The organism is Rhodococcus sp. NBC_00294 (genome assembly GCF_036163995.1).
Lineage (GTDB): Bacteria > Actinomycetota > Actinomycetes > Mycobacteriales > Mycobacteriaceae > Rhodococcoides.
On record NZ_CP108043.1, the window covers coordinates 1,951,551 to 2,065,300 of the forward strand.

The following is a 113,750-nucleotide window of genomic DNA, read 5'->3' on the forward strand; positions in this document are numbered from 1 at the left end:
CGGTGGCCTGGCGCAGGAGGGCTATCAGCTCTTCATCGCCCGCGCCGGACAGGGCGTCTTCGCCGCCCTGCTCGCCCCCGCTGCGCTTGCCATCCTGACCACCACGTTCACCGACGAGAAGGAACGAGCCAAGGCGTTCGGTGTCTTCGGTGCCATCGCCGGTGGCGGCGCTGCCGTAGGCCTGCTGCTCGGCGGCGTGCTCACCGAGTACGCCAACTGGCGCTGGTGCCTGTTGGTCAATGTTCCCGTCGCGATCTTCGCGGCCGCCGCCGCTATCCCTTTGGTCAAGGAGAGCAAGGCTGAGGGCGACACGCGGTACGACGTTCCCGGCGCGATTCTGGTCGCCCTTGGGCTCGGCTCACTCGTCTACGGGTTCACCGAGGCTGAAGACGGCTGGTCCAACGTCTCAACCCTCAGCTTCATCGCGCTGGGCATCGTTCTACTGGCCGCGTTCGTCGTCGTCGAGTCCCGGTCTGCCAATCCGCTTCTGCCGCTGGGCGTTCTGCTGGATCGAGACCGTGGGTCCGCCTACCTCGGTTCGGCCATCATCGGCGCCGCCCTTCTCGGTGGCACCTTGTACCTGACCTTCTACTTCCAGATCGTGCTCGGATTCAGCCCCGTCGTCGCCGGAGTCGCCTCGCTCCCCATGACCGGCGGCATCATGATCACCGCCGCCGCAGCGTCCGCATTGATGCCTCGCGTGGGACCGAAGCCGTTGATGGCTGCCGGCCCCGTCATCTCGGCCATCGGTCTGGTCCTGCTCACTCAGATCGGCGTCGACACCTCGTACTGGACGCACGTGCTTCCCGGAGTGATGCTCCTCGGGCTAGGGCTGGGTCTGCTCATGGTGCCGATGCAGAACGTGGCCCTCATCGGGGTCGCCGATCACGACGCCGGCGCTGCTAGCGCACTCGTCAACGCGGCCTTGCAGATCGGTGGCGCCTTGGGAACCGCCGTCTTCACCACGATCTACACGTCCGCCAAGTCGTCCTACCTGTCGTCGAACGTAGCGCCCGTGCCACCCGCCGGAGTGCCCCCGGAGGCCCTGGCGTCGCAGACCCTGCCGTCCGATTCCCAGCTCGCTGCCCTGCCGGAACCGATCCGCAACTTCATCAACTCCACGATCGACTACATGTTCTCCGCGGAGGTCTCCGGATACGCGCACGCGTTCGCGGCAGCGGCGATCATGGTCATCCTGATAACGCCGATCGTGCTGGTGTTGGTTCGTGCCCGCAAGACCGACCTGCCGGCCGGCGACACCCCGGTTCACATGGGCTGACTCGAGCCGTTCCTACTGTCGAGGTACGACCGCTGTTCGCGGCGCATAGAAGCCGCGCACGGCGTGATGACGCCGGTTAGGGTGCTGCGTGCGCACTCTCGTTCCGTGGGGCGCCCTTGCGGGCGTCGTGATCGGCTTGGTTTTCCTGGGTGTCGAAGGCTTCGCACTTTATCGTGATCAGAGCGAGGTGATCTACGACGGCGCCTACGCGCCGTTGCGTGGCGTCGAGATGACGAAGAGCTACTCGACCACCCTGACGCTCGATCACGCCGGCTCTGGATGGTGGAACGCGCTTCCGGTTCCCTGGTGGAGTTATCCGGTGATCGGAGGAGCAGCCGGGGCCGTGGCGTCCGCTGCGGCTGGGTGGCGGGGACTGCGCATCACAGGACGTGGATGACGGTCGCCGTAGCGACAGGATCTCGCGACAACCACGTTTCCCCCTCTGAGAACTCCTCTAACGGAGCCTGGCTCCGCGCACCTGTTCGAACCACGTGACCCCGAGCGCGATGTGATCGCAGGACGTCATGCCTGCCCGGGTAGCTCGTCCGCGAAGTCGAACGAACACCCGAGCCGATCGGCCGCCTCCACTCCACCGGCATCACGCACCCACGCGACGCACGCGCCGGCCGCGAGGGCTAGATCGCGGCTGAACAGGTACCCGTCGGTGCAGTCGTCGAAGTGCGCGTCGTGGTGCCATCGGTCGAGAACCAGTTCCTGCACGGAATGGTCCGCGAACCGGAGCGTGTGCAGAATGCGGCGCGACCGGCGCACCATCACCACCCCGTCGTTGAGGCGGTGCAGCTGCGCGGTGATGAGCTCGATGTCGTCGAGCTCATCGTTTGGGATGTCCGTGTTGGGTCCGAGATCGATGACGAGCCCGGCGGGTTCGTCCTGAATCGACTCGACGAGCCACGCGGTCATAGCGTCCCACTGGTCGACCTCGAGCAGGATGCCCGTCGGCGTTTCGAGACTGATCAGCAAAGCTGCGGCATCGATGACGGCGGCCCACACTTGTGTCGGCCCGTCGTCGTGAAAGAACACCCGACCGGTGTCGTCGATCAGAGCCCGGTGCCGGGTGAACTCAGAGGTGTCGGGAGTGCCGTCGACATGGTGGGTGTGGATGGACCAGCCGCGCATGTCCTCGTCGGTGACCACGACATAGCGCGTGAGGAGGTCGTCCGAGGCGAACTGCCAGCGGGGGAGTGCCGGAGTGGTGTCCATCGACGCTCAGGCGTCGCCCAGTGCGTCCGCGAGCATGTGCATCGCGACGGTGACCGAGAGCGCCCGGACACTCGCACGATCACCGGGTAGCCGCAGCGTCCGCGTGACGGTCGGTCGGCCCGTGACAGCGATGCCGAAACACACCGTGCCGACGGGCTTGCTCTCCGTGCCACCACCCGGCCCCGCGACACCGCTGGTCGAGACGGCGACATCGGCGCCGACGCGATGCAGTGCTCCTTCGGCCATGCGGGCTGCCACAGGTTCGCTGACGGCGCCGTGCTCCTCGATCATGGCGGCTGGGACGTCGAGGGAACCGATCTTCACCTCGTTGGCGTACGACACCACGCCGCCGACCACGTAGGCCGACGAGCCCGCCCGATCGGTGAGCCGTGCGGCGATCATGCCGCCGGTGCATGATTCCGCCGTCGCGATGCGGCGGCCACCGGATCGAGTCGCCACGATGTCGTCGATGGTGGATCCGTTGGTCGAGAAGATCTGCGCGCCATGGTGTTTCTCGATGAGTGCCAGCACGTCGGCGTACGCGGCGGCCGCGGACTCCTCGTAGCGGGTGACCATCTCGAGTTCGCCGCGCGACAGGCAGGTGGTGATCGCCAGATCGCCGAACCCAGTTATCGAACTCTCTGCGGTGCGCAAGGTCGCGGCGAGGTCGGCCTCGGACAATCCGTAGGCCCGGATGGTGTCCTCGGTGACCGACGTCCTCCGCGCGAGCACTGCGGCGACGGGTGCACTCTCGATCGCGTCCGGCCACATCGACTGCAGTTCAGAGGGCGGGCCAGGAAGGATGAGGACCGTGGGGAGGGTGCCCGAGTCATCGGACATCGCCACGCCCGGTGCCGTGCCCGTCGGCGAGATGGACTGCGCCCCGGCGGGAACCATCGCCTGCTTGCGTACGCCGGCTCGCAGTGGTTCGGAGTCGGCGACGCTGCCGAGCCGACTGCGCCAGCGTTCGACGATGGCCGTGATGCGGCCTTCGAGTTGGACGTCGAGGTGCAGCTTCCGGCCGTACAGCGCGGCGACGGTCTCGACGGTGAGGTCGTCCGCAGTCGGGCCGAGACCTCCGGTGGTGATGATGAGGTCGACGTGCTGGTCGGCGAGGAACTGGACCTGTGCCGTCAGATCGGCCGGCCGGTCACCGCACACCGTCAGGTGGGCGACGTCGACTCCCATCTGCAGGAGTTCCCGAGCCACCCAGGGACCGTTGCGGTCGCTGACCCGCCCGGCCAGAACTTCGCTACCCGTGACCACCACACCCGCGCGCACTGCCATGGTTCGACACTACGGCGGCCGCGGTCAGGTCTGATCGGGGGCCACGACGCCCGACTCGCCCAACTGCACGGGCCCGATGCCTCTCTTCAGCGCCCAGAGCAGGAGCGCGCATCCCAGCCCGGACAGGACGAGGCCCGTCCCGAACATGGCGGCGTAACCGAAGGCCTGGCCCACCGCGCCCGCCGCGAGTCCGGCGATGCCCTGGGAGAAGACGACGGCACACGCGAGCAGGGTGTAATCGGTTCCCGCGTAGACACGTTCGGAGGCATCCATCATGAGGGCGAACAGCACGACAGTCGCGGCGCCGCCGAAGACGTGCTCGCTGACGCTGGCAGTCACCACGAGGGCAATCCCGCCGATGTCGAGTGCCGCGGCGACGTAGAAGCCGAGCGCCAGGGTTTGCGTGATGCCGGCGACGAGCAGGGCACGTCGTCGGCCGAAGCGCGTCGCGTACCAAGCACCCAGTACGGCACCGGCGAGCGCGGAGCCCGAGGCGACTCCGCCTTCGAGAAGCGCGATCTGTCCGAGGGAGAGCCCGACGTCGGAGAGGAACGGTCCGACGAGGGCCGACCCCATCGAGTTGCCGAACTTGTAGGCGGCGATCAGGCCGATGAAGGCCAGGACACCCGGTCGGCGCAGGCGAACCCACCACGTCCCGGCGAGGCGGACGGCGGTCGTCGACTCCGCGGGTCGCACATCCGCCCTGTCGAGTTGAGTCCGGAGCAGGAGGACCGGGATCGTGGACGCCACGATCAACGCGGCCATCGCGACGAACAGTGCTCGCCATCCCGCGAACGAGAACAACCACAGCAGAACGCCGCCGCCGACGATCATGCCGATGCGGTACGCCCCGAGTTGGATCCCGTTGCCCACGCCTCGGTCGCGTGCGTCGAGTAGCCGGACGGCGAGACCGTCTGTGACGACGTCCTGCGTCGCGGACAGAACGTTCACGACGGCGATGCCGACGAACAGCCACTGCAGGCCGGACGTGAGGTCGAGGCAGGCCAGTACCAACGCAACCGCTGCCGCGCCGAGTTGGAGCGAGAGCAGCCACCGTCGTCGACTCCCGTACCTGTCGACATAGGGCGCCCAGAGGAACTTCAGGGCCCACGGCGCGAACAGCACTCCGCTCGCGCTGATCGCGACCAGGGAGTAGCCGGACCGCCGCAACACCACGGGCAGTGCCTGGGTGAAGAAGCCGAAGGGCAACCCCTGCGCGAAGTAGAGGGCGCCGAGCAAGGCGAACGTGCCTCCGACGATGCCGGAACGGGGGACGCGTGCTCTGTCGGTCGTCGACACGGTGGAAGTCTGGCGTATCCGTCGACGTCCCGCTTCTTAAGCGGACCGTAGCCGTGGTGGGTCTCACCAGCCCCCACCTCTCGACCGTCTCTGCGGCACAAGCCGCCACGCGATGCGGGGCGAAAGAAGGCGGGCGGTGATATCAACGATGAGTAACGCCAACGTAAGTCAACTAGCAGCAATGTCTCACGGGCTGGGCGGATAATAATTTTATCTATTCGAGAATTAGCAACATTGGACTCGGTGGGGGCGCCGACTACCCGGCCTACCTGATGTAGCAGGTCCATTCGTTGCCAACTGAAGCCGACCCACTCTTGTTCCGTATATTCGAAACAAGGCGGGATGGTCGCCTTCGGTGCCAACGGACCGCGATCGTGCGAGACATCTGAGAAGAGACGAGGACTTGAGCCTGCTCACTGGGCCGTCAACGGGGTGGTCGGCTGCTAGGCCTTAGACAGTTTATCGGGCGCTAGCCAACTTCTCGTGTAACCTGCAGGGTAGGTCTCAAATAGGGACTAGGCCCCAGACCTATTCGTGGTGCTGTTCTGGCCACAAGCTGTAACGAGCGGTTCGCTGCGAGGCGAGTCGCTGTGTGGTGCATAGTTTGCCCGGTCTGAAGCCGTACAAGGGATCTGGGCTCGCAGAGCTCAGATCCCTTGTATCCTTGCTGGATGTGGGGAGATCTGGAATCTGAACTTGAGGCCGCGTCGAAGCGTAGAATATCCAAGCACGAGCGCTACGCGCGCTGGATCTCGGACGAGAACAAACGAAGACAGCGTCGAAGCGCTGCGCCCGTGAACGCCCTCAAGGTTGGCACCCCTGACTACTGGTCGCTCGATCCGCGCCATGACCCGTACCATGTGCGTGCGAGACGGAAATCGATCGCTCATTCGATGAGTAAGTCTATGCGTGAAGGTACGTATAAGCCTGATAGGCCGGCGGGATACAAGATTGAGAAGGTCGGCGGCGGCGAGCGGCTAGTGAGTGCATTCACAATTCCGGATGAAGTAATCTCTCGACGAGTTTTTGCCTCTCTAATGTCAAAGAATGCTGCCAAGTTGAGTGCCCGAGCCTACGCGTATCGGCGTGATCTGAGCCCGCACGACGCCATCGATTACATTTCGACAGAATTTATGCAAAGTAAACGACTATTCGTTGCCGAGTTCGATTTTAGCAAGTTTTTTGATACCGTTACACACGATCATATAAACAAAACTCTGCGTGATCTCAAAATTCGGATGACCGATCTAGAACGAAAAATTATCGATGAGTTCCTGCGTTGCCCGCCCGCGTACACAAATGCCGAAGAAAAGTTGGAGGCCGTTGGGGCCAGAAAAGTAGGTTTCGCGCAGGGTACGTCGTTAAGCCTGTTCCTAGCGAATATAGCGGTGGCGCCTTTGGACCGAGCGCTAGAAAAAATGGGGGTGAGTTTCGTGCGGTACGCCGATGACACGTTAATTTGGAGCAAAGACTATTCGCAATTGTGCTCAGCAGTGGACCGACTGCATGCGGAATCGAAGTTCATTGGTTCGGACATAAACGAAGCGAAGAGCGAAGGCATCAGGCTTCTAGTGCCGGAGGGTCAAAGCAATGCCGAGATGGAAAGAACTTCATCGGTGGTGTTCCTTGGTCACAAAATATCGCAAGGATCTGTGCGAATGAAGGCGACGGCTATCGAAAAAATCCAAACTCGAGTCAATCACCTGCTATATACCAACTTGTTGATGGAACCAATTGGGGGGAGTCAGGAGCTAGGTCGGATCGGGGATTTGGACTCCGACTATATTACGTATTTATGGCAATTGCGTCGGTACTTGTATGGGAATTTGTCAGAGAACGATCTGTCCAAGTATATGAAGCACTCAGTTGCAACTATAAAGTTCAAGGGCGCAATGTCGTACTTCCCGTTGGTGACGCATCAAGGAGACCTTGAGTCGCTTGATTCTTGGATTGCTACTAGAACATGGCTAGCGTTGCGCAAACGAGCATCGATGCTAAAGCCTCTAGTTACTTCATGCCCCGATATGTGGGATCTAGGGCGCGATTCACTTGTCGCGTATGAGTACTATTCCACATCGGCGGGCGAAGCCATTGATCTTCGACTGCCTAGCGTGCGAAGGATTAGCAAGGTTATCGAGAAGGCCGTTCAAACGCATGGAATTTCCATTATGGGACCAAAGGGCAAGGTGTACAATTATATTTCATGAAAAGTATTTAGCGATTGGGTCAAAGTAATTTGACCCGTAAACATCCCATCCTGGTGTCAAATATAACAACACGCTACCGTGAGGCAGGCGAGGCCTCATTCAGTAAACCGGCGATTGTGCTCGTTCGGCAATGCAGGTAGGGCGACATGTCGAGTTATCGCTTTGTACCGATATTGAGGCGATAGAGTCAGAATTGAGATGTTTGTGCATTACCGGTTGAGCCAGACTTTGTCTCGCCGGCCAGCAGCAGGTCAGTCGACGACTCGACGTCTACCGCCCTCGAAGTCGAGCGGGGCAGCCTGCAGATGCCGACCCCTCGGCGTCCCGTCGACCAGCTCCCCGTCCCAGACGATGATGGTTCCTCCGACGAGCACAGTGACGGGCTTCCCTCGAAGAGTCATCCCCTGATAAGGCGTGTAATCCGTGGCCATATGGAGCGCGTCGACGTCGACGGTCCATTCGACTTCCGGATCCCATAGTGCGATGTCCGCGTCGGCGCCGGGCATCAGCGTCCCCTTGCGAGGGAAGAGTCCGTTGGTCTTGGCGGGATTCGTCGATGTGAGCTCGACGAACCTGCTGGCGGTCAGGTTCGAGTCACGCACGTAGCGCGAGAAGATGACCGGCAGCCTGGTCTCCACTCCCGGTAGCCCGTTGGGCATGTGGCGGACATCGTGGCTGTGGACCTCCTTCTGCGCTGTGTCGTAGCAGCAGTGGTCGGATCCGATCGTGGTGATGTGGCCGGTGAACAGGTGCTGCCCCAGTTCCTCGACTGCGTCGGCCGACCTGAGCGGTGGGCAGCACACGAACCGTTCGGGGTTCTCGCCGCCGTAGGCGCTGTCGTCCAGGGTCAGGTGGTGCGCGACCGACTCCGTGAAGGCGACGAGCCCGCGTGTGCGCGCATCCGCCACCAGCTCGACTGCCGCCGCCGTGGACTGGTGCACGAAGTAGACGGGCGCGTCCTGAGACTCCGCGATCGCCAGAATGGCAGCAACGGCTGCCGTCTCGGCGATCTCGGGTCGCGTCATCGACATGTGGGCCGCGTCGATGCCCGCGGTGGCGGCCGCCGTCGTCTGCGAATCGGTGACGATGGCGTCCGACTCGCAGTGGATGATGACCATTCCACCCAGATCGCGAGTGGTCTGCATGGTCTTGAGAATGGTGTGCTCGTTCGCCATGGTCTCGCCGGCGTAGGTCGTGAACATCTTCACGGTGCGAATGCCGTCCTGCGCCATAGTGGCCAGCTGGTCCGCGGTCGTGTCGTCCCAGTCGACGACGCACGCGTGCAGGGCCGAGTCGCACAGGCCGTCGGTTGCCTTCTGCCGCTGCTGCTCCGCGGCATCGAGCGGAGACTGACCGGGCCGGGGGATCGCGAAATCGACGATCGTCGTGGTGCCGCCGAACACGGCCGCCGTCGTGCACTCGCGGTACGAGTCCAGCGACGTGAACTCGCCCGACGTGAAACCGACGTGGCAATGCGGGTCGACGCCTCCGGGCATCACCAGCATCCCGCTGGCGTCGACGACCTCCGCTGCTGGGTCTACCTCGGCGCCGGGAGTGAGAACGGCGACGACCGTGCCGTCGTCGATCAGGAGATCGGCCGGCCCGTGCCAGTTCGACTCGACGAGGGTTCCTCCTCTGATCACCTTCATCGCAGCGTCGCCCGGTATGCGAGCCACCCGCCGAGCTCACTGATGTCGGTGACATCGGAGCGGTCGAGCGCCTCACGTCGCATGCGCATCGAGAGGGATCCACCCCCGTCGGCGAGCTCGATGACGCCGAGTTCCAGCTCCTCGGGTTCGCGAGGAAGGAGTTCTTCTCGGAGAACGTCGTACTCCACCTCGTACAGCTCACCGGGTACGGCGTGGCCACCGGCGGACACGGGGTGCAGCCCGGGGAATTCGTCTCGGACGGAGAAGAACTGGTACCTCGGTGCGGTGACTGCCGGGCCGAGCAGTCGCGCCCGGTGAAGGGCGTCGTTGAGCGTTCCTCCGGACATCGCCTGTCCGTTGACGAACATCGTGACCAGTGCCATGGGTGCCTACCTTCCGTGTTGCGCGAACGAGGTGAGTCGAGCCGGTGAGAATTCGCTGACGTCGATGTCCGGCACTCGTCCGTGCACCATCGAGGTGAGGAGTTGCGCCCAGAGCGGCGCGAACGTGAACGAGTAGGTGCCGCCGGCGACGTAGAACCCCGGTGCGCCGTCGACGGCACCGATGACCGGCATCTCGTCAGGCGTCGTCAGTACGGGGCCGGTCCACGTGTCGACGAGGGGGAGCGCCGCGAGGGAGGGGAGCAGTCGCTCGACCTGTGCGAGATTTCCGGTGGTGCTCTCGGGCAGGGACGATGCAGCGTCCGTGTCGTGGAACGCGCCGGCCGGCCACCCACCGCCGAGCACGAGGCGACCCCGCCTGTCCTGCTTGATCGACACGCCTTCCCCGACGTGCTGCACGAGGACGTCGAGGGTGTGCGGGGGTGCGGCGAGTGCGTGCATCTGCAAGGACGTCGGCCGAAGGTCCAACGAGATGCCGACCATCGACGCGATGCCGGCCATCCACGGACCGGCGACGTCGATCACGGTGGGTGCGACCCACGTGGCGTCGGGAGTGGTCACCGTCCACAGGTCGCCGACTCGTTCCACACCCGTGACGGGAAAGTGTGACCGCAGGACGGCACCCTCGGCCTCCGCCTGACGCAGTGTCGCGGGCCCTGCGAGGTCAGGTTCCGCGAATCCGTCGAGGGGACACCAGGTCGCGGCCTCGATGCTGGGTCCCAGAGCCGGCAGCGCCCGGCGTGCCTCGGATCCGGTCAGCACCTCCGTGGGAATTCCCACCGTGCGTTCCCAGTCGTGTTTGGTCTCGAGTGCCTGTACATGGTCGTCCGTCTCGGCGACCATGTATCCACCGCAGCGGTTGAGGCCGAGACCGGGAACGCTGTCGGCAAGGTCGTTCCACAGCGAGCTGGTGCGGTGCTGCAGCGGGAGGAGACGTCGGACGTCCACGGCCGCACCCTGGCCGGGACGTCGAGTGTGAATCGTCTGGATGTGGAGGTTGCCCGCGGTTGTCCCGGAGCCACCGGTGTTGGGTGCAGATCGGTCGAGCACGACGACGCGAGCGCCGGACCTCGTTAGTGACAGGGCGGTCGCAGCGCCGACGATGCCGGCTCCGACGACGACCACGTCGAAGTCAGACTGCACTGCCCACTCCTGCCGTCCGGGATGCCTCGGCAATTCCGGAGTCCTCGACGATCCGCGCCAGGTGGTCCAGCGTCGTCGGGTCCGTCACGGGCAACAGCGGTTCGCGCACGCTGCCGCCGGGCTGTCCGAGCACGTTCATGACGGCCTTGAGCTGAGGAATCGGAGAGGCGTACACGCCGCTGTAGTCGGGATTGATCAGACGTCCCGACAGCGCGCGGTACTTGTCGGCCCAGGACCGCGCGGCGGCCGCGTCGCGCGCAGCGACGGCACGGTAGAACGGCACGGCGAAGGGTGCGCCTACCCCGCCGCCGTCGATGTTCCCGTCGCCACCCAGATCCAGCAACGCTGCGAGTCCGCGGTGGTGAAGGAAACTGCCGAAGACTCGGACCGTGTCGGCCACCGCCTCGACGGTGTCGAGCATGGAGAGCCAGTTGCCGGTGCTGTCCTTGACGGCCACCACGTTGTCGAGCGCTGCGAGCTCGGTGAACAGGCCGGGGAGAGTGCCCATGTCGACAGCGACGCCACGCGGCCAGTTGTAGACCATGAACGGCAATGCCGTTGCGGTGCTGACGGATCGGTAGAAGGCGAGCAGTTCGTCCTTCGACGGATGAACGTAGGGCGGAGGTGTGGCCAGCACGCCGTCGGCGCCTGACGACTCGGCATGCCGCGCGAGTGCTGCGGAGTCGCGTGCGGTGTAGGCGCTGACGCCGATGACGACGGGAAAGCGTCCGCGCACCGCGTCGATGGCGACCTCGGCGACGGTGCGCCGCTCGGAGTCACTCTGGCTGAACCACTCGCCGGTGCTGCCGTTGACGAGAACGCCGTCGACCTCGTGGTCGGCGTACAGGTTCATGAGGGAGGCCAGGGCATCCGTGTCGACCGCGCCGCCGGCGGTGAACGGGGTGGGTGCTGCGGGCCAGTAGCCGGACCAGGCGACGTCATCGCGGTTCATGAATACCTTTCGTGCGGCGTGGAAGCCGGACTGGGTCGATTCGATGGGATCGATTGCATAGACTGCCGTCGGTGAAGACACATCGTCAAGCCGGAAACGCACTTGTAACGAGCGAGGCTCGGCGTGGGAGAGTCTGTGCACGATCGGCGACGAGGGGAGAGGAGGGTCGATGACGGTCACTCTGGCTGACGTGGCTGCTGCCGCGGGAGTCTCGCGCAGCACGGCGTCCCGGGCGTTGAGCGGGTCGACGCTGATCTCGGCCGATACCCGACGGACCGTCGAGGAGGCGGCCCGAACGCTGGGGTACCGGCCCAACAGGGCCGCGAGTGCGCTGCGCTCCAACAAGTCGCATCTGGTCGGTCTCGTGATGAACAACCTGCTCAACGCGACGTTTCACACCGTGGCCGAGGTCGTCCACAAGAGATGCTCCGACAACGGCTTTCAGGTTCTGTTGTGCATCACCGATGCGGACCCGGCCCGCGAGCGAGACGTGCTCGCGATGCTCGGAGACCACGGAGTCGATGGGACCATTGTCATCGGGAGTGGTCGCAGCGCAGTCGAATCCAATGCTCTGCTGGCCCAGGGCCGGGCCGTGGTGAACGTGATCAGGTCGGTTCGAGGGAGCGCCGCACCCACCGTCCTCGCCGACGACTTGGACGGTGCACGCGATGCGACCGCGCATCTCCTCGACCTCGGTCACCGACGCATCGGCTACATCGGCGGTCTCGAAGACGCCACCTCCGGCCGGGAGCGGTTCGAGGGCTACCGCTCGGCACTGGCGGACCACGGCATCGAGGTCGACCCGTCGCTGATCCGGAAAGGGCCGTTCACCACGGAATTCGGTGTCGCAGCGGTCGATTCGCTGCTCGACGAACCGTCCGGCATGACTGCGCTCTATGCCGCGAACCACGAGGCCGTGTTCGGGATTCTGCCGACACTCGTCGGACGAGGGGTGTCGGTGCCCAGCGACCTGTCGCTGATCTGCCACGAGGACATGCCGTGGCTCTCGTTGTGGCACCCGGCCGTGACCGTCGTCGACAACGGTGCCTCACAGCTCGCCAACGTCGCGATGGATCTGCTGTTTCAGCAGATGAGCGAGCCGTCGAAGCCGGACGGCCGCACGTACCGGATCGGCGCCCGATTGGTCGAGCGCGCGTCGTGTGCGCCCGTCACGAACTCGTGATTCACGAGGGCCGACGTTAACTTTCGTTGAAACACGTGTCGTCCGTGTTAACCACGTTGACGTGTTCGCAGGAATTCTGCGATGGTTCATGCAATCGATCCCATCGAGGTCGACCATCCCCGATCCAGACAGTCGCTGCAGACCGCAGTCGACACCGAAAGGTCTCTCCTATGCGCACGCTCATCGGAATTGCCGCTGCCGGCGTCCTGACCCTCGGCCTCGTCGGGTGCGGCTCCTCGTCGGAGCAGGATGCCGCGCCGACGGACTGCACGCCGACTCTCGGCGCAGCCGATCTCGCCGAGGAGGGCTCGCTGACCATGGCCACGAATGCCACCCTCCCGCCCATGCAGTACGTCGACGCCGACGGAGAGGTGATCGGCATGCGGGTCGACCTGGGCAAGGAGATCGCCAAGCGACTCTGCCTGACGCCGAAGTTCGTCAACATCGAGTTCGAGGCCCAGATCCCCGGTGTGCAGAGTGGTCGGTGGGACATGATCGACACCGGCATGTTCTACACACCCGAGCGGGCCGAAACCATCGATCTGGTGCCGTACGAGGTTCAGGCCGTGTCGATCTCGGTTCCGTCGGGCAATCCCGAGGGCATCAGCACGGTCGACGACCTTGCCGGCAAGACGGTCGGCGTGGAAGCGCCGGGATACGAGTTCGACACTCTGACGGCGCTGTCCGAGCAGTTCGCGACGGAGGGCAAGGCGCCGCTGACCGTGCAGACGTTCAAAACGAATGCCGATGCCTACCAGGCGCTCTCGGCAGGACAGCTCGACGGAACGTCGATCGTCGAGTCGGTCACCTCGTTCTACCAGGAGGACGGTCGCTTCGAGACCGCCATCGGCGGCATCAACGAGGCGCCCCTCGCCATGGGCTTCGCGAAGGGCAGCAAGTCCGCCGGTGAGGTCGCTCGCGTCCTGTCCGAAATGCGCGACGACGGCTACCTGCCGGACCTGTTCGAGCAGTACGACGTCAGCGGGTACGCGGGTGACATCGCCGTCAGCACCGGCCCGCTCGAGAGCTGAGAGGCTCCGACATGTGGTCGTGGGACGCGTTCTTCTCCATCCTCACCAGTACGCAGCTGCTGGAGGGCGCCTGGGTGACCATTTGGCTCACCGTGGTGAGCTTGATTCTGGGGCTCGTGCTGGCGGTGGTCGTCGCGGTCGCCCGGTCGTCGAAGTTCCTGCCGTTCCGCGCGGTATCGGGGTTCTATGTCTGGCTGATGCGAGGGACCCCGCTGCTCGTGCAGCTCGTCATCATCTACACCGGGCTGCCCCAGGTCGGTATCAAGCTCGGCGTCATCGAGGCGGCGCTGCTCGGACTGGTGCTGAACGAGGCCGCTTACCTGTCCGAGATCGTGCGATCCGGACTGCTGTCCGTCCCGACGGGGCAGACGGAAGCGGCACGAGCGCTGGGGATGTCGCCGACCAAGGTGTTCCGCGTCGTCGTGCTGCCTCAGGCGCTGCGCGTCATGATCCCTCCGCTCGGCAACAGCTTCAACGGCCTGCTGAAGACGACGACGCTGGTCTCGGTGATCTCCGTCCAGGAGCTGTTGCGCCGCACGCAGTTCCTGGTCCAGGTGAACTTCAGGGTGCTCGAGGGGCTGTGCGCAGCAGCGCTCTACTTCCTCCTGCTCACCACGCTCTGGGGTCTGATCCAGAAGCGCCTGGAAGCACGAGCTGGACGTGGATACGACAGGAACTACCGTCGCAAAGGGAGAACCGACATGGCTGCGCTCGACGACAGTGTCATCGACGCGGAGGCGGTGAACCGATGACCGACCAGGCGATCGCGAACCTGACGATGATCGACGTTCAGGACATGACGAAGGCGTTCAACGATCTCGTGGTGCTCGACGGCATCGACTTCCGCGTGGCCAAGGGCGAGGTGGTGCTTCTCCTCGGGCCGTCGGGAAGCGGGAAGAGCACGTTGCTCCGCACGCTCAACTGCCTCGAGACCATCGAGTCGGGGACGGTCCGGGTGTGTGGGGAACTGATGGGGTTCTCCGACGACGGCAAGCGGACACCGCTGTCCGAGGCGAACATCGCCCGGCAGCGCCATTACACGGGGATGGTGTTCCAGAACTTCAACCTGTTCCCGATGATGACGGCGCTCGACAACGTGGCCGCCGGCCCACGGCACGTGCTCGGAACGCCCAAGGACAAGGCGCGAGCGCAGGCTCAGGAGCTGCTCACGCTCGTCGGCCTCGGTGACAAGAGTGAGAACTACCCGTCGCAGCTCTCCGGCGGTCAACAGCAGCGGGTGGCCATCGCGCGAGCGCTCGCGATGAAGCCCGAGGTCATGCTGTTCGACGAGCCGACCTCGGCGCTGGATCCCGAGATGGTGAAGGAGGTTCTCGACGTCATGCTGCGACTGCGCGACGAGGGGATGACCATGGTCGTGGTGAGTCACGAGATGGGGTTCGCGCGAGCGGCCGCCGATCGCGTGGTGTTCATGAGCGACGGGCGCATCGTCGAGGAAGCGGCGCCGAGTGAGTTCTTCGACAATCCGCGTAACGAACGCACGAAGCAGTTCCTCAGTCGAATGCTGTGAGTCACCGGCGCCCGACCTCCGCCGCCGGTCACGGCAGGTTACTCACCGGTAGCCTCTCGGATCGCCGCTGGAAGATCGTCGGCGCAGGTCAGGTTATGTCTCGAGACACATCGAGCCCGCTGGACCGGGGTCGCCACAACACAGCCCTGCACGACTAAAGTTGTCTCCGAGCCCACAAGGACAGACGACGTCGAGCAGACGGAAAACGAGGCAAGACCTGCAATGACTGAGAAAAAGCCGACCATCATCTACACCCTGACCGACGAGGCGCCCATGCTGGCGACTCACGCGTTCCTGCCGGTCATCCGCACTTTCGCCAGCGCAGCCGGGATCGAGGTGGAGTCGAGCGACATCTCCGTTGCCAGTCGCATCCTCGCCGAGTTCCCCGATTACCTGGACGAGGACCAGCGGGTGCCGGACAACTTGGCCGAGCTGGGCAAGCTGACCCAGCTGCCCGACACGAACATCATCAAGCTCCCCAACATCAGCGCCTCGGTACCGCAGCTGCATGCCGCGATCAAGGAACTGCAGGACAAGGGCTACAAGATCCCCGACTTCCCGGGCAACCCGAAGACGGACGAGGAGCGGGAGATCCGCGACCGCTACACCAAGTGCCTCGGTAGCGCCGTCAACCCCGTCCTCCGTGAGGGCAACTCCGACCGCCGCGCGCCGAAGGCCGTCAAGGAGTACGCGCGCAAGCACCCGCACAGCATGACCGAGTGGTCGCCGGCGTCGCGCACACATGTCGCGCACATGCGCGAGGGCGATTTCTACCACGGTGAGAAGTCGATGACCGTCCAGGGCGACCGCGAGGTCAAGATGGAGCTCGAGACGACGAGCGGCAAGACCGTCGTCCTCAAGCCGAAGGTCTCGCTGACCGACGGCGACGTCATCGACAGCATGTTCATGAGCGCGAAGGCGCTGGACAAGTTCTACGAAGAGCAGATGCAGGACGCGTACGAGACCGGCGTCATGTTCTCCCTACACGTCAAGGCCACGATGATGCGGGTCTCGCACCCCATCGTCTTCGGTCACGCGGTGCGCGTCTTCTACAAGGACGCTTTCGCCAAGCACAATGAGCTGTTCGAAGAGCTCGGAGTCAACGTCAACAACGGCCTCTCCGATCTCTACAGCAAGATCGACACCCTCCCGGCGTCGAAGCGCGACGAGATCGTCGAAGATCTGCACAAGTGCCACGAGCATCGTCCCGAGCTGGCCATGGTCGACTCGGCGCGCGGCATCTCGAACTTCCACTCGCCCAGCGACGTCATCGTCGACGCCTCCATGCCCGCGATGATTCGCGCGGGCGGCAAGATGTGGGGAGCCGACGGCCGTCCCAAGGACACCAAGGCCGTCAACCCGGAGTCGACCTTCTCCCGCATCTACCAGGAGATGGTGAACTTCTGTAAGACGAACGGCCAGTTCGACCCGACAACTATGGGCACCGTTCCCAACGTCGGCCTCATGGCGCAGAAGGCCGAGGAGTACGGCTCGCACGACAAGACCTTCGAGATCGAAGAGGACGCCGTCGCGAACATCGTCGACGTGGCGACCGGCGAGGTCATGCTCACGCAGAACGTGGAGAAGGGCGACATCTGGCGCCTCTGCATCGTCAAGGACGCGCCGATCCAGGACTGGGTCAAGCTCGCCGTAAACCGTGCGCGTGACTCGGGAATGCCGGTGCTCTTCTGGCTCGACCCGTACCGCCCCCACGAGAACGAGCTGATCAAGAAGGTGCGCACGTACCTGAAGGATCACGACACCGAGGGCCTCGACATCCAGATCATGTCGCAGGTCCGCGCGATGCGGTACACGCTCGAGCGCGTCGTCCGTGGCCTGGACACGATCTCCGCGACCGGCAACATCCTCCGCGACTACCTCACGGACCTGTTCCCGATTCTCGAACTCGGCACCAGCGCCAAGATGTTGTCCATCGTTCCCCTGATGGCCGGCGGCGGACTGTACGAGACGGGCGCCGGCGGTTCCGCGCCGAAGCACGTCAAGCAGCTCATCGAGGAGAACCACCTCCGCTGGGACTCGCTCGGCGAGTTCCTCGCGCTGGCCGTGAGCCTCGAGGACCTGGGCAAGAAGACCGGTGGCAAGGCGAACGTTCTGGGCAAGGCCCTCGACGCCGCGACCGGCAAGCTGCTCGAGGAGAACAAGGGCCCGTCGCGCACCACCGGCGAGCTGGACAACCGCGGCAGCCAGTTCTACCTCGCCAAGTTCTGGGCGCAGGAGCTCGCGAACCAGACCGAGGACGAGGAGCTGGCGAAGCACTTCGCGCCGCTCGCCAAGACGCTGGCCGATCAGGAAGAGGCCATCGTCAAGGAGCTCGGCGACGCGCAGGGTGAGCCCGTCGACATCGGCGGGTACTACTACCCGGATCCCGAGAAGGCGACGTCGATCATGCGTCCGAGCAAGACGTTCAACGATGCGTTGGAGTCTGCGACCACGTAGTTCTCGACCATCTGGCCCATGCACGCGCGTCGTGCATGGGCCAGAGTTGTCTGTGGACTTTGGGCCCCGGAATCCGGGGTCTGAAGTCCACGATCAGGATCGACGCTCGAGATCCGCCGGCGTCGACGTGTCGAGACGACGACGATCGAGCGCCTCGATGAGTGCCGGCGCGTGAGAGTCCGGAACACAGAACTGTCCGTTCACCGGGACGATCAGTCCGAGGTCGACCATGGTTGCCAGTCGCACGAACACCCACGCGCTGACTTTCTCGATGTCGGTGTCGATGCCCGCGTCGAAAGCTTCGCCGTCATGGGCTGGGTCGTCGACCAGGGAGCGGACGAGGATGAACCACAGCGCCGCGCAGGCTGCGGCTATCTCCCGCTGCGGCGAGGCGTTCAGTGCGACAACGGGTTCCAAGCACGCGATGTAAGCCTCGACGAGACTTCTGCGTCGCCACTCCTCGCTCGGTGCCGAGAGCCAGTGATCGAATGCGTCTCCTGCTCGAAGTGTTCGATCCTCGTTGCGCAGGACGCCCACTCCCAACGCGGTCGCGATAACCACCTGGTACGTCACCGTCGACAGCAGTTCGCTGATGGTATCGCCTTCACCGGTCGGGCCGAGGGCGTCTCGAAGCTGCCTGCTCGAGCGCGGGTGTGCGAAGCAGGGGTCGGGAACGCTGCCGTTGTCTTCGCACCAGGCAGCAACCCGCCGGACGTGAGACGTCAGGGTGGTCGGACCGAGGGGTGCCGAGCGACGTCGCGGGACCGGTGCCATGCGTGGCGAGGAAACCCCGACCATCTCCGCGAGGTCGTTTGTCTGTGTCGGCGAAACACGTTCTTCGGCAATTAATCTCGCGAAGAGATCGAGCGCATCGACAGTGTCGTCGGGTGACCACGGTGTGTGTCCGCAGTCGTCGGCGTACACGTCTGTCTCGAACAACTCCAGTGGTATGTCGAATCCCGCGACCAGGATGTCGTGTTCGCGCCTAGTTCGGTCGACTGCCATCGCCGTCGAATATGCCGCCAACGGGTCTGTGGTGCAGCCTGACCGCACCAACCATTCGGCGAAACGTTTCAGCAAATCGTGCCAGCACCATGCCGGCCGTCTTTGCGCCGTGCGCTTTTCGGCCTTGGCCCTACGTTGGCTCTTACTCATCAGGTCCCCCCCAGGATCGTGTGCTCGGAGAGTACGGCCGGCGTACGACAGGACCTGATAGTGGAAATCTGGCCCCGGAAACCGGGGTTCATAGTCCACGATCATGAGGTGGGAGACATGACGATGGAGCACGTGATCGGTCTGGAGAAGGCACTACTCGATCCGGCGACGCGCTCATCGCAGACTGAACTCGACCGACTGCTCGACCCGTCGTTCGAGGAGATCGGCGCGTCGGGTCGGCTGTGGACGCGGCGGGAGATAGTTGCAGCGCTGATCGACGCGCCCGAGTCCGAGCCCATCGAGAGCGCGAACTTCAACGGCCGGAGGATCGCCGACGACATGGTTCACCTGACGTACGAGACCAGGCATGGAGGTCGGCACGCGCGCCGAAGCTCGTTGTGGCGTCGGGCGGACGATGGATGGAAGCTGCTGTTTCACCAGGGAACTCCAATCCAAGCGGTCGCCCGCAAGCGGTCGGCAGACATCAAGGCTCGGTAACAGTCACGAAACGATCGGTCTTTTTCCGCCTGACGGTGTCAGAGTGATGACCATGCGACAGACAACGCGTCGAGCGGCAGTGGCCTTGGCACTCGCGATCCCGGTGTTCCTGGGGGTGGGCGCGGGGACGGCATCCGCTGCGCCCCAGACGTCGATCTTGCAGGTGCCCGTCGTGACGGGGCTGGAGATCGGCCCGGTCAGCGTGCCCGGCGGGCTTATTCAAACCACGCCGATCGAGGTGACGGTGGGGGAGAGGCCGGGCTCGGTCCGGTTCTCCGCCGCCGACATCAAGCCGTACTATTACCAGTACAACTACCGGTGGATGACGGTGCAGTGGCGCAATCTTTCGACAGGAGCGGCCGGCGCCGTCGACTTCCGCCACTGGGCCTCCGAGGATCTCTCGGCCGTCGACCCGAACGCCGGCGCCCGAGGGCTCCCACTCGATGTCGTAGCAGATACCGGACCGGGTCAGGTAGCCATGGTGGTGACGCAGAGCCGCCAGTTCCCCGCGCCGTTCTCCGAGACATTGTTTCCGGGACTCGGTCTTCTGACGGTCCCGTGAGGTTGACCGTCACTCGTTGTGAACCATCCCAAGCGCAGTGACTTGCTGGGTACTACTGTCACGCTGAGTCCGGTTCGTGGCGGAGCCGGCCCTGTCGAGGAGCGTGGTGGCGTGGCGTCGGTGTTCGCTCAGCGCGCCAGCTACCAACGGCAGGGCATCCGGTTTGTCGGCGGACCGTTGCCGTTGTCGTCGGAGCGGAGGGTGTCCGACGCGTTCGGCAGGAAGTTGTCGCGCGACTACCTTTTCGTCGACGATCGAGAGTCCGACTTCATCGGTACCTGGCGTGGGAGTCGAGTGCAGCTGTACGCGGTGTCGCGCCGGGCCATCGAAGCGATCGTCAACCCGAAGATCGCCGGTGTGCACATCGATCGTGACACCGCCGCGCAGTATTCGTTCGGTCAACTGAGTCCCGAAGCGCTGACCTTCTCCTCTGCGCAACAGCCCCGTTTCCGCGACCGCAAACGCAACATGATCGTGGCGACGAGCGCCGGATCCGCCCGTGCAGCGATGACGCGCGCATTGCCGGCTCATGTTCGTGCGGACGACGACAGCATCGACCTGCGGCCGATCGTCACCGAGTGCGTACGCACTGCTGTGGCGGAGGCAGTGTGGGGTGACGCGGCGACGACAGTGATCGACTACGTCGACGAGAGCGGCGCCCATGAGGCGCTGCCGTTCGCAGATGCGATGTACGACAACTTCTTACGCCTTCGACGCTGTGCGAACGCCTATGCCATGAGAGTCGAGCCACGGCTGCAACGGTGGACGTTTTCGCGGGAGCAGCGGTGGATGCGAATCAACACTCGGACGCTGGTGCGGCACGCTTCGGTTCTGGCGGATATGCCGCTCGACGACACCATTGCCGGCCACATCAGGCGGTTGCACGGCATCTCGGGGTTCTCGTCGAACATGGTCCGTGACGACACCACGACGTCCTTCATCGCCGGCGTCGACACGAACCGCACGGCCATTCTCGCCACGCTGAAGCATCTGCTCGATCCCGCCAACACGCAGTGGAAGGACGCCTTCTCAGCTGCGCCCGTCGAGTCGCTGGGTGATTCTGCAGTGGTTCGTGCGTGCGTGATGGAAGCGTTGCGCATCGACACCCCCGGGTCCGTGTTCAACGGGCGGGTGATCGAAGACTGCCGCATCGCGCTCGGTGACGGCAGTGTCGATCTGCACCGTAATACGCTGGTGATGCCGAACATTCATGCCGCGCACGCGGTTCACGGTCCGACATTCGATCCGAACCGGATACTGAACGCCCACGCGACGGATCACGTCGCCCCGCTGGTAATCCCCTTCGGCAAGGGTCCGAGATCGTGCCCTGGCAAGTCGTTCGCGTCGTCGATGATCGCGGTGTTCGTGCACGACTTCCTTCAGGCGCACCCGGACGCCGCGGTGGACACGACGCACCCGGACAACGCCTATCCGATCCACACGGCATCCGAGCATGGTCTGCACGTGTCGCTGCGTGGCTGAGGTGTCAGGTCATCAGTGCGGCGGGAGCCCACGACGGCCATGACGGGTCCCCAACCAGTCGACCATGGTCGTAACGAGCGATAACGCGAAAGGGGTTGCTTGCGTTGGTATTGTCGTAGACGCGGGCATTTTCGACGACATCGATCGCGGATCGAACCAAGGGCCACAGGCGCACGTATCGCTCACGGACCTTTGCCTCGGGCACGGAATGACCGCCGATCTCGACGCGGTTGACGACGCGGGCTACGGCCAGGTCGACCGGAATGGCGACGATATGAAGTGTGACGAGGTACCCGGCCTCGTTCGCCGTCTCGATCAGATCGAGCTTCGACGGATGCGAGAAGACTGTCTCGGTGACGAACGACGCGGCCTGTGCGAGTAAGGCCACCCGCTGTTCGGCGGCCAACCTCGATGCGTCGTACGCGTGCGCTTGTTCGTCACCGGGCCAGTTCTCGGTAGCGATCTCGTCGGCGTTGACGAAGGGAAGATGAGTGACGGGCGCCAGCACCCGAGCAAAGAAGGTGCTCTTGCCGGCGCCGTTCGGGCCGGCAAGCAGGTGCAGGACCGGGTCGCGGGTCATTCCGTCAGGGACGATGCTCGATCACAGCGCCGTCTTCGTCGCATTCGACGAAGGCCCGTCCTTCTGCCTCGAATTCGCTGCGCAGATCCAGGCCTTCTGACATCGCGTCGATTCGCTCGGACCATTCCGCGCGTACGACTGCCTGCTCTCGCGGGGTGAGCGCGTCGTAGTTCTGCCGACCTGCCAATACCCCGGCGATGTCGCGTGAGGCTATGTGATGTGAGGCCTCGATCTCACGCCCGACCAGTGCCCAGTGTGCAATTTGTTGGGCTGCGCTCCGGCTCGACGCACTGCCGACCAGCTTCGCCGATGCATACAGTTCATCGTCGACCCGTAGCGATGACGTCGTACCCATGAGCTGCTCCGTTCGTTGTCGTGCACCCAGTGTAGCAATCTGCCACAGCTATGTACTGCCGGATGATGACTAGCTGTCAGCAGTAACCCGAGCCGCCAGGAACGCTTCCGGATCGATCAGATCGGCCTGACCGACGATCGATCCCAGGTCGGCGATTCGCTCCACTCCGGTCAGCACCATCTCCTCCTCGACGGTCCCCTCGGCGTAGCCGTAGTAGCAGGTGGACGTCGTGTGGTTGTGGTCCTTGTCGATGCGGTTGGCGCGGCCCTCGATCTGGCGGATGTCGATGGGTGTCCACCGAGGGTCGTGGATCAGCGTCACCCGGGGCGCGAGGGTGGACGCCGTGCCTTCGGGCAGCAGCATCTCGTTGGTGTGCAGATTGATGGCGCTCGTGGTGGTGGACACGATGACGGTGGCGTCCCCTGTCTGGAAGCGCCGGATCTCGGCCTCCTGCTCCGGACTGCTCATGCTTCCGTCGACCACCGCAACGGCAAGCCCGCTCTCGCGCAAGTCGTCGGCGAGAGCGGCGACGGACTCGCGGTAGAACATCGACACGAACACCTGGTTGCCGGCCTTCACCCACGTGCGCACTTGGTCGGCGGACGCGGGAATGCGGAGGTACGAACACTTCTGGCGGAACCGCAGCGTTGCAGCGCGAACACTCGGATTCTTCTGCAGCACCCGTTTGCCGCCGGACACCTTCCACATCGGCAGCCCGACCTCCTTGCGGTAGTCGACCCACGCGGAGTTGTAGAGCCGCTTCTGCGCGGCGGTCAGCTCTTGCCCGAGCGGTTCACGTGGCGTGGGCGGGGACGGTCGCGAGATCGACCACGGCACAGCACCTCCCGACAACCACCCGTGCACGGCAGCGATATCGCGCTCGCGGCGGGCAGCATCTTCTGGCTCCCAGCGCCACGTGGCCAGCCCGGTCGACGCCTTGCCGGCCTTGATCGCGAAGCCGGACTCTTCGAGGAAGTTGGCCCACTTCACGGTGAGGGCGTAGCCGAGCTGGTCGTCGTCGCCCATGATCTCGACGCCGCGTGACTGCTCGATCGCGCGCGCCATGTACGCGAAGTGCAGCGGCTGGTAGCCGGGGGTCGCGGACATCCACACCACCGACCGCGCGGCTTCCTGGTAGCGCCACACGATCTGCGACTGCTGCGATTCGATGTTCATCAACGCATGGCACTCGTCGGCGATAACCACGTCGATCTCGAATCGCAGTTCGCCGAGTGTGATCGTTCGCTTGTTCTGTGTCCGTTTGCGTTTCCCCAGATCGGTGTCCGGTGGGACCGACAGGAGCTTCTTCGTCGACTGGTACGTGACCAGAAGCCAGCGCTTGCGGTCGGAGGGCTCGATATCGGCCTCACTGTCCGCGATCGTCCGACGCCACCCCGGTAGTGCTCCCTTCGGTGCGACGACCAGGACGGTGCCGATCTCGGTAGCAGACATCTGCCGCACCGCCTCGCACACCGACAGGGTCTTGCCCAAGCCGGTGGAGTCCATCTGTGCGAAGTAGGGGAAGCCCTCCTCGAGGGCAGTGAGCTGCCGATGCACCGATTCGAGCTGGGTGTCGCGGGGCAGCAGCGAACGGGCATGCACTGTCTCGGGACGCCAGGTCTCGTTGGCGTCGTCCTCGAGCCACCGCTGCAGGCTGTACGGCATCGACTCGTACGGCTGCAGGTACTCGGGCAACTCGGTCCCGTAGTACGCGAACACTCGCGGGCCGGGGTACCAGCGCGCTCCCGCAGCACTCGCGGCGGAGCGTTCCTCGAAGGGAACGTCCAGCACCCACACGCGCTCGCCGGCGTCGGGCACGCGCAGGTCCGGAGCTGCGGTCTTCTTCGCGGGTGCGCGGCGCCTGGTCGGCTTCTTCGCGGTGCCGGCGAATTTCCGGGCTGCGCTGCTCTGCCCGGCCTTCACAGTGCGAGTCGTGGTAGAGCGTCTACGTGGTGGCATCGGGAACATCCTCTCCGATCGCAACTGGTGGTCACGACAAGGGTCGTCGGTGGGAGTGGGGTCCCTCGCCGTGGGAACCAGGCACTGCCGAGAGTGGCATCGACGTCCGACACCGTCGACAGGGTTGGATACGACCGCGCCATATCCAACCTTGTGGCCATAAGGTTGGGTATGGCCCGATGCAGGGGCCGGTAACTCAGTCCCTGCGTTGCTCACCACGCCAGGGACGTGGTGGGCTCAGCGACTGGTTTCCCTGGTGTGACACAGCCAGTGCACAGAGTAATTAGTGAAATGTGTGAGTGAACAATCGAGGCCGCATCCGTGTCAGTGCGCACTGCTAGGTTGATGTTGCCTCCACTCGGACGGCAACCCCCTCATTGTTTCAACCGGGAGACGCATGCCTGAAAAGAAGATTCTGTACGTCGATCTAGACAACACGCTGGTCGACTTTCAATCCGGTATCAAGCGACTACACCCGTCCGAAATCGTCGGGCTCGAGGATGACCTGGACGAGGTTCCGCGCATCTTCTCGCTCATGGATCCGATCGACGGCGCTTTGGACGCCTACAGGCTGCTCGCGGAGCATTTCGATACGTACATCTTGTCCACTGCCCCGTGGAAGAACGCCCAGGCGTGGCACGACAAGGTCAAGTGGGTGCAGTGGCACCTGGGCTACGAGTCGGGGTCGGTGGCCTACAAGCGCCTCATCCTCTCTCACCACAAGAATCTCAACCGGGGTGACTTTCTGGTGGACGATCGAGGTGCCAACGGTGCGAAGGAATTCGAGGGTGAGTTGATCCCCTTCGGTACCGGGAACTTCAAGACCTGGGCCCAGGTCACGAAATATCTTCTCCCGCTGGCGTGACCGGCGAGGAAGGCCTGTCCGCCGAATTGTCCGCCACTGCGGAGCTTCTCAGCAGGACGGGCGACCTGGATGAGTCGAGCGCACCCACCCCTTGGCTGGTGAGGCAGGTCCTTTCATCGCAGCACGATGACGTGCAGTTGACACACTGGACGGCGTCGACGGTGATCGACGACAACGTGCAGGCGCCGGTGTTCGACGAGGCAACCTTTACCTGGCTCCATCGAGGCCTGCCCGGTGGTTACGAATTCCCCAACGGCCATGCGGGACTCATGCATACCTACGGCTACCTGCTGTCGACGGTGATCACCCCGTACGGACTGAAGCGTCAGAGGTGGCTCACGAACGACCTGGCCATCGCGTTCGGCAAGGAACCCACGTACCTTCAGCCGACGGCATCCGAGACCCCTCTGATGGAGCGCGTCGCATCCACGGTCCTGCCGGCGCTCAGCGATCCGGTCGGAACCACACGCGTCGTCCTCGCCTTCGACGAGGTGGTCGACACCGTCAACGCGATGCGCACCGTCTTCGTGGCCGATCCCGGAAGCGGTTCCACCGCAGTCGTGTACGGACTGGTGACGAGCTCGAAGACCCAGATCGTCTCGACCTTCCCGGTCCAGCCTTTGGCGCAGGAATGGGCGCGGACTCGACTGAGTGAGCCGACCCGGTACCGCTTCAACTACGCCCCACCCACAGCTTCACCGGGAAGCGCCTTCGACGGGTCAACGGAAGTACTCGTGTCCCGCGTCTGACGTTCGTGTCAGCCGACCTCGACGACCTCCAACGCACCATCCGCATGCGACCCGCGCAGCCGCTTCTTGTCGAACTTGCCGACACTCGTCTTCGGCACCTCGTCGATGAAGGTCCAGCGTTCCGGCAACTGCCAGTGCGCAACTCGGCCGTCGAGGAAGTCGCGGAGCTCCTCCGCGGTCACGGTCTGACCCTCGCGCACGACGACGGCGACGAGTGGTCGCTCGTCCCACTTCTCATCGGGCACACCGATGACCGCGGCCTCGCGCACAGCGGAATGCTCCATGACGTGGTTCTCGAGCTCGACGGACGAGATCCATTCCCCACCGGACTTGATGATGTCCTTCGACCGGTCCGTCAGCGTCAGGTATCCGCCCTCGGAGATGGTGCCGACATCGCCGGTCCGCAGCCACCCGTCGTCGAACTTGTCGGACGCGTCGCTGCGGTAGTAGCTGCCCGTGATCCACGGCCCGCGCACCTCGAGTTCGCCGACGTGCGTGCCGTCCCACGGCAAGACGGTGCCCGAATCGTCGACCAGGCGAGCACGGATAGCGGACACGAAACGTCCCTGGGTGCAACGTAAGTCGAACTCGTCTTCCGGAGACAGTCCGACGTCGGGGCGCCCGGACGTGCCGAGCGGCGACGTCTCCGTCATGCCCCACGCCTGGGAGATGGGAACGCCGTACTTCTCGTGGAACGCCCGCATCAGGCTCGGCGGGCACGCGCTGCCGCCCACGGTGACGTCGCGCAGGCTCGACAGGTCCGCCGGGTGGTCCTCGAGGTGGGCGAGCAGTGCCTGCCAGATGGTGGGGACAGCGGCGGCTGCGGTGGGTCGCAGCGTCGTCATCATCTCCGCGAGCGGCGCCGGCTGCAGGAAGCGGTCCGGCATGATGAGTGAGGCCCCCACCATCAGCGCGGCGTACGGCAGTCCCCAGGACATGGCGTGGAACATCGGCACGATGGCGAGCACGGTGTCCGACTGCGCGAGCGCCATGGCATCGGTCATGCAGACCTGCATCGAGTGCAGCCAAATCGATCGGTGCGAGTAGACGACGCCTTTCGGGTCACCGGTGGTGCCCGAGGTGTAACACATTGCTGCAGCGGATCGTTCGTCGAGCTCGGGCCAGTCGTACTCGTCGGGGTGGCCTGCGAGCACGTCCTCGTAGCCCAGCACCTCGATGTGGTCCGGTGCCTGCACCTGTGCGGGGTCGGCGCCCACGACGACGAGGTGCCGCACGGTCGTCATGGTCGGCAGGAGCGGCGTCAGCAGGGGGAGCAGGCTGGCGTCGGCGATGATGACGCTGTCCTCGGCGTGCTCGACGATGTACGTGAGCTGCTCGGGGAACAGGCGGATGTTCAGCGTGTGCAGCACGGCACCCATGGCCGGCACGGCCATGTAGGCCTCCATGTGCTGCGAGTTGTTCCACATGCAGGTGGCGACGCGCTGGTCCCCGTCGATCCCGAGCGCTCGAAGACCGTGGGCGAGTCTGGCGGCGCGTCGACCGAGCTCGGCGAAGGTGATGTTCGACGGCCCCGCCTCGCTCCACGTGGTGATCGTCGCCGATGCGTGCATCGACGTGCCGTATCGAACGAGCTGGCCGATGGACAACGGGGTGTCCTGCATGGTGCTCTTCATGACTCTCCTGCCGGTCGATCCGCGAGGCGCACGACCTACGTGCCCTGTGTCACATTGTGCACACTGCGGCTCGGCAGGGACCCGATATCAGTCCTTGTAGTAGACGACCTGGTGTCCGGTGGCGAGGAGAGTGCCGCTGGTGCTCCACAGCTCGGCGGTCTGGTCGAAGTAGCCCTGATGGAATCGTCGTGCGTGCGCGGTCCCGAGGACGTACCCGTCGTACTGAGCCGCGAGATCCTCCGCCGTCGCGAAGTAGTGCACGGTGAGCGAGATGGTTCCGGCGGCGACGTACTTCCCGCGCCGCTGGAAGACCCGCGGGTAGAAAATGTCGCTCATCGACGTCAGGGACGCGAAGTCCATCGGGCGCGGGGGAGAGTCCCGGACCCACAGCGTCGCAACGGAATCGGCGGACTCCGTCTCGGTCAATGCACCGGCGGTGAACCGCATCTCGTAGTTGTTCGCCCAGGCGATGAACTCGGGGAAGTCGACCGTGTCGACGTCCGCGGGGTCGGGCATCGCGGGCGGCGACGACTCGAGGGCGTCCCAGGTGGTGCGACGCGTACCGAAGACCGCGGTCGCGGTGGTGGCGACCGTGCCGTCCTGGCTCAGCTCCAGGTACCAGTGCTGGTTGCTGCGATTCGTCCGCACGGCGCGAGTGGAGATCTCGAACTCGCCCTCGGCGATGGGCCCCGCGAAGTTCACGGTCAGCGTCACCGGGTCGCCCAGTCGATCGGGATGAAGCTCGACGGCCCGGACCAGCGTCGCGGCGGTGAGCCCGCCGAAGGGGCCGACCATGTTGTTGTACGGCGCGGAGGTCCGGCCGCGGTAGCGACCGTCGCCCAGAGGCTCGAGGGTGAGGCCGTCGTCGAAGGCGTGCGATCCGGGGTGAGTCATGAGTCGTCCTGATTCGGTAGTTGTATGCACCGAAGCATAACGGTGGTCTGAGCTGGGTGGTGCCAACGCGGATCGACTGGCGGAGCCTGTTAGCGCTAACACGTCGCAAAGTCCAGTTAGAAGGACGCGTTGACATCGTCGATGTTATCGCTCACACTCGCTGAGCGGTGTGATTCACACCACTCGACAGCAGCATGATCCGCAGCACGGCGAATCGAATGCCGTCCCTGCCGACCAGCCACCACCCGAGGAGACACGATGAAGTTCCGACACCTACCGGTGGCTGCGGCCGCGGTGGCGATAGCGATCACGGTGACCGCGTGCGGGTCCAGCACGAAGACCGCCGACGTCGCCCCCTCGGCGGGCGGTGACACGGCCGGCGCTCTGATCGGTGTCACCATGCCGACCAAGTCGTCCGCTCGATGGATCGCCGACGGCGACAACCTCAAGAGCGCGCTCGAGTCGAAGGGCTACAAGGTCGACCTGCAGTACGCCGAGAACGACATCCCCACCCAGGTCAACCAGATCGAGAACCAGATCACCCAGGGCGCGAAGCTGCTGATCGTCGCCTCCGTGGACGGCACCGCCATCACCACGCAGCTGCAGGAAGCCAAGGACAACGGCATCGGCGTCATCGCCTACGACCGTCTGATCCGCAACTCGCCGAACGTCGACTACTACGCCACCTTCGACAACTACAAGGTCGGCGTCGACCAGGCCACGTCCCTGCTGGTCGGCCTCGGCCTGAAGAACGAGGACGGCACCGACAAGGCCGACGCCCCCGCCGGCCCGTTCAACATCGAGGTCTTCGCCGGTTCGCCCGACGACAACAACGCCACCTTCTTCTTCGACGGTGCCATGGAGACCCTGAAGCCGTACCTGGACAAGGGAACCCTGAAGATCGGCAGCGGCGAGTCCGACTTCGAGACGGCCGCGACCCTTCGTTGGGACCCGGCGACCGCCCAGAAGCGCATGGAGGACCTGCTGACCAAGACGTACTCGTCGGGTCAGAAGGTGCAGGGCGTGCTCTCGCCCTACGACGGTCTGTCCATCGGAATCCTGTCCGCGCTCAAGAGCAACGGATACGGAACCGCCGGCCAGCCTTACCCGATCGTCACCGGTCAGGACGCCGAGGTTCCGTCGGTCAAGTCGATCATCGCCGGTGAGCAGTACGCCACCATCTACAAGGACACCCGCGAGTTGGCGGCGGTCACCATCCAGATGGCGCAGGCAGTTCTCGAGGGCCAGACCCCCGAGACCAACAACACGACCGATTACGACAACGGTGAGAAGGTCGTTCCCGCCTACCTGCTGCAGCCCGAAATCGTCTACAAGGACAACTACGAGAAGCTCCTCGTCGACGGCGGCTACTACACCGACGATCAATTGAAGTGAGTTCGGCGATGACGAGCCAGATCTTGGAAATGCGCGGGATCACCAAGACGTTCCCGGGCGTGAAAGCACTGCAGGATGTCACCTTGACGGTGGAGCGCGGCGAGATACACGCGATCTGCGGCGAGAACGGCGCGGGAAAGTCCACGCTCATGAAGGTTCTGTCGGGTGTGTATCCCCATGACACATTCGACGGCGACATCGTGTTCGACGGTCAGGCCTGCGAGTTCTCCGACATCCGGAGCAGCGAAGCCAAGGGCATCGTCATCATCCACCAGGAACTCGCGCTCAGTCCGTACCTGTCCATCGCCGAGAACATCTTCCTCGGCAACGAGCGGTCCAAGCGTGGGTTCATCGACTGGAACCGTACCAACTCCGAGGCCGCAGCCCTACTGAACCGTGTAGGGCTGCGGGAGAACCCGGTCACCGTGGTCAACGACCTCGGTGTCGGCAAGCAGCAACTCGTGGAGATCGCCAAGGCGCTGTCCAAGGACGTGACGCTCCTGATCCTCGACGAACCGACTGCAGCGCTGAACGACTCGGATTCCACCCATCTGCTCGAGCTGCTGCGCGGGCTGCGGGACGAGGGCATCACGTGCGTGATCATCTCGCACAAGCTCAACGAGATCGCGGCCATCGCCGACCGGACCACGATCATCCGTGACGGTCGGACCATCGAGACACTGGACATGCGTGACCCGGACGTCACCGAGGATCGCATCATCTCGCTCATGGTCGGCCGCGATCTCGAGCACCGCTTCCCGCCGCACGAATCCACGGTGGGGGAGGAGGTGCTGCGGATCGAGGACTGGACCGTGCACAGTCCCACCCAGCACGGCCGCATGGTCGTCGATAAGGCGAACCTCACGCTGCGACGCGGTGAGATAGTCGGCCTCGCCGGTCTGATGGGTGCCGGCCGTACCGAGCTCGCCATGAGCGTCTTCGGGCGCAGCTACGGCACGGACATCACTGGGCGGCTGTACAAGTACGGCACAGAGATTCACGTCAAGTCCGTTCACGACGCGATCGAGCACGGCCTCGCGTACGCGACCGAGGATCGCAAGCGCTACGGCCTCAACCTGATCGACGACATCAAGCGCAACATCTCCACCGCGGCCCTGGACAAGCTGGTCGCTCACGGATTCGTCGACGACAACCACGAGTACGAGGTTGCCGAGGGTTTCCGCAAGAGCATGAACATCAAGGCCCCCAACGTGGACGCCGTCGTCGGCAAGCTCTCCGGTGGCAACCAGCAGAAGGTCGTGTTGAGCAAGTGGATCTTCAGTGATCCGGACGTGCTCATCCTCGACGAGCCGACGCGAGGGATCGACGTCGGCGCCAAGTTCGAAATCTATTCGATCATCAACAGCCTCGCCGATGCAGGAAAGGCCGTTCTCGTGATCTCGTCCGAGCTGCCCGAACTGTTGGGGCTGTGCGATCGGATCTACGCGCTGTCCGCAGGCCGCATCACCGGTGAGGTGACTCGGGAGGACGCGACGCAGGAATCTCTCATGCATCTCATGACCCGTGGAACAGGAGTACTTCGATGAATCAGCTGTCGACCGTCCGGGGGCTGCTCACGCGAAACCTCCGCCAGAGCGGAATTTTCATCGCCTTCGCGTTAATCATCCTGCTCTTCACCGCGCTCACCGGTGGACAACTTCTGGTGCCGCAGAACATCAGCAACATGGTGGTGCAGAACTCCTACATCCTGATCCTGGCCATCGGCATGGTCGTGATCATCATCGCCGGCCATATCGACCTGTCCGTGGGATCGGTGGTCGCGGCCACCGGCGCCATCGCGGGTGTTCTCATGGTCCAACAGAACGTTCCGTGGCCGCTGGCAGTGCTGATCACGCTCGTCGTGGGCGGACTGATCGGAGCCTGGCAGGGCTACTGGGTCGCGTACTTCGGCATCCCCGCGTTCATCGTGACTCTGGCGGGCATGCTCGTCTTCCGCGCAGTCACCCTGATCGTGCTGGGCAACCAGGGCATCGGGCCGTTCCCCGGACCGGTGCGGACACTGTCCAACGGCTTCCTCCCCGGATTCCTCGGCAACGTCGGCCTCGGACCCCTGGGCGGAGCCGACATCTTCACGCTGCTGGTCGCCATCGCTGCCATCGTCGGAATCGTGTTCAGCCAGTGGCGGACTCGAACCGGACGTCAGAAGTACGGCCAGGTCGTCGATGCACTGCCGCTGTTCCTGGCCAAGGTCACCTTCGCCGGACTGCTCGTGCTGGCGATCGCCGTGCAGCTGGCCCGCTTCAAGAACCTGCCGTACGTGTTGATCCTCCTCGCGGTACTGGTGATGGGGTACTCGACACTGGCGGGCAAGACCGTGTTCGGCCGGCACGTCTACGCCATCGGCGGCAACATCCACGCCGCATCGCTCTCCGGCATCAAGGTCAAGCCGGTCACGTTCTGGCTGTTCGTGAACATGGGTGTCCTGTCGGCCCTGGCGGGAATTATCTTCGCCGGCCGACTGAACCAGGCCGGCCCCACCGCAGGCAACGGATTCGAGCTCGACGCCATCGCGGCCGCGTTCATCGGTGGCGCAGCCGTGCAGGGTGGCGTCGGGCGCATCGTCGGTGCACTCACCGGCGGACTGATCATCGCCGTCATCAACAGCGGGATGTCGCTCATCGGATCACCCAGCGAGCGAGTCCAGTTGGTGAAGGGTCTCGTCCTTCTCGCGGCCGTCGCCTTCGACATCTGGACGAAGCGTCGAGCCGCCAGCGGACGCGGGGGTGGACCGGACAAGGCCGAGAAACCGGCGCCGTCCAATTACATGGGTCTCCCGGTTCCGGCCGAGATGTTGGGCGGTTCCACCGACACGAAAGCTGCCCCCGCAGCCACCGCGTCGCCGCCCGTGTCGAGGTAGATCGGCGCGGCGGGGCAGAACCTGCGATCCTGGACGACGGACGAGTGAACTGGGGGGAACTGTGACGCCGATTCGAGGGCCGGCCATGACGGACGTGGCCAAACTTGCCGGGGTGTCCCACCAGACCGTCTCGCGGGTGATCAACGGTCATCCCCACGTCACCGACGCGACCAGGGCGCGGGTCACGCAGGCCATCACCCAGCTGGGCTATCGGCCCAACACCGCGGCTCGGGCTCTGGTCACCGGAAGCAACCGCACCATCGGCATCGTCGCGACGGGAGTTGCTCTGCACGGACCGGTCTCGACGCTGTACAGCGTCGAGCGGGCCGCCCGGCAAGCCGGCTACTCGGTGCTGGTGGGGGTTCCGACCTCGCTGGAGGAGGACGCCATCAACGCGTGCGTTCGGAGTCTGCACAAGCAGGGTGTCGACGGGGTGGTCGTGGTCGCGCCACTGCGTACCGACAACGGCGACATCGCGGGGCTGGCCGGCGAACTGCCGCTCGTCGCGGTCGAGGGATCGCCCGCCGGAGATCTCGCGGTGGTGTCCGTCGACCAGGTCCTCGGAGCGAGGGACGCCACGTCGCATCTCCTGGAACTCGGGCACCGAGAGGTGTGGCACGTGGCCGGGCCTCTGGGGTGGTACGAGGCCGCGGACCGGGTGAGCGGGTGGCGGTCGGTGCACGAGGAGCGGGGGATCGATCCGCCGCCGATGATGAACGGGGACTGGACCGCCCGGTCGGGCTACGCGGCCGGCACCGTCCTCGCGCAGATCAAGGGTGTCACCGCCGTCTTCGCAGGAAACGACTCCATGGCGCTCGGAGTGCTGCGCGCGCTCGACGCCCACGGGCGGCGGGTTCCCGAGGACATCAGCCTGGTCGGTTTCGACGATGTCCCCGACGCCGAGTTCTACTCACCGCCGCTCACCACGATCCGCCAGGAATTCAGCGAGGTGGGCGTCCGGAGCGTCGAGATCCTGCTCGAGCAGATCGAGTCCTGTAAGTCGAGCACCCGACGCTTCAGCATCGCCCCCAGCCTGGTCACCCGAGCGAGCACGGCCACGCCGGCCGACTGAGATGTCGTAGTCGTCGTGCATAGTGACCGGGCAGTCTGTTTCCTCGCGAAGGTGGATGTCCATGCGCAGTGCAACCTCGGTGCCCGACGACCGCTGGGTCGTGGTCGACGTCGAGACGTCAGGGCTGAAGGCGAACCGTGACCGGGTGCTGAGTGTTGCTGCCCTGACGCTGGACGATCACGGACGCGTCGCGAGTGAGATGTCGACTCTCGTCAATCCCGGGTGCGATCCCGGCCCGGTCCACATCCACAAGCTGACACCCGCGCGGTTGGCCGGCGCTCCGCGCTTCGAGGACATCGCGCCGCAGCTCATGTCGATGCTCGACGGACGCACGATGGTGGCGCACAACGCGAGCTTCGATCACGGATTTCTGAAGCTCGAATCCATGCGCGCCGGTCTGGACATGCCGACGCGTCAGAGGTTGTGCACGTTGGCTCTGTCTCGACGACTCCAGCCCGACCTCTCGAATCACAAGCTGTCCACCCTCGCCGCGCACTGGAAGGTGATGCAGTCGCGGGCGCACGACGCCTACGACGATGCCCACGTCCTGGCGCAGATCTTCACCCACAGCTCTCGGCTGGCACGCTCACTCGATCTGCCACTTCCCGTCGTCACCTGCAGTGACCGCCTGACGCTCTACCCGGACTCCATCCCTCGAACACAGTGCCCCTGGGAGAACCCCGGACGGCTCGACGTCGCACACGGGCTGGTTCAAGGAATGCGCGTCGTCATCAGCGGCGAGACGCGCATCCCAAGACTGCGTCTGGCCGAGCAGTTGACCGAGGCCGGCCTCGACGTCATGAACTCCGTCAGCAGGTACACCAGTGTCGTCGTCTGTACCGATCCCGCGTCGGAGAGTGTGAAGGTGACTCGGGCTCGCTCTCAGGGCATTCCGGTGATCACGGAGCACGTGCTGCACGATCTGGTGCGCGTCGTTCGCCCCGGCACCCGGAAGGGCCCACGGAATCCCGTCGTGGCGACGATGCCTCTGCCCGCGCCGTCCGCCGCACCGTGGGCGACTCGCCGTGTCCTGGTGATGGGAGGCTCCCACGCGGAGTCGGTGCTCATGCGGTCGCGACTGATCCAGCTGGGAGCCACCCCCGCCGTCAATCTGAGTGCGGGCGTGACCGACATACTTCTGCTCTCCCATGGCGACGGTGACCCGCGCATGCCACGCGTACGGGAACGACAGCTGACAACACTGTCCTCGATCGACGTGGACAGGGCTTTGAACCTCGACGAGGTGACGCCGCGCGTGGAGGTCACCACCCGGCCGTCGATGGCCCCGCTCGTTCCGCGCGGAGGCGTCGTCGATCTGCCGGAGAACACCACTGTGGTGACGGTGGACGCGTCGTGGCGCGCCGCCGACACAGATCCCATCGCCGTCGACGTGGTCGCATTCCTCACGACAGCGGATGAGGTGGTGTCCAGCGACGAGGACTTCGTGTTCTACAACGCCCCGTCCACGTCAGACGGGGCCGTGGTCCTGTCCCTCGACGGGGACAGTGAGCAGGGCGTCCGCATCGACCTGAGTGTCGTGCCGGACGACATCGAGCGCATCGTGATCGCCGCAGCGATCGAGAACGAGCACACCTTCGGCGATGTCGGTGCCGTGTCGATCTCGCTCTCCACGCCTGAATCGCGCATTGCCACTGCAGTGTTGGACGCCGCGACCACCGAGCGGAGCCTCATTCTGACCGAGATCTACCGACGGGGCACCGCATGGAGGTGTCGAGCAGTGGGGCAGGGGTACGACGACGGCCTCGCGGATCTGGCGACTCGGTACGGGGTCGTCGTCGACGACTGATTCGCGCCCGCACCAGCCGTCCGCGCGCGGCGCAACCCTCGCGGCTGACCGGACGTCGAGCGGATAGGAGGCGGACTTGCTGTCCGTCGGAGTCTGGCGGGAAGTGGCGGCGCTTCGATGACTCAGCTGCGGAGAATCACCTTCGCGTGCAGCCACGTGACATCCCGCGTGAGGGGTACGACGTCGCCCTGCGCGCGCCACAGCGGGGACGCGTCGGGCTGAGTGGCATAGAGACCTCGCGCAGCAGTGACAACTCGGTGGTACTGGACGGGCCACGTGATGGCCGCGGCCAGACTCGTCAATCGGTCGGGATCGCGATCGAGCGCGCGGGAGACATGGGTCCGCTCAGGGAGCAGGTCGGATTTGCTCGTGTTGCACTTGGAGCAGGCGAGCACCAGGTTGGCCAGTCCGTCCAGCCCGACTCGGGACCACGGCAGTACGTGGTCGACGTGGGCTGCCGGCCCCACCCGTGATCCGCAGTAGAAACAACGGTCCCCGTACTCGTCGATCAGGACCTGCCGCGGTCTCTGCAGAGCGATACGGTCCTGGCCGAAGAGGTGCCCCTCGAGGTCGGGGACGCCCTCGGACAACGCAGGGTTCATACGACGCACGTCGTCGACCCAGGCAAGCAAGAGACCTGGCTTGAGTAGGCCGGACAAACGCGCGAGGCCGAAAGCGACACCCGGGTAGAGGGTGATGCGATTGCCGACTTCCGCGATCCGTTTTCTGCCCACTGCGTCGTGCATCCAGGAATCGTCGTAGAGAAACGTCGACTGGGTCGAGGCTCCCGGGACTTTCTGCAGGCGATGAAGTGGCTGTTGGATCATGGTCAGCCGAACTGTGTCGACCGTCTTCTCCCACAGTTCGGGTGCCGCAGCGGCCGCGGTCTCGAGCGGAACGTGACGGCCGAAAGACAGTGTCTCCGCCGCCAACTGCCGCACCGCGTCCGGGATTCGCGCGATTCGGTTGGAGGACTGCCGCAGGTACACCCCCTCAAAGTCGCGCACCTGGCGCCAGTACAGCGCGATGACGCGTTCAGCGAGGTCCGTCAGGTCGACGTCGACACTCGCGTCCTGTTCCGCGGGAACGTGTTCGACGCAGTACTCGAGTAGAGCGACCAGGACTGCGAGCTTGTAGGTCGCCACCCGTGCCCCGCTGGCCAGCACACTGACCAGATGCTGGCCGAGTGTCAGGGCGTCGGTTGGCGTGCGTCGGTGCATGGCATCAAACTTAGCGATATGGGCAAACTCGTTCGCGACCTGATTCCCGACATCATCGAGCAGTCGGGTCGCGTCCCGCGGACACGGCAGCTCGACCCGCACGAGTTCGAGCTGGCTCTCGCGGAGAAGCTGGTGGAGGAGGCCGACGAGTTCCGGCGTGCCGGTCGCAACGAGCGACCGGAGGAGCTCGCGGACGTGTTCGAGGTCGTCAGTTGTCTGGCGTCGTCCTTGGGGCTCACGATGGCGGATGTGGCTGCTCTTGCGGCTGACAAACGCGAACGCCGGGGTGGTTTCGTCGATCGCATCTGGTTGGAATGACGCGGAGTCAGCCACTGGTCTGCCCACTGATCGACGCCAGGTGTCCGCGCAGATTCGCCATCCCGTCCGCCGTCAGTCCGAGCGCCTCGCCGTGCTCGGTGGCGGCCGCCTCGAAGATGGTCACGAGGGGTGCGTACTTGCGAAGCAGCTTCGTCCGCTTGGCTTCGTCGACCAGATACTTCAGGCTGCCGGCGTTGTCGACGAAGTCGGACACCTTCACCAGAAACACCTTTGGATCGCGGATCACCGCCGTCACGTGTTCGACGTACTGCGCGACACGGTCCTCGCCGGTGCGCGGCGGGGTGGTGACAGCCGCGACGAGGCGTGCGACCTCCGCACCGAAGTGTGCCTCGAGTGCGCCGAGAGCCTGGCTCCCGCCAAGTAGATCGACGATGCGGTCGGACTGATCCTCGACGGTGTCGTGCAGGGCCGTGGCCACGAGTGCGTCGAGATCAGCACATCCGTACCTCATGAGACGCAGCACGTTTCGAGATGGGTGCGTGATGTACGGATCGTTGATCTGATCGCCGCGAGTGGTGCGGCGCTGCATCAGATGGGCGTAGGACGCCACGGCGAGAGCATCCTCGAGCGGTGAGGTCTCGAGTCCTCGACCGCGCGCCTCGTACCGGATGGCGTGGGCGAGCAGTGACGGGTCCATCTCCTTCAACGGCACGTCATTCAGTGCGCGAGTGAGGGCGTCGGACGTCGATGTCATGGGGTCCTCTCGTGGGACTGTCAGGAGGTGCGGGGGAGTTCGTCGACGAACTCGTAGGAGCAGCCCAGCGCACTGCGCTCGTCGGTCACGCCGTTCTGCCGGAACCACGCGACGCACGCGTTGGCGATGAGCTGGGTGTCGCGGCTGAACAGATAACCGTCCGTGCAGTCGTCGAAGTGGTCGTCGTGATGCCAGTGGTCCAGCTCCAACCCCTCGACACCATGGTCGACCAGTCGGAGTCGCTGGAGAACGGCTCGCGATCGGCGCACCATGTACACGCCGTCGTCGAGGACGTGGATCTGCGCGTTGAACACGTCCCCCTCGTCGTCGGGGTCGTAGTCGCTGGGACCGAGTTCGATGATCAGGCCGGCGGGCTTGTCGAACATCGATTCCATCAACCATGCTGCGGTGCCCTCGGAGTCGTCGACGGGCAGAACTCGGCCGTATCCGTCGGTGATGTTGTCGAGGAGTCCACCGCGGGGCAGGGGAGCGATCCATGCGTCGATGGCGTCGCCGTTCCTCCGAAGGTTCGCAACGCCGTCGTCGGTCAACCAGGCGGGGCCGTGGAAGAACTGCTCGACGCCCGACATGCCGTCGGAGTTGGTGTACTTCGCGTACCAGTTGACCAGGTCGACATCCTTGTCGGTGACGACGACGCATCTGGTGCCGTCGATGCGGAGTGCGTACTGCCACTGCGGGATTGCCGTCGGCCGATTGTCGACGCGCGGACGAGAGTGCTCTCGTTTCCATACCGCGGTCTCGACCGTCCTGATGCGTGTAATGGACCACGCGTTGCTGATGACATGGAGGGATTTGGCGGTGAGTTGGCAGGCCCAGGAGACGTCCCAGTCGCGCCTCGACACGATGATGTGCCGACGCCCGTTGTCGGCGACGACGACGTCCGCGCGTTCCCTGGACCGGAAGTAGTCGGACAGCTCTACGTCATCGACGAGCTCGTCGTACGGCTCGATTTCGATGATGACGGTGTACCGCGTGCCCTCACTCGCCGGCAGTCGGCGAGTGCGAGGGAGGCGACTGCCAGCCATGTGAGGGCTGGTGGACCAGAGGTCCGATCGGCTCGTCTCGACGCCGAGGACGGTCCACTCCTCTGCCAGCCTGTCGACGGCGTGGAGGGCGGCCTGTCCGGAGACCCACCAGCCGCTGCCGGGTACGTCGAGGACGACGCGTGCGTGACCGAGTAGGGATCGGTCGATCCTGGCCGCGTCGTCACCGACCTGGTGCAGTAGCCGGAGGTACTCGTCCGGTTCGATCTGGTCGAAGGGCCGGTCGATCTCGACGGCGACGGTGAATCCGGGATTGCCGGCGGGGATACCGCCCAAGCCGCGACTGTCGTGGTCCATGGGTTCTCGATTCTGTGCGAACAGCTAGCTCGACGTCGGAGAACCGAGCGTCGGTGGCAGGAATCATCCGTCTGCCTACTCACTGTGTACAGCAGGGCACCGACATGTTTCGAGCCCGAACCCACTTGCCCTCTACGCGCGCTCCATCACCCGTCGTGCCCGCTTCGCGACTGCCTCGTCGATGAGGTGACCGTCCTGGTCGACCCCGGCCCCACCGGACTCGAGGGCGGAGAGCACGGCGCGTGCTCGGGTGACGTCCTCGGGCGTGGGCTCGAACACCGCGCGCGCCGCCGGGACCTGGGCCGGGTGGATGCACGCGCGGCCCACGAAGCCGAGACGCGACAGCGACTGCGTGTCCGCGGTGAACGCGTCGAGGTCGCGGAAGTTGCGGGACACGGCCCCCAGCGGGGGGAGGAGGCCTGCGGCGGCGCTGGCCGCGACCACCTGTGACCGCGCGAACAGCAGCGCGCTGGGGTCCGATTCGCCGTCGATACCGAGGTCGACGGCGAGATCGGCCTCACCGATCTGCAGGAAGCGCACGCGGGGTCCTTGCGCGATGGCGAGCGCGTCGAACAGCGCCGCACCCGTCTCGAGCAACGGCGACACTGCGGCGTGTGGACACACGTCGGCGAGCACCCGATCGGCGATCGCGATCTCCTCGGGTGACCCCACCTTGGGGAGCCACACCCCGGTCAGCCGGGCATGCGCCACCGCGCGAATGTCGGCCTCCTGCAGCGGGCCCGGGTTGACGCGCACCCACACCTCGACGTCACCGGGCTCGCACGCAGCGACCCAGGCGGCGACCTCCGCGCGTGCGGAGTCCTTGTCCCGCAGAGCGACTGCATCCTCGAGATCGAGCACGACGGCGTCCGCACCCGAGGCGAGCGCCTTGTCGAAGCGGGCCGGCATGTCGCCGGGGACGTAGAGGTAGGTGAGCGCCCCACTCACCCGATCACGCTCGATCCCGCGACCAACGACTTCGCGATGACGGTGCGCATGATGTCGTTGGTTCCCTCGCCGATGGCCATGAGCGGCGCGTCGCGGTAGAGACGCTCGACGACGAACTCGGTCGAGTAGCCGTAGCCGCCGTGAATGCGCATGGCCTCGAGGCTGGCGGTGATGGCGGCCTCCGACGCGAAGTACTTGGCCATGCCCGCCTCCATGTCGACGCGCTTGCCCGAATCTGCCTGCGATGCAGCCCAGTAGGTCATGAGTCGGGCCGCCTGCAGCTGCGTGGCGATGTCGGCGATCTTCAACTGGATCGCCTGGAACTCGGCGATGGGCTGCCCGAAGGCGGTGCGCTCCTTCGCGTACTGCAGCGCGGCGTCGTAGGCCGCCTGCGCGATTCCCACACTGCGACCCGCGATGTTGAGTCGACCGATCTCGAGTCCAGACAACGCCTGCTGCAGTCCACGGCCCTCGACGCCGCCGAGGAGTGCGTCGACCGGCACCCGAACGTTGTCGAAGCTGATCTCACACGACTCGGTGCCCTTGTAACCGAGCTTGCCCATGTCACGCTGGACCTCGAAACCCTCACTGGTGGTGTCGATGAGCAGCAGGCTCATGCCCTTGTGGGGAGGTGTGGCGGAGGTGTCGGTCTTCACCAGCACGGGCAGGACGTTCGCATGCCGCGCGTTGGTGATCCACGTCTTCGCGCCGTTCACGACGTAGTGGTCGCCGTCGCGCTTGGCGGTGGTCTTGATGCCCTGCAGGTCCGTGCCCGCACCTGGCTCGGTGAGGCCGACGCCGGTGCGCCACTCACCCGTGGCCAGCTTCGGGAGGAGAGACTGCTTCTGCTCGTCCGTGCCGTGCTTGGCGATCATCCAGCACGAGAGGTTGTGGCTGCCGACGATGCCGGCAATGCCCATCCATCCACGCGCCAACTCCTCGTAGACGAGAGTGAAGGAGACCTTGTCGAGTTCGAGGCCGCCGTACTCCTCCGGCGTCGTGATCCCGAACAGGCCCATTACCTTCATGTGGTCGACGATCTCCGTGGGGTAGCGGCCGGTCTTCTCCCATTCGTTCGCGACCGGGACGATCTCCTTGTCCACGAAGGTGCGCAATGCCTTACGGAACGCCGTCTGCTGTTCGTCGTACGTGAAATCCATGGTGGTGTCCTTCTTCCAGGCGAGGGTCAGGGGGCGGGCGCGATGGCCGCGGCGAGATCGAGCACGGCGGAGAGGTCGTGTTCGTCGGCGAGTCCGAGAACGCGATCGGCGAGTTCGTCCGCACGAGCGTCGTGGCCGCAGTTGCCGAGAAACTTCTCCCGCAGTGCCGCGTCGTCGAGTGGGAATGCGGCACTGCCGCGACTTCCGCCGACGTCTCCCACGAGCACACGGCCGTCGGCGAGGGTGATGGTGGCGTGTCCGGGAGCGGCGGCCGCGGGCCCGTCGGTGGGACGTTCGACGACGCGGACCGTGCGCGCCGTCGTCAGCACGTCGGCTCGGGCGATCGACGCGTCGGTGTAGGTGGAGACGTCGACTGCCCCGTCGCGCAGCAACGCCGCCACGCTCCACGGCAGATCGAACTTGCCGTCGTACGTGCTGCGCGGGGAGGCGACGCCCGTGTTGGGTCCGCACACGAACGGGGTGGAGTCCGGGTGGACCAGCACTTCGATGTCACGGATGTCGTCGACGTGGACGTCGTGGCCCGCGACAGCGGCGGACACCGCGTCGAGGGTGACGTGCATCAGCTGGCAACTGGGGTAAGGCTTGATGCCGATCCCCATTGCTTCCCAGCGGGTTCCGAATCCGTCGGTCAGAACGGTCAGGTCGACGGGTCGATCGGTGAGTGCCGCATAGACGCCCCGTCGCCCTTCCAACACGGAGCCCGGTCCGGTGGCGCCGGCGGCTGCGAGGCGGGTGGCCAGGATGCCGTTGAAGCTGGCCGTGCCGGGGTGCAGCGCTTTCGTGTCGGCATCGGTGTCGAGGAACTCGAGGAGACCGGAGCTCGACGATCCAGCGATGCCGAGCGCATGGACCAGAGTCTCACTGTCGAACTTCCCGAGCCGCCCGGCGACGACGGCCGCGGCGAACGGGCCCACCGCCGCGGTCGCGTGGATCCCCCGAGCGTGGAACCCGTGGGGACTGACAGCGCCCAGTCGGCAGGCCGTCTCGAGGCCGAGTGTCGCGGCTGTGAGTACCTCGGCACCGGTGGCGTGGGTCTGCTGGCCGACGGCGAAGGCTGCCGGCAGGGTGACGGCGGTGGCGTGGACGAGCGCCCCGGCGTGCGTGTCGTCGAAGTCGAGCGCGTGCACCAGAACGCCGGTGGCCAGGGCGGCGGCCGGCGCGGACAGGGCGCGGGTTCCCGTCAACGGGCGGGCCTCGGGAGGGCCGCCCAGACCGTCGGCGACGGTCCATGCGGCGCGTCCGTGGCCCAGACGCTGCGCGGCCACCGCGGTACCCACCGAATCGAGCAGGTGACGAGCGGTCGCGTGCCGCACGGCCGGCGGCACATCGTCGAGGGTCACTCCCGTCGCCCACTCGGACAGCACTGTGGAGGTCACGCGTGTGCCTCGGCCGTCACCTCGCCGAAGGCGCCGCTACGGCGCAGGCTGGCGATGGTCTCCTCGTCGTAGCCGAGGTCGGCCACGATCTCCTCGAGGTTCTCCCCGCGCTGCGGTGCACGTCGGTATTCGGGACGCTGCGGCCCGAAGTTGACGGGGGAGGCGAGTTGGCGCACCGTGTCGTACACCGGGTGCTCGGTCTCGACGATGAGATTGCGTGCGAGCGTGTGGGGTTCGCTGAGCGCGTGCGCCACGTCGTTGATCGGTCCGGACGGAACGCCTGCCGGGCCCAGCAGCGACAACCAATGTGCGACGGTGTCGGTGGCGAACACGTCCTCCAACATCGGCAGCAGAACGTCCTTGTTCTGCCCCCGCAGGGAAAAGCTCGCGAAGCGAGGATCGGCACCGAGATCGGGTCGGCCGATGGCGACGACGAGCCGTTCCCAGAACTTCTCCTTGGCGCAGCCGACGATGAGCCAGCCGTCCGTGGCCTCGAAGGCCTGGAACGGGACCAGCGACGGGTGGGCCGAATTCTTGGTTCGCACCGGCTCGAAACCCGCGTTGAGATGCCACGTCGCGGGATACGTCAACAGCGACATCGCGGTGTCGTACAGCGACACGTCGCAGTCCCCGCCGACACCGTCGCGCCGCGCGGCGTGCAGACCGGAGAGCAGGCTGATCGCGGCGACGAACCCGCCCGAGTAGTCCACCAGCGAGAGACCGGATTTGGTGGGTGGGCCGTCGGGATCACCGGTGACGCTCATCCAGCCCGCGAGTCCCTGCAGGATGTAGTCGTAGCCGGGTTCCTTCGCGCGCGGACCGGTCATACCGAACCCGGTCAGGCTGCAGCAGACGATGGCGGGGTTGAGGTGCTTGAGGTCGTCGTACGTGATGCCGATCTTGGCGGGAACGTCACCGCGCAGGTTCGAATAGACTGCGTCGCTGGACTTCACGAGGTCCTCGAAGACGGAGCGCCCGGCGGGTGTGGAGAGATCGAGCGACAGACTGCGTTTGTTGCGGTTGAACGTCTCGAAGAAGAGCGAGTCCTCGCCCTCGTTGAACGGCGGCACGTACCGGCCGACGTCACCGCCGACGTTGGGGTCCTCGATCTTGATGACGTCGGCACCGAGGTCGGCGAGGTGAAGACTGCCGAACGGGCCTGCGCCGTACTGTTCCAGCGAGATGATGCGGACATCCTCGAGTGGTTTCATCGTGCGTCGCCTTTCGTGTCGGACGGCAGCTGCAGCGGACCGCTCTGCGCCTCCGGGAAGTAGTTCTGGCCGATGCCGCTCTCTCGCGTCGCCACCATGACGGAGCGTTTCCACGAGATGACCTCCACGCCATCCTGATTGAGGCCACGGGTGATCATCGAGACGATGCCGGCATAGGGGCGGGACTCGGAGAGTCGCAGGCCCGTGCAGATGCTCTCTGCGTACAGCGTGTCGCCCTCGTACACGGGGTGAGACATCTTGATGTCGGTGAACGCGAGATTGGAGATCGCGTTCTGGCTCATGTCGAGTACGGAGATGCCGAGAATCACCGCAACCGTGAAGCCCGAGTTCACGATGACGCGCCCCTCGGTGATCGGGTTCTGCGCCGCGAGATGTGCGTTGAAGTGATTCTGGTTCGTGTTCATCGACAGCAGCGTGATCCACGTGTTGTCGGCCTGCGAGACGGTGCGTCCCAGAGGGTGCTGGTAGACGTCACCCACCACGTAATCCTCGAAGAAGCGCCCTAGAACGGCCGGATGGACTGCCACGGTGTCTCCCTGTGTCGGTCGGCGAAGCCTGCACCTGAACCATAAACATCAGATGATTAGACCGTCAAGGGGGAGTTCTGACCGGATCTGCGAGATCTGATGCGGTCAATTCTCACGAAAGAGCAGATGTTTGGTGCTACTGAGTGCGCAGCTTGTCCATCTGTCGGTAGGAGCCGCTCAGATGGTCGAGGTGGCGACGCATCATGTCCATCGCGGACATCGAGTCGCCCGCGGCGACGACGTCGAGAATCGCCCGATGGTCGTGGTCGACGCACTGCCAGAAGCCCTCCGGCGCGTGATCACGACCGAAACGCTTCGACAGCACCCGGAACACCGGTGCCGTGATGAGTTCGAGCAGGGGATTCTGCGCAGCGCGCAGCAGGACGAGGTGGAACTCCTGGTTCTTGACGAAGGTCTCCGGCCCCTGGGCGTCGGTGGGATCGAAGATCGAGGCGCGCAGTTGATCGAGGTGGTCCTCGGTGCGGCGGAAGGCGGCCATGCCCGCCGCAGGCACCTCCATGAGGTTGCGTACCTCCATCAGCTGGTCGACAGTGACGGCATCGGCCGTGGTCATGAGCGCGACACCGGTTTCGAGGTGCTCGCTGATGTGGCCGACGCTGGGCACCGCCACGAAGCTGCCGCCCGTGACGCCGCGAGTGGTGAGGATCAAATTCTGGCTAGCCAACGACCGTAGGGCTTCGCGGATGGTGCTCCGGCCGACGCCGAACTCCGCCGTCAGTTCCGTGTCGCTGGGGAGGCGCTCACCCGGCTGCAGTTCGCCCGACAGGATGCGGTCGCGCAGTCGTGTCGCGAGTGCGGCGTAGGCCGGCGTGCTCTTGGCGCTCGGATCGGCGGTCGAGGATTCGGGCACTGAGGCGGGCCTCTCGGTCGGTCGTCCGGCTCGTGACGACGGGCGATCACGTGGGGCGACGGTGGCGGAACAGCACGAGCGTAGCGCGAGCGACTGCGGCGAGCAGCGGCATCCGAAGATCGGGCACCATGGCAATACATCGGCTGTTTAGGGTGTCGAATGCCGTCGAGTGGGACTGAAGGGCACCTGACGAGGCGTCACCTGCCTAAAACATCAGAGGTATTGCATTCGGGCACAGGGTGGCGCACTATGACTCGGGTCACCTTCGCAGGGTGCACAGAGACCCCGCACGGACTCCCGGACTGCAGCGACGCGTCCCGGTCGTCCCACTCCTGCTCCCCACGTGAGAGCCGACAGAATTGGATGGCACATGAAACGAATCGGAGTCGACGTCGGTGGAACCTTCACCGACCTCGTGTTGTGGGACGACGACGGCACCGTGGTGGTGCACAAGACGCCGTCGACCAACCACGATCCCTCGATCGGCACGATGGACGGCATCGCTGTCCTGGCCGAGCGGGCGGGAATCGACCCGGCCGAGATCGACATGTTCTTCCACGGCACGACGGTGGCCACCAACATCGTCCTCGAGCACAACGGGTGCGACGTCGGAATGATCACGACGGAGGGGTTCCGCGACCTCCTGCACATCGCGCGCAAGAAGCGACCCCTGAACTACTCCAACTACCAGGATCTGCCGTGGCAGAAGTGGCAACTGGTACCGCGGCGGAACCGGCGTGTCGTTCCGGAGCGTATCGACGCCTCCGGCGCCGTCCTGACACCCCTGGACGAAGATGCTGTGCGGGAACAGGTTCGGCTCCTGCGCGAGCGAGGTGTCGACGCCATCGCCGTCGCCTTTCTGCACTCGTACCGCAACCCGACCCACGAGCAGCGGGTCAAGGCGATCATCGCCGAGGAGTTCCCCGGCGTCTTCGTGTCGCTGTCCAGTGAGGTCGCTCCGCAGTACCGCGAGTACGAGCGCTTCTCCACCGCCGCGCTCAATGCGTTCATCGGGCCGAAGACGTCGCAGTACATCGAGAACCTCGCACAGAAGGCGAGCGCGGCACAAGTCGGCGAGGACGTGCACCTCATGACCTCCGCCGGCGGACTGGTCACCTCCCGGAGCGCCAGTGAGATTCCCGTGTCACTGCTGACCAGCGGTGTGGTCGCCGGTCTCCTCGGCGGCTGCGCCATCGGCAAGGCGTCGGGCTTCCCCAGCGTCATCACCCTCGACGTCGGCGGCACCTCGGCGGACGTGGGAGTGGCGCCCGACGGCGCACTGCGGATGAAGCACCTCCTGGACACCCGCATCGGCGACTACCACGCGATGGTGCCGATGGCGGAGGTCGACACCATCGGCGCCGGCGGTGGCTCCATCGCGGTGGTCGACGACGGCGGCATGTTCCGCGTCGGACCGCGCAGCGCCGGTGCCGTTCCCGGACCTGCGTGCTACGGCCACGGCGGTACCGAGCCGACCTCGACCGACGCGATGGTCATGATGGGGTGGCTGCGCGAGAACAGTTTCCTGTCCGGCACCATGCGGGTTCAGCCGGAACTCGCCCGCACCGCCATCCAGACCCACATCGCCGACAAGCTGGACGCGCCTCTCGACGAGGCGGCGATGGGCATCTTCAAGATCCTCGCGCACTCCATGACGGAAGCCATCAGCCTGCACTCGGTGCGCAAGGGGTACGACCCCCGCGACTTCTCCCTCATCGCGGAAGGTGGAGCAGGGCCGCTGTTCGCGTGGCAGATCGCCGATCAGCTCGGTATCCCGCGCGTCATCGTGCCCGGCCACCCCGGCATCACGTCCGCGGTCGGTCTGCTCACCACCGACATCCGCTACGAGGAGCCCACCACGGTGTGGACCTCGTCGGCCGACCCGGACATCGAGCTGCTGCGTCAGCAGGTCGAGCGGCTGTCCGAGCAGGCAGTGGCCCAGTTGCGGGCGGACGGGGTTGCACCGGAGAACATCTCGCTCGAGCGCAGCGTCGACTGCCGATACGTGGGGCAAGGGTACGAGCTCCGCGTGCAGGCACCCGACGGCGAGATCGACGACGTCTGGGTTAAGACGACGGCCGAGGCCTTCCACGAGGCGCACGGGCGCACGTACTCCCAGCGCTTCGACGACAAACCCGTGCAGCTGATCAACGTCCGTGTCACGGGCGTCGGTGCGGTGCCTCACGTGCGCATCGCCGACATCGAGAAGGGCACCGCCGACGCTTCCGCCGCGATCAAGACCACGGCCCGCGCGCTCTTCTGGAAGGACGACACCGCGAAGCCCGAATGGGTCGAGACCCCGGTGTACGAGCGATCGATCCTGCTGGCGGGCAACAGGTTCGACGGACCCGCGATCGTCGAGCAGTTCGACTCGACCACCATCGTCGGAATGAATCAGCATGCCACCGTCGACGCCGTCGGCCACATCATCATCGAGAGGAACCTCGCATGAGCAAGACGCTGATGCCCATCACCGGAGTCTCGTTGGCGGGTGACTCCACGCGCACGTGGAACGACGTGGAGGTCGATCCGATCACGCTCCGGGTGATCGGCGGTGCTCTGCAGTCGATGGCCAAGGAGATGGCCCAGGTGCTCTACCGGATGGCGTACTCGAGCCTCATCCGCGAGTCGGAGGACCTCGGCGCCGGCATCTTCGACATCAACGGTCGTGAGCTGTGCGAGTCGGATTCCACACCGATGCACTGCGGTTCGATCCCCGCCTACATCCGGGGTGTCAACCGTAGGCTCGCGGGAACGTACGAGCCGGGTGACGTGATCCTGCACAACCATCCGTACCACGGCGCCGCACACTCGCCGGACTACGGCGTCATCATTCCGATCTTCTGGCAGGGCGAACACATCGGCTTCGCGGGCTGCACCGGCCACGTCTCCGACGTGGGCGGCAACTTCCCCGGACTGTGCATGGACGTCGTCGACGTGTGGGCCGAGGGCAAGCTCATGGACTCGATGAAGATCTACCAGGCGGGCGTCCGCAACGACTACCTCATCCAGCACATTCTCGACAACGTCCGCACCCCCGAGCAGAACCGTGGCGACCTCGAGGCCCTCATCGCGTGCTCGCGGATCGGCGAGAAGCGCTTCACGGAGCTGCTCGAGAAGTACGGTCTCGACACCGTCATGAGTGCGGGCGAACGGTGGATGGACTACTCGGAGTCCATGCTGCGTGCCAAGATCCGCGAGATCCCCGACGGCAGCTACGAGGCACCGATCGGCTACCTCGACGACGACGGCAAAAACCGCGACGAGCCGCTGAAGGTGGCCGTACGCGTGCAGGTCGAGGGAGAGGACATCCTGATCGACCTCACCGGCTCGAACAGTCAGGTCCCCACCGCGTTCAACGTCCCCTTCGAGGGGTCGGTCCTCCCGGTCGCGGTCTCGGCCATCCGTACCATCCTCTTGGACGAGGACCTCACCGAGGACTTCGTTCCGCAGAACGACGGCTGCTTCCGACCCGTCAAGGCCTATGCACCCGAGGGCACCATCTTCAACCCGGACTTCCCGGCGTCGTGCTTCGCGCGGTTCTCTCAGGTGAACCGGGTGTTCGACTCGATCAATCTCGCTCTCGCACCGGTCCTTCCGGACCATGCGATCGCAGGATCGTCCGCGGCGCTGTGTGCCATCGCGTACTCCGGAATCGCGCCCGACGGCGAGTCGTACTGGGTGTACATCGAGATCAACGAGGGGTCGTACGGCGGCCGCAACGGCAAGGACGGAATGGACGCCGTCGACGCGCTGATGGCCAACACCCGCAACAACCCCATCGAGGAGCTCGAGCTCAACCATGCCATGCGGGCGCTGCGATACGAGCTGCGCGACGAGGCACCGGCTCCCGGCAAGTGGCGTGGCGGTATCGGCAGTGTGCGCAAGTGGTTGATGGAGACCGACACGTTCCTGGGCTCCGAGGCGGACAACCGCTCGGATCCGCCGGCGGGAGCTCTCGGTGGGCACCAGGGCGTCTCGGGTGCGTTCACTCGTAACGCCGGGACCGACCGCGAGGAGGTGCTCTACTCCAAGGTGACCCAGGAAACGATCCGTGCCGGTGAGACCCTGGAGATCAAGCTCCCGTCCGGTGGCGGCTTCGGCGATCCCTTCGAGCGGGACCCGTTCCAGGTGTTGAGCGACGTCTGGGACGAGTACCTCACCGAGGAGGACGCGCGACGCGATTACGGTGTGGTCGTGAACACCGCATCGTGGACCGTCGACGAGCACGCGACGGCGGAGCTGCGAGCGCGGAGCGCAGCCTGACCGAGAGTGGGGGACAGGCCGGTGAGACACCGGACCTGTCCCCGCTCGCTCTCGACCGTCGGTTGGGGAGCGTCATCCGGTGGATCGATGCACCCCCGGCCAGCGAGGGGCCTCTCGCGGGGAAGACCGTCGGGGTCAAGGACAACATCGACGTCGCCGGCATCGAGACCACCTGTGCCTCGGCCTACTTCACCGACCACCGGGCGGACCACGACGCTGACGTGGTGACACGCCTGCGTGCGGCCGGCGCTCGGGTGACCGCCAAACTGAACATGGCCGAGTTCGCCGTCGGCGTGACGTCGCAGAACTCGGCCGCGGGGCCGTCCCGCAACCCGTGGGACCTCGGCCGGATTCCGGGTGGCTCCAGCGGAGGCTCCGGTATCGCCGTCGCGGCGGGAATCGTGGACGCTGCGCTGGGTACCGACACCGGCGGTTCGGTCCGACTGCCCGCCGCTGCGTGCGGTGTCACCGGCCTGCGTCCGAGTAGAGGGTCGATCAGCACGGCCGGTGTTCACCCCGTCAGCGAGGAGTTCGACACGGTGGGCCCGATGGCGCGCACGGTCGGGGAGGTGGCCGCCCTGTTCGACGCACTGTCCTCCCGCTCGACCGAGAACGTCACGGGCACAGTCCGTGTCGGAGTGCCGGACGTGTTCATCTCCGCCGACGTGGACGAGGGTGTGGCCCGTACCGTCCGAAACGCCGTGAGCTTGTTCGCCGAGCTGGACGTGACGATCGTTCCCGTGTCGCTGCCCTTCGCGGCCGACGCCCAGGACATCGTCTACACGATCGTCTACAGCGATCTCGCGCGTCACCATCGAGCGAGGCTGCGTACGCAACCGTCCCTGTTCCAGGCGGCAACCAGAGAACGAATCATGCTGGGACTCGGCATCACCGACGAGGATCGCGCCGCGGCGCACGAGGCGGGCGAACGGTTCCGAGCCCTGCTGCGTCCGGTCCTCGAGGACGTCGACCTGGTGCTGACCCCGACGATGCCCGTGGACGTGCCGCCCCTCGCCGGCGGTGACGACGTGGTCGCCCTGTCTCGACGGATGGGTCAGTTCACCTATCCGTGGTCGTTGCACGACGGACCGACTCTCGCGCTGCCGGTGGGGTTCCACCCACTGTCGGGGATGCCGGTCGGTGCCCAGCTCACCGCTGCGCGAAGTCGAGAGGGTGTGCTCTTCGAGGCAGGAATGCGGTATCAGGGCACGACGGACTGGCACGAGCGACGCCCTGGCCCGCCATACATCAGATGATTGAGCGGCAATTGTCGGAATACCGGTGACAAATCACCACGAACGCTGTCAATCATCGTATGTATACCGTAAAGTCTGTGTTGCGTGGATCACCAACCGCACTGCAGCCGAACGGATCAGGCGTCGGAGACGCCTCTCGTGGTCCGTCACCACATCGACCAGCCAGCGAGGAACAGATGTACAGACGCAGAGTCGCGCCGCTTTTGGCGGTACTCGGACTGACCGTCGGACTGACCGCCTGCAGTTCGGGACCGGGCCGCGACGCAGACCCCGCGAACCCCGTCACCATCGACGTGACGGTGTCGGCTGCCGCCGAGATCTACAGCATCCCGTGGCTCGTCGCACAGAAGCAGGGACTGTTCGAGAAGTACGGCGTCATCGTCGAGAACATCGTTCCGGGCAAGGGCGGCAGCGCGACCATGCGCACCCTCCTCGACGGCAACATCCCCATCGGTGAGGTCAGCTACCCCTCCATCGTGCAGGCCGACGCCGGTGGGTCCGAGCTGCGTATCGTGGGTGGCGGTACCCAGGGTCCGTATCCGATGAATTTCTATGCGCTGGCGTCGAACTCGGCGGTCGACTCGATCGACGACGTCCGCCGGTGGGCGTACACGCGACCGAACTCCGCGTCGGACGCGCTCACCCGATTATTGCCCTCCCTCGCCGGCGCAGATCCTGCGCGGATCGAGCGCGTGTCGTCGGGTGGAATCGGGGAGGGGTTGGCCCTGCTCGAAGCGGGTTCCGTCGACATCGCCCTGATTCCGTCCATCGTCGCCGAACAGCGGCCGGAGGACTTCAAGCTCATCGTCAGCAGCCCCGACTACATGAAGAGATTCCTGCAGTCGACCATCACCACGACCAAGGACTATGCCGCGAGCAACCCCGGCGTCGTCCGCGCCATCAACCACGGGTACACCGACGCGGTCGCCTCGATCAAGGCAGACCCCGTCGCAGCCGCCCGAATCTATGCGGACTACACAGGATTCGACGTCGAGTCGGCCACCGCCGTCGTCGAACGTGCCTCGTCCGTGGACACCTGGGGCGGCGGATTCGACACGGCATCCGTCGAGGCCGCCCAGTCGGGTGTGGACGCGTCGGGCAGCGACCGTGTGCCCGATTTCTGCACCCTGTTCGATCCCGAGTTCCTCGCCCCCGACGTCGACGCCGACGTTCCCGGCAACTGCCCCGCCTGACCTGCTCCTCGAGAAGAAGGTATCGACGTGACCCACGCTGCGACCAGACCCCGACCCGAGACGTCGTCGGCCATAGCCATCGCCTCCTCGGTCTCCCGACACTTCGATGACGTGACCGCCCTGCACGAGATCGACCTGACCATCGGGCGCGGTGAGTTCGTGTCGATCGTCGGTCCGAGTGGATGCGGGAAGTCGACACTTCTCGAGATCTTCGCAGGCCTGCAGGATCATGACAGCGGTACGGTGACCATCGACGACCAGCCGATGAGTGGACCGCGCACCAAGACGGCAGTGATCTTCCAGGAGTCCGCGACGTTGCCGTGGCGCACCATTCGCGACAACGTCGCCTTCGCACTCGAAGTGCGGGGAGTCGGCAAGAAGGAGCGCCGCGAGCGCGCGGACGAGTTGCTCGCGACCGTCGGGCTCGCGCGATTCGGCGACCACTACCCGACGCAGCTGTCGGGCGGTATGCGACAGCGCGTCGCCATCGCACGGTGCCTGTCGATGGAGCCCGATCTCGTTCTCGCCGACGAGCCCTTCGGCGCTCTCGACGAGCAGACCCGGCTCGTGATGTCCTACGAGTTGTTGAAGATCGTCGAGAAGCTCACCTGCGGAGTCCTGTTCATCACGCACAGCATCCAGGAGGCCGTGCTGCTCTCCGACCGCGTGCTCGTGATGAGCGCCCGCCCGGGCCGATTCATCGACGAGGTACCGATCGATCTGCCGCGGCCCCGGTCCGAGGACGTGCTGGCCAGTCCCGATGCCGTCGCGTTGCACGAGCGCATCTGGTCGACGCTGCGGGACGAGGCCAAGAAGACGATGAGCATCGAGCCGTGAGCACCACCGAACGCAGCTCCGTCGTTCCCGGTTATCTGCGGCCGGCACCCGCCACGTCACTGGGGTTACCGGCGTGGGGGTGGACCGTAGTCATCCTGGTCGCTGCATTGGTGGCCGTCGACATCGCGGCACGATTCTTCGCGTCCCCCCTCGACATTGTTCCGGTGTCCGACATGTTCTTCACCGCCCTCCGACTGCTGACCGAGACGGACTTCCTCGTCGACGCTCTCGGGCGGACGCTCGGCATCATCGTGGTCGCGTTCGTGCTCAGTTCCGTGTCCGGGGTGGCCGCGGCCTACGTCCTGTGGCGATTCGAGCTGTGGGACAGAGCGTTCCAGCCGTACCTGAACGTGTACTACGCGGTGCCCACTTTCGCGCTCTACCCGATCATGGTGGTGCTGTTCGGTGCCGGCGTCGCACCCATCGCCATCCTGTCGACCATCTTCGCGTTCGGTGTCGTGGCCCTCAACGCGCGCACTGGCTTCAACGCCGTGTCGCCCATCGTCACCAAACTGGGCACCACGCTGATGCTCAGCCGCTGGCAGTACTTTCGCTCGATTCTCTTGCCGTACGCGTTGCCCAACATCGTGACAGGCCTCAAGCTGGGGCTCTCCTACGCGATCATCTCGGTGCTGGCCAGCGAGTTCATCCTGTCCACACAGGGTCTCGGGCATTTCATCTCCATCGCGTACGACAGCTTCGACATCGCCGACATGTACGCAGGCATCCTCGTGGTCGCGGCCATCGCCCTGATCGCGACGTTCGGCATCTCCGCCGCCCTCAACCGATTCGATTGGAGGCGTCGCTGATGAGTCGCTCCGTCGCCACTCTGCCCCCGACCATCGCCGCGCCGGCCGTAGCGCCCCGGCGTCGAGGTGTGCACACCGCACGTCGTGTGGTGCCGCCGCTCGTGGTGGCAGTGCTCGCCGTGGTGATCTGGTGGGTGTCGGCTGTCGTCGCCGACAGTCTGATCTTCCCGACGCCGCTCGAGGCGATGCGATCCTTGGTCGCCGATCTCGGGAATCCGGACTTCCGTGCCAACGTGCTCGATTCGCTCCGCATCCTGGTGCTCGCCTTCCTGGGCAGCACGATCGTCGGGTCGCTACTCGGCCTCGCGCTCGGGCTCACCCCGTTCTGGGCCCGCACGGTGGTCCCGATCTTCTATGCGATCAACAGCATCCCGAAGATCGTGCTCTACCCGATCTTCCTGTCGTTTCTGGGAATCGGGGAGCTGAGCCGCGCGGGCTTCGCGTTCTACGCGGCCTTCATCCCCATGTTCCTGGTCGCCGTGGAGAGCACGGCGTCCGTGCAGCGGATCCACCTGAAGATGGCCGCGTCCCTGCAAGTGAGTTGGCCACGGCTGGTGCGGCAGATCGTCGTTCCGTCGGTGCTGCCCTCGCTCGCGACGGGTATGCGCATGACCTTCGGTCTGGCGTTCCTGGGTCTACTTCTCGCCGAGATGTTCTCGGCGTCGAGCGGCATCGGGTACGAACTGCTGCGCAACGTCAGCCTGATCCGCATGGAGAACATCATGGGAACCGTCGTGCTGATTCTGGTGATGGCGCTGCCGCCCACCATGGCATTGCAGTGGTTCGAGAACCGGGTGACGTCCAAGTACGGGGGCTGAGTGTAGGGCTGCGGGGGCTATCTCTTGCGCGACTCGGCCTTCTTGTTCCGGTTCCGCTCGATCGCCGCACGGACCAGTCCGGCTAATGCCTCCGCGTCGACGACGTCACCTTCGAAGAGTTCGTACGAGCGCCGCTGCTTCCCGCCGAGCTCACCGTTGAAGATGCCCTTCGGGTCGTCCAGCGCCGCCCCGTACTGGAAGCCGAGCTTCACTTTCGCTTCGAAGATGTCGCCGACGATGAGCGGCCCGTCGAGATCCCGGGCGGGGGAGCCCATGTACTTCCAGCCCTCGACGATGCCGTCGTCCACCGACAGAATCACCCGTCGTGCTTCCGCCAGGGCGTCACCGCGCCAGTCGGGGTGTCGGGCGATCAGGCCGTCGATCTCGGCACTCGGTTCCATGGCTGCTCCTCCGTCCACTGCGCGATCACAGCAGAACGGCGGCTCCGATCCGAAGTGACTCGTTGCGTTCAGGTCAGCTCAACGTCATGTACGGCGTCCACACCGTGAACGAGTGACCCATCGAGGAACAGTTCAGCGATCCCTTGAAGCCGATGTAGCAGGTGGCCCCGCCGTAGCTGAGCGAGCCACCGAGGGGAGTGCTCCCAGCACGCCCACGCGGGCCGCCGATCCCGAAGGTCGGGTGAGCCGGGAACCACGGCACGTCGATCGCCACGTCGTAGACCACGGGGGCGAAGGGGATCTGGGTGAGGTACTCGCCGCCCGGAAGATCGCAACCCACGACCCCCGCCGGGGTGATGGAACAGTTGGCGGCGCCGGTGGAGAAGTACGCGACATCGCCCTGCAGGAAGGCCGCCGGATCGACGGGCACCGGTGCGGGATAGTCGACCGCGGACGCGGTGCCGGCACCGACGACGGACATCGTCGCGGCGGTGATGCCGACGAACGCGGCTCCGGCGAGCTTCGTGAGCGAGCGCATGAGGATCCTCTCGGGTGGTCTGGTGTCCTCAGTGTGTCTGCATCTCCGGGCCACTTGTTACTCGGACGAATGGTTTGTGACCATTTCGTTGTTCTTCCGCGCTGGGCGTGGTGTCCCTTTCCTCCGATGTCGGACGCGGGAACCCGCTCGACAGGACGGAGAGTGGAACACCACGCCCGGATCAGGCCCGAACCGTCACACCCACCCCACGCCCATCAGTGGCTGGTGGTGGGCACAGATGGAGTACTCGGGCTCCCACGGGAAGTGGCCGTCGACGTCCGGCCACACCAGTTGCAGCGCAGTGAAGTCCGAGTACAGCGCACCGGTGACCACCATGTCCGCGGTATTGACGGCCTGAATGACCACGATGTCCGGTTCGTCGCCGGTCGCACTGCGGATCGTGATCCCGGACGACAGTGCGAGACCGGCGACCATCTGCGACGCCATGTCGTGGAGCAGGCTCCCCGACAGATGGAACGGCAGTCCGTAGACGATCAGTTCGGGCAACGACCTGCTGGTGAGGCCCGTCGTGTACGCGACGTCGGGTACCTCGTGATCCGACCCGGCCACGGCGGTCACCGCCCACCCGTGGCGCGCGATCTTCCTCTTGATGTCCGGCACTGAGACGCACCCTCTGCACATAGTTTCCCCCCGGAAGTCGATGCGGAGGAGGAAGGTAACGCGGCGGTACGACAGGCGGTGCAGCTCTGGTCGTGGTGTTCCACGTGCGTGTCCTGCGCGCGGGATCCCGCTCGCACGGCTCACGAGTGGAACACCAGGCCCACTCGCGCTCCTCTCGGCGCGGATCGCTCGACCGGAACCCCTACCCCCGCGCAGCCTTCAGGTGCCCCTCGGACACAGCTTTGAGGTGGGTGAGGTCCGAGGCCACGGTCGCGAAGGTGTAGCCCTGCGCCAGGCGCTGCGCCGCGACCTCGCCGGAGGGGGTGTGGATGCCGGCCGCGATCCCTGCCGCGGCGGCTGCTTCCTGCACTCGCACCACAGCAGCGTCGAACACGTCGTCCACGGAGCTGTCCGAGGGGGAGGCGCCACCGACGGCGATGCGCAGATCCGACGGCCCGACGTACACGCCGTCGAGTCCGGGCACGGCGCAGATGGCCTCGACGTTCTCGAGGCCGTCGGGGGTCTCGATCATCGCGAGCACGACGACACTGTCGTTCGCCTCGGCGGGAAGCGGTCCGACGCGCAGCTGTGAGCGCATCGGACCGTACGAGCGCACGCCGGCAGGGGGATAGCGCACGTAGGAGACGGCGCGGGCGGCGTCCTCGGCGGTGTCGATCAGCGGCACGATGACGCCGCGCGCACCGGCGTCGAGTGCTTTGCCGATGTAGGTCTGGTCGTTGGACTCGACCCGCACGAGTCCGGCCGGGCCCTGCGCCGCGTCGATAGCGGTGAGTCCGCGCAGCATCCCGTCGTAACCGATGAGGCCGTGCTGCAGATCGAGGCAGATGTAGTCCCACCCGACGTGGGCGAGCCACTCGGTGGAGACGGGGGAGTCGATGACGGACCAGTAGCCCAGTGCCCGTTCACGGGAACGGATGCGACGGGCGAAATCGGCGGCAGACATGAAGGGTTCCTATCGGTTGTAGGCAGGCATCGGACCGCGCAGTGCCGCACCGACCTCGTCGCACGCGGCGACGACGTCGTCGGACAACGGACCGCGGCCCAGTGCGTCGATGTTGGCCTGCAGGTGGCTGGTCTTGGAGCCGCCCAACAGGATCGGTCCGGTGAGGGGCTTCGATCGCAGCCAGCGCAGGGCGAGCTCGGTGAGCGGCATGCCGGCGTCCGACGCCACCGCGGACAAGCGCGTGATCGCGTCGAAGATCTGGGTGTTCCAGTACCGCTCGCGGTACATCGCGGCCAGCCGCGAATCGCCGAACCGCCCCTCGCCGGGAGCTTCGTCGAACGAGTGCTTGCCGGTGAGGAGGCCGCCGCCCAACGGGTTGTAGACCATCGTGGTGATGCCGCTGACGGCGGCGAACTCGGCGTACTCCTCCTCGACGCGGCGGGCCAGCAGGTTGTAGAGCTGCTGCGCGACGACGGGCCGCGGCGCACCCACCTCGTCGCACACGCGGTTCACCTCGGCGATCTGCCAGGCGGCGAAATTCGAGACGCCGAGCGCTCCCACCTTGCCTTCGGCCACCAACTTGGCGACGGTCCCGAGGGTGTCCTCGAGCGACGACGCGCGGTCGGGCTGGTGCAGGTAGAAGAGGTCGACGTGGTCGGTGCCGAGCCGGTGCAGGCTTGCCTCGAGTCCGAGCCGCAGCCCCTCGGGTGACAGGGGCGAGTGGCCGTCTGCGTCGCCGAGGAACATGCCGCCCTTGGTGGCGAGGGTGACTTCGTCGCGTCGACCGGCGAGCAACTGCGCGAGGATGCGTTCGGACTCTCCGCCTGCGTACCCGTTGGCGGTGTCGATGTGGGTGATGCCGGCGTCGAGTGCGGTGTCGAGCAGAGCGCGCGACCCCTCGAGGTCGACGGTGTCGCCGAAAGTCATGGTGCCCAGCACCATCGGGCCGAAAGGCAGGGGGCCGAACATCATGAGGGTACTCCAGAGGTAGGTGCCGGTCGACCCGACAGAACGTAGCGCGGCTTGACGCCCTCCATCGTGGAGGGGTCGAGTGCCGCGGCGCGCAGTGCCGCCGTGTACGGGTGTTGCGGGTTGGTCAGAACGTCTGTGGTGGCGCCGCTCTCGACCACGCCGCCCTTGCGCATGACGACGACGTTGTCGCTGATCTCCCGCACCACGCCGAGGTTGTGCGAGATGAAGACGTACGTGATGCCGGTGTCGTGCTGGATGGTGCGCAGCAGGTCGAGCACCTGCGCCTGCACCGACACGTCGAGCGCACTGGTGGCCTCGTCGCACACGAGGATCTCGGGTTCGGACGCCAGCGCACGCGCGATGCCGATGCGCTGACGCTGGCCCCCCGAGAACTCGCCCGGTCGGCGGTGCAAAGACGACGCCGGCAGCTGGACCTGGTCGATCAGCTCGGCGGCACGTCGGGCCCGGTCCGCTTTGGAGCGAACACCTTTGAGGCGCAGCGGCTCACCGACGATGTCGACGGCCGTGAGATGCGGATCCAGCGAGCCGTACGGGTCCTGGAAGACCATCTGCACGCGCGAGCGGAAGGGCTTGAGGGCCCGCTCCTTCATCCCGGCGATGTCGACCCCGTCGACGAGGATCCGTCCCGACGTCGGTGTCAGCAGCCGGACGATGGCCTTGGCGATGGTCGACTTCCCGCAGCCGGACTCGCCGACGATCGCGAGGGTCTCGCCCTTGTCGACGCTGAAGCTGACACCGTCGACAGCGCGGAAGGTGCCGGTGGCGACGGGATACTCGACGACCAGGTCGTCGACGGTCAACAGGCTCATGCCGGGACTCCTTGATCGGCGGGTGGGCCCGACCAGGTGCCCAGCTGGGGAACCGCGTCGAGAAGCTTCTTGGTGTAGGCGTTCTGGGGATTGCGGACCATCGACTGGGCGTCGCCGCTCTCGACGAAGCGGCCCGACTTCATGACGTGGATCCGGTCGGACATCAGCCGGGCCACACCCAGGTCGTGGGTGATGAGCAGCATGCCGATGCCGGTGCGCTCCTGCAGTTCGAGCATGAGGTCGAGGATGCTGGCCTGGACGGTGACGTCGAGTGCACTGGTGGGCTCGTCGGCGACGATGAGGTCGGGATCGGCGGCCAGGGCGCATGCGATGAGGACACGCTGCAACATGCCGCCCGACAACTGGTGTGGGTACCTGTTCAGCTGGTCCGCCGGGTTGACGATGTGGACTTGATCGAGCAACTCGACGGCGCGGGTGGTCTGCGCGGACTTGCCGCGAACACCGCTGTGGTGAATGGCCTCTCGCAGCTGCGATCCCACCGTGTGGACGGGGGAGAGGGCCGTCATCGGGTCCTGGGGAATGAGGGCGATGTCCGCGCCCCGGATCTTCCGCAGCGCCTTGTCGTCACCGAGGACGTCGGTGCCCTTCCAGCGTGCGCGGCCGGAGAGAACGGCCAGATCGTCGGGTAGCAGCCCGAGTATCCCCATCGCGGTGGTCGACTTGCCGGAGCCGGATTCGCCGATGATGCAGACGGTCTCACCCGGCGCGATGTCGAAGGAGACCCCGTCGACGGCGCGGACGATGCCGTTGTCGGTGACCAGCTCGATCTGCAGTTCGTCGACGGTGAGCAGTGACTCGGTCATGTCAGGCCTTCTTTCCCGAGATGGCGAAGCGCCCCAGCAGAGCCTTGAGGCCCGAGCCGGCGGGACGGTCGCGCAGACCGTCGCCGAGGAGGTTGACGCCGATGACGAGGAGCACGATGACGAGGCCCGGCAGGGTGACCAGCCACCACGACGTCGTGATGTAGTCCTGGCCGTCGGAGATGATGCGGCCCCACGTGGTGAACGGTCGCTGCGGTCCGGCGCCCAGGTAACTCAGTGCGGACTCTAGGAGCACCGCCTGGGCGAGCAGGAGCAGCACCACCAGCGAGGTCTGCTTGATGACGTTCGGGATGATGTGGCGGGTGAGGATGGCGACCTTGCCGAGGCCGAGTACCCGCGACGCGGCGACGTAGGGCTTCTCTCGCTCCACGAGCACCAGAGAGCGTGTCAGACGGGCGATCTCGGGCCACTGGGCGATCGCGATGACGAACGTGATGACCGGGATGGACGGCCCGAAGAGGGCGACGACGAGGAGCAGCATCATGAGCAGCGGCAGGGACAGCTGCGCTTCGAGCAACCGGCTGATGACGGTGTCGACCCAGCCGCCGAAGTAGCCGGCCATGGAGCCGAGGGTCAGGCCGATGAGGCCGGAGACCAGCACGGCGAGGATGCCGACGAGCAGTGACACCTGGCCGCCGTAGAGAACGCGGGCGAGCAGGTCGCGTCCGAGCTGGTCGGTTCCGAACAGGTGGCCGTCGGTGAGCGGTGCGAGACGGCGGGCACCGAGATCGGTGGCGTCCGGATCCTGCAGCGGCAGAACACGAGCGAACGCGACGGGGAGGATCACGACGAGTGCGCAGACGCTGCCCACCCAGATCTTCAGTCGGCTGTCGCGGGTGCGCCGAGTGGAGCCTGCCTTGGCGATGTCCTTCGCGGTGACCGCCGACGGGCGCTCCGCCTTCGGGGGCTCGAGTGTTGTGGTCATCTAGGACGTTCCCTTCCCCAGGCGGACGCGGGGGTCCAGAAGCGGGTAGCAGAGGTCGACGAGGAGCTGGACGAGGACGGCGAGCACCGCGGTGACGAGCACGGTGGCCTGGATGAGGGGGTAGTCGCGGGTCTCGAGTGCGCGGACGACGAGCGATCCGACACCGGGCCAGGCGAACACGACCTCGACCACCACGACACCGTTGAGCATCGACGCGAAGCGTGTGCCGAGGGCGGTGAGAACGGGGATGGACGAATTGCGCAATGCGTAGCGCCAGATCAACTTCCGCTCCGACACACCGCGTGCGCGCGCCACCGTCGCGTACTGGGACCCGAAGGCGCCGACCATCTCCCGACGCACCATGCGGGAGATCAGGGCGATCTGCAGGATGGCGACGGTGACCATGGGCAGGACGAGCGACGACCACGTGGCGAAGCCGGCGGCCGGGAAGATCGGGATCACCACGGCGAAGATGGTGATGAGCATCAGGCCCGTCCAGAAGTCGGGCATCGACTGTCCGGCGATCGTGACGACGTTGGCGCCCAGTTCGCGGCGGGTGTCCGCGCGGCGTGCCATCCAGACACCGAGCGGGATGGCGAGCAGTGTCGTCAGTCCGATCGAGGCGACTGTGAGCGTCAGTGTGTAGGGGAGGCGATCGAGTACCACGTCGAAGGCGGGCGCCTGGAACGAGTACGACGTTCCGAGGTCGAGCTGCAGCAGTCCCTGCAGGTACTTCAGGTACTGCGTGATGATCGACTGGTCCAGCCCCATGCTCTGACGGATCCGCTCGATGTCCTCGCTGGAAGCCAGCGGGCCCGCCATCGCGTAGGCGGGGTCGCCGGGTGCGAGACGGATCAGCACGAACACCGTGGTGAGCGTCAGGAAGATCGCGAGCGCGCTCTGACCGAGTCGTTTGACGATGTAGCGCGCAGTGCCCGCGGACTTCGACTTCGTCTTCGCGGGTTCGGCGGCCGGCGCGTCGGCGGGCGTTATCATGCCGGCGGTCACCGGGTCACCGTCCGTCGGACTGCGCATGTGTTCGTGGTGTGCATCGAACGACCTTTCGGGAGATGCCTCTGCGCTGGCTGGTCACGAGCGCGGGCTTCGATGTAACTCAGCTCACAATGACACTTGTGCGCGAATCACGCAAGTAGCAATTCATAGTTGCGTGTTGTGTGCAGACCTGCGTACAGTCCAGGTGTGCTTGCGGTCACAGTGCAGCTCCGCTCCTGACCCGCAGCCCCTCATGACGCTCGAAGTTCGAAGAGAGGTCGACGATGACCAGATCGCCGTTCAACCAGCAGTTCTCCCGCCGCAATCTCCTGCGCGGCGGGATGCTGCTCGGTGGTGGCGTGGTGTTGGGCGCGGGTGCCAGTGCATGCGCCACGCCTACCGGCACACCGGGCCCGACCACGGTGAGCCTGGCGCTCAACCGGTCGCTGGTGAGCCTGGACAACAAGCTCAACCAGTTCGACGCCGCCCTCACCGTGCAGCGCGGCGTGCGTCAGGCGCTCACCGAGATCGACGCCAACCTGAAACCGCAGCTCGTCCTCGCCGATCGCTTCGATCTGGTCGAGCCCACCCGCTGGTTCGTGCACCTGCGTCAGGGCGCCGTATATTCCGACGGCTCGCCCGTGCAGGTGCAGGACGTCGCGACAGCCATCCGGATGTACAGCGAGGTCGACGGGTCGTTCGTCGGCGGCTTTTTCCCCGAATGGCCGACGGTCGAGCAGATGGACGACACCAGCTTCTCGTTGCTGACCACCAAGCCCGTGCCGGTGCTCGACTACCTGATGTCCAACATCCTCATCACGCCGGCAGCGGACAACAAGCCCGAGGAGCTGCAGACCGGTCTCGGCTCGGGCCCGTACGTCGTGACGTCGGCCGACCGCGGTACCGGCAATTACACGCTCGAACGCAACACCTCCTACTGGGGCCCGGCGCCGAACATCGAGACGGTGCGCGTGCGCTTCGTTCCCGAGGAGTCGTCGCGCGTCGTCACGCTGCGCAGCGGCGAGGTGGATGTCATCGACTCCATCACGCCCGATGCGGCGGATCAGCTCGAAGGCTTGTCGAACGTCGTCGTCGACCGGGTCGACGGCGTCCGGCTCAACCAGCTGTTCTACAACTTCCGCAAGCCTGCCGACCATCCGCTCGCCGATGCTCGGGTGCGTCGCGCGCTGACGTACGCCATCAACGGTTCGGCGCTGATCGACCAGGTCATGCAGGGATCTGCGACCGCGTCCAAGGGCGTCATTCCCGCGATCCTCGACGGCGCCATCGAGACCGGCGAGTACACGTACGACCCGGCGCGGGCGCGTGGCGAGCTCGACGCGCTCGGCATCTCCGATCTGGAACTCAAGATCATCTGGGAGTCGGGCGAGTTCGCTGCCGACACCGACATCATGGAGTCGATCGTCCAGATGTTCTCGGCGATCGGCGTCCGCACCACGTTGCAGCAGTTCGAGCCGGGCGGCGACATCATGCAGTGGCGTCAGGGCAAGGCGGGTGACTGGGACATCCTGGGCAACGGATTTCCAAGTCCGACCGGGCTCGCGATCACCATCATGCAGGGCATGTACGCCGGCACCCCGGAGAAGGAACAGACCCGAGACACGTACCACGGGTACATGTTCCCCGAGATCGCTGCGGCCATCGCGCGTGCGTCCGAGGAGGTCGACGAGACCCGACGCACTCAGCTTCTCGCCGACGCGCAGCGCCAGATCTGGGACACCGTGCCCTGCCTGTGGTCCTTCGTTCCCAAGTCGGTGATGGCGCGTCGTGAACGCATCCAGGACGTGACCCTGCGTCCCACCAACTCCTACAACCTGTCCGCCGCGACACTCGTCAGTTGATCGAGGAGATCCCCGTGACCACCACCCTGGATGCCGACGGCATCGTCCGCCCCACCGCCGAGCCCGGGCGCCGTGATGCGCTGTTGACCCCGCCCGAGGTGCAGAACCATGCGGCCAATCTGGCTGTGCTGCCGGACGGTTCACTTGCGTGCGTCTGGTTCGCCGGCACACAGGAAGGCGTACCGGACATCAGCGTGTGGTTCTCACGACGGGACGGCGACGAGTGGTCGCAGCCGATCCGCCTCTCGGACGACGGGACGCGGTCGGAGCAGAATCCCGTGCTCAACGTGCGTGAGTCCGGTGAGATCTGGCTGCTGTGGACCTCGCAGCACGCCGGCAACCAGGACACCGCACGGGTGCTGCGGCGGATCTCGCCCGACGGCGGGCGCACCTGGGGCGAGACCGACGTCCTGATCCCGGAGACCGAGGCCGGTGGCGTGTTCGTGCGCCAGCCCATGGTCACGCAGCCGTCCGGCCGAATCCTGTTGCCCGTCTTCCACTGTGTCCGCATCGAGGGCCGCAAGTGGGTGGGCGACCGCGACTACTCCGGCGTCATGGTGTCCGACGACGACGGTGCCACGTGGCGCGAGGTGGTCGTTCCGGACAGCATCGGCTGCGTCCACATGAACATCGGCCGCCTGTCCGACGGCCAGCTCGTCGCGCTCTACCGCAGCCGGTGGGCGGACCACGTCTACCGTTCCGTCTCCGACGACGACGGTGACACGTGGAGCGCTCCCGTCCCCACCGAGCTGCCCAACAACAACTCGTCGGTGCAGTTCGTCGTGCTGGCCGACGACCGACTCGCCCTGGTGTACAACGAGTCCAGTCGTGAGGAGGCCACGGCGCGCAGACTGTCGCTGTACGACGAGATCGACGATCACGGCATCGCGGACAAGCAGGAGACGGTCGAGGAGGACTCGCCTCTGGACGACGGCGACCCGCGGCACGCCTTCTGGGGCGCACCCCGAGCACCGATGGCCCTGGCGATCTCGTTCGATCGCGGTGTCACCTGGCCGGAGCGCCGGAACCTCGAGGAGGGCGACGGTTACTGCCTGTCGAACAACTCCCGCGACGGACTGAACCGCGAGTTCTCGTACCCGTCCATCGTGGCCGACGGCCCGACGCTGCACGTGGCCTTCACGCGCTTCCGTCAGGCCATCGAGTACTGCGAGGTGCAGCCGGAGTGGCTGTCGTGAAGCACGCCGTCGTCACGGGCGTCAGCTCGGGAATCGGTGCGGCCACGGCACTCTCGCTTCTCGACGACGGGTGGCGTGTCACCGGGCTGAGTCGTCGGCAACCGGAGATCGTGCACGACAACCTGACGTGGGTCCAGGCCGACCTGGGCGATCTGGACGCGGTGGCATCGGTCGCGTCGGGCCTCTCCGCAGTCGATGCCGTCGTTCATGCTGCGGGACTGCAGCGTTCGGCACCGCTCGGGTCGCTGAACGTCGACGACCTCCGCGACATGTGGCAGGTCCATGTCGCCGCGGCCGAGGTCCTGGTGAACGGCGTGGTCGACGCTCTGGAACCCGGTGCCCGCGTCGTCCTCGTCGGAAGTCGCACCATGACCGGCAATGCCGGCAAGAGTCAATACGTCGCCACCAAGTCCGCTCTGACGGGCATGGCGCGGTCGTGGGCCATGGAACTGGTGTCCCGCGGCATCACCGTCAACGTCGTTGCGCCCGGACCCACGGACACCGCCATGCTGGGGGACCCGTCGCGCTCGCACACTCCGCCCAAGCTCCCGCCCCTCGGAGCCTTCATCGGCCCGTCGGAGGTCGCGGGGCTCATCGGCTTCCTGCTCGGCCCTCTCGGTCGCAACATCACCGGCCAGGCGATCGTGCAGTGCGCGGGAGCGTCGTTGTGAACTACCTGCGCGAAACACGCAACTCAGCTACAGTTGTGTGCGTGGTTCGCGCAACAAAGGGAAGGGCGGTGCGACGATGACCTCACTCGTCGTACTGGCCGACGACCTCTCCGGCGCCGCCGAGGTGGCCGGGGTGTTCCTCGACCGCACGCCCGACGTGTCTCTGACCCTCGACGCCGTGATCGGTCCCGCCACAGTGTCTGTCGTGGACCTCGATACCCGGGCGATGGCTGACGAGCGGGCGGAATCGTTGGTGTTCTCCGCACTGCGTTCCGTACCCGCAGGCGCACGCGTGCTCGCGAAGATCGACTCGCTTCTCCGCGGGAACGTCGCTGCCACGGTGCGCGCACTGTCGGCCCGCGGGCCGGTGGTCGTCGCGGGCGGTCTGCCACTGCTGGACCGGCTCGTCCGCGACGGCGTACTCCACGTCGACGGAGTGCCGCTCGCCGACACCGACCTCTGGCATGCCGAATCCGAGGCGCCGCCGGTGTCGTTGCCGCGCCTGCTCGATGCTCCGCTCGTCACTATCGACGCGCTCTCGGTCGCGACCGGTGTCGTCGTGTGCGACGTCGAGTCCGATGCCGATCTCGACGCGGTGGTGGCGGCAGTGGCCGACCGCCCCGAGGTGGCCCTGGTGGGCACCTCGGCGCTCGCCGCGGCTGTCGCCCGAGGTCTCGGTGATACTGCGACACCTTGCTCCGTCTCGCGCACGGGCGATCCCGTCCTCGTCGTCGTGGGCACCGCATCCTCGGTGGCCGTCGATCAGGTTCGTCGTCTCGCCGAGGACGGCGTGCGACTTCTGGCCGTGGACGCGGGTGACCTGCTCGCCGAACGGGCCGATCCTCACACGCTCTCCTCCGCCCTGCGCGGCGGCTCGGTCGCGCTCACCGTGACCGGCTCCGTGGACGTCGCACGAACCCGCGACCTGTCCGTCGCCCTGGCCGAGTACGTCCGTGCGGGCACCGACGGACTGTCGGTCGACCTCGCGCTCACCGGAGGTGAGACGGCACGTGCCGTCATCACCGCGCTCGGCATCGACACCCTGCGCCCACTCGGGCACGTGCACTACGGCGCTGTCGTGTCCGTCGACCCGCGGGGCCGACGCGTCGTCACGCGGCCGGGCAGTTTCGGAGACCGAGACAGCCTGTCCGCCATCCACTCCTACCTCACCGGCGGCTCGCCGGACACCACGCTCCGACCGAAGGACACAGCCATGACATCGACCGATCTCCAGACTCTCGACCTGCCCGTCGTGGCCCTGACGATGGGCGACGGCGCGGGCATCGGTCCCGAGGTCATCGTCCCCGCCGTGCTCGACGCCAAGGTGGCGGGGTGGTGCAAGCCCGTCGTCATCGGTGACGCGGCGCGTCTGCGACTCGCGGCCGACGTGCTGGGTGTGCAGTGCGACATCGTCTCGATCGAGCGCATCGCTGATGCCGAGTTCACCAGCGGGCGCATCAACGTCATCGACCTCGGGTTGCTGCCCGCGGATCTGGCCTGGGGCGAGCTGTCCGCAGTGGCGGGACATGCTGCCTACGAATACATCCGTGTCGCAGCCGAACTGGCCGTCGCCGGTGACGTCCAGGCGATCTGCACCGCGCCGCTCAACAAGGAGGCGCTGCACGCCGCCGGACACATCTTCCCCGGTCACACCGAGCTGCTCGCGCACCTCACCGGTACCGAGGAGGTGTCGATGATGCTCTCGACGCCCAAGCTCAAGGTCATCCACGTGACCACCCACATCGGACTGCTCGACGCCGTCGCGAAGATCGAGCCGGGACTCGTCGAGCGCACCGTCCGCCGCGGGTACGAGGCGCTGGTGCGATCGGGGAACAGCAACCCGAAGATCGGCCTGTGCGGCATCAACCCGCACGCCGGCGAGAACGGCCTGTTCGGGTACGGCGAGGAGGATCAGAAGATCGTCCCGGCCGTCGAGAAGCTGCAGGCGGACGGGATCGACGCCGTCGGACCGCTGCCTGCGGACACCGCGTTCTTCCTCGCGGGTCGCGGTGACTACGACCTCATCGTCGCGATGTACCACGACCAGGGCCACGGACCGGTCAAGGTTCTCGGCATCGAGGCCGGCGTGAACATTACGGTGGGACTGCCCGTCATCCGCACCTCTGTGGATCACGGCACCGCGTTCGACATCGCGGGCAAGGGTATCGCCGAGGCCGGCAGCATGGTGGAAGCGCTGCGACAGGCCGCCGAACTGGCGACCAGTACCGCCGACGTCGGCTAGGTTTCGGGTATGGCGCTCAGGGAGTCACAGGCGCGGCGCGCGGAGATCGTCCGACTGGCCAAGACGAGTGGTCTGGCGAGCGTGGAGGATCTGTCGGCGCAGTTCGGCGTGACGGCTTCGACCATTCGTCGGGATCTATCGCAGCTGACCGCCGAGGGACTTCTCGCGCGCACGTACGGGGGCGCGATCGCGCTCGATCCGCACCCCGAGTCGTCGCTGCGACAGCGTGCCGTCGAGGGCTTCGACGCCAAGCGTTCGATCGCGAAGTGGGCTGCGGGAGAGGTGCGCCCGGGCGAGACGGTGCTTCTCGACGCCGGCACCACCGTCGGTGCCATGGGGGAGTACCTCCGTGACTCGACGGGCCTCACGGTCATCGCCGCGGGTCTCACTGCGCTCGAGGCGCTGGCGGATGCCGACGACGTCCGCGTCGAGTGCCTGGGCGGTACGTTGCGTCACCTGTCGCAGGGCTTCGTCGGGCCGCTCGCCGAGGCGTCGTTGGCTCGCGTGTCCTTCGACCGCGCCTTCCTCGGTGCGGACGCGGTCACCGCCGACCGCGGCATCTGCGAGGCCGAGCTCGAGCAGACCCGGCTCAAGGAGTTGATGATCGAACGCGCCGGCACGGTCTACGTGCTCGCGCACGCGGCGAAGCTGGGTCAGCGTCCGTTCCATGCCTGGGCGCCACTGCCCGAGGGCGTCACCCTGGTCACGGATGCCGGCGCGACCGAGGAACAGGTGCAGCCCTTCCGCGACGCCGGGGTCACGATCGTCGTGGTCTGAGCGGTGGAGTTTCTGCTCCTCTCGACGCCCTGTCGCGCGGGATCCCGCCGATAGGTGGCGTGAGCGGAGCAGATGCGCCAGGCCTACAGCTCGTCCAACCCCACGTGACCGTCCTGCAGTGCTCTGGCGACGAGTGCAGCCTTCGACCCTGCCGACCGCCCTACCGCCTCGTACTTCTCGCGAATGCGCGCGATGTGGGTGTTGACCGTGGCGGGGGAGATGAAGAGCGACCGTGCGACGGTGCCCTTCGAGTCGCTGATGATCCACGCCCGCAGGACCTCCACCTCCCGCACGCTGAGGGCCGGTCTCACGATGTCGTCGTCGGTCATCATTGCCTGCATCTGTATCGGTCCCCCTGCTCGGCGCAGCAGCGCTGCGCTGCTGTTCTGGGAGGACCGTACGTTTTGTTCCGGCCAGCTCGGTAGCCACGACTTCGGGGGACCCCGACGTCGGGGGCATGCTTCGCAGACCTCACCATCTGCGGACTGTGACCGGTCCATGCAATCAGACGACGGGCATCTCCACTGTCCGTCGCGCAGACGACAGTCAGTACCCGATGCCGCGCAGGAAGGTCAGCACGGCCTCGTTCACCTCACGTGGACGGTCCATGTTCGCGGCGTGGCCGCTGTCGATCAGCGCGACCTGACCCTGCGCGGTGTCGCGCGCGGTGACCACTGCGTGGTCCGAGGGCCAGAACTGACTGTTCCGTCCCGCGATCATGAGGATCGGTACGTCCGCGGCCCGGATGTCCGCGCGCCAGTCCTGGCGGGCGTGGTCGTCGAGAAGTGCTCTCATGGGCGGTGTCTCGGACGACACCATTCTGGGCATCGACCGCAGGCGCAGAATCAGTTTCGCGACGGGGAGGAGCGAGGCGAATGTCGAGGGTCCGTGTCCCGTGGCGGGAATGCCCTTCGCGAAGAACCCGTCGACGGTGTCGTCGGTCAGACCGTAGAAGCCGTGCGGCCACGACGCGTCGTTGATCATCTTCGGCGTCTGATCGACGGAGACGACACCGCGGACCCTCGACGTCCCGGTCGTACGGATGTAGGACCAGACGGTGCTCGCGCCCATGGAGCCACCCATCAGCACGGCAGTCTCGACGCCCACCGCGGTGAGGAAGTTGTCGAGGTCCCGGCCGTGCCGCGCCATGGTGGCGCCGTGATCGGGTGCCTCGGAGTCGCCGTGGCCGCGCCGGTCGAGCGCGAGCACGCGATACCCGGCCCGCACGAGCGCATCCTGTTGGAACACCCACGTGGTCGCCGGAGCGCCGAACCCGGCGACCAGGACGACGACGGGACCGCTGCCCTCGTCGAGGTAGCTCAGGGTCACGTCGTCGTCCGTCACGAAAGTGGGCATGATCGTCAGCTTACGATCGCGAACAACACCCCTGCCACGGCGAAGCTGACCACCGACAGCACGGTCTCCAACACGGTCCACGTCTGCAGCGTCTGCTTGACGGTGAGGTTGAAGAACTTGGCGATGATCCAGAACCCGCCGTCGTTGACGTGGCTCAGGATGATGGAGCCGGCAGCGATGGCCATGGCGATGAGCGCGACCGACATCTGCGAGTAGTCCTGCGCCGCGACGAGCGGTCCGACGATGCCACCGGTCGTGACGATGGCGACGGTGGCCGACCCCTGCGCGATGCGCAAAGCGCAACTGATGATGTAGGCGAGCACGATGATCGGCAGTCCCGCCGCGGACATGGTGTCCGCGAGTGCGGTGCCGATGCCGGTGGCCGAGATGACCTTGCCGAAGAACGCGCCGGCCCCGACGACGAGGAGCAGCATGCCGACCGGGCGGAGCGATTCGCCGGTGAGAGTGGACAACTCCTGCACCGTCGAACCGCGGCGGATGCCCAGGACGTAGAACGCGATGAGCACCGCGATGAGCAGAGCGACCGCGGGGGTGCCGAAGAACGTGAGGACCTGGAGCAGGTTGCCCTCGTCGAGCAGAATGGTGCCGAACGTGGCGCCGAGGATGAGCACCAGGGGCACCGCGATGATGGCGCCGATGGTCGCGACGGACGGGGGAGTGGTGACCACGGGACGCTTCGTCTCGACGGCGGTGCCACCCGACGTGTGCGGTCCGTCGTCGTCGGCATCGTTGACGAAGTCCTCGGGCACCTCGACGATGATGCGCTTGCCGATGTAGCTGCCCCACACGAGACCTGCCGCGATGAAACCGGGGATGCCGCAGATGAAGCCCATGAGAATCAGCCAGCCCAGGTTGACCTCGAGCAGGCCGCCCAGAGCGACGGGGCCGGGGTGCGGAGGCAGGAACGCGTGCGTCATCGACAGGCCCGCGAGCATCGGAAGTGCATACAACACCAACGACTTTCCGCCTTGTCGCGCCGCGACGTAGACGAGCGGGGCGAGAACGAAGATGCCGATGTCGAAGAAGACGGGGATGCCGAAGATGAGGCCGAGCAGACCCATCGCGATGGGTGCGCCGCGATCACCGAAGACGCCGAGGAGCTTGGCGGTGAGTGCCTGCGCACCACCGGACCTCTCGAGGATGGCGCCGAGAACGGTGCCCAGTCCGATGATGACGGCGATGTGGCCGAGGATGCCGCCGAAGCCCGTCTCGAGAATCGAGTCGCCGCTCTTGATGGCGGTACCCACGATCTGCGACACCGGGAGTCCAGCTGCGACCGCGAGTCCCAGGCCGACGATGAGGAGGGCGATGAACGGTTCGAGCTTGACCTTGATGATGACGACGAGCAGGACCGCGATCGCGATACCGCACAGAACGAGGAGTCCGGGAGTGGACGTCCTCAACCAGTCGACGACGGAACCCATGAGGTTGCCTTTCGAAGTATGTGGAGAGTCAGCGGGAGAGTGAGTGGACGAACGAGGTGGCGCGGGCGGTGATGTCGTCCCAGAGTCCCGCCGCGACCGCGGCCGGTGGAACGACGTCGGTGCCCGCGGTGACGGCGACGGCGCCGCGGGCGAGGTAGTCGGCGGCATTGTCGGCATTGACGCCGCCGGACGGAACGAGGGGGACGTCGGGGAACGGTCCGCGAAGATCACCGAAGTAGCTGGGGCCGAACAGCTTCGCGGGGAACACCTTCACCGCGGCAGCACCCAGATCGAGCGCCGCCATGATCTCGGTGGGCGTGAGCGCGCCCATCATGACGGGCACGTCCCGTTCGTGCGCCACCGCGGCGACGTCGGGACGCAGTCCGGGAGTGACGAGGAAGCGTGCACCCGCGTCGATGGCGGCGCGCGCCTGATCACCCGTCATCACGGTGCCCGCACCCATCACGGCACCGGACGACGACGCGGCGCGCAGGCAGTCCAGCACGTTCGGTGTGGTGAAGGTCAGCTCGACGGCGCGCAGTCCGCCGGCGACGAGGGCGTCGGCCAACGCGGCGGGGTCGGGAATGGACGGGGCGCGGACCACCACCAGCGCGCGGTCCTCGAGAATCGTCGCAAGTGCATCATCGAAACGGGTCGTCATGAGGTTCTTCCGTGAGAGGTGCGGCGGAGGGAGCGGCCGGCGAGTGTTCCGGTGGGGACGCCGTCGCGCACGGCAAAGGAGCCGTTGACGAGAACGTGCGCGATGCCGACGGCCTGCTGCTTGGGGTGGTCGAAGGTGGCGGTGTCCCGGACGGTGGCCGGATCGAAGACCACGAGATCCGCCGCGTGGCCCTCGCGGACGAGGCCACGGTCGACGAGACCGAGTCGTGCACCGGGCCGTCCCGTGAGGTGATGGACGCAGTCCTCCAGAGACATCAGGCCCTCGTCCCGCACGTAATGGCCGAGGTAGCGCGGGAACGTGCCCCAGGCCCGCGGGTGCGGACGCTCGCCCACCAGGATCGCGTCGCTGCCGCCCATGTGATGGGGATGCACCATGATGGCGCGCACGTTCTCCTCGTGCCCGACGTGCTGCAGGATGGTGGTGCTCAACGCATCCCGCTGGAGCACGTCGAAGAACACGTCGACGGGAGCGCGGTCCTCCTCGGTCGCGATCTCGAGGACGGTCTTCCCGACGTAGGGGTCGAGATCCGCGTTCGCGACGCCGCTGAGCTGGATCGTCTCCCATTCCACGGTGACGCCGTGGCATCCGTCCGAGCCGTAGCGATTCACGTCGTCGGTGATGCGGCGCCGCACGTCTGGATCGTCGAGACGGCCCAGCGCCGCGTCGGGTCCGCCGGACATCGCCCAGCTGGGCAGCAGCGCGGACAGGGTGGTGGCGCCGGGCAGGTAGGGATAGGTGTCGAGCGTGATGTCGCACCCGTCGTCGATCGCGGCGTCGACCATGTCGAGGAACTCGCCGGCACGGCCCTTGTTCTCGCCGAAGTTCATGGTGGCGTGGGTCAGGTGCAGAGCGCAGCCGGTCTCACGGGAGAGGTCGATCATCTCCCGATACGCGCCGAGAGCGTTCTTGCCGTAGGAGCGAGTGTGCGGAGCGTAGAAGCCGCCGAACTCGGCGACGACCTCGCACAGCGCACGCAGTTCGCCCGTGTCGGCGTACATCCCGGGCGTGTAGGTCAGTCCGCTCGACATGCCGACGGCGCCCTCGGACATGCCTTGTGCCAACAGCTCTCGCATGTGCTCGATCTCGGCAGCGGTGGCGGGACGCTGATCCGGTCCGACGGCCAGATAGCGCAACGTTCCCTGCGGCACCAGGTACGCGGCGTTGGGGGTGATGCCCCGGTCGAGCCGGTCCAGATACTCGGCGACCGAGCGCCACGTGATGTCGAGATCGGTGGGATTGCCGTTCCATCCGGAGATCTGACGGCGGATGACCGCGAGCGTCTCGTCGGTGACGGGTGCGTAGGAGAGCCCGTCCTGACCCAGCACCTCGGTGGTGACGCCCTGGGTGATCTTCGGAACGTGTCCGGGCGCGGTCAGCAGTCCGAGGTCGGAGTGGGCGTGCATGTCGATGAAACCCGGTGCGACGACGTGGCCCCGAGGCACGTCGACGACGATCCGCGCGTCGGCGACGGTGCCCGGTGCCGCGACCCGCGTGATGCGTCCGTCGTCGACGAGAACGTCGGCGCGGACTCGGTCGGACCCGGTGCCGTCGACGACGTCACCGCCGCGAATGAGGATGTCCGCCATGATCAGAAGAAGGTGTGGATCAGGTCGACGATGCGCGGGTTCGCCGCGTCGGCGTCGTCGACGACCGGAAGCAGACGCCACTTGTCGAACGCCGTGCAGGGATGCGACAGGCCGAGCCGTGCGACCGTCCCGACGGGAACGTCGTCGCGGGCCGTGCCCGGCGTCCGGAGGAAGGCGTGCTGATCGTTGAGCGCCGAGATATGGTGCCCCGCTTCCGCGTCCCGGCCGCCGATGCGCTGCGGTGTCGGCAGCCCCTCGTCGAACGGGAAGTCACGCTTGCCCGCATCGAGCAGTGCGAGTTCGGGTTCCGGACGCGACACCACCCGCGCCCAGCCGTGCATCGCGGAGGACAGGTGCTCCTCGCCGACGCGGGAGGCGATGAGCGGGGAGATGTCGGCGTAGAAGCCGTCGTCGTGCACCACGTAGGCGCCCGAGCGCAGCACGACGGCTGTGTGCTCGTCGACGACCGACGAGAGCCGCTCGACCACCAGGTCCTGGTAGGCGCTCCCGCCCGCGGTGACGATCGCCCGTCCCTCGTACAGGCCGTCGGCGGCGAGACCGGCGTGCAGGGCGGCGACCTCGTCGAGGTAGGCGCGTACGGCGTCCAGACCGGCGGGTGTGCGGTCGTGGGCCAGCGCGCCCTCGTATCCGCCCACGCCCGCGAGGGTCACCGACGGCGACGAGGAGATCGCGGCCGCGACGCGTCGCGCCTCGTCCACACTGCGTGCCCCGGTGCGGCCGTGCGGCCCACCGAGTTCGACGATCACCGGGATCGGTCGTGTCACGGCGCCCAGGATCTCCGTCATGCGTGCCACGGTGTCGACACTGTCTGCCCAGCAGACGAACTCGACGTCGTCGTGGGCGTCGAGGTCCGCCGAGATCCAACGGAGCGTCACCGGGTCGATCAGGGCATTGGCGAGAAGGATGCGCTGCACGCCGAACGCGCGAGCGAGCTGCACCTGCCACCCGGTGGCGAGGGTGATTCCCCAACTGCCCGCCTCGAGCTGCTCGGCCCACAGCTGCGGCGCCATCGTGGTCTTGCCGTGCGGTGCCAGACGCATGCCGGCCGCATCGGCCCACCGCGCCATCACATCGATGTTCGACGTGAGGTGGCGGCGATCCAGCGTGACGACAGGGGTCGCGAACTCGGCGAGAGTGGGCGCCGTCGCCAGGTAGTCGCGCACGGTGAGGCCCCACGCGGCGGGTGGGACGGACTTGTACTCGGGGCCGAGAGTGCGGTCGTGCAGCGCCTCGACGGCGGCCTTGTCGATCATCGAATCCTCCTGCGCCGGATACGGCGCTGTAGCGTTGCGTATGTTGCAACGCTGATTGCAAACTGTGTTCGGTGTCGTTAGTCTGCAACGAACAGGGACAACTCGCAAGACATCGAAGGGAATTGATGTGAGATCACCCGGCGCGGCGACTCCACGGGTGGTGTGTGTCGGTGAGGGACTCGTCGTCATGGTCGCGCAGCCCGGCCCCCTCGAGCACTCGGACACGTTCGAGCGGTCGGCCGGGGGAGCCGAGGCCAACGTCGCGCGGGTCCTCGCCCAGTTGGACGTCGAGGCGTCCTGGCTCTCGCGCGTCGGTGACGACGGCTTCGGCCGCTACCTGATGGAAACGATGCGCGCGAGTGGGGTGGACACGTCGGCGGTGATCGTCGACCAGACCCGCACCACCGGGATGTACGTCAAGGAGCGTGGTTCGGGCAGCGGTCACGCGTCGGATCTACCCGCCGGGGAGAGCCGAATGACCTACTTCCGCAGCGGTTCCGCCGCCAGTGCGCTGTGTGTCGACGACATCGTCGGGGCGACACCGGTGCTCACGGCTGCCGACCTCGTCCACGTCAGCGGCATCACGCTCGCCCTGTCGGACACCGCGCGCGACGCTGCGTCCGCACTGGCATCGTCGCCCGGTCTGCTGAGTTTCGACCTCAATCACCGTCCCCGACTCTGGACCGCCGAGAGTGCCGATGTGGTTCTCGGAGAACAGGTCCGACGCAGTGACATCGTGCTGATGGGCGCCGACGAAGCGCACGCGGTGTTCGGCACCGGAGACCCCGATGCGCTGCGTGGCCTGTTCCCCGAGCCGCGCCGCCTGGTGATCAAGAACGACGCCCACGTGGTCGTGGGATTCGACGGCGCCGAGCGTGTCGACGTCCCGGCCCTGCGGTTGTCGGTGGTCGAGAAGATCGGTGCGGGAGACGCGTTCGCCGGTGGCTACCTGGCCGGTGTCCTCCGCGGCGACGATCAGCAGCGTGCGATCAGGCTGGGGCACCTGTGCGCGGCCGGCGCTCTCACCGCGCACGGCGACGCGGCCCATCTGCTTCCGCTGCACCGTCTCGACGCACTGGTGACATCCTCGGACGAGAAGTGGTCGACCATCGACTACGACGCCGAGAGGGGAATCGCCGTATGAGTCAGAGTGTGTCCCGCGCGCTCACCCTGCTTCGGGTGCTGGCCGACGGTCCGCGATCACTGGACGAGTTGGCTGCCCACCTCGACGTGCACAAGACCACGGTCCTGCGACTGCTGCGGGCGATGGAGGCGGAGCGGTTCGTCCAGCACGACCACGAACACCGGTATCGCCTGGGGTCGACGCTCTTCGAACTGTCCAATCGGTCGTTGGAGCAGCGCGACATCCGGACGTTGGCGCGGCCGTACCTCGCGACACTGAACGCGGAGACCAAGCAGACGATCCACCTCGCCACCTACGAGTCGGGGGAGGCCGTCTACATCGACAAGTTCGACGCCACCCAGAGCGTGCGGATGTACTCCCGTGTCGGACGCCCGGCCCCGTTGCACTGCACCGCCGTCGGAAAGATCCTGATCTCCGGGCTGCCTGCGGACGAGCAGGTCCGCGTCGCCCATCGCATCGAGTACACCCGCTTCACCGACCGCACCATCGACACGCCCGAGCGCTACCTCGAGGAACTGGCCCTGGTGACCCGTCAGGGATACGCCGAGGACCACGAGGAACACGAGTCGTTCGTCAACTGCATCGGCGTGCCGGTGCGCGACGGAACCGGCTCGATCGTCGCCGCGGTGTCGATGTCCGTGCCCGACATGCTGCTGGACCACGCCCGCGTCCTCGGCACCCTGCCGCAGGTGCGCGCGGTGGCCGAGACCATCTCCGCCGAACTCGGCTGGAGTCCGACCCCGACGAAGGAACCCGCATGACCGACAAGATCGCCGTCCTCACGACCGACGCGCCTGCACCCGCCCACACCTTCTCGCAGGGGGTGCGCAAGGGCCCGTTCGTCCAGGTGTCCGGGCAGGGACCCGTCGACCCGGCGACCAACGAGTACCTGTACCCCGGCGACGTCGCGGCGCAGACCACGCGAACGCTGACCAACGTCAAGGCCATCGTCGAGGCGAGTGGTGCGACTTTCGACGACGTCGTGATGCTGCGGGTGTACCTGACGAAGCGTGAGGACTTCGCCGTCATGAACGAGGCGTACGGCGCATTCGTCCTCGAACACACGAAGGGTGACGTCCTGCCCAGTCGCACAACGGTCTTCACGGGACTCCCGCGCGAGGAGATGCTCGTCGAGATCGACGCGATCGCGGTGGTCTGACACGTCGACCCACCGTCAGGGCACCATGAACCCATGAGACGACGGTGGGTACGGCTGCAGGGCACGTTCTGGTTCGTTCCTGCGGTCCTGGGCGTCGTCGCCGTCGTCCTCGCTCAACTCCTGGTCGCCCTGGATCGGTGGCTTCTCGATCGGGGCATCGGGATCGGCGGGTCGCTGCTCTATCACGTGGGCGCGAGTGGCAGCCGGGACATCCTCGGCGCCATCGGCGGGTCGATGCTCGGGGTGGCGGCGACGTCCTTCTCCATCACCATCTCGGTGCTCGCGACGGCCAGTTCGACCTACGGCCCGCGACTGGTGCGGAACTTCATGGCGGACCGCGGGAACCAGGTGGTGCTCGGCATCTTCGGAGCGACCTTCCTCTACGCACTGATGGTGCTGCGCTCGATCCGGTCGCTCGACTCGGACGGCGACGTCTTCGTGCCCGACATCGCGGTGAACGTCGCCGTGCTCCTCGCGGTGCTCGACGTGGGTGTCCTGGTGTACTTCATCCACCACATCGCCCAGTCGATCCAGGTGGCGACGCTGTCCTCGCGGGTTCGGGACGAACTCTCCGCAGCCGTCGACGAGCTCTACCCGACGGAGCCGCCGGCCGACGCGGCGTCGGATGCCGAGGTGACGCTGCCCGACCACGTCGACGCGGTCCGTGCTCCGCGTTCCGGAGTCGTCGTCGACGTGGACGAGGACGCGGCGTTGTCCTCGGCCGTCGCCGACGACGCTGTCGTGGTTCTGCTCTGCAGACCGGGCGAGCACGTGATCGAGGGAGACGCCATCGCGGAGTCACGACGGTGGAGCGGATCCGCCTCCGCGTCGCACCTGCGAGAGATCGAGTCCGCGGTCGAGATCGGCGACGAACGGACTCCGCAGCACGACATCGAGTTCGCCGTCGAGCAGCTGGCCGAGATGGCGGTGCGGGCTCTGTCCTCGGGTACGAACGATCCGTACACGGCGCGCAACGCTCTCGACGATCTGTCCGTCGGGATGGTGACTCTCGTCGGCCGTCCGCCGCCGTGCGGTGCCCGGACCGACGATGCCGGAACGGTACGCATCGTTCTGCGTCGGGTGCCCGTGGTCGACCTGATCGACCATGCGCTCGGCGCGGTACGGATCTACGCGATGGCGAGCCCCATGGTGGTCGCTGCCGGTATCCGGTTGGCCGAGCGGCTCGGTGCGGCAGCGACCGACACCGCGTCGATCGACCGCGTCCGGTACCACCTCGACCTCCTCGACGAGGCGTGCAGACGGGAGATGACGGATCCGGCCGGGCGGGATTCGTGCCTCGACCGGATCGCCCGCGCGCGTGGGCGTCTCCTGACGGTCGCCGTGTCCGGTTCACCGTCAGGCACAGTGGAGTCGTAGATCCGCTGCCGAAAGGACCCTGTGCAGACCCGCCTCGCCTCCCTCGGGCTTCTCTCCATCCTGCTCGGCGCCGCGACGGTCGTCGTCCTCGATGTCGTCACCGCACTCGGGTCGCCGTCGCATCTGCGCCGCACCATCAGCGAGTACGGGTTGGGCGCGCAGCAGTGGGTGTTCACGGCCGGGGTGCTGCTCCTCGCCGTCGGGTCTGCCGCGGTCCTCGTCGCGGCGGTGCGTCAGGGCCTCGCGCAGCCGTCGTCTGTCGCCGCTGTCGCGATGACCCTGTGGACCGTCGGCCTGATCGCAGTCGTCGCCGTGCCGAAGCAGGACTGGAGCAACGACGCGACGCTCGGCCTCGGCGGCGCGGTGCACCGCGCGGGCGCCGCGGTCGCGTTCGTCAGCATCCCGGTGGCGGTGATCGCCTTCGCCGCGCCGTGGATCCGGTCGAGCGAGTGGGCCCGTCACGCCCGACGGACGTTCGTGCTGGGTGTGCTGTCCGTCGTGGCCATCGCGCCCATCGGGTACGCGTTGCTCGTCGGCATGACCACCTCGACACCGTGGTACCGCGTCGTCACCCTCGGCCACGTCGAACGGATTCTCGTCGTCGTGGAGGTGATCGCGCTGATCTCGCTCGCGTGGTGGGTCCGCGCGAGCGCGCTCAGGGAGTCACCGCATCGCGTCGGTGACGCGGTCCACCAGCTCTGAGTCGTCGACGTTCAGAATGGGCGCCCACATGGAGGCCGCATCGGCGCCGTAGGCGTGACCGTGGCCTTCCGGCACCTCGGCGGCGAGCGCCATGTCGAGCGTCACCTGCCAGAAGGTGACGAGAGGGATCCACGTCATCCCCTTGTCGACGTCGACGCCGCGCGGCTCCCGGAGCCAGTCCGGCTTGCCGAACAGCAGGTCGAACGACCACCATACGATCGGATCGCTCGGGTGCTGCCAGTACACGATGCGCGGGCTCTCCCAGTCCACCAGACCGGGTGCGTCGAGATCGGACGGCTCCGCGGCGAAGCGGACGTTCTGCCCGCCGTAGATCACGGGCAGGTTCTCGGGGCTGCCCGGGTCCCGTGAGTCGGTGACACGCGACCACTGCTCGGAGAAGTTGGGCGTCCCCACCCACAGCGCGCCGTCCGTGCGCGCCAGCATGTCCTGCACTCCGGAGAAGGCGTCCTGGCCGCCGTACGACCCGAGCGATTCACCGAACGTGAGTAGCTTCGGGCGGTCGTTCTCGGGACGGTCCTGCACGCGCTGGTAGACGGCCTCGAAGACGGCGCGGCCCGCGATGAGCGGGGTGTCGCGATCGGCGAGGAACGCCAACGGACTGGGCAGGTACGAGTACTGGACCGCCGCGATCGCCGTGTCGCCGCCGGCGAGGTACTCGAGTGAGGACGCGACGGACGCGTTGACCCACCCTCGACCGGTGGTCGTCGCGATCGCCAGGTACTCGCGATCGAAGGCGCCGGTTCGGTCCAGTTCGGCGACGAGTCGGTCGGCGAGCGAGTCGACGGTGTCCCGGCCGAGGCCGAGCCCGTCGGCGTCGACGGACTTGCGTCCCGCATAGACCCGGATCGGGGTGAGGGCGGGCCGTCCCGTCACGGATGCAATCTCGCCCGACGTCGGGCCGCCCGCGACGAAGGTGCGCCCCTCGCGGCCCAAGGTGTCCCACTCCTCGTTCGACTCGGGCGAGCCCGAGCGTTCGGGAGCCGACGGTCGTTCCACGCCCTCGGCGCTCCCGGTGTCGGCCGCAGCGGCGGACCCGTTGGAGATGCGTGAGATCCCGGTGGCAAGGAGCCCCTCGACGGCGAACACCAGCACCACACCGACGGCGACGACGGCGAGACCGCGCGAGACGGGCGGCGGGAGAACACGACCGATCAGTGCGATGAGAAGGTCGGTGACGCGGCGGATTCCGCGTGCCAGCGTGATCACCAGGACGACGACGATCGCGGCGACGACGAAGACTCCGGCGTAGTCCCACGACTGGCTCGGCTCGATGCCCACGAGTTCGCGGGAGATGTTCTGCCACCACGCCCCGAGGACGAGGAACAGCGGGAGCACGACGACTGCGGCGGCGCCGATCGCGTACCAGCCCCACCGCCTCAGTCGTTCGGGCCACTCGCGAGTGAGCTCCATCCGCCGGACGCCCCACACGACGAGAACGCCGACGCCGTAACCGCACGCGACCGAGAGGCCTGTGGCGACGGCCTGCAGGTACCACGGTCGGGGGAGAAGCGACGGGGACATCGACCAGCAGTAGAAGACCAGTCCGACGACGAGGCCGATCGGCTCGAAGCGGGAACACCACCGCCACAGTGCGGTGGCAATGCGTCCTCGCTGGTCCTTCGTGGTCACCGGGTGAGTCTAGGTGCTGCGCGGCGACTCCAACCGGGAGCGCAGGGTCCGATCGGTGACGGAGATTCCCTGGTTGATGAAGGGTTCGACCACCTTCGCGAGTGCCTTGCCCGTGAACCCGCCGGGGAACTCGTAGCGGAACTCGACGTCGGCGACGCAGTGTCCGTCGTCCACGGGGGTGACCACCCAGCGAGAACTGGTCTCGAAACCCTTCACCGACGACAACGCGATGACGGAACCGTCGACCCACTCGACGATGTCCACCGTGGAGTGCAGAGCTTTGGGTCCCAGCTTCATCTCGGCGTCGAAGCGGTCACCGGTGCCGCGCGACACCGGTCCGACGGGGACGAACGAGGTGACGCCGAACATCCAGTCCGGCACGTTCTCGTACGAGGACAGGTAGTCGAAGGTCGCCGACGCCGGTGCGGCGATCTCGACGTGCTTGGTGATGACGGGCATGAGGTCTCCTGGTGCGGCTGTGGTGTCAGGGATTCGGTCGGTCAGTCGATGCGGATGGTGAGAGCGTCGGACACGGGCACCGACTGGCACGCCAGGCGCACTCCCCGATCGAGCTCGTACTGATCCAGCGTGTCGTTGACGCGCATGTGCACGTCACCGCTGACGAGAGTGAACGCGCAGGCGCCGCAGTTGCCCTCGCGGCACACGAACGGGGCGTCGATTCCCTCGGCGAGCATGGCGTCGAGCAGCACGGTGTCGGGTGCGCAGTGGAACGAGTGATCGTCGCCCTCGACCTCCGCGGACACGGGAACGCCCGTGGCCGAGGACGTCTCGACGAGGGTGGTGTGGAACGGGTCGGTGGTGATCGACGTGAACACCTCACGGTGGATGTTCTCGGGCGACATCCCCGCCGCGAGGAGCCCCTGCTGCGCCACCTCCATGAACGGCCCCGGCCCGCAGAGGTACGCGTCGGCGTCGGCGATGCCGGAGACGGCGTCGGTGAGACCGGTGGCAGTGGGCAGGCCCGACGCCGACTCGTGCCAGTGCCGCACCGTGAGGCGGTCCGGATGTCGCTGCTGCAGATCGTCGAGGGTGGCGGCGAACATGACCGAGTCCGGGTCTCTGTTCGCGTAGAACAACACGACCCGTCCGTCGTGCGACGCCAACGCGGTCTTCAGGATGGACATCACGGGCGTGATGCCGCTGCCGGCGGCGACCAGGACGAGCGGGCGATCCCATCGCGCGGGAACGAAGGTGCCCGCGGGAGCCAGCGTCGTCAGTGCGGATCCTGCCGCCGCGGTGTCGCACAGCCAGTTCGACCCGAGGCCGCCCGCGGTGCGCTTGACGGAGATCGCGGGGCGCTCGCCGGTGTCGGGACTGCTCGACAACGAGTAGCACCGTGCGGCGGAACCGCCGTCGCTCAGAGGAATCTCGACCGTGAGGAACTGGCCCGGGCGGTAGCGCAGGGCCTCGCCGTCGGCGGTGGACAGGACCAACGTCACCGCGTCCGCCGTCTCGCGGATCACCTCGTCGACCTGCAGTCGGAGTGTGCGGACGGCGGTGTCCGCGGAGTCGATCGCCACGATGTCTTCCCCTCGTCGGCCGGGTGTGTCCGGCACTCCGGACTACACCGAAGATTGTTTCATTGAACTATAGGCCATTGACAAATGGCACAGTCATCCGTGACGCTTCCGGCATGACATCGACGCGTCCGATCCCCGAGCGGGGGTCCCTGCGGTCCCGCGCCGCGGCCCGAGCCACGCAGTCGACGTTGCGACCCGTCGCGTCCCGGTTGCCGTTCGGACGCGGCGGCGAACGCGTCGCCCGCGTCCTCGTCGAGGTCGCCATGCGCGCCTGCGGCGGAGTCGCACGCGGCACGGTCGTCCGCACCGTGCGCGAGGACGGTGTGGTCGGGGAGTGGGTCGACGCGCGGGCAGGCCGGAGGCCGGTCGAAGATGGGGCAGGCCGGAGGCCGGTCGAAGATGGGGCAGGCCGGAGGCCGGTCGAAGATGGGGCAGGCCGGAGGCCGGTCGAGGGTGGGGACGGTTCCGTGGACACCGCCGGCCCGATCCTCTATCTGCACGGCAGCGCGTATGCGATCTGTTCCGCACGGACGCACCGCGGCCTGGCGTCGCGGCTCTCCCGCGCGATGCAGCGTCCGGTCTTCGTGGTCGACTACCGACTCGCCCCGGAGTTCCCTTTCCCCGCCGCAGCCGACGACGTCGAGCGGGCGTACCGGTGGCTGCTGTCGAGCGGCCACGCACCCGAGTCGGTCGTCGTGGCCGGTGACTCGGCGGGCGGTCACCTCGCGCTGGACCTGGTGCTGGACAACGCCCGACGATCGGTTCCGCAGCCGAGTGCGGTCCTCCTGTTCTCGCCGTTGATCGATCTGACCTTCACCCTCGCGCAGAACCGGGAGCGCATCCGTCGCGACCCGATGATCTCCGCAGCGGCGGCGCGGGCACTCACCGCGCTCTACACACGCGGCGAGGATCCCGACGGGCGGCGCCTACGACTCGCGGTCGAGGCGGGAACGGCACTGCCGCACTTCGTGGTTCAGGCCGGCGGTGCGGAGATGCTCGTCGCCGACGCCGAGCACCTGCGCGATCTGGTGGTCGATGCCGGTGGCACCTGCACGCTCGAGATCTGGCCCGACCAGATGCACGTGTTCCAGGCTCTGCCGCGCATCAGCCCGGAAGCGGACCGGGCACTCGCCCGCGCCGCACATGCCCTGACAGCCCTCCATCGAACAGAGACGAGACACTGATGTTCTCTCGATCCAGACCACGCCTCACTCACGGGGCGGACGCCGTGGTCACCGGCGCCGGCAGTGGCATCGGCCGCGCCTTCGCGCTCGAGATCGCCCGCCGCGGTGGCCGCGTCGTCTGCGCGGACATCTCGCTCGAACGCGCCGAGGAGACGGTGCGGATGCTCGACGGCCCCGGCTTCGCCGTCCAGTGCGACGTCGCCGTGCAGTCGCAGGTCGAGGATCTCGCGCTGTTCGCCGAACTCGAGTTCGGTGGCGCGCCGACGCTCGTGATCAACAACGCCGGCGTCGGCATCGGTGGCAAGCCGGTGGGCGACATCGGGTTCGAGGACTGGAACTGGGCGCTCGGCATCAACCTGTGGGGAGTGGTCCACGGCTGCGAGACGTTCGTTCCGCTGCTCCGTACCGCGGGTCGCGGCGGCATCATCAACGTGGCTTCCGCCGCGGGATTCGCGGCGGCACCGACGATGGGGCCGTACAACGTCGGCAAGGCGGGCGTCATGTCGCTGTCCGAGACTCTGGCGGCGGAACTGTCCGGGTCGGGTGTCCACGTGACCGTGCTGTGCCCGACCTTCGTCAAGACCAACGTCGCGGTCGACGGTCGCATCACCGAACGCTCCACGGAACTCGCGCAGAAGTTGATGCGGTGGACCGGCTTCTCACCCGAGCGGATCGCCGTCACCACGCTGAACGCACACGACAGGAACCGCCTCTACGTCGTGCCCCAGCTCGACGCGAAAGCCATCTGGCTGACGAAACGGCTCCTCCCCACCCTCTACACCCGCGGAGCAGGGCTGCTCGACCGCCTGCTCCCCGGCGAGCCCGCCCCACAGTCCCTTCCCACTGTTTCCGCCTCGACAGGAGTATGACGATGGCCTTCGACTTCGACGCCATGCTGGACAAGATCAAGGACCGCCAGTGGTCCCTCGCGGACATCGACTGGGACGCCCCCGGCGCCGAGATGATCCCGCCCGAGCAGCACGCCAAGCTCAAGCCGTTCCTGTCCGATCTCATGTGGATCGAGAACGTCGGCGCGCGCGGATTCGCCGCGATGGCACGCAAGGCGCCCACCGAGACGCTGCGCGAGATCTACCGTTACTTCCACGCGGAGGAGCAGAAGCACGCGAATGCCGAACTGGCACTGATGCGTCGGTGGGGCATGCTCGAGAACGACGAGATCCCGCAGCCGAACGTCAACGTCAAGCTGATCATCGACTGGCTCGACAAGTACTCGGATCAGACGCCGCTCGCCGTGCTGGGCACCGTCATCCCGATGCTCGAGGTCGCGCTCGACGGTGCGCTGGTCAAGTTCATCGTCGACGAGATCGACGACCCGGTCTGCCAGGAAGTGTTCAAGCGCATCAACGCGGACGAGTCGCGGCACCTCGCCGTCGACTTCGAGGTCATCGATCTGCTGGGCCACGCGAAGATGCGCCGCATTCTCGTCGAGACGATCGGCGCCTGGATGCATCCGTCGCTCATCATCGGCACCCTGCGGTACATCCCACTGCTGAACAAGATGCGGGACAACATCGTCGAGATGGGTGTCGACGAGGAGCGCCTCTACACCGCGATGAAGCGCTTCAAGAAGGTGGGCGAACGCAGCGAGTTTCCGAAGCGTCTGCCGATGTACCGCTTCATCAGCTGGCACGGGAGCGTCGTCATCAACCGCGACCACCCGTACCACAAGTTCGCCGACTCGATGGTGACGCTGACGGCCAAGTACCCGAAGCGGCTGCTGCGCCCGCAGCCCACGTGGTCCAAGGAACTCACGTACGAGCCCGTCGCATGACCGAGATTCTCTCCACCGCCATCATCGGAGGCGGATTTGCCGGCATCGGTGCCGCGATCCGGCTTCAGCAACGGGGGATTCGCGACATCGCCATCCTCGAACGCGGCACACGTGCCGGTGGGACCTGGCGTGACAACACGTATCCCGGTGCAGCCTGCGATATTCCGTCCCGCCTGTACTCGTACAGCTTCGCCCCCAATCCGGACTGGTCGCACACCTACTCCGGGAGTGCGGAGATCCTGGGCTACATCGACTCGATGGTCGAGAAGTTCGAGCTGAGCCGCTACCTCCGGTTCGGTCACACCGTCGTGGACGTCACCTGGCACGAGTCCCGGTCGCTCTGGGAGATCTCGGTCCAGGACCGGGAACCCGTCCTCGCCCGCACCATCGTGATGGCGTCGGGACCGCTGGCGAACGTCAGCCTGCCCAAGATCCGCGGCGTCGAGACCTTCGCGGGAGCGAAGATCCACAGCGCCCGGTGGGACCACGACTACGACTTCGCCGGCAAGAAGGTCGCCGTCGTCGGCACCGGAGCCAGCGGCGTGCAGATCGTTCCCGAGCTGGTGAAGGTCGCCGAGTCGGTCAAGGTCTTCCAGCGCACGCCGGGGTGGGTGCTGCCCCGCACCAACTTCCGCACCCGCGGACTGACTCGCGAGATCTACCGCCGCGTGCCCTTCAGTCAGAGCGTCGCGCGCAAGGCCTGGTTCTGGGGCCACGAGTCGGTCGCCCTCGGGGTCGTCTGGAACTCGCCGCTCACGCGCGTGGTGGAGGGAGTGTCGAAGCTGCACCTACGCAGTCAGGTTCCGGATCCGTGGCTGCGGCGCCAGCTGACGCCGGAGTTCCGCGCCGGCTGCAAGCGCCTGCTGATGACCAGCAAGTACTACCCGGCGCTGCAGAAGGACAACTGCACGCTCGTCACCTGGCCCATCGCACAGATCTCCGGGAAGGGAATCCGCACGGTCGAGGGAGTCGAGCATCAGTTCGACGCGATCGTCTTCGCCACCGGGTTCGACGTCTCCAAGACCGGGTCGCCGATCCCTATCACCGGGCGTGACGGGCGCGTCCTCGCCGACGAGTGGAGCCGGGGAGCTCACGCCTACAAGTCGATCGCGGTGTCCGGGTACCCGAACATGTACTTCACGTTCGGGCCCAACTCCGGACCCGGCCACAGCTCCGCCCTGGTCTACATGGAGGCGCAGATCGACTACCTGGTCGATGCCATCGCCACCGCCGTGAATCAGAACTTCGTGCTCGACGTCCGCGCCTCGGTGCAGGCCGAGTACAACGCGGACCTGCAGCAGCGGCTGACCAAGACGACGTGGAACTCGGGGTGCTCGAGCTGGTACCTCACCGAGGACGGTTTCAACGCCACGATGTTCCCGGGCTTCGCCACGCAGTACGTCAAGCAGCTCGAGACGGTGCTGTTGCCGGACTACGCGGTGACGGCGGCAGCGACGGCACCGGTCGACGAGGTCGTCGCCGCGGTGTGACCGAGCGTTAGTCTGGAGGTCCGGCCGAGTGGAGGAGTGAGTCGATGACCGAGTACCGCATCGACGAACTGGCTCATGCCGCGGGCACGACCTCGCGCAACGTCCGGGCCTACCGTGAACGTGGACTGCTCCCGCCCCCGCGCAAGCGGGGGCGGGTCGGCATCTACGACGACTCGCACCTCGCCCGGCTGCGACTGATCGACATCCTGCTCCAGCGCGGCTACACGACCACACACATCAGCGACTTCATCGACGGCTGGGAGAGCGGCAAGGACCTCACCGAGGTTCTCGGTCTGCAGCGCGCCCTCACCGAGCCGTGGTCGACGACCGGCGAGGTGCAGTCGGTCTCCGTCGACGAGGCGCGGGAGATGCTCGGCGACCCTGACGGCGTCCAGCTGTCCAGGCTCGTGGAGTACGGACTCGCGCGTGTCGACGGTGACCGGTGCACGTTCACCGATCCGAAGCTGTTGCAGGGCTTCACCTCCCTCGCGACCTACGGCTTCGGGATCCGCGAGGTCATGGACATCCACGAACGGCTCCATGCGGCCGTCGACGGAATGTCCAAGGACATGATCTCGACTGTGAAGAGTCACATCGTCGACCGCTACGGCGAGGGTTGGATTCCCGAGGGTGACGACGTCCTCCGGGCCACCGAGATGTTGCAGATCATGCGCACTCTCGCAGTCGATTCCGTGCATTCGTTGCTCGGCCGCACACTCGACCGCAACCTGCAGGAGCAGCTCGGCGAGTACCTCGAGGTCGCCATCGACAACACCTCTCGTTCGGACCGTCACACAGCCTGACCTCGCTTTTCGGACCAATGGGGCATGGTGGAGTCATGAACCGCACCAGACTGTCCGCCGCTGTCGCCCTCGCCGGCGCCACCGCCCTCGTTCTGACCAGTTGCTCGTCGTCGAGCGAGGAGGGGCAGGCGACGCCGGCGTCCTCCAGCGCTGCTCCGGCGTCCTCCAGCACTGCTCCGTCGTCGTCGGCGGCGAGTACGTCCTCGAACGCCACCGTCTACACGTTGCCGGGAACCGGCGTGTTCCCCGAGGGCATCACCGCCGACGACGACACCTTCTACGTCTCGTCGACCTCCGACGGCGCCATCTTCCGCGGCACGGTCGGCAACACCACCGTCGAACCGTTCCTGCCCGGTGGACAGGACGGTCGCACCGGCGCGGCGGGACTGGACGTCGACGGGGACGACGACGAGAACACCCTCGTCGTGGCGGGCGGTGCGACCGGCACCGTCTGGATCTATGACGCCGAGTCCGGCGCACTGCGCGGGAAGTTCACCAACGGGCTCGGGCAGGACGCCACCTTCCTCAACGACGTCGTCATCGCCGACAACGGCGACGCCTTCATCACCGACTCGCGCAACCCCACGCTGTGGCGCATCCCGGCGAGCGCCACCGGTGAGGGCCAGTTGGAGCCGTTCGTCGACTTCACCGGATCCCCGTTCGCGTACGGCGAGGGCTTCAACGCCAACGGCATCGTCGAGGCGGACGACGACAACGCGTTGGTGATCGTGCAGTCCAGCACCGGCAACCTGTACCGCGTGGCCCGCGACTCCAAGGCCGTCACGCAGGTGGACCTCGGCGGCGCGACACTTCAGAACGGCGACGGCATGGAGATGGAGGACGACACGCTCTACGTGGTTCGCAACCGCGACAGCCTCATCGCCACAGTCGATCTCGACGACGACGGCAACCGTGGGCGGGTGACCGGTGAGATCACCGACCCCAGCTTCGCCTACCCCACCACCGTCGCCGACGTCGACGATCAGCTGCTGGTGGTCAACAGCCAGTTCGACAAGCGTGGGGGCACTCCGGTGGAGCCCTTCACCGTGGTCGGTGTGACTGAGCGGTAGGGGTCGGGATTGGGGTGTGCGCTGGTTGCGTGAGGTGCGGTCGGTCGGTCGGTGCGTGCGCGTCGGTGGTTGGCGGCTCGTGGCGGTGGTGTGCGCGGGTTGCGTGGTGCGCACACCCCTTTCCGCCGGCTGAGTTGGGTGTGGGCGGCTGGAAGTAGTGCGGGTCGGTCGGATGGGTGGTGGTTGCCGGTGGTTGGCGGCTCGTGGCGGTGTGTGCACGGGTTGCGTGGTGCGCACACCCCTTTCCGCCGGCTGAGTTGGGTGTGGGCGGCTGGAAGTAGTGCGGGTCGGTCGGCTGGGTGGTGCTTTGCCGGTGGTTGTCGGCTCGTGGCGGTGGTGTGCGCGGGTTGCGTGGTGCGCACACCCCTTTCCGCCGGCGGAGCGGGGTGTGGGCGGCTGGAAGTAGTGCGGGTCGGTCAGCGAGGGCCGGTGTTGCCGATGCGGGACGTCGAGTCGTCCTCCGTTTCCTTGTACCCGCGACCCGCTTCGAGGAAGGCCTCGCGGAGGTTGGTGACGGCGGCGATGTGGGCCGCGAGCACGGAGCGCAGTGAACCCTCCGGGCCATGGGTGAGGTCGGAGTACTTGCGCTCCAACGCGAGTCCGGAGGGCAGAGTCCCGAAGCCGCCCGAGAGAGTGCTCTGTGTGACGGAGTACGACAGTGCGTCGAGGCCCTCGACGAATCGCGAGCAGGCTTGCGCGCATCGTTCCGCCTGATGCGCATCGGTGATCAGATCGCGAGTCACAGCGCTCTTCTTTCAGTTCGGTAGGTACGGAGCTAAGGCGGTCGCCGATGCAATGGCAGCCGCACACGGATCGTTCTCCGAGACCACGGACAGCTTGACGTCGATCAGCACGGTGATGACCCCGCGTGCCCATGGGAACGCCACAACGCAGTTGCGGTCAGAGGCAATGTCGAGTTGGTAGGTCATAGCGTCAGTTCGCTGATCGATCAGCACAGCGTCCGCGTTCACGGTGGTGTCGTTACGGCGTATCTCTTCCATGGTCCGAGTTGTCGACTGCACGCCGAGGAAGTGACTCGCGCTGGTCCAGGTGCAGTATCGCCACTGATCGGAATTCAGTGGACCACTGTCGTCCTTTGTCGCCGGATCTGCCCCCGCCGCCCGGATGGCCTCGTCGGGTATCACGGTGCAGGGGTCGAAGAGTTCCATCGCGACCGGCTCGGCGGTGCCGCTCATCCCACCGCACCCGGTGAGCGACGCGACGACTGCCGCGACAGCGAGTACCCCACAGTTCCTGCGCACACGTCGTTGGACGCACGCTCCGCTCCTGCGGTTCCGTGCTCCCACTGCACACAACGGTGTCCCCACGGGCACATCCGACCATCCGGAACCGTTCTGTGTGCAGAAATGCGCGCCGGGAACCGAGCGGGTGGTTGCGGCGTCGAACGCTGTACCGCGCCACGGCGGACGATCGGAAGGCCTTCACCATGCACTCGACCACTCTGCCCGTTCCTTCCAGCGGCATCGGAAGTCGCACCAACGCAACATAATTGGCGGTGCTCGTCGCGTTCGCGACCCAGTGTGCGGTGGCGTGTGTCGCCGCGATCGCGGGATTCGGCGCCGTCGTCGTCAGTGCCCTCGCTGCCTTCGCGAGTGCGGACGAGTCGCCCGGCGCGATGTTCGTGGGCTCACTCGCCGATGCGTGGGCGTTCATTCTCGTCGTCGCTGCGGTGGGGCACGGGGTGCTCGCGACGATGATCGTGCAACGCCGACGTTCGGCACGCGTCGTCGTGACGGCAGTGGCCCTCGTGTGGGCGGTGGCGCTGGTGCACTCCCCGATGGTGTGGCCGTTGGTGGTGGTGCAGGCGGGTTCTGCGCTGGCGTGGTGGATCCCGACGCCACGGCGCCCGACCCCCAACTGACTCACACGAGCAGCGCGGCGATGGACCCGGCAAACGTCTCGTCGGGCCTGCGTTCGTAGAGCTCGGCGGGGCGTCCGCCCGCAGCCGACGTGGTGGCGCCCGTACCGACTAGCGCCCCGATCACATGACGGCGGAAGGTGTCCTTGCGCAGCGGGCGGTCGAACACGGTCTCGTACAGGGTGCGCAGATCGAGCAGCGTGAAGGTGGTTCCCAGCAGGTGCGACGGATCAGGACGGGTGAGGTAGCGAGACCGCAGGTCGCCCACGGCGGCGGACACCATGTCGGCGTGGTCGAAGGCCATCGGTTCCACAGGCCGATCCGCCTCGACGGCCAGGAGATCGGTGCCGGAAGGCAGGGAGTCGGTGGGCGCCTCCGCGCAGTGTGCCATCGACAGGACCCATCCTCGATCGTCGCGGTCGGGAGCGTCGAACATCCGGATCTGATGGAACTCGACGCCGTCGATGCCGGCCTTGGTGCTCAACGCGCGCCTCGCCGCATCTGCGAGCGTCTCGCCCGGATGCAGGAATGTGCCGGGAAGTGCAGCTCCCCAGGGTGATTCCACCGTCACCACGTTCAGCGTTCCGCCGTGGACGGTGAGAACGGCGACGTCGACAGCGACGGACGGTCGTGGGTACGACGTCAGATCGGAGGGCATGGGTTGCAGCTTAGCGCAGTGGTGCGTTATGGTTAGCGCACAAACGAGCAAAGGGGACGACATGAAGCTGACCGACGAACAGAAGAACCGTGCCGAGGGCGTCGTGCTCGGCACCGCAGCCGGTGACGCACTGGGTGCCGTATACGAGTTCGGCTACCCGACGCCCGAGACGGTGATCGACATGATCGGCGGCGGCACCTTCGACTGGGCGCCCGGCGAGTGGACGGACGACACGTCGATGGCCCTCTGTATCGCCGAGGCGCTGGTGGAGGGCCGGGGACTCGACGGCGTCGCGGCGAACTTCGTGGCCTGGATCGACACGAACCCGGCGGACGTCGGTATCCAGACGCGAACGGTGCTGTCCCGGCGCAGCAGGTCGGCTGCCGAGATGACCGCCGTCGCCGCAGGACTGTCCGGCAGGACAGGCGGCAACGGTTCGCTGATGAGAACTGCCCCGGTGGCGCTGGCGTATCTCGACGACCCGGTTCAGCTCTCGGTGGCCGCTGCGCAGATCAGCGCCCTGACGCACAGTGATCCGCAGGCGGGGGAGGCATGCCAGATCTGGAGTGCCGGCATCCGGCACGCCGTCCTGCACGGCAACTACGACGGCATCTCGCTGTACCTCGACGCGGCGGAGCCGTCGGTGCGCGACACCTGGGCGCCGTTGCTCGACGCCGCGGAGAAGGGGCGCCCGTCGGACTTCGACAGGAACGGGTGGGTGGTGCACGCGCTCCAGACGGCCTGGTCGGCCATCACGACCACCGAGGAGAACGTGGACCAGCTGACAGCGGCGCTGGAGGCGTGTGTCCGCGCGGGCGGCGACACCGACACCACCGCGGCCATAGCCGGTGGGCTTCTCGGCGCACGCTGGGGCGCCTCGGTGATCCCCGAGGCGTGGACCACGATCCTGCACGGGTACCCCGGACGACGAGCCGCGGACCTCGCGGATCTGGGACGTCGCCTCGCAGAAGGAGCAGCAGCATGAGTGTCATCGACGTGGTCACCGGAGACATCACCACCGTGCGCGCGGACGTGATCGTCAATGCCGCCAACTCGACCCTCCTCGGTGGAGGCGGGGTGGACGGCGCCATCCACCGCGCAGGCGGACGAGAGATCCTCGACGCCTGCAAGCTTCTGCGTGCGACGACCCTCCCGAACGGACTCGACACGGGTGCCGCCGTTGCGACGCCCGCAGGCCGTCTGCCGGCGAGGTGGGTCGTCCACACGGTGGGGCCGCGGTACTCGGCACGCGAGGACCGCTCGCCGATCCTGCGCGCAGCGTACGAGCGCTCCCTTCTCCTGGCTCACTCGCTCGGAGCATCCTCGATCGCGTTCCCGCTCATCTCGGGCGGTGCGTACGGATGGCCGGTGGAGCTCGCGGTCGCCGAACAGGTGCGCGCGGTGACGTCGGCGCCCGTGTCCGTTGATCTCGTGACCCTGGTGGCCTACTCGGCCGAGGTGCACCGCATGACGACGCGGGCCGTCGGCTGACCGGTCATCGCCGACGTGCTCGCCACGCCGACCAGGCGCCGGTGGCCCACAGAGCCCAGATCACCAGCAATGGCTGGAACAGCAGCCGGATACCTCGTGCCCGATCGGTGTCCAGCCCGAAAGCGTCTGTGTGCGTCACGAACTGAGAGATGTTGCCCGGGAACACGGCGACGAAGAACAGTGCCGTGACCCACCCCACCGCCACCCGGTACCGCGTCAGGGCGACGAGAGCCAGGCCCAGCACCACCTCGACGACACCCGATGCGACCACCACGAGATCGGTGTCGAGCGGCATCCACGTCGGTACCTGCGCGGCGAACTCCTGTCGGGCCCAGAACAGGTGGCTCAGTCCGGCGAACACCAGGAACGCGCCGAGGACGAGCCGCCCGACGATACGAGGCACGGTCGCAGGGGCGGGGCGCGTGGTCATGCCTGCCACCCTACGAGGCGCCGCGCTGCCGGTCCGGTCGGCCGAGAACGCGGCCAAGCTCCTCGTGCGCGTAGACCCTGTTCTCGCAGTAGACGGCGCCGCCGACGCACTCCTCGTCGTCGCAGTCGCAGAACCTGTACGGCTCCGCGTTCCAGCCGCTGCCGTACTGCGACCCCGGCTCCGCGACGAGTGCGGCGACCTCGCGCACCGTCCTCTGCTCGCTGCGTCTGCGCTGCCCCCGGCGATGTCCGCCCATGTCCGTCCCCCCGTTGTCGGTGGCGTCACGCTAGGGGAGGGGTACGACAGGCGCCGGCTGATGTTGAGTGATGCAGTGGATGCCGCCGCCCCGGGCGAACAGCGGCCGGGCGTCGACGCTCACGACGCGTCGGCCGGGATAGGCCTCGGACAGGATGCGCACCGCCTCGTCGTCGTTCGGATCGTCGAAGCTGCAGGCGATGACCCCGCCGTTGACCACGTAGTGGTTGATGTAGCTGTAGTCGACGACGCCCTCGTCGTCCCGCAGCACGGTCGGTGCGGGAACCGGAACGACACGGAGTCCCTCCCGGGTGAGGAGATCCATGACGTCGCGGCTGATCTCGTGGTCCGGATGCGCGGGGTCGCGCTGATCGTGCACGAGGGCGACGCCCGGCGTCGGCATCGCGGCGACGATGTCCACGTGGCCGCGGGTGCCGTAGGTCTCGGAGTCCCGAGTCAGGCCGCGCGGCAACCAGATCGCGCGATCGACACCGAGAGTGCGGGACAGCTCCGCCTCGACGTCCTGCTTCGACCAGGTGGGGTTGCGTCCGCTGTCGAGCTGCACCGTGTCGGTGAGGAGGACGGTTCCGGCGCCGTCGACCTGGATGCCGCCGCCCTCGTTGACCATGTCGGACGCGACGACGGGAACGCCGGCCGCCCGCGCCACCAGTGCACCGATCCGGGCGTCGTTCTCCCACGTCGCCCACTCCTGCGCGCCCCACCCGTTGAAGACCCAGTCCACCGCGCCGACGGTTCCGTCGTCCGAGACCACGAAGGTCGGCCCGATGTCGCGCATCCACGCGTCGTCGAGAGGTGCCTCGAGGATCGTGATGCCCGATCCCAGGTACTCCGCGGCGACGCGGGCCTCACGGAGATCCACCACGACGGTCACCGGCTCGAACTCGGCCACTGCGCGGGCGACGGCGGCCCACGTCGTGCGAGCCTCGTGGCGCTCCTCCTCGGTGTCACCGAGCGAGTAACCGGGGCTTGGGAACGCCATCCAGGTGCGCTCGTGCGGTTCGCCCTCGGCGGGCATGCGCCACGTCACCGGGTACCCGCCACGGGCCGGGTGAGGGTGCCGTACGTGTCCGGACGTCGGGTGTCGAGGAACGGGAACAGCGTCAGCCAGTCGCCACGCTGGTCGAGGTCGAGATCGGCGACCAGGACGGCCGAGCGGTCGCGGGGAGCCGACACGAGAACGCGGCCGTACGGGTCGGAGATGAACGAGGAACCGTAGAACGTGATGGCGCCCTCGTCACCGTGGCGGTTGGGTACCACCATGAACGTGCCGTTCGCGATGCCGTTGCCGACGATGACCTGCTGCCAGAGAGGTTGGGTGTCGAAGTCGGGATGATCCGGCTCCGAGCCGATGGCCGTCGGATAGACCAGGACCTCCGCGCCGGCCACCGAGTAGGCCCGCGCGACCTCGGGGAACCACTCGTCCCAGCACGTCGGCATTCCCAGTGCGAGGTCCGCCGCACGGTGCACGGGGTACGGGTCGTCGGCAGGTCCGGGGCGGAAGTACGTGTCCTCGTGGTAGCCGGCGGTGACGGGAATGTGCAGTTTCCGAGTCCGGGCCGTCACCTCGCCGGCGGGCGAGACCAAGACGGCGGTGTTGTACCCGAGGCCGTCGCCGACGGCGTCGTCGCGTTCGTACAACGACGCGTGCACGACGATGCCGTGACGCGCGGCGGCCTCGGCGGCGAAGGTGACCGTCGGCCCGGTGGCCAGGTCCTCCGCGCTGCGGCCCGGGTTCTCGCCGCCCGGCACGAACGCCGGGTAGCGGCTGAGGGTCAGCTCCGGGAGGAAGACGATGCGAGCGCCTTCCCCTGCCGCAGTGGCGATCCCGTCCTCCAGTTCGGCGCGCAACACGCTCGGATCCTCGTGCCACCGATGCTGCACCAGCGCCACTCGTACCGGTGGGCGGCCGGGCTCGCGCGTGCGGGCGGGCGACGGCGGCGGGGTGGTGGCGGTGATGGTCAGCATCGGGTGTCCTCGTCCGTAAAACGAATGTGATTCGTTAAGTATGGTGTGACGACGGCCCGAACGCAAGAGGAAGGAGCCGGCGATGCCGCGTCCGTCGACACGGTTGCTGTCCACCGACCTGATCACCGATGCCGCGCTCGCGCTGGTCGATCGGCACGGCGACTTCACGATGCCGGGACTCGCCGAGCGGCTGGCGGTGCGGCCGTCGTCGTTGTACAACCACGTGGCGGGGCGGGCCGAGATCGTGGAATTGATGCGTACGCGCATGATGGCGGGCATCGAGATCCCGGCCGACTCCCGCGACTGGAGTGAGGCGGTCTCCCGCATCGCGCAGGAGTACCGCCGCCACTACGCCCGACATCCGCGCGCCATCCCGCTGTTCACGGCGCACACGGTAAGCTCCGCCGTGGCGTTCGACATGTACAACGCGTTGGCGACGGCCCTGTCCGACGGCGGCTACGCGCCCGCCGAGGTGCTGCACGCGATCACCGCCGTCGACAGTTTCGTCCTGGGGTCAGCGCTCGATCTCGCAGCGCCCGAACAGGTCTGGGCCTCGGCCGACGAAGCGAACGACGCCATGCGCGCGGCGCTGGAGACCTCGGGCGCCGGCCGCGCGGACGCGGCGTTCGAGTTCGGGCTCGCAGTGCTCGTCGCGGGGCTGCAGGCACGCTCGCCTCTCAGCTGACGAGCCTCTCACCCCACCAGGTCGGCTTCGTCTTTCAGAGCCTCGGTGTCGACGGTGAGCGTCTCGCCGCGGAAGAACGCCGGCGTCACGAAGCGCATGACCATCATGAGAACCGCACCCACGATGAGGATGCCGAAGCCCAGGAAGAACACCAGTCCGATGCCGCCGATCTCGGCGCCGCTGCCGTTCTCCGGGTCCATGCTCTCCTCGACCGAGACGACGAACACCGCCAACAGGACCAGGCCACCGAGCAACGGGAAGATCAACCGGAACACCGTGTTCCGAACGCTGGCGAACAGGGTTCGGCGGAAGTGCCACACGCAGGCGAACGCGGTGATGCCGTAGTACCAGCAGATCATGATGCCCAGTGCCGCGATGGTGTCGATCAGGGTGTTCTCCGACAGGAAGGTCACCGCCGTGTAGAAGACCGCCGTGATCACACCGGCCGCGACGGTGGCGGCGGAGGGGACGAGGAACCGCGGGCTCACCTCGGCGAGCTTCTTGGGGAAGGCGCCGTAAGCCGCCATCGCGAGCGACGTCCGCGCCGCCGGCAGGAACGTGGTCTGCAGGCTGGCGATCGAGGAGACGAAGACCGCGAGGTAGAGCAGCATGCCGCCCCAGCTGCCGAGTACCGGATCGGCCAGGGCACCGAAGACGTTCTCCGCGTTGTCGGGATTGCCGAGCCCCAGGCCCTCCTCGCCGACACCGGCGTACATCATCGCCGCGACCGCGACGAGCAGGTAGGTCAGCAGGATGGTCGCGACGCACAGCAGCCCCGCGCGCCCCGGTGTCTTCGTGGGGTTCTTGGACTCCTCGCCCAGCGTCAGGCACGTGTCCCATCCCCAGAACGCGAAGATCGAGCCGGTGACGCCGATGACGAAGGCGCCCATGGTGAGTCCGCTGAACGGATCGAACCAGCCGACGTCGAACGACAACCCGGCCGGTGCGTCCCCCGCGCCGACGTGGACCAGCGCGACGACGGCGAACGCGATCAACAGCACCATCTGGAAGCCGACGAGCGCGAACTGGAGCTTCTCGCTCGTCGTGATCCCCCGGCTGGCCACCCACGTGGCGAGAGCGATGAACACGACCGTCGTACCGACGTTGACCAGTTTGTTGCCCGGCAGGTCGGCGATGGAGGGAGTGTCGAACAGCTTCGCGATGAACAGGTAGAAGAACTGCACGGCGATGGCCGCGAGGTTGGAGAGCACGATGATGGTCGCGATGACCATGCCCCAGCCGCACATCCAGCCCACGTAGGGCCCGAAGGCCTTGGTGGACCAGGTGAACGAGGCGCCGCAGTCGGGAGAGTCGGAGTTCAACTCCCGGTACGCGTAGGCGGTGAGGAACATGGGGATGAACCCGGCGATGAAGATGGCCGGCATCTTCAGGCCCACCGCGGCGACGATCAACCCGATGCTGGCGGTGAGCGTGTATCCGGGTGCGACGGACGAGATGCCGAGAACGGCGCCGGACAACGTGCCGATCCGTCCGATGGCCAGTCCCTTGGACGACGTGAGTTCACTGCTCATCGGGAAGCCTCCGTCGGATCGGTGCTGCTGGGCATGTCGGAACGGAACTCGGTGCTGGGCACCACCACCATGGGAACGGGCAGTGCCCGCAACATCTTCGACGCGGTCGAGCCGAGGAACAGGCGGCGCGGTTGTGCGAGTCGGCTGGACCCGACGACGACCACGTCGCCGTCCTCCCACGTCAGACCGGACACCGCGGCCTCGACCGTCGAGCCGTCGGCAACCGAGGACGTCACCGTCAGACTATCGGGCAGACCGGACCGGGCGGCGTCGAGCATCTGCTGTGCGTGGTCGATGGCGCGTGCCTCTCGGTCCGGGTCGCGCAGGGACTCGATGTCGGAGGTGTCGTCGAGCGGAACGAGCGAGAGCAGTCGCAGCGACGTGTGCATCCGCTCGCACGACCGGACCGCGGTGCGTAGCACGAGGTCGGCGCCCGTGCGGGTGCCCATGGCACACGTCACCTCGCGGATCCGGTCGGCTGTCGACGTGCGATACCCGAACGGCGCCAGGGCCAACGGGATCGGGGCGGAGTGCAGCAGCTCGGTCGACACGGTGCCCAGAGTGTGGCGTCCGAGCAGGCCGTCCTTGGCGCCACCGACGACGATGGCGTCCGACCCGAGCCGCGCCGCCTCGTCCATGAGGCCGGACGAGAACGACTCCGAGAAGCTCAGATGCACCGCGGTCTCGATGTCGTCGGGCACCGACGCGGCTGCCTGGTCGAGCCACGCCCGGCCGCGCTGGGCGAGCAGTTCGGCGAACCTGGCCTCGGCCGGGACGGCGCGGTCGGGCGGCACCACCATGCAGATGTCCAACGCCGCACCCAGACTGCGGGCCAGCTGCACACCCAGGACGAGCCCGTCCTCTCCTGTGGGAGTGGCGAGATAACCGACGATCAACCGCATGGTGCGTCCCTTCGGGAAGCTTCGGTGGAACCGGACCTACTGGAAAGCCACGTACTTCGTGTCGAGGTACTCGTCGATGCCCTCGGTGCCACCCTCACTACCGAGACCGGACTGCTTGACTCCGCCGAACGGGGCTGCGACATCGGACACGACGCCCCGGTTCACACCGACCATGCCGCTCGCGATCCTGTCCGAGACACGTAGTGCCCGATCGAGATCACGGGTGTAGATGTATGCGGCGAGTCCGAACTCTGTGTCGTTGGCGGCATCGACGGCGTCCTGCTCGTCCACGAAACTCGTGATGGCCGCGACGGGTCCGAAGATCTCCTCGCGCACGATGCGTGCGGACGGCGGAACCTCGTCGAGCACGGTGGGTTCGAAGAACCAGCCCGGGCCGTCGATGACGTGACCACCCGTGCGCACGCGGGCGCCGGCGGCGACCGCATCGTCGACGAGGGATCGGACGTTGGTGCGCTGCTTCTCGTTCACCAGCGGCCCCACGTTCGTCCCGTCGCTCGAGCCGGGCCCGACGGTGAGCGCCGCGATCCGTGCGGTGAGCTTCTCCGTGAACTCCTCGCGGACGCTCTCGGCGACGATGAGGCGGTTGGCAGCCGTGCAGGCCTCTCCGCCGTTGCGCATCTTCGCCGCCATGGCGCCGTCGACGGCGGCATCGATGTCGGCATCGTCGAAGACTACGAACGGTGCGTTACCACCGAGTTCCATCGACGTTCGCAGAACGTTGCGCGCCGACTGCTCGATGAGGATCTTGCCCACCCGCGTGGAACCGGTGAAGGTGACCTTGCGGAGTCGCTCGTCGGCGAGCAGGGGCTCGGTGACCGCGGGAGCGTTCGACGCGGGAAGTACCGACAGGACCCCGGCCGGCACCCCGGCGCCCGCCATGATCTCGGCGAGCAGCAGCATCGTCAGCGGCGTGTCCTCGGCCGGCTTTACCAGTACCGTGCACCCGGCCGCCAGGGCGGGGCCGATCTTGCGGGTTCCCATGGCCAGCGGGAAGTTCCACGGAGTCACCGCGAGAACGGGACCCACCGGAACCTTCGTGACGAGGATGCGGCCCGCGCCGGACGGAGATTGCGTGTAGCGGCCCTGGATGCGCACCGCCTCCTCGCTGAACCAGCGGAGGAACTCGGCGCCGTACGTCACCTCGCCGCGGCTCTCGGGGAGGGCCTTGCCCATCTCGAGAGTCATGAGGAGCGCGAGATCCTCCGTGCGCTCGATCACCGCTTCCCACGCTGCGCGCAGGATGGTCGACCGTGTCCGAGGTGCGGTCGCCGCCCACTCGTCCTGCACGGCGACGGCGCTGTCGAGCGCCCGCAGTGCGTCCTTCTCACCGGCATCGGCGACGCGGGCCAGCACGTCACCGGTGGCGGGATCGTGCACCGCGAACGTGTCGCCGTCCGCGGCGTCGACGAACGCGCCGTCGATCCACAGACCGGTGGGGACGGAGGCGAGCAGGGAAGCAGAGTCGGTCACTGTGCCGCCAGCGTTCGAACCGTGTTCTCCAGCACCGTCATCGCGTCGTCGAGAAGCTCGTCGCTGATCACGAGGGGAGGCAGCAACCGGATGACGTTGCCGTACGTCCCGCAGGTGAGCAGTACGACGCCCTCCGCGAGAGCATGCGCCGCGATGGCCTTGGTGATGACGGGATCCGGGGTGTCGGTGCCCGGCTGGACGAGCTCGATGGCGAGCATCGCACCGCGTCCGCGGACGTCGCCGATCACCGAGGTCTCCTCGGCGAGGGCGCGTAGGCGCGGCATGGCGAGGGACTCGATGTGACGGGCGCGTCCGGACAGGTCGAGAGCGGTCATGGTCTCGATGGCAGCGAGGGCAGCCGCGCAGGCCACCGGGTTGCCTCCGTACGTTCCGCCGAGCCCGCCCGCATGGACGAGGTCGAGGAGATCTGCGCGACCGGTGATGGCCGACAACGGCATTCCGCCGGCCATGCCCTTCGCCATCGTGATGATGTCGGGGACGATGCCCTCGTCGTCGCTGGCGAACCACGATCCGGTTCGACAGAACCCGGTCTGCACCTCGTCGGCGATGAAGACGACGCCGTTCTCCCGCGCCCAGGCCTGGAGCGTCGGCAGGAAGCCGGGTGCGGGAACGATGAATCCACCCTCGCCCTGGATGGGCTCGATGATGACGGCGGCCAACGAGTCGGCGCCGATCTGCTTCTCCATGCGGTCGATCGACGCCAGCGCGGCCTGCTCACCGGTCAGGCCGGCCTGATCGCGGTAGGGGTACGACATCGGCATCCGGTAGATCTCCGGTGCGAACGGCCCGAAGTTCGTCTTGTACGGCATGGTCTTCGCCGTCAGCGCCATCGTCAGGTTGGTACGGCCGTGATAGGCGTGGTCGAACGCGACGACGGCGTCGCGGCCGGTCGCCAATCGCGCGACCTTGATCGCGTTCTCGACGGCTTCCGCGCCGGAATTGAACAGGACGCTGCGCTTCTCGTGATCACCGGGCGTCAGGGCGGCCAGTTGCTCGGCAACCGCGATGTAGCCCTCATACGGGGTGACCATGAAGCAGGTGTGCGTGAAGTGACCGACCTGCTCCCGGACGGCCTCCGCAACAGCGGGATCGGAGGCGCCGACGCTGGTGACGGCGATGCCGGCGCCGAGGTCGATCATCGAGTTGCCGTCGACGTCGACGATCACGCCGCCATCGGCATCGGCCGCGTAGACGGGAACGCTGGAACCGACGCCGGCGGCGACGGTGGCGCGTCGTCGGGCCGTCAGTTCCTGTGAACGCGGTCCGGGAAGTTCGGTGAGGAGAGCGCGCTTCTGAGGAAGGCGGTAGCTGATGTCCATGGTGAAGTCCTTCGCAGAGCAGGGAATGTCAGTCGTGGGAGCTCATGACGTGCTTGAGGCGGGTGTAGTCCTCGACGCCGTAGGCCGAGAGGTCCTTGCCGTAGCCGGAGTACTTGAAGCCGCCGTGCGGCATCTCGGCGACGAGTGGGATGTGGCAGTTGATCCAGACGGCGCCGAAGTCCAGCGCCGCACTGACGCGTTGGGTGACGCCGTGGTCCTTGGTCCAGATGCTCGAGGCCAGCCCGAACCGAACGTCGTTGGCCTTCTCGATCGCCTCGGCCTCGTCGGCGAACGGTTGCACCGTCAGCACCGGTCCGAACGTCTCCTCCTGGACGATGTCGTCCCGCTGGTCGACTCCGGTGATCACGGTGGGCTCGAGGTAGAAGCCCTTGTCTCCCACTCGGTTACCGCCGGTGACGATCGTCGCGGAGGCCGGGAGGTTCGCGAGCTTGTCGGTGACGGTCGCGTAGTGACGACTGTTGTTGAGCGGTCCGTAGAACGCGTCCGCGTCGTCCGGGCTGCCCGGTGTCAGCTCGCGGGCCTTGGCCGCGAGCGCGTCGACGAGTTGATCGTGAATCGACTCGTGTACCAGCACGCGGGTCGCCGCGGTGCAGTCCTGACCGGCGTTGAAGAAGGCCGCCTCGGCGATACCGCTCGCGGCCGAGGCGATGTCGACGTCGCCGAAGACGATGGCCGGAGCCTTGCCGCCGAGCTCGAGATGGGCGCGCTTGAGCTGGCGGGCGGCGGCGACGGCGACCTCGATGCCCGCGCGAACGGACCCGGTGATGGACACCAGGCCCAGCGACCGATGCTCGACGAGTGTCGCGCCGGTCCCGCCGTCACCGAGCACCACGTTGAGCACTCCGTCGGGAAGGATCCCCTTGGACAGCTTCGCGAGCACCAGAGTGCTCTCGGGCGTGGTGTCGCTCGGCTTGAGAACGATCGTGTTGCCGGCCGCGAGCGCCGGCCCGATCTTCCAGATGGCCATCATGAGTGGGTAGTTCCAGGGCGTCACCTGGCCGACGACACCGATGGGCTCGCGGCGGACGTAGGAGGTGAAACCCTCCATGTACTCGCCGGCGGACTTCCCCTCGAGCATCCGGGCTGCACCCGCGAAGAACCGCAGCTGGTCGGCTCCGACGGTCACCTCCTCGTCGGCGATGACCTGCTTCAGCTGGCCGGTGTTGCGGCTCTGCGCCTCGACGAGCTCGTCCGAGTGGGCCTCGAGGGCGTCGGCGAGCTTCAGCAGGGCGGTCTGCCGGGTCTTCGGAGTCGTTTTGCCCCACGTGGCGAAGGCGCGCTCCGCGGCGGCCACGGCGTCGTTCACGTCGGCCTCGGTGGAGATGGGGGAGACGCCCACGATCGCCTCGGTGACCGGACTGATCAGGTCGAGAGTCAGGGTGGACGAACTGGCGACGAACTCGCCGTCGATGTAGTTGCGGAGCACGTCGTGCGACACGAGGTACCTCTCCGTCGGGGCGGCTGGGTGGTTCGATCAGTGTGCGCCTGACGCTGCGAAACGGCAGCGGACAAAACGATGATCGTCCGGGGGTGGGGCACTCCGACTTGTCCAGTGCGGTAGCGGGGGTGTTCCCTTGCGTCGGGAGCTTCCCGACCGGAAAGGGGTACGTCGTGACGGTGTCGGTGCGCTGGGTTCTGGCGCAGAAGGCGCTCGCCCTCGAACTGCGAGCCGGCGCGGGCGGGCTGGACCGCGAGGTGTCGTTCGTGCACACCACGGAACTGTCGGAACCGTTCCGGTGGCTCTCCGGCGGAGAACTGCTGCTCACCACGGGGTTGAGGCTGCCGGTGACGACACCGGAGCGGGTGGCGTACCTCGAGGGACTGCACGACGCCGGTGTCGCGGCGGTGGGATTCGGCACGGGCCTGTCGTTCGCCGAGGTGCCGTCCGACCTCGTCGAGGCCGCTGATCGGCTGGGTCTGCCCGTCCTCGAGGTCCCCCTGCCCACGCCGTTCGCGGCGGTGGTGACTCTCGTGATGAACCGATTGGCGGAGCAGCAGTACGACGCCGTCGTGCGTGCGTCCCGTGCGCAGCCGCGGATGACCCGCGCCGTGGTCGCCGGGGGCGCCGCCGCGATCGTCCGGGAGCTGGCGACGGCCACGTCGTCCGCGGTGGTGCTCCTCGACGACACCGGACGGGTGCTCGAACAGCATCCGCGCGGTGGCGGTTCCGGTGTGCTGGACGAGATCCGCACCCTCGCAGCCGAACGCGGAACCGTGTCCAGCCGGGTCTCGGTGACCCCGGCGGGCATCTCGATCAGTGTGCAGCGCATCGCCATCGGCTCGGCGACGCACGGCCACGTGGCGGTGGTGGGGCCGGTGCTGGGGAACGTCGACCACATTCTCGTGGGCCACGCGGCGTCACTCCTGGCGCTCGACTTCGAGAAGCCGGCGCGGGTGCAGTCGGCGCAGGACAAGCTCAACTCCGTGGCGCTGAGCCTCGTGCTGTCCGATCTCGACGGCCTGGCACCCGTGTGGGCGCAGATCGATCTGGCCGCGGGGGCCGATGGCACCGTGCGCGCCGTGACCGTCGATGCCGACACGCCCTCGCGAGCCCAGCGTGTCGAGGCCGCGATGGCGACCCACAGCGCTGCGGCGGGCCGTCAGCTGTTCGCTCGGCGCTGGTCGTCGCGGGTGACCCTGGTGACGCGCGGAACCGACGATTCGACGTTCGCGGCATCGACGATGGCCGGTCTGGAGAACTCGGAACGTCGGCGGCTCCGGGTGGGAATCAGTGCGCCGCATCCTGTTCCGCAGCTCGCGCAGGCGGTGGAGGAGAGTCGGCTGGCGGCGTCGTCCGCCGCGGCCGGCGCCGATCCCGTGGAGTTCGGCTCGTTGGTGGGCGGCGTCCTGCTGGCGCACGCCTCGACGCGTCAGGCCCTCGCGACCGTCGGTGACGCGACCATCGCGCCCCTCGAGAAGTACGACGCCGCCAACGGGACCGACCTGGTGGCGTCCCTGCGTGCGTTCCTCGAGGCGAACGGCCACTGGGAGTCGGCGGCCTCGGCCCTCGGGGTGCATCGACACACGTTGCGCAGCAGGGTCTCGCGCATCGAGGCGACGGTGCCGTGCTCCCTCGACGATGCCCGCGTGCGCGCCGAGCTGCTGCTCGCCCTCATCGCACGCGGGACCTGACGGTCAGCCTCGAAGCGCGCTCGCGATCACCTCGGCGGTGCGGTGGCCCATGCGCACGGCTCCGTCGACGTGCTGATACCCCTCGGCCGCGATGTCGGAGCAGGAGAAGTGGATCGGGCCGACCGGGGTGCGGACGTCGCGTCCGTAGCGGTGCAGACCGCCGAGATCGAAGCTGGCCGCGTACGCGCCGCGCGTCCATTCCTCGGTGCCCCAGTCGGACTCGTAGTAGACGACCGGATCGAGCGCCTTCGGTCCGAGATACGTGGCGATCGACTCGAGGATCGTGCGCTTGCGCTCCGCGGCGCCGAGTTCGAACATCGCGTCCGCCTTCTCGTCGGAGACGAAGGCGACGAGGGTGCCACGGGAGTCCTCGTGGTTGGTGTTGTCGTACACCTCCTGGGCGATCTGGGTGGCGCCGAAACCGGTGCCCGACAACCCTTCCTCCCGCCAGAACGGACTGTCGTACACCGCATGCACCTTGATGACGAGACCGAGGGACTGGTGCTGATGCATCTGGTGCTGACGGCGAGGGAGGGGCGGGTCGTACGAGATCCGCGTGTACAGATTCGGCGGCACGGCGACGATCACCCGGCGCGCCGTCACCTCGAGCTCCCCGTCCGCGAGAACGGTGACGCCGTCGTCGGTCCAGCGGATCGTCCGCACCGGCGCGTTCAGGTGCACGTCGTCACCGAGGCGCTCGGCCATGGCGACCGACACCTGCTGCATGCCCTGCACGACGCGCTTGTCGAGAATGAAGCTGTCGTCGACGAGGTTCGAGAACGAGCCTGCCGACGCGGCCATGAGCACGGCCTGCAGCGCAGAGAATGCATGGGCGGGCTTGGTGAGCATCCCGCCCGCGATGAACATGCCGATGTTCGCGGTGGCTTCGGCGTCGTCGGACTGCTGCGCGAGCCATCCCTCGAAGGACACCGTGTCGAGCTCGCGTGCCAGCGGGTGCGCCCAGGGCTCCTCGGGCCCGATCTCCGCGGCGAGTTTGTCGAGCATCGCGATGAGACGGTCGATCTCCTTCACCGTCGACTCGGCGACGGGGAAGTCCTCGCCGGTGTAGCGCGTGGCGACACCCGCGGTGTCGACGTAGACGGACTCGCCCTCGCGGTACCGGTCGAACGTCTCGAGCCCCAACTCGTCGAGCAGGTCGATCAGGGCCGTCTGGTCGGGCGAGACCCACTGGCCGCCCAGCTCGAGCACGGCGCCGTCGATCTCCTTGGTCCAGGTCCGGCCACCCACCCGGTCGCGTGCCTCCAGGACGGCCACGTTGAGGCCGGCCTTCCGCAGCGCGGTGGCGGCGGCGAGACCCGAGGGCCCGGCTCCGACGATGGCGACGTCCCGGTCGACTGAGGGCACGGTGTGGCTCCTGTTCAGGTGGGGTTGTGGTCATCCCAGTCTGCCCGGTCCGGCGCAGGCACGCGCAACGCCGAAATGTCGCACACCTGTCGCGTCACCTGGACGCCTCGGCGTGGGGGTCGCTGACGGACGGCCCGAGAATCTGCGTGATCGCAACCCTGGTGAGAGCGCGGGCGGTGCTCGACCGTGGGGTGCATGACTTCCACCATTCGCACCTCCGTCGTTCCCTTCGTCGTGGAGGCGTCCGGTACCGGCGTCGCCCAGCACCTCGTCGTCGAGGGCACGGCGGGGCACGAGTTCGACGCCGACGCATACCCGGCCTTCGGCGGTAGGGACGAGGCGCCGAGTCCGTTGTTCTACGCGCTCGGTGCGCTGACCTCCTGCAACCAGGTCACCGCCACCCTCGTCGCCAAGGACCTCGGCATCACGCTGGGAAAGTTTAGCTTCCGTGTGCAGGGTGATCTGGACACCAGCGTTCTGGTCAAGGGCGCCGACGGCAACTCGAACTTCGACACCGTCACCGTCGAGGCGACGGTGGAGACCGACGCGACCGGTGATGCGTTCGATCACTTCGTCGCGGAGGTCGAGCGTCGCTGCCCCGTGACGCAGCTGTTCGTGCGCAGCGGAGTGGGCTTCGTGAACACCTGGACGCGCGCCGAGCCGGCCTGACGAGCCATCCCGGGCCTCCAGGGTTTCGCGGGCTTTCCTGGCCTCGCGAGTACGTCCGACGTGTCGTCGCATCGCCGCTGATCACGACACTGTGGACGTACTCGCGGAGAGCCTGCTGCGTGGCTACGCTCCTACGATGATCAGTCGACATGTGAGTGTGGTGATCGCGGCACCGCCCGAGGCGGTGTACGGCTACCTGGCCGATGTGGACAACCTCACTGCCTGGGCCGCAGGACTCGCATCGGGCTTCACCCGCGACGGTGACGACTTGCTGGCCGAGTCACCGATGGGCACGGTCCGGGTGCGGTTCGTCCCGCGCAACGCTTTCGGGGTGCTGGATCACGACGTGACGCTGCCCGACGGCACCGTCGTGAACAACCCGCTGCGGGTGCTCGCCCATCCGGACGGCGCCGAGGTGGTGTTCACGGTTCGGCAACTGGACATGACCGACGACGAGTTCGAGCGGGACTGCGCCGCCGTCGCTGCTGATCTGGAGTCCGTGCGGGCGGTCTTCGGCCGACCTCGCTCCGGCACATCTATCACCTGAGCACCTGGATGACGGCAGCGGGATCGTCCGCCATCATCACGTGCCCGGCGTTCGGTATCTCGACGACCTCGACACCGGCCTGACGAAGCCGGCCGGTGTGCGTTGGTTCTCCCGTCCTCGATCCGTACAGCAGTGTTCTCGGCACGTGGGACGCGAGCAGGATGTCGAGAACGGTGGTGTCCGGCGGGCCCACACAGAGGCCGACAGCACTGCGGTGGAGCGCGACCGGATCGGCCAGCCGAAGCGTCTCCGCCCACGCGGCGTCGGCCCGGGCGATGAGTGACGTCACTCCCTGTGTTGCGAAGTCCTCTTCCGACTGTCCCGCGATCTCGACACTCGCCTCGCCGTCGAAGGGGAGAAGGTTCGGCTCGAGGACGGTCAGTCGTCGTACGAGGTCGGGTCGTGCCCGCGACAGGACGATGGCGATGGATCCACCCATACTGTGTCCGACGACGTCGAGTCCGACGAGTTCGTGCTGATCCAGCATCCGGGCGACGGCGAGCGCGTGATCGTCCAGGGTGTAGCCGTCGGTCGCCACGTCGGCGCTGTCGCCGAATCCGAGCAGATCCGGGAGCAACCGCAGGCGGTCGTCCAGTCCCGCGGCCACGGTCCCGAAGGCAGCGACACCCGCCGACCCGAGACCATGAAGGAACACGGTGGCTCGACGACGTTCGCCCGGCAACACCGCGGTGTGGAGGGTCATGGCGCCGACGCTACCGGGTCTCCTTGACGTGGCAGTACGTCCGGTTCGTCGTAAATGATGGTGCAGCCGGTGTTTTCAGCGCACTCTCAGGTCACGAGTAGTCCCGAGTCGTAGTGTCGACCGGGGTGCGCAGCGGGCGCATCGGTCGTCAGGAGGAAATCATGGCAGGCATCGCCGACAAGTTCGACAAGGCATACGCGGACAAGACGATCGAGGAACTGGCCGACGCGCCGGTCGCGGCCCTCAAGGGCGTCAGCGACGGCGATGCGGAGAAGTTGAAGGCTGCCTTCAACATCACCACGGTGCGCGATCTCGGCACCAACAAGTACTTCCTGTGGGCTCAGGCTGCGGCCACGCTCGCGCAGTAGGACCGTCACTACCCTCCGCGAGTACGTCCGAACTGTCGTGATCCTGGCTCCCACCACGGCAGTATCGGCGTACTCGCGGAGGGTGGTGCAGGGTGCAGTCAGGCGTCCGACCGTCGGCGCCGCCGGACGCGCTTGGTCACCAGCACCACCACCGCCACCGCGATGAGCCCGATGACGACGTACTGGAACACCGAGGCGTAATCCTCGACGTAGTGCCAGTTCTCCCCGAGGAAGTAGCCCGCGAGCACGAAGATCGTGTTCCACAGGAGGCTGCCGAGCGTCGTGTAGAGCAGGAACTGCAGGACCGGCATCCCGGACACGCCTGCGGGCACCGAGATGCCGGATCGCACGAGCGGAATCATCCGACCGAAGAACACGGCGGAGCGGCCGTGGCGCACGAACCATTCGTCGGCCTTGGTCAAATCGTCCGTGCTGACGAACGGCATCCTGTCCACGGCGGCGTACATCCGGTCGCGGCCCAGCTTCTTGCCCAGCCAGTAGAGGCCGAGAGCGCCCAGCACCGATCCGAGCGTGGTCCAGAACAGTGCGCTCGCGAGGGAGAAGCCACCCTGCGACGCGGTGAACCCGGCCAGCGGGAGGATGATCTCGCTGGGCAGCGGTGGGAAGAAGTTCTCGGCGGCCACGGCGATGCCGGCGCCCGGCCCGCCGATGCTCTCCATCAGGCTGACGGCCCAGCCTGCGATTCCACCCAGTTCCGTACTGGCGGCAGCGGTGACGATGTCGCTCATGCCCGCACTTTACCGGGGGTTTACTCCGCGAGAGCCCGCGCGAGGTGGGTGCCGGTGTGCGTCCGGGCCAGAACGAGCTCGTCGACGGTGCCCGTGAACACCACCTCGCCGCCGTCGTGACCCCCGTCGGGACCGAGGTCCACGACCCAGTCGGCGGCCGCGACGACGTCCATGTTGTGCTCGATCACGATGACCGACCGACCCTCGTCGACCATGCCGGACAGCAGTCCGACCAGGTTGTCCACGTCGGACGAGTGCAGTCCGGTGGTGGGCTCGTCGAGCACCAGGACCGGGGAGTTGCCCACCAGTTCCGTCGCCAGCTTGAGGCGCTGACGCTCGCCGCCGGACAGGGACGTCAGGTTCTGGCCCAGGGACAGATAACCGAGACCGACATCACTGCACCGCCGGAGTACGTCGCGCACCTTCTTCACGGTGAAGAATTCGCGGGCCTCGTCGACGGACATGTCGAAGACGTCGGCGATCGAGACGCCGTCGACGGTGTGCTTGATCGCGCCGGAGCGGAAGCGTCGACCCTGGCAGGTCTCGCACGTACTCGACACCGGGTCGGTGAAGCCGAGGTCGGTGAAGATCATGCCGGTGCCCTGACAGTCGGGGCAGGCCCCGTCCGAGTTCGGCGAGAACAGCGCTGCGGGCTGTCCCGTTCGCTTGGCGAAGTGTGCACGGATCGGATCGAGCAGTCCGGTGTAGGTGGCGGGTGAGGAGCGGCGCGAACCGCGGATGGGTGCCTGGTCGATGACCACCGCGTCGGGCCGGACGTCGCGGAGGTGGCCGTGGATCAGACTCGACTTGCCCGAGCCCGCGACACCGGTGACCGCCACGAGAACGCCGAGCGGGATGTCCACCGACACGTTCTTCAGATTGTGGCTGTCGGCGTTCTCGATGCGCATCCACCCGTTCGGAGTGCGCGGGGTGCGCCGCGATCGACCGTCTCGACGCAGCGCCGTCCCGGTACGCGTCTCGGACTGCCGCAATTCGGGCCAGGTGCCCTCGAAGACCACCGTGCCGCCGTGCTTTCCGGCGCCAGGGCCGATCTCGACGATGCGGTCGGCGATGGCCATCACCTCCGCGTCGTGTTCGACGACGAGCACGGTGTTCCCCTTGTCGCGCAACGCGATCAGCATGTCGTTCAGCCGGTGCACGTCGCGCGGGTGCAGCCCGGTGGTGGGCTCGTCGAAGACGTACAGCATGTCGTTGAGCGTGGCGCCGAGGTGGCGCACCATCTTGATGCGCTGGGACTCGCCGCCCGACAGCGAGGACGTCGCACGATCGAGGCTCAGGTACCCGAGTCCGAGATCGACCAGTCGACGGAGCTGTGTCACCACCTCGCGGCGTGGGCCGTCCAGGTCGCCGAGCGCCCACGTGTCCATGACGTCGGCGAGATCGGAGACCTGCATCGCGAACGCGTCGGGGATCGAGAGTCCCTCGAGCGTCGCGGCGTGCACCGTCTCGTTGAGGCGAGTTCCCCTGCAGGACGGGCACACTCCCCGCGTGACGATACGGTCGTACGCCTCCTTCGACTTGCCCTTCAACGCGTCGGCATCCTTGGAGAGATAGCTTCGACGGAACCGGGAGAGCAGCCCCTCGTACGTCTTGAACACGGCGTCCGGGTTGACCATCTCGACCTCGCCGGGCGAGGCGTCGAAGAACAGGTGCCGCTCGCGCGGGGAGTACTGCTCGATTGGAACGTCGAGATCGAACAGTCCCGAGTCTGCGTACAGCCGATAGGGCCACTTGCCGGGCAGGAAGTCCGGGTGCTTCACGGGGCCCTCACGCAACGACTTCGACTGATCCACCAACTCGTCGATGTCGATGACCTTCGCCTCGCCCAACCCCTCGCACTCGGGACACATGCCGGCAGGATCGTTGAACGAGAACGCGTTGGCATAGCCGATGGACGGGGTGACTCCGCGCGACCACAGCATGCGGAGCCAGTCGCCGATGTCGGTGATGGTGCCGACAGTGGAGCGAGGGCTGCCGAAGAGGCGCTTCTGGTCGACGATGACGACGGCCGACAGGTTGGCGATGAGATCGGCGTCCGGCCGACCGTAGGACGGCAGGAAGGTCTGGGCGAATGCGCTGAACGTGGAGTTGATCTGCCGCTGCGCCTCCGCGGCGATCGTGTCGAACACGAGCGAGCTCTTCCCGGACCCCGAGACCCCGGCGAACACGATCAGCGACCGTTTGGGGAGATCGATGTCGATGTCACGCAGATTGTTCTCCCGCGCGCCGCGCACGGTGATGGTGGACAGAGCGTCGTTCGGTGGCGTCGTCACGCCGTAGGGATACCAGACCGAGCGGACACCCGTCAGCCGGACTGGCCCTGCAACTTGCTCAGTCGGTAGCGCAGCTTGCCCGGACGGTCACGCTCGGTGGTGAGCGAGGAGGTGCGCGCGATGTGGGCCTCGCCGAAGCGGTCCAGCAGGAGGTCGTCCACCATCCGCACCTGACCTGGGCGGTACTGGTAGTCCATGGCCGCCGTCACGTACTCGACTCGTGCGGGGTCCAGGGCCTCCTCGAGTTCCGCGCCCGTCGTGATCCCGTTCGCGTTGACGAGAGTCAGCAGCCACTCGTAGTGACCGCTCCGACTGGGGGTGTAGTCGGGAAGGAGGTCGGTGACGATGGTGCGCAGCTGATCGGCGGTGAGCTGGAGATCCATCCCGCGTGCGGCATCTGCCGCGCGCAGTTCCGTGATCTTCTCCTTGTGGTGCCGATCGGCGAGTTCGAACTGGGCGTCCGCGAGTTCGATCAGCCCCGCCGCGAGCGTGAACGCCCGGTCGATGGTGGGCGAACCCTGCGTGCGGGAGTTCTTGAACCGGATGTCGTGTTCGATCTCCGCCCAGGCGTGCTGCAGCACGGTACGGATCTGCACCTCGAAGCCGAGGCCGGTGAACTGCTCGCATCCCGCCGGGACGCGGTCGCCGTCCGCACTGAGGATGAGGTGCCGTCCGGCATAGCCGAACACGCCGGACTCCTGGGCGAGGGACGACTTGTCGATGGTCTTGAGCAGCACGAAGTGCTTCGAGATGGCGTCCGCGACGCGGTCGATGTCCGACGTCAGATATGTGATGACGCGGATTCCGACGAGATCGGTGACCTCGGCGAGCGGATCGGTGAACTCGAGCGACCCGTCCTCACGGAGGCGGGCGAACTTGCCGGCAGCGGACTCCACGGACTTGGTACGTGCCTCGACGGCGTCGATGTCGATGTCCGCCTCGGAGACGAACGTCTCGACGGCGGCCGACAGCGCTGCCGTGGCCGCGGCGAAGTGATCCCACCGCGCGCGGTACTCCTCGACGGAGCTGTGCAGCCCTGACGGTGAGGGTGGGGACGACGTGGGGCGCATGGTGGAGATTCTGCCCCACCATGGTCCAATGCTCGCGTGACGCTCCGTAGCGGCCCGACCCGACCGGCCTCCGGCCTTCCCGCACGCGTGGTCGACTGGGACGCGACGCTCGTGATCCTGGCGTCCGCACTGATCCTGTTGGCCGCGTTGATCCTCGGCGTATGGAAATTCCGCCAGATGGCGACGTCCGAGAACGGGCAGGCGCATCCGTACGTGGACATCGCTCACCGGGCGGCGCTGATGTACTCGTTCGCGACTCTGGTCCTGGTGCCTCTGGTGCACTTCGGCGCGTGGCCGACGTGGGTGAATCTGGTGGCGTCGGGGGCTGTCGTCTTCTTCTTCGTCGCCGCGATCGTCAGCTACGTGGTGCACGGATTCCTGCGCGACACCGACAACCAGTTCGTCCGCCCGGTGCCGGGAACGCATGCGTTCATGTATGCGCTCGCGGCCACCGAGATCGGCGGACTACTGGTGTTGATCGTGGGTTTCGTGCGCGGGCCGCTGTTCGTGAGTTAGCGCGCGAGCTCCACGTCGTCGACGAACGGGTCGCCGTTGCGCGGGGCGTCGAACCGCTCCTGGTCCAGGATGCCTTCGCGCTTGGCGACGATGGCCGGGATCAGCGCCTGGCCGGTGACGTTGACGGCGGTGCGACCCATGTCGACGATCGGCTCGACCGCGAGCAGCAGACCGACACCGGCGAGCGGCAGGCCGAGCGTGGACAGCGTCAGGGTCAGCATGACCGTGGCACCGGTGGTGCCCGCCGTCGCCGCGGAACCGATCACGGAGACGACCACGATGAGCAGATAGTCGGTGATCGTGAGATCGACGCCGTAGAACTGGGCGACGAAGATCGCGGCGATGGCCGGGTAGATGGCCGCGCAGCCGTCCATCTTGGTGGTGGCGCCGAGCGGAACCGCGAACGACGCGTACTCGCGGGGCACACCGAGATTGCGCTCGGTGACGCGCTGGGTCAGCGGCAGGGTGCCGATGGACGAGCGGGAGACGAAGCCGAGCTGCGTTGCGGGCCATACGCCGGAGTAGAAGTTGCGGATCGAGAGGCCGTGCGCCCGAACGATGATCGGGTAGACGACGAAGAACACGATGGCGAGTCCGACGTACACCGAGACCGTGAAGACACCCAGTGAGCCGATCGCGTCCCATCCGTACGTGGCGACGGCGTTGGCGATGAGCGCCGCCGTACCGATGGGGGCCAACCGGATGATCCACCACAGCACCTTCTGCACGATCGCGAGCAGAGAGGCGTTGAACGTCAGGAACGGCTCGGCCGCCTTGCCCACCTTCAGCGCGGCGATACCGATCGCCGCGGCGACGACGAGCAGCTGCAGGATGTTGAAGTTCAGTGTGGTGCTCAGTGCACCCTCGGTCTCGCTGGTGCGGGCGCCGAGCGCGAGGAAGTTGTTGGGAACCAGGCCGGTGAGGAAGGACCACCACGACCCTGTGCTCGACGGTTCCTTCCCGAGATCTGGCGAGACGCCGGTGCGCGAACCCGGTTGCGCGACAAGCCCGATGATGATGCCGACGATCACGGCGATGAATGCGGTGATGGCGAACCACAGCAGGGTCTGGCCTGCCAGGCGTGCCGCGTTGGTGACGGCGCGCAGGTTGGCGATGGAACTGACGATG

109 protein-coding genes (2 of these 109 cut by a window edge) are annotated in these 113,750 nt (G+C 66.7%); 51 read left to right on the forward strand and 58 right to left on the reverse strand.

The features are described from left to right. Positions 1-1,279, forward strand: the 3' portion of a protein-coding gene (locus tag OHB23_RS09095) for an MFS transporter (protein ID WP_328811383.1). The gene continues 311 nt to the left of window position 1, outside the view; the window shows 1,279 of its 1,590 coding nt (coding positions 312-1,590); its start codon lies beyond the left edge, outside the window; its stop codon occupies positions 1,277-1,279. An 88-nt stretch (positions 1,280-1,367) separates the two neighbouring features. Then, complete coding sequence (locus OHB23_RS09100; protein ID WP_328811706.1) at positions 1,368-1,676, forward strand: hypothetical protein; 309 nt, start codon at positions 1,368-1,370, stop codon at positions 1,674-1,676. A 125-nt stretch (positions 1,677-1,801) separates the two neighbouring features. Here OHB23_RS09100 and OHB23_RS09105 read toward each other — a convergent pair whose 3' ends face one another. The 3 genes from OHB23_RS09105 to OHB23_RS09115 are packed head-to-tail and all read right to left on the reverse strand — an operon-like array spanning position 1,802 to position 5,086. After that, complete coding sequence (locus tag OHB23_RS09105) at positions 1,802-2,500, reverse strand: hypothetical protein (protein WP_328811384.1); 699 nt, start codon at positions 2,498-2,500, stop codon at positions 1,802-1,804. 6 nt (positions 2,501-2,506) lie between these two features. Beyond that, positions 2,507-3,787, reverse strand: a complete 1,281-nt coding sequence (locus tag OHB23_RS09110; RefSeq protein ID WP_328811385.1) for a competence/damage-inducible protein A — start codon at positions 3,785-3,787, stop codon at positions 2,507-2,509. A gap of 24 nt (positions 3,788-3,811) precedes the next feature. Next, positions 3,812-5,086 (reverse strand): MFS transporter, encoded by a 1,275-nt coding sequence (locus OHB23_RS09115; protein WP_328811386.1) that lies wholly within the window; start codon positions 5,084-5,086, stop codon positions 3,812-3,814. 671 nt (positions 5,087-5,757) lie between these two features. On the opposite strand from OHB23_RS09115, the gene OHB23_RS09120 reads away from it, so the two are divergent. Beyond that, positions 5,758-7,293: a reverse transcriptase domain-containing protein gene (locus OHB23_RS09120; protein WP_328811387.1), complete on the forward strand. Its 1,536-nt coding sequence runs from the start codon at positions 5,758-5,760 to the stop codon at positions 7,291-7,293. Between the two features lie 251 nt (positions 7,294-7,544). Here OHB23_RS09120 and hydA read toward each other — a convergent pair whose 3' ends face one another. Genes hydA through OHB23_RS09140 form a run of 4 tightly spaced genes read right to left on the reverse strand, consistent with a single transcriptional unit; the run spans position 7,545 to position 11,438 of the window. Further along, positions 7,545-8,942: a dihydropyrimidinase gene (gene hydA / locus OHB23_RS09125; protein WP_328811388.1), complete on the reverse strand. Its 1,398-nt coding sequence runs from the start codon at positions 8,940-8,942 to the stop codon at positions 7,545-7,547. Then, a complete protein-coding gene (locus OHB23_RS09130; RefSeq protein ID WP_328811389.1) occupies positions 8,939-9,325 on the reverse strand; it encodes an allophanate hydrolase-related protein in 387 nt (128 codons plus the stop codon). Before OHB23_RS09130 ends, hydA begins: the two co-directional genes overlap by 4 nt. 6 nt (positions 9,326-9,331) lie before the next feature. Continuing rightward, on the reverse strand, positions 9,332-10,486 hold the full coding sequence (locus tag OHB23_RS09135; RefSeq protein WP_328811390.1) for an NAD(P)/FAD-dependent oxidoreductase: 1,155 nt from the start codon (positions 10,484-10,486) through the stop codon (positions 9,332-9,334). Beyond that, on the reverse strand, positions 10,476-11,438 hold the full coding sequence (locus tag OHB23_RS09140; protein WP_328811391.1) for a dihydrodipicolinate synthase family protein: 963 nt from the start codon (positions 11,436-11,438) through the stop codon (positions 10,476-10,478). The genes OHB23_RS09135 and OHB23_RS09140 overlap by 11 nt, the downstream gene beginning before the upstream one ends. A 169-nt stretch (positions 11,439-11,607) precedes the next feature. On the opposite strand from OHB23_RS09140, the gene OHB23_RS09145 reads away from it, so the two are divergent. From OHB23_RS09145 to OHB23_RS09165, 5 genes are all read left to right on the forward strand, one after another. Further along, on the forward strand, positions 11,608-12,621 hold the full coding sequence (locus OHB23_RS09145; protein ID WP_328811392.1) for a LacI family DNA-binding transcriptional regulator: 1,014 nt from the start codon (positions 11,608-11,610) through the stop codon (positions 12,619-12,621). Between the two features lie 170 nt (positions 12,622-12,791). Beyond that, entirely contained in the window at positions 12,792-13,652 is an 861-nt protein-coding gene (locus OHB23_RS09150; RefSeq protein WP_328811393.1) for an ABC transporter substrate-binding protein, read from the forward strand. Positions 13,653-13,663: 11 nt separating this feature from the next. Further along, positions 13,664-14,404 (forward strand): amino acid ABC transporter permease, encoded by a 741-nt coding sequence (locus OHB23_RS09155; protein ID WP_328811394.1) that lies wholly within the window; start codon positions 13,664-13,666, stop codon positions 14,402-14,404. A 26-nt stretch (positions 14,405-14,430) separates the two neighbouring features. Continuing rightward, positions 14,431-15,180 carry an amino acid ABC transporter ATP-binding protein gene (locus OHB23_RS09160; protein ID WP_328811614.1) on the forward strand — a complete coding sequence of 250 codons (750 nt, stop codon included), beginning with the start codon at positions 14,431-14,433 and terminating at the stop codon, positions 15,178-15,180. Positions 15,181-15,402: 222 nt separating this feature from the next. After that, positions 15,403-17,637: an NADP-dependent isocitrate dehydrogenase gene (locus OHB23_RS09165; protein ID WP_328811395.1), complete on the forward strand. Its 2,235-nt coding sequence runs from the start codon at positions 15,403-15,405 to the stop codon at positions 17,635-17,637. A 93-nt stretch (positions 17,638-17,730) separates the two neighbouring features. On the opposite strand, the gene OHB23_RS09170 is transcribed toward OHB23_RS09165, so the two are convergent. Continuing rightward, on the reverse strand, positions 17,731-18,792 hold the full coding sequence (locus OHB23_RS09170) for a hypothetical protein (RefSeq protein WP_328811396.1): 1,062 nt from the start codon (positions 18,790-18,792) through the stop codon (positions 17,731-17,733). Positions 18,793-18,909: 117 nt separating this feature from the next. Between OHB23_RS09170 and OHB23_RS09175 the strand changes: the two genes are divergently transcribed. From OHB23_RS09175 to OHB23_RS09185, 3 genes are all read left to right on the forward strand, one after another. After that, positions 18,910-19,290, forward strand: a complete 381-nt coding sequence (locus OHB23_RS09175; RefSeq protein ID WP_328811397.1) for a nuclear transport factor 2 family protein — start codon at positions 18,910-18,912, stop codon at positions 19,288-19,290. A gap of 52 nt (positions 19,291-19,342) precedes the next feature. After that, a complete protein-coding gene (locus OHB23_RS09180; protein ID WP_328811398.1) occupies positions 19,343-19,852 on the forward strand; it encodes a hypothetical protein in 510 nt (169 codons plus the stop codon). 111 nt (positions 19,853-19,963) lie between these two features. Continuing rightward, positions 19,964-21,334, forward strand: a complete 1,371-nt coding sequence (locus tag OHB23_RS09185; RefSeq protein ID WP_328811399.1) for a cytochrome P450 — start codon at positions 19,964-19,966, stop codon at positions 21,332-21,334. Positions 21,335-21,338: 4 nt separating this feature from the next. On the opposite strand, the gene OHB23_RS09190 is transcribed toward OHB23_RS09185, so the two are convergent. From OHB23_RS09190 to OHB23_RS09200, 3 genes are all read right to left on the reverse strand, one after another. After that, positions 21,339-21,914, reverse strand: coding sequence for a zeta toxin family protein (locus OHB23_RS09190; RefSeq protein ID WP_056073380.1), 576 nt, complete (start codon positions 21,912-21,914; stop codon positions 21,339-21,341). A gap of 4 nt (positions 21,915-21,918) precedes the next feature. Beyond that, positions 21,919-22,269 (reverse strand): TA system antitoxin ParD family protein, encoded by a 351-nt coding sequence (locus OHB23_RS09195; protein ID WP_052493090.1) that lies wholly within the window; start codon positions 22,267-22,269, stop codon positions 21,919-21,921. A gap of 69 nt (positions 22,270-22,338) precedes the next feature. Then, a complete protein-coding gene (locus tag OHB23_RS09200; protein WP_328811400.1) occupies positions 22,339-24,192 on the reverse strand; it encodes a DEAD/DEAH box helicase in 1,854 nt (617 codons plus the stop codon). Between the two features lie 433 nt (positions 24,193-24,625). Between OHB23_RS09200 and OHB23_RS09205 the strand changes: the two genes are divergently transcribed. Continuing rightward, positions 24,626-25,093, forward strand: a complete 468-nt coding sequence (locus tag OHB23_RS09205; RefSeq protein ID WP_307108433.1) for a 5' nucleotidase, NT5C type — start codon at positions 24,626-24,628, stop codon at positions 25,091-25,093. After that, positions 25,090-25,842: a hypothetical protein gene (locus OHB23_RS09210; protein ID WP_328811401.1), complete on the forward strand. Its 753-nt coding sequence runs from the start codon at positions 25,090-25,092 to the stop codon at positions 25,840-25,842. The genes OHB23_RS09205 and OHB23_RS09210 overlap by 4 nt, the downstream gene beginning before the upstream one ends. 8 nt (positions 25,843-25,850) lie before the next feature. On the opposite strand, the gene OHB23_RS09215 is transcribed toward OHB23_RS09210, so the two are convergent. Then, on the reverse strand, positions 25,851-27,476 hold the full coding sequence (locus OHB23_RS09215) for a long-chain fatty acid--CoA ligase (RefSeq protein WP_328811402.1): 1,626 nt from the start codon (positions 27,474-27,476) through the stop codon (positions 25,851-25,853). Positions 27,477-27,563: 87 nt separating this feature from the next. Next, on the reverse strand, positions 27,564-28,370 hold the full coding sequence (locus OHB23_RS09220; RefSeq protein ID WP_328811403.1) for an acyl-CoA thioesterase: 807 nt from the start codon (positions 28,368-28,370) through the stop codon (positions 27,564-27,566). Between the two features lie 258 nt (positions 28,371-28,628). Between OHB23_RS09220 and chvE the strand changes: the two genes are divergently transcribed. The 5 genes from chvE to OHB23_RS09245 all read left to right on the forward strand — a co-directional run bounded on the left by chvE (position 28,629) and on the right by OHB23_RS09245 (position 35,522). Further along, the gene (gene chvE, locus OHB23_RS09225; protein ID WP_328811404.1) at positions 28,629-29,765 is read left to right on the forward strand and encodes a multiple monosaccharide ABC transporter substrate-binding protein; all 1,137 of its coding nucleotides are present in this window, start codon (positions 28,629-28,631) and stop codon (positions 29,763-29,765) included. Between the two features lie 8 nt (positions 29,766-29,773). Then, positions 29,774-31,312: a multiple monosaccharide ABC transporter ATP-binding protein gene (gene mmsA, locus OHB23_RS09230; RefSeq protein WP_328811405.1), complete on the forward strand. Its 1,539-nt coding sequence runs from the start codon at positions 29,774-29,776 to the stop codon at positions 31,310-31,312. Then, on the forward strand, positions 31,309-32,643 hold the full coding sequence (mmsB, locus tag OHB23_RS09235; protein ID WP_328811406.1) for a multiple monosaccharide ABC transporter permease: 1,335 nt from the start codon (positions 31,309-31,311) through the stop codon (positions 32,641-32,643). The genes mmsA and mmsB overlap by 4 nt, the downstream gene beginning before the upstream one ends. Positions 32,644-32,728: 85 nt before the next feature. Continuing rightward, positions 32,729-33,715 carry a LacI family DNA-binding transcriptional regulator gene (locus OHB23_RS09240; protein ID WP_328811407.1) on the forward strand — a complete coding sequence of 329 codons (987 nt, stop codon included), beginning with the start codon at positions 32,729-32,731 and terminating at the stop codon, positions 33,713-33,715. 61 nt (positions 33,716-33,776) lie between these two features. Next, the gene (locus OHB23_RS09245; RefSeq protein WP_328811408.1) at positions 33,777-35,522 is read left to right on the forward strand and encodes a TerD family protein; all 1,746 of its coding nucleotides are present in this window, start codon (positions 33,777-33,779) and stop codon (positions 35,520-35,522) included. Between the two features lie 122 nt (positions 35,523-35,644). Here the strand turns inward: OHB23_RS09245 and OHB23_RS09250 are convergent, their stop codons facing one another. Then, positions 35,645-36,742: an HNH endonuclease gene (locus OHB23_RS09250; RefSeq protein WP_328811409.1), complete on the reverse strand. Its 1,098-nt coding sequence runs from the start codon at positions 36,740-36,742 to the stop codon at positions 35,645-35,647. An 18-nt stretch (positions 36,743-36,760) separates the two neighbouring features. Between OHB23_RS09250 and OHB23_RS09255 the strand changes: the two genes are divergently transcribed. Further along, positions 36,761-37,060: a nucleoside triphosphate pyrophosphohydrolase gene (locus OHB23_RS09255; protein ID WP_222632817.1), complete on the forward strand. Its 300-nt coding sequence runs from the start codon at positions 36,761-36,763 to the stop codon at positions 37,058-37,060. Between the two features lie 7 nt (positions 37,061-37,067). On the opposite strand, the gene OHB23_RS09260 is transcribed toward OHB23_RS09255, so the two are convergent. The 8 genes from OHB23_RS09260 to OHB23_RS09295 all read right to left on the reverse strand — a co-directional run bounded on the left by OHB23_RS09260 (position 37,068) and on the right by OHB23_RS09295 (position 45,271). Continuing rightward, entirely contained in the window at positions 37,068-37,775 is a 708-nt protein-coding gene (locus OHB23_RS09260; protein ID WP_328811410.1) for an HD domain-containing protein, read from the reverse strand. A gap of 20 nt (positions 37,776-37,795) precedes the next feature. Next, on the reverse strand, positions 37,796-39,136 hold the full coding sequence (locus OHB23_RS09265) for a hypothetical protein (protein ID WP_328811411.1): 1,341 nt from the start codon (positions 39,134-39,136) through the stop codon (positions 37,796-37,798). Between the two features lie 132 nt (positions 39,137-39,268). Beyond that, positions 39,269-40,084 (reverse strand): HpcH/HpaI aldolase/citrate lyase family protein, encoded by an 816-nt coding sequence (locus OHB23_RS09270; RefSeq protein WP_328811412.1) that lies wholly within the window; start codon positions 40,082-40,084, stop codon positions 39,269-39,271. Further along, the gene (locus OHB23_RS09275) at positions 40,081-41,244 is read right to left on the reverse strand and encodes an acyl-CoA dehydrogenase family protein (RefSeq protein ID WP_328811413.1); all 1,164 of its coding nucleotides are present in this window, start codon (positions 41,242-41,244) and stop codon (positions 40,081-40,083) included. The genes OHB23_RS09270 and OHB23_RS09275 overlap by 4 nt, the downstream gene beginning before the upstream one ends. A gap of 26 nt (positions 41,245-41,270) precedes the next feature. Further along, positions 41,271-42,641 carry an MmgE/PrpD family protein gene (locus OHB23_RS09280; protein ID WP_222639093.1) on the reverse strand — a complete coding sequence of 457 codons (1,371 nt, stop codon included), beginning with the start codon at positions 42,639-42,641 and terminating at the stop codon, positions 41,271-41,273. After that, positions 42,638-43,852 carry a CaiB/BaiF CoA transferase family protein gene (locus OHB23_RS09285; protein ID WP_328811414.1) on the reverse strand — a complete coding sequence of 405 codons (1,215 nt, stop codon included), beginning with the start codon at positions 43,850-43,852 and terminating at the stop codon, positions 42,638-42,640. Before OHB23_RS09285 ends, OHB23_RS09280 begins: the two co-directional genes overlap by 4 nt. Then, positions 43,849-44,400, reverse strand: coding sequence for a MaoC family dehydratase (locus OHB23_RS09290; RefSeq protein ID WP_027504875.1), 552 nt, complete (start codon positions 44,398-44,400; stop codon positions 43,849-43,851). The genes OHB23_RS09285 and OHB23_RS09290 overlap by 4 nt, the downstream gene beginning before the upstream one ends. Before the next feature lie 136 nt (positions 44,401-44,536). After that, the gene (locus OHB23_RS09295) at positions 44,537-45,271 is read right to left on the reverse strand and encodes a FadR/GntR family transcriptional regulator (RefSeq protein ID WP_328811415.1); all 735 of its coding nucleotides are present in this window, start codon (positions 45,269-45,271) and stop codon (positions 44,537-44,539) included. Between the two features lie 370 nt (positions 45,272-45,641). Between OHB23_RS09295 and OHB23_RS09300 the strand changes: the two genes are divergently transcribed. From OHB23_RS09300 to OHB23_RS09330, 7 genes are all read left to right on the forward strand, one after another. Continuing rightward, positions 45,642-47,723 (forward strand): hydantoinase/oxoprolinase family protein, encoded by a 2,082-nt coding sequence (locus OHB23_RS09300; protein ID WP_328811416.1) that lies wholly within the window; start codon positions 45,642-45,644, stop codon positions 47,721-47,723. Next, complete coding sequence (locus tag OHB23_RS09305) at positions 47,720-49,537, forward strand: hydantoinase B/oxoprolinase family protein (RefSeq protein WP_222639095.1); 1,818 nt, start codon at positions 47,720-47,722, stop codon at positions 49,535-49,537. Before OHB23_RS09300 ends, OHB23_RS09305 begins: the two co-directional genes overlap by 4 nt. Next, positions 49,483-50,793, forward strand: coding sequence for an amidase (locus tag OHB23_RS09310; protein ID WP_328811417.1), 1,311 nt, complete (start codon positions 49,483-49,485; stop codon positions 50,791-50,793). The genes OHB23_RS09305 and OHB23_RS09310 overlap by 55 nt, the downstream gene beginning before the upstream one ends. Positions 50,794-50,969: 176 nt before the next feature. Next, a complete protein-coding gene (locus tag OHB23_RS09315) occupies positions 50,970-51,986 on the forward strand; it encodes an ABC transporter substrate-binding protein (RefSeq protein WP_328811418.1) in 1,017 nt (338 codons plus the stop codon). 111 nt (positions 51,987-52,097) lie between these two features. Beyond that, positions 52,098-52,823: an ABC transporter ATP-binding protein gene (locus OHB23_RS09320; protein ID WP_328811419.1), complete on the forward strand. Its 726-nt coding sequence runs from the start codon at positions 52,098-52,100 to the stop codon at positions 52,821-52,823. Then, on the forward strand, positions 52,820-53,632 hold the full coding sequence (locus tag OHB23_RS09325; protein ID WP_328811420.1) for an ABC transporter permease: 813 nt from the start codon (positions 52,820-52,822) through the stop codon (positions 53,630-53,632). The genes OHB23_RS09320 and OHB23_RS09325 overlap by 4 nt, the downstream gene beginning before the upstream one ends. Then, positions 53,632-54,450: an ABC transporter permease gene (locus OHB23_RS09330; protein ID WP_328811421.1), complete on the forward strand. Its 819-nt coding sequence runs from the start codon at positions 53,632-53,634 to the stop codon at positions 54,448-54,450. Before OHB23_RS09325 ends, OHB23_RS09330 begins: the two co-directional genes overlap by 1 nt. Positions 54,451-54,467: 17 nt before the next feature. On the opposite strand, the gene OHB23_RS09335 is transcribed toward OHB23_RS09330, so the two are convergent. The 9 genes from OHB23_RS09335 to OHB23_RS09375 all read right to left on the reverse strand — a co-directional run bounded on the left by OHB23_RS09335 (position 54,468) and on the right by OHB23_RS09375 (position 61,578). Continuing rightward, positions 54,468-54,851 carry a DUF1801 domain-containing protein gene (locus OHB23_RS09335; protein WP_328811422.1) on the reverse strand — a complete coding sequence of 128 codons (384 nt, stop codon included), beginning with the start codon at positions 54,849-54,851 and terminating at the stop codon, positions 54,468-54,470. A 73-nt stretch (positions 54,852-54,924) separates the two neighbouring features. After that, positions 54,925-55,389 (reverse strand): hypothetical protein, encoded by a 465-nt coding sequence (locus tag OHB23_RS09340; RefSeq protein WP_027504884.1) that lies wholly within the window; start codon positions 55,387-55,389, stop codon positions 54,925-54,927. Between the two features lie 195 nt (positions 55,390-55,584). After that, the gene (locus OHB23_RS09345) at positions 55,585-56,010 is read right to left on the reverse strand and encodes a DUF4262 domain-containing protein (protein ID WP_056695792.1); all 426 of its coding nucleotides are present in this window, start codon (positions 56,008-56,010) and stop codon (positions 55,585-55,587) included. 202 nt (positions 56,011-56,212) lie between these two features. Further along, positions 56,213-56,974, reverse strand: a complete 762-nt coding sequence (locus OHB23_RS09350) for an HpcH/HpaI aldolase family protein (RefSeq protein WP_027504885.1) — start codon at positions 56,972-56,974, stop codon at positions 56,213-56,215. 9 nt (positions 56,975-56,983) lie between these two features. Further along, positions 56,984-57,946: an aldo/keto reductase gene (locus OHB23_RS09355; protein WP_328811423.1), complete on the reverse strand. Its 963-nt coding sequence runs from the start codon at positions 57,944-57,946 to the stop codon at positions 56,984-56,986. After that, complete coding sequence (locus tag OHB23_RS09360; RefSeq protein WP_328811424.1) at positions 57,943-58,776, reverse strand: ATP-binding cassette domain-containing protein; 834 nt, start codon at positions 58,774-58,776, stop codon at positions 57,943-57,945. Before OHB23_RS09360 ends, OHB23_RS09355 begins: the two co-directional genes overlap by 4 nt. Then, positions 58,773-59,600, reverse strand: coding sequence for an ABC transporter ATP-binding protein (locus OHB23_RS09365; protein ID WP_328811425.1), 828 nt, complete (start codon positions 59,598-59,600; stop codon positions 58,773-58,775). The genes OHB23_RS09360 and OHB23_RS09365 overlap by 4 nt, the downstream gene beginning before the upstream one ends. Before the next feature lies 1 nt (position 59,601). After that, positions 59,602-60,543 (reverse strand): ABC transporter permease, encoded by a 942-nt coding sequence (locus tag OHB23_RS09370; RefSeq protein WP_328811426.1) that lies wholly within the window; start codon positions 60,541-60,543, stop codon positions 59,602-59,604. Further along, on the reverse strand, positions 60,544-61,578 hold the full coding sequence (locus tag OHB23_RS09375; protein WP_235579565.1) for an ABC transporter permease: 1,035 nt from the start codon (positions 61,576-61,578) through the stop codon (positions 60,544-60,546). It abuts the gene before it with no gap. Positions 61,579-61,820: 242 nt separating this feature from the next. On the opposite strand from OHB23_RS09375, the gene OHB23_RS09380 reads away from it, so the two are divergent. The 5 genes from OHB23_RS09380 to OHB23_RS09400 all read left to right on the forward strand — a co-directional run bounded on the left by OHB23_RS09380 (position 61,821) and on the right by OHB23_RS09400 (position 68,284). Then, entirely contained in the window at positions 61,821-63,398 is a 1,578-nt protein-coding gene (locus OHB23_RS09380; protein WP_328811427.1) for an ABC transporter substrate-binding protein, read from the forward strand. 14 nt (positions 63,399-63,412) lie between these two features. After that, positions 63,413-64,594, forward strand: a complete 1,182-nt coding sequence (locus OHB23_RS09385) for a sialidase family protein (protein ID WP_328811428.1) — start codon at positions 63,413-63,415, stop codon at positions 64,592-64,594. Next, on the forward strand, positions 64,582-65,265 hold the full coding sequence (locus tag OHB23_RS09390) for an SDR family NAD(P)-dependent oxidoreductase (RefSeq protein ID WP_328811429.1): 684 nt from the start codon (positions 64,582-64,584) through the stop codon (positions 65,263-65,265). The genes OHB23_RS09385 and OHB23_RS09390 overlap by 13 nt, the downstream gene beginning before the upstream one ends. Positions 65,266-65,341: 76 nt before the next feature. Next, entirely contained in the window at positions 65,342-67,507 is a 2,166-nt protein-coding gene (gene pdxA / locus OHB23_RS09395) for a 4-hydroxythreonine-4-phosphate dehydrogenase PdxA (RefSeq protein WP_328811430.1), read from the forward strand. 9 nt (positions 67,508-67,516) lie between these two features. After that, complete coding sequence (locus OHB23_RS09400; protein ID WP_328811431.1) at positions 67,517-68,284, forward strand: DeoR/GlpR family DNA-binding transcription regulator; 768 nt, start codon at positions 67,517-67,519, stop codon at positions 68,282-68,284. Between the two features lie 83 nt (positions 68,285-68,367). Here the strand turns inward: OHB23_RS09400 and OHB23_RS09405 are convergent, their stop codons facing one another. The 6 genes from OHB23_RS09405 to OHB23_RS09430 form a co-directional block, all read right to left on the reverse strand. After that, positions 68,368-68,616 carry a LuxR C-terminal-related transcriptional regulator gene (locus tag OHB23_RS09405; protein ID WP_235578952.1) on the reverse strand — a complete coding sequence of 83 codons (249 nt, stop codon included), beginning with the start codon at positions 68,614-68,616 and terminating at the stop codon, positions 68,368-68,370. Positions 68,617-68,830: 214 nt separating this feature from the next. Then, the gene (locus OHB23_RS09410; protein ID WP_328811432.1) at positions 68,831-69,640 is read right to left on the reverse strand and encodes an alpha/beta fold hydrolase; all 810 of its coding nucleotides are present in this window, start codon (positions 69,638-69,640) and stop codon (positions 68,831-68,833) included. 5 nt (positions 69,641-69,645) lie between these two features. After that, a complete protein-coding gene (locus OHB23_RS09415) occupies positions 69,646-71,085 on the reverse strand; it encodes a GntP family permease (RefSeq protein ID WP_027504896.1) in 1,440 nt (479 codons plus the stop codon). A gap of 28 nt (positions 71,086-71,113) precedes the next feature. Then, entirely contained in the window at positions 71,114-71,746 is a 633-nt protein-coding gene (locus OHB23_RS09420; protein WP_056448239.1) for a bifunctional 4-hydroxy-2-oxoglutarate aldolase/2-dehydro-3-deoxy-phosphogluconate aldolase, read from the reverse strand. After that, entirely contained in the window at positions 71,743-73,353 is a 1,611-nt protein-coding gene (locus OHB23_RS09425) for an N-acyl-D-amino-acid deacylase family protein (RefSeq protein WP_328811433.1), read from the reverse strand. The genes OHB23_RS09420 and OHB23_RS09425 overlap by 4 nt, the downstream gene beginning before the upstream one ends. Before the next feature lie 2 nt (positions 73,354-73,355). Further along, complete coding sequence (locus OHB23_RS09430; RefSeq protein ID WP_027504899.1) at positions 73,356-74,627, reverse strand: alanine racemase; 1,272 nt, start codon at positions 74,625-74,627, stop codon at positions 73,356-73,358. A gap of 127 nt (positions 74,628-74,754) precedes the next feature. Here OHB23_RS09430 and OHB23_RS09435 point away from each other — a divergent pair, with 127 nt between their 5' ends. The 5 genes from OHB23_RS09435 to OHB23_RS09455 are packed head-to-tail and all read left to right on the forward strand — an operon-like array spanning position 74,755 to position 79,009. Further along, positions 74,755-75,771 (forward strand): sugar kinase, encoded by a 1,017-nt coding sequence (locus tag OHB23_RS09435; RefSeq protein WP_328811434.1) that lies wholly within the window; start codon positions 74,755-74,757, stop codon positions 75,769-75,771. Further along, a complete protein-coding gene (locus OHB23_RS09440; RefSeq protein WP_328811435.1) occupies positions 75,768-76,532 on the forward strand; it encodes an IclR family transcriptional regulator in 765 nt (254 codons plus the stop codon). The genes OHB23_RS09435 and OHB23_RS09440 overlap by 4 nt, the downstream gene beginning before the upstream one ends. Beyond that, positions 76,529-76,930 (forward strand): RidA family protein, encoded by a 402-nt coding sequence (locus tag OHB23_RS09445; RefSeq protein ID WP_027504901.1) that lies wholly within the window; start codon positions 76,529-76,531, stop codon positions 76,928-76,930. Before OHB23_RS09440 ends, OHB23_RS09445 begins: the two co-directional genes overlap by 4 nt. 33 nt (positions 76,931-76,963) lie before the next feature. Then, positions 76,964-78,307 (forward strand): DUF2254 domain-containing protein, encoded by a 1,344-nt coding sequence (locus OHB23_RS09450; protein ID WP_328811436.1) that lies wholly within the window; start codon positions 76,964-76,966, stop codon positions 78,305-78,307. A gap of 21 nt (positions 78,308-78,328) precedes the next feature. Further along, positions 78,329-79,009 carry a DUF998 domain-containing protein gene (locus OHB23_RS09455; RefSeq protein ID WP_328811437.1) on the forward strand — a complete coding sequence of 227 codons (681 nt, stop codon included), beginning with the start codon at positions 78,329-78,331 and terminating at the stop codon, positions 79,007-79,009. Here OHB23_RS09455 and OHB23_RS09460 read toward each other — a convergent pair. The 3 genes from OHB23_RS09460 to OHB23_RS09470 form a co-directional block, all read right to left on the reverse strand. Further along, the gene (locus OHB23_RS09460; RefSeq protein ID WP_442973036.1) at positions 78,971-80,551 is read right to left on the reverse strand and encodes an alpha/beta hydrolase; all 1,581 of its coding nucleotides are present in this window, start codon (positions 80,549-80,551) and stop codon (positions 78,971-78,973) included. The two genes, OHB23_RS09455 and OHB23_RS09460, sit on opposite strands and share 39 nt — an antisense overlap. Before the next feature lie 117 nt (positions 80,552-80,668). After that, positions 80,669-81,118, reverse strand: coding sequence for an SRPBCC family protein (locus tag OHB23_RS09465; RefSeq protein WP_051613146.1), 450 nt, complete (start codon positions 81,116-81,118; stop codon positions 80,669-80,671). Between the two features lie 41 nt (positions 81,119-81,159). Next, a complete protein-coding gene (locus OHB23_RS09470; protein ID WP_328811439.1) occupies positions 81,160-82,200 on the reverse strand; it encodes a ferredoxin--NADP reductase in 1,041 nt (346 codons plus the stop codon). 113 nt (positions 82,201-82,313) lie between these two features. On the opposite strand from OHB23_RS09470, the gene OHB23_RS09475 reads away from it, so the two are divergent. From OHB23_RS09475 to OHB23_RS09500, 6 genes are read left to right on the forward strand one after another with little or no spacing between them, the layout of a single operon-like run. Next, entirely contained in the window at positions 82,314-83,384 is a 1,071-nt protein-coding gene (locus tag OHB23_RS09475; RefSeq protein WP_328811440.1) for an alpha/beta hydrolase, read from the forward strand. After that, a complete protein-coding gene (locus tag OHB23_RS09480) occupies positions 83,384-84,253 on the forward strand; it encodes an SDR family NAD(P)-dependent oxidoreductase (protein ID WP_056448262.1) in 870 nt (289 codons plus the stop codon). Before OHB23_RS09475 ends, OHB23_RS09480 begins: the two co-directional genes overlap by 1 nt. A 2-nt stretch (positions 84,254-84,255) precedes the next feature. Continuing rightward, entirely contained in the window at positions 84,256-85,176 is a 921-nt protein-coding gene (locus OHB23_RS09485; protein ID WP_027504905.1) for a hypothetical protein, read from the forward strand. Further along, positions 85,173-86,666 carry a flavin-containing monooxygenase gene (locus tag OHB23_RS09490; protein WP_328811441.1) on the forward strand — a complete coding sequence of 498 codons (1,494 nt, stop codon included), beginning with the start codon at positions 85,173-85,175 and terminating at the stop codon, positions 86,664-86,666. Before OHB23_RS09485 ends, OHB23_RS09490 begins: the two co-directional genes overlap by 4 nt. 44 nt (positions 86,667-86,710) lie before the next feature. Further along, complete coding sequence (locus tag OHB23_RS09495; protein ID WP_328811442.1) at positions 86,711-87,469, forward strand: MerR family transcriptional regulator; 759 nt, start codon at positions 86,711-86,713, stop codon at positions 87,467-87,469. Positions 87,470-87,504: 35 nt separating this feature from the next. Next, entirely contained in the window at positions 87,505-88,539 is a 1,035-nt protein-coding gene (locus tag OHB23_RS09500; protein ID WP_328811443.1) for an SMP-30/gluconolactonase/LRE family protein, read from the forward strand. A gap of 416 nt (positions 88,540-88,955) precedes the next feature. Here OHB23_RS09500 and OHB23_RS09505 read toward each other — a convergent pair whose 3' ends face one another. Together OHB23_RS09505 and OHB23_RS09510 are read right to left on the reverse strand one after the other, a co-directional pair. Beyond that, positions 88,956-89,282: a hypothetical protein gene (locus OHB23_RS09505; RefSeq protein ID WP_328811444.1), complete on the reverse strand. Its 327-nt coding sequence runs from the start codon at positions 89,280-89,282 to the stop codon at positions 88,956-88,958. A gap of 12 nt (positions 89,283-89,294) precedes the next feature. Next, a complete protein-coding gene (locus OHB23_RS09510) occupies positions 89,295-89,735 on the reverse strand; it encodes a DUF3558 family protein (protein ID WP_328811445.1) in 441 nt (146 codons plus the stop codon). A 320-nt stretch (positions 89,736-90,055) separates the two neighbouring features. Here OHB23_RS09510 and OHB23_RS09515 point away from each other — a divergent pair, with 320 nt between their 5' ends. Next, positions 90,056-90,421, forward strand: a complete 366-nt coding sequence (locus OHB23_RS09515; protein WP_328811446.1) for a hypothetical protein — start codon at positions 90,056-90,058, stop codon at positions 90,419-90,421. Between the two features lies 1 nt (position 90,422). On the opposite strand, the gene OHB23_RS09520 is transcribed toward OHB23_RS09515, so the two are convergent. Next, positions 90,423-91,076, reverse strand: coding sequence for an NUDIX hydrolase (locus tag OHB23_RS09520; RefSeq protein WP_328811447.1), 654 nt, complete (start codon positions 91,074-91,076; stop codon positions 90,423-90,425). Between the two features lie 61 nt (positions 91,077-91,137). On the opposite strand from OHB23_RS09520, the gene OHB23_RS09525 reads away from it, so the two are divergent. Beyond that, positions 91,138-92,061: an ADP-ribosylglycohydrolase family protein gene (locus OHB23_RS09525; RefSeq protein WP_328811448.1), complete on the forward strand. Its 924-nt coding sequence runs from the start codon at positions 91,138-91,140 to the stop codon at positions 92,059-92,061. Beyond that, complete coding sequence (locus tag OHB23_RS09530; RefSeq protein WP_328811449.1) at positions 92,058-92,567, forward strand: O-acetyl-ADP-ribose deacetylase; 510 nt, start codon at positions 92,058-92,060, stop codon at positions 92,565-92,567. The genes OHB23_RS09525 and OHB23_RS09530 overlap by 4 nt, the downstream gene beginning before the upstream one ends. Positions 92,568-92,571: 4 nt before the next feature. On the opposite strand, the gene OHB23_RS09535 is transcribed toward OHB23_RS09530, so the two are convergent. Genes OHB23_RS09535 through OHB23_RS09550 form a run of 4 tightly spaced genes read right to left on the reverse strand, consistent with a single transcriptional unit; the run spans position 92,572 to position 95,238 of the window. Then, positions 92,572-92,997 carry a DoxX family protein gene (locus OHB23_RS09535; protein WP_056448542.1) on the reverse strand — a complete coding sequence of 142 codons (426 nt, stop codon included), beginning with the start codon at positions 92,995-92,997 and terminating at the stop codon, positions 92,572-92,574. A 10-nt stretch (positions 92,998-93,007) separates the two neighbouring features. Then, a complete protein-coding gene (locus OHB23_RS09540) occupies positions 93,008-93,253 on the reverse strand; it encodes a hypothetical protein (RefSeq protein WP_328811450.1) in 246 nt (81 codons plus the stop codon). Between the two features lie 30 nt (positions 93,254-93,283). Further along, on the reverse strand, positions 93,284-94,300 hold the full coding sequence (locus OHB23_RS09545; protein WP_328811451.1) for an agmatine deiminase family protein: 1,017 nt from the start codon (positions 94,298-94,300) through the stop codon (positions 93,284-93,286). Then, on the reverse strand, positions 94,297-95,238 hold the full coding sequence (locus tag OHB23_RS09550) for a nitrilase-related carbon-nitrogen hydrolase (RefSeq protein WP_328811452.1): 942 nt from the start codon (positions 95,236-95,238) through the stop codon (positions 94,297-94,299). Before OHB23_RS09550 ends, OHB23_RS09545 begins: the two co-directional genes overlap by 4 nt. Positions 95,239-95,320: 82 nt before the next feature. Between OHB23_RS09550 and OHB23_RS09555 the strand changes: the two genes are divergently transcribed. Next, a complete protein-coding gene (locus OHB23_RS09555) occupies positions 95,321-95,923 on the forward strand; it encodes a TetR/AcrR family transcriptional regulator C-terminal domain-containing protein (protein ID WP_328811453.1) in 603 nt (200 codons plus the stop codon). Between the two features lie 8 nt (positions 95,924-95,931). Here the strand turns inward: OHB23_RS09555 and OHB23_RS09560 are convergent, their stop codons facing one another. The 5 genes from OHB23_RS09560 to OHB23_RS09580 are packed head-to-tail and all read right to left on the reverse strand — an operon-like array spanning position 95,932 to position 102,647. Further along, entirely contained in the window at positions 95,932-97,455 is a 1,524-nt protein-coding gene (locus tag OHB23_RS09560) for an APC family permease (protein WP_328811454.1), read from the reverse strand. After that, positions 97,452-98,357 (reverse strand): universal stress protein, encoded by a 906-nt coding sequence (locus tag OHB23_RS09565; protein WP_328811455.1) that lies wholly within the window; start codon positions 98,355-98,357, stop codon positions 97,452-97,454. Before OHB23_RS09565 ends, OHB23_RS09560 begins: the two co-directional genes overlap by 4 nt. Before the next feature lie 36 nt (positions 98,358-98,393). Next, positions 98,394-99,848, reverse strand: a complete 1,455-nt coding sequence (locus OHB23_RS09570; RefSeq protein WP_328811456.1) for an NAD-dependent succinate-semialdehyde dehydrogenase — start codon at positions 99,846-99,848, stop codon at positions 98,394-98,396. Then, on the reverse strand, positions 99,845-101,188 hold the full coding sequence (gene gabT, locus OHB23_RS09575) for a 4-aminobutyrate--2-oxoglutarate transaminase (protein ID WP_328811457.1): 1,344 nt from the start codon (positions 101,186-101,188) through the stop codon (positions 99,845-99,847). The genes OHB23_RS09570 and gabT overlap by 4 nt, the downstream gene beginning before the upstream one ends. Before the next feature lie 28 nt (positions 101,189-101,216). Further along, a complete protein-coding gene (locus tag OHB23_RS09580; RefSeq protein ID WP_328811458.1) occupies positions 101,217-102,647 on the reverse strand; it encodes a gamma-aminobutyraldehyde dehydrogenase in 1,431 nt (476 codons plus the stop codon). A gap of 173 nt (positions 102,648-102,820) precedes the next feature. Here OHB23_RS09580 and OHB23_RS09585 point away from each other — a divergent pair, with 173 nt between their 5' ends. Beyond that, positions 102,821-104,341, forward strand: coding sequence for a PucR family transcriptional regulator (locus OHB23_RS09585; protein ID WP_222645863.1), 1,521 nt, complete (start codon positions 102,821-102,823; stop codon positions 104,339-104,341). A 3-nt stretch (positions 104,342-104,344) separates the two neighbouring features. Here the strand turns inward: OHB23_RS09585 and OHB23_RS09590 are convergent, their stop codons facing one another. Continuing rightward, a complete protein-coding gene (locus OHB23_RS09590; protein WP_328811460.1) occupies positions 104,345-105,706 on the reverse strand; it encodes a flavin monoamine oxidase family protein in 1,362 nt (453 codons plus the stop codon). 195 nt (positions 105,707-105,901) lie between these two features. Here OHB23_RS09590 and OHB23_RS09595 point away from each other — a divergent pair, with 195 nt between their 5' ends. Further along, positions 105,902-106,375 (forward strand): OsmC family protein, encoded by a 474-nt coding sequence (locus tag OHB23_RS09595; protein ID WP_328811461.1) that lies wholly within the window; start codon positions 105,902-105,904, stop codon positions 106,373-106,375. A gap of 136 nt (positions 106,376-106,511) precedes the next feature. Then, positions 106,512-106,922 carry an SRPBCC family protein gene (locus OHB23_RS09600; protein ID WP_222645867.1) on the forward strand — a complete coding sequence of 137 codons (411 nt, stop codon included), beginning with the start codon at positions 106,512-106,514 and terminating at the stop codon, positions 106,920-106,922. Here the strand turns inward: OHB23_RS09600 and OHB23_RS09605 are convergent. Then, a complete protein-coding gene (locus tag OHB23_RS09605) occupies positions 106,915-107,625 on the reverse strand; it encodes an alpha/beta fold hydrolase (protein WP_056695798.1) in 711 nt (236 codons plus the stop codon). The genes OHB23_RS09600 and OHB23_RS09605 overlap by 8 nt on opposite strands. A gap of 161 nt (positions 107,626-107,786) precedes the next feature. Here OHB23_RS09605 and OHB23_RS09610 point away from each other — a divergent pair, with 161 nt between their 5' ends. Beyond that, positions 107,787-107,993: a hypothetical protein gene (locus tag OHB23_RS09610; RefSeq protein ID WP_027504928.1), complete on the forward strand. Its 207-nt coding sequence runs from the start codon at positions 107,787-107,789 to the stop codon at positions 107,991-107,993. Between the two features lie 98 nt (positions 107,994-108,091). On the opposite strand, the gene OHB23_RS09615 is transcribed toward OHB23_RS09610, so the two are convergent. From OHB23_RS09615 to OHB23_RS09625, 3 genes are read right to left on the reverse strand one after another with little or no spacing between them, the layout of a single operon-like run. Further along, positions 108,092-108,742: a DedA family protein gene (locus OHB23_RS09615; protein ID WP_056448340.1), complete on the reverse strand. Its 651-nt coding sequence runs from the start codon at positions 108,740-108,742 to the stop codon at positions 108,092-108,094. A 20-nt stretch (positions 108,743-108,762) separates the two neighbouring features. After that, on the reverse strand, positions 108,763-111,036 hold the full coding sequence (locus OHB23_RS09620) for an excinuclease ABC subunit UvrA (protein ID WP_328811462.1): 2,274 nt from the start codon (positions 111,034-111,036) through the stop codon (positions 108,763-108,765). A gap of 32 nt (positions 111,037-111,068) precedes the next feature. Beyond that, the gene (locus OHB23_RS09625) at positions 111,069-112,106 is read right to left on the reverse strand and encodes a GTP pyrophosphokinase (protein ID WP_056448346.1); all 1,038 of its coding nucleotides are present in this window, start codon (positions 112,104-112,106) and stop codon (positions 111,069-111,071) included. A gap of 87 nt (positions 112,107-112,193) precedes the next feature. Between OHB23_RS09625 and OHB23_RS09630 the strand changes: the two genes are divergently transcribed. Then, the gene (locus OHB23_RS09630; protein WP_328811615.1) at positions 112,194-112,622 is read left to right on the forward strand and encodes a hypothetical protein; all 429 of its coding nucleotides are present in this window, start codon (positions 112,194-112,196) and stop codon (positions 112,620-112,622) included. Here OHB23_RS09630 and OHB23_RS09635 read toward each other — a convergent pair. After that, positions 112,619-113,750, reverse strand: the 3' portion of a protein-coding gene (locus OHB23_RS09635) for a dicarboxylate/amino acid:cation symporter (protein WP_056448351.1). It continues 230 nt past the right edge of the window; only the last 1,132 of its 1,362 coding nucleotides appear in the window; its start codon lies beyond the right edge, outside the window; it ends in the stop codon at positions 112,619-112,621. The genes OHB23_RS09630 and OHB23_RS09635 overlap by 4 nt on opposite strands.

Excerpts from the sequence above, each read along its gene's own strand:
- OHB23_RS09220 (WP_328811403.1), bottom strand. The coding sequence starts at position 28,370 with ATGACTCACCCCGGATCGCACGCCTTCGACGACGGCCTCACCCTCGAG.
- OHB23_RS09315 (WP_328811418.1), top strand. The coding sequence starts at position 50,970 with ATGTACAGACGCAGAGTCGCGCCGCTTTTGGCGGTACTCGGACTGACC.
- OHB23_RS09405 (WP_235578952.1), bottom strand. The coding sequence starts at position 68,616 with ATGATGACCGACGACGACATCGTGAGACCGGCCCTCAGCGTGCGGGAG.
- OHB23_RS09165 (WP_328811395.1), top strand. The coding sequence starts at position 15,403 with ATGACTGAGAAAAAGCCGACCATCATCTACACCCTGACCGACGAGGCG.
- pdxA (WP_328811430.1), top strand. The coding sequence starts at position 65,342 with ATGACCTCACTCGTCGTACTGGCCGACGACCTCTCCGGCGCCGCCGAG.
- OHB23_RS09540 (WP_328811450.1), bottom strand. The coding sequence starts at position 93,253 with ATGGGCGGACATCGCCGGGGGCAGCGCAGACGCAGCGAGCAGAGGACG.
- OHB23_RS09155 (WP_328811394.1), top strand. The coding sequence starts at position 13,664 with ATGTGGTCGTGGGACGCGTTCTTCTCCATCCTCACCAGTACGCAGCTG.
- gabT (WP_328811457.1), bottom strand. The coding sequence starts at position 101,188 with ATGGACATCAGCTACCGCCTTCCTCAGAAGCGCGCTCTCCTCACCGAA.
- OHB23_RS09240 (WP_328811407.1), top strand. The coding sequence starts at position 32,729 with ATGACGGACGTGGCCAAACTTGCCGGGGTGTCCCACCAGACCGTCTCG.
- OHB23_RS09195 (WP_052493090.1), bottom strand. The coding sequence starts at position 22,269 with ATGGGTACGACGTCATCGCTACGGGTCGACGATGAACTGTATGCATCG.
- OHB23_RS09105 (WP_328811384.1), bottom strand. The coding sequence starts at position 2,500 with ATGGACACCACTCCGGCACTCCCCCGCTGGCAGTTCGCCTCGGACGAC.
- OHB23_RS09430 (WP_027504899.1), bottom strand. The coding sequence starts at position 74,627 with ATGATCGACAAGGCCGCCGTCGAGGCGCTGCACGACCGCACTCTCGGC.
- OHB23_RS09365 (WP_328811425.1), bottom strand. The coding sequence starts at position 59,600 with ATGACCGAGTCACTGCTCACCGTCGACGAACTGCAGATCGAGCTGGTC.
- OHB23_RS09330 (WP_328811421.1), top strand. The coding sequence starts at position 53,632 with ATGAGTCGCTCCGTCGCCACTCTGCCCCCGACCATCGCCGCGCCGGCC.
- OHB23_RS09215 (WP_328811402.1), bottom strand. The coding sequence starts at position 27,476 with ATGAAGAGCACCATGCAGGACACCCCGTTGTCCATCGGCCAGCTCGTT.
- OHB23_RS09500 (WP_328811443.1), top strand. The coding sequence starts at position 87,505 with ATGAACCGCACCAGACTGTCCGCCGCTGTCGCCCTCGCCGGCGCCACC.
- OHB23_RS09615 (WP_056448340.1), bottom strand. The coding sequence starts at position 108,742 with ATGAGCGACATCGTCACCGCTGCCGCCAGTACGGAACTGGGTGGAATC.
- OHB23_RS09170 (WP_328811396.1), bottom strand. The coding sequence starts at position 18,792 with ATGAGTAAGAGCCAACGTAGGGCCAAGGCCGAAAAGCGCACGGCGCAA.
- hydA (WP_328811388.1), bottom strand. The coding sequence starts at position 8,942 with ATGAAGGTGATCAGAGGAGGAACCCTCGTCGAGTCGAACTGGCACGGG.
- OHB23_RS09555 (WP_328811453.1), top strand. The coding sequence starts at position 95,321 with ATGCCGCGTCCGTCGACACGGTTGCTGTCCACCGACCTGATCACCGAT.
- OHB23_RS09420 (WP_056448239.1), bottom strand. The coding sequence starts at position 71,746 with ATGACGACCCGTTTCGATGATGCACTTGCGACGATTCTCGAGGACCGC.
- OHB23_RS09605 (WP_056695798.1), bottom strand. The coding sequence starts at position 107,625 with ATGACCCTCCACACCGCGGTGTTGCCGGGCGAACGTCGTCGAGCCACC.
- OHB23_RS09110 (WP_328811385.1), bottom strand. The coding sequence starts at position 3,787 with ATGGCAGTGCGCGCGGGTGTGGTGGTCACGGGTAGCGAAGTTCTGGCC.
- OHB23_RS09495 (WP_328811442.1), top strand. The coding sequence starts at position 86,711 with ATGACCGAGTACCGCATCGACGAACTGGCTCATGCCGCGGGCACGACC.
- OHB23_RS09245 (WP_328811408.1), top strand. The coding sequence starts at position 33,777 with ATGCGCAGTGCAACCTCGGTGCCCGACGACCGCTGGGTCGTGGTCGAC.
- OHB23_RS09400 (WP_328811431.1), top strand. The coding sequence starts at position 67,517 with ATGGCGCTCAGGGAGTCACAGGCGCGGCGCGCGGAGATCGTCCGACTG.
- OHB23_RS09300 (WP_328811416.1), top strand. The coding sequence starts at position 45,642 with ATGAAACGAATCGGAGTCGACGTCGGTGGAACCTTCACCGACCTCGTG.
- OHB23_RS09550 (WP_328811452.1), bottom strand. The coding sequence starts at position 95,238 with ATGCTGACCATCACCGCCACCACCCCGCCGCCGTCGCCCGCCCGCACG.
- OHB23_RS09305 (WP_222639095.1), top strand. The coding sequence starts at position 47,720 with ATGAGCAAGACGCTGATGCCCATCACCGGAGTCTCGTTGGCGGGTGAC.
- OHB23_RS09465 (WP_051613146.1), bottom strand. The coding sequence starts at position 81,118 with ATGCCCGTCATCACCAAGCACGTCGAGATCGCCGCACCGGCGTCGGCG.
- OHB23_RS09140 (WP_328811391.1), bottom strand. The coding sequence starts at position 11,438 with ATGAACCGCGATGACGTCGCCTGGTCCGGCTACTGGCCCGCAGCACCC.
- OHB23_RS09340 (WP_027504884.1), bottom strand. The coding sequence starts at position 55,389 with ATGCGCTCGCTCACGAAGCTCGCCGGAGCCGCGTTCGTCGGCATCACC.
- OHB23_RS09360 (WP_328811424.1), bottom strand. The coding sequence starts at position 58,776 with ATGAGCCTGTTGACCGTCGACGACCTGGTCGTCGAGTATCCCGTCGCC.
- OHB23_RS09560 (WP_328811454.1), bottom strand. The coding sequence starts at position 97,455 with ATGAGCAGTGAACTCACGTCGTCCAAGGGACTGGCCATCGGACGGATC.
- OHB23_RS09445 (WP_027504901.1), top strand. The coding sequence starts at position 76,529 with ATGACCGACAAGATCGCCGTCCTCACGACCGACGCGCCTGCACCCGCC.
- OHB23_RS09275 (WP_328811413.1), bottom strand. The coding sequence starts at position 41,244 with ATGGATTTCACGTACGACGAACAGCAGACGGCGTTCCGTAAGGCATTG.
- OHB23_RS09145 (WP_328811392.1), top strand. The coding sequence starts at position 11,608 with ATGACGGTCACTCTGGCTGACGTGGCTGCTGCCGCGGGAGTCTCGCGC.
- OHB23_RS09415 (WP_027504896.1), bottom strand. The coding sequence starts at position 71,085 with ATGGGTTCCGTCGTCGACTGGTTGAGGACGTCCACTCCCGGACTCCTC.
- chvE (WP_328811404.1), top strand. The coding sequence starts at position 28,629 with ATGAAGTTCCGACACCTACCGGTGGCTGCGGCCGCGGTGGCGATAGCG.
- OHB23_RS09130 (WP_328811389.1), bottom strand. The coding sequence starts at position 9,325 with ATGGCACTGGTCACGATGTTCGTCAACGGACAGGCGATGTCCGGAGGA.
- OHB23_RS09600 (WP_222645867.1), top strand. The coding sequence starts at position 106,512 with ATGATCAGTCGACATGTGAGTGTGGTGATCGCGGCACCGCCCGAGGCG.
- OHB23_RS09150 (WP_328811393.1), top strand. The coding sequence starts at position 12,792 with ATGCGCACGCTCATCGGAATTGCCGCTGCCGGCGTCCTGACCCTCGGC.
- OHB23_RS09450 (WP_328811436.1), top strand. The coding sequence starts at position 76,964 with ATGAGACGACGGTGGGTACGGCTGCAGGGCACGTTCTGGTTCGTTCCT.
- OHB23_RS09180 (WP_328811398.1), top strand. The coding sequence starts at position 19,343 with ATGCGACAGACAACGCGTCGAGCGGCAGTGGCCTTGGCACTCGCGATC.
- OHB23_RS09490 (WP_328811441.1), top strand. The coding sequence starts at position 85,173 with ATGACCGAGATTCTCTCCACCGCCATCATCGGAGGCGGATTTGCCGGC.
- OHB23_RS09190 (WP_056073380.1), bottom strand. The coding sequence starts at position 21,914 with ATGACCCGCGACCCGGTCCTGCACCTGCTTGCCGGCCCGAACGGCGCC.
- OHB23_RS09610 (WP_027504928.1), top strand. The coding sequence starts at position 107,787 with ATGGCAGGCATCGCCGACAAGTTCGACAAGGCATACGCGGACAAGACG.
- OHB23_RS09460 (WP_442973036.1), bottom strand. The coding sequence starts at position 80,551 with ATGTCCCCGTCGCTTCTCCCCCGACCGTGGTACCTGCAGGCCGTCGCC.
- OHB23_RS09475 (WP_328811440.1), top strand. The coding sequence starts at position 82,314 with ATGACATCGACGCGTCCGATCCCCGAGCGGGGGTCCCTGCGGTCCCGC.
- OHB23_RS09525 (WP_328811448.1), top strand. The coding sequence starts at position 91,138 with ATGAAGCTGACCGACGAACAGAAGAACCGTGCCGAGGGCGTCGTGCTC.
- OHB23_RS09510 (WP_328811445.1), bottom strand. The coding sequence starts at position 89,735 with ATGAGCGGCACCGCCGAGCCGGTCGCGATGGAACTCTTCGACCCCTGC.
- OHB23_RS09595 (WP_328811461.1), top strand. The coding sequence starts at position 105,902 with ATGACTTCCACCATTCGCACCTCCGTCGTTCCCTTCGTCGTGGAGGCG.
- OHB23_RS09255 (WP_222632817.1), top strand. The coding sequence starts at position 36,761 with ATGGGCAAACTCGTTCGCGACCTGATTCCCGACATCATCGAGCAGTCG.
- OHB23_RS09350 (WP_027504885.1), bottom strand. The coding sequence starts at position 56,974 with ATGTCTGCCGCCGATTTCGCCCGTCGCATCCGTTCCCGTGAACGGGCA.
- OHB23_RS09260 (WP_328811410.1), bottom strand. The coding sequence starts at position 37,775 with ATGACATCGACGTCCGACGCCCTCACTCGCGCACTGAATGACGTGCCG.
- OHB23_RS09120 (WP_328811387.1), top strand. The coding sequence starts at position 5,758 with ATGTGGGGAGATCTGGAATCTGAACTTGAGGCCGCGTCGAAGCGTAGA.
- OHB23_RS09285 (WP_328811414.1), bottom strand. The coding sequence starts at position 43,852 with ATGAAACCACTCGAGGATGTCCGCATCATCTCGCTGGAACAGTACGGC.
- OHB23_RS09175 (WP_328811397.1), top strand. The coding sequence starts at position 18,910 with ATGACGATGGAGCACGTGATCGGTCTGGAGAAGGCACTACTCGATCCG.
- OHB23_RS09370 (WP_328811426.1), bottom strand. The coding sequence starts at position 60,543 with ATGACCACAACACTCGAGCCCCCGAAGGCGGAGCGCCCGTCGGCGGTC.
- OHB23_RS09355 (WP_328811423.1), bottom strand. The coding sequence starts at position 57,946 with ATGATGTTCGGCCCCCTGCCTTTCGGCCCGATGGTGCTGGGCACCATG.
- OHB23_RS09440 (WP_328811435.1), top strand. The coding sequence starts at position 75,768 with ATGAGTCAGAGTGTGTCCCGCGCGCTCACCCTGCTTCGGGTGCTGGCC.
- OHB23_RS09530 (WP_328811449.1), top strand. The coding sequence starts at position 92,058 with ATGAGTGTCATCGACGTGGTCACCGGAGACATCACCACCGTGCGCGCG.
- OHB23_RS09205 (WP_307108433.1), top strand. The coding sequence starts at position 24,626 with ATGCCTGAAAAGAAGATTCTGTACGTCGATCTAGACAACACGCTGGTC.
- OHB23_RS09625 (WP_056448346.1), bottom strand. The coding sequence starts at position 112,106 with ATGCGCCCCACGTCGTCCCCACCCTCACCGTCAGGGCTGCACAGCTCC.
- OHB23_RS09335 (WP_328811422.1), bottom strand. The coding sequence starts at position 54,851 with ATGGAACCGAGTGCCGAGATCGACGGCCTGATCGCCCGACACCCCGAC.
- OHB23_RS09375 (WP_235579565.1), bottom strand. The coding sequence starts at position 61,578 with ATGCGCAGTCCGACGGACGGTGACCCGGTGACCGCCGGCATGATAACG.
- OHB23_RS09535 (WP_056448542.1), bottom strand. The coding sequence starts at position 92,997 with ATGACCACGCGCCCCGCCCCTGCGACCGTGCCTCGTATCGTCGGGCGG.
- OHB23_RS09485 (WP_027504905.1), top strand. The coding sequence starts at position 84,256 with ATGGCCTTCGACTTCGACGCCATGCTGGACAAGATCAAGGACCGCCAG.
- OHB23_RS09160 (WP_328811614.1), top strand. The coding sequence starts at position 14,431 with ATGATCGACGTTCAGGACATGACGAAGGCGTTCAACGATCTCGTGGTG.
- mmsB (WP_328811406.1), top strand. The coding sequence starts at position 31,309 with ATGAATCAGCTGTCGACCGTCCGGGGGCTGCTCACGCGAAACCTCCGC.
- OHB23_RS09410 (WP_328811432.1), bottom strand. The coding sequence starts at position 69,640 with ATGCCCACTTTCGTGACGGACGACGACGTGACCCTGAGCTACCTCGAC.
- mmsA (WP_328811405.1), top strand. The coding sequence starts at position 29,774 with ATGACGAGCCAGATCTTGGAAATGCGCGGGATCACCAAGACGTTCCCG.
- OHB23_RS09480 (WP_056448262.1), top strand. The coding sequence starts at position 83,384 with ATGTTCTCTCGATCCAGACCACGCCTCACTCACGGGGCGGACGCCGTG.
- OHB23_RS09425 (WP_328811433.1), bottom strand. The coding sequence starts at position 73,353 with ATGGCGGACATCCTCATTCGCGGCGGTGACGTCGTCGACGGCACCGGG.
- OHB23_RS09565 (WP_328811455.1), bottom strand. The coding sequence starts at position 98,357 with ATGCGGTTGATCGTCGGTTATCTCGCCACTCCCACAGGAGAGGACGGG.
- OHB23_RS09265 (WP_328811411.1), bottom strand. The coding sequence starts at position 39,136 with ATGGACCACGACAGTCGCGGCTTGGGCGGTATCCCCGCCGGCAATCCC.
- OHB23_RS09520 (WP_328811447.1), bottom strand. The coding sequence starts at position 91,076 with ATGCCCTCCGATCTGACGTCGTACCCACGACCGTCCGTCGCTGTCGAC.
- OHB23_RS09380 (WP_328811427.1), top strand. The coding sequence starts at position 61,821 with ATGACCAGATCGCCGTTCAACCAGCAGTTCTCCCGCCGCAATCTCCTG.
- OHB23_RS09250 (WP_328811409.1), bottom strand. The coding sequence starts at position 36,742 with ATGCACCGACGCACGCCAACCGACGCCCTGACACTCGGCCAGCATCTG.